At 43.8% G+C, this 115343-nt stretch carries 123 protein-coding genes, 1 tRNA gene, 1 other RNA gene, 1 pseudogene and 3 riboswitches (2 of these 129 only partly in view); of the genes and pseudogenes, 68 read left to right on the forward strand and 58 right to left on the reverse strand.

Translation table 11 applies throughout. The features are described from left to right. Positions 1-103, forward strand: partial view of a lytic transglycosylase domain-containing protein gene (locus QFZ77_RS13550; RefSeq protein ID WP_307440275.1) — the final stretch only. The gene continues 476 nt to the left of window position 1, outside the view; only the last 103 of its 579 coding nucleotides appear in the window; the start codon falls outside the window, past its left edge; the stop codon is at positions 101-103. 102 nt (positions 104-205) lie between these two features. Here QFZ77_RS13550 and QFZ77_RS13555 read toward each other — a convergent pair whose 3' ends face one another. Next, entirely contained in the window at positions 206-430 is a 225-nt protein-coding gene (locus tag QFZ77_RS13555; protein WP_307440278.1) for an alpha/beta-type small acid-soluble spore protein, read from the reverse strand. Positions 431-547: 117 nt separating this feature from the next. Between QFZ77_RS13555 and nrdR the strand changes: the two genes are divergently transcribed. After that, a complete protein-coding gene (gene nrdR / locus QFZ77_RS13560; RefSeq protein WP_029199331.1) occupies positions 548-1027 on the forward strand; it encodes a transcriptional regulator NrdR in 480 nt (159 codons plus the stop codon). Between the two features lie 184 nt (positions 1028-1211). Here the strand turns inward: nrdR and QFZ77_RS13565 are convergent, their stop codons facing one another. Further along, complete coding sequence (locus tag QFZ77_RS13565; RefSeq protein WP_307440282.1) at positions 1212-1403, reverse strand: hypothetical protein; 192 nt, start codon at positions 1401-1403, stop codon at positions 1212-1214. A 39-nt stretch (positions 1404-1442) separates the two neighbouring features. Then, positions 1443-1539, reverse strand: a riboswitch (cyclic di-GMP riboswitch). An 83-nt stretch (positions 1540-1622) separates the two neighbouring features. Between QFZ77_RS13565 and QFZ77_RS13570 the strand changes: the two genes are divergently transcribed. Then, the gene (locus QFZ77_RS13570) at positions 1623-1796 is read left to right on the forward strand and encodes a hypothetical protein (protein WP_261301978.1); all 174 of its coding nucleotides are present in this window, start codon (positions 1623-1625) and stop codon (positions 1794-1796) included. Positions 1797-1846: 50 nt separating this feature from the next. Here the strand turns inward: QFZ77_RS13570 and htpG are convergent, their stop codons facing one another. The 4 genes from htpG to QFZ77_RS13590 form a co-directional block, all read right to left on the reverse strand. After that, the gene (gene htpG, locus QFZ77_RS13575) at positions 1847-3727 is read right to left on the reverse strand and encodes a molecular chaperone HtpG (protein ID WP_307440285.1); all 1881 of its coding nucleotides are present in this window, start codon (positions 3725-3727) and stop codon (positions 1847-1849) included. A 195-nt stretch (positions 3728-3922) separates the two neighbouring features. Continuing rightward, complete coding sequence (locus tag QFZ77_RS13580; protein WP_307440286.1) at positions 3923-4273, reverse strand: MmcQ/YjbR family DNA-binding protein; 351 nt, start codon at positions 4271-4273, stop codon at positions 3923-3925. 21 nt (positions 4274-4294) lie between these two features. After that, positions 4295-4954 carry an NAD-dependent epimerase/dehydratase family protein gene (locus QFZ77_RS13585; protein WP_307440288.1) on the reverse strand — a complete coding sequence of 220 codons (660 nt, stop codon included), beginning with the start codon at positions 4952-4954 and terminating at the stop codon, positions 4295-4297. Positions 4955-4999: 45 nt separating this feature from the next. Continuing rightward, the gene (locus QFZ77_RS13590; protein ID WP_307440290.1) at positions 5000-5326 is read right to left on the reverse strand and encodes a winged helix-turn-helix transcriptional regulator; all 327 of its coding nucleotides are present in this window, start codon (positions 5324-5326) and stop codon (positions 5000-5002) included. Between the two features lie 139 nt (positions 5327-5465). Here QFZ77_RS13590 and QFZ77_RS13595 point away from each other — a divergent pair, with 139 nt between their 5' ends. The 3 genes from QFZ77_RS13595 to QFZ77_RS13605 all read left to right on the forward strand — a co-directional run bounded on the left by QFZ77_RS13595 (position 5466) and on the right by QFZ77_RS13605 (position 9292). Then, on the forward strand, positions 5466-6635 hold the full coding sequence (locus QFZ77_RS13595) for an MFS transporter (RefSeq protein ID WP_307440292.1): 1170 nt from the start codon (positions 5466-5468) through the stop codon (positions 6633-6635). Between the two features lie 418 nt (positions 6636-7053). Next, a complete protein-coding gene (locus QFZ77_RS13600) occupies positions 7054-7317 on the forward strand; it encodes a hypothetical protein (protein WP_307440294.1) in 264 nt (87 codons plus the stop codon). A gap of 1087 nt (positions 7318-8404) precedes the next feature. Next, positions 8405-9292: a prohibitin family protein gene (locus QFZ77_RS13605; RefSeq protein ID WP_307440296.1), complete on the forward strand. Its 888-nt coding sequence runs from the start codon at positions 8405-8407 to the stop codon at positions 9290-9292. A 286-nt stretch (positions 9293-9578) separates the two neighbouring features. On the opposite strand, the gene QFZ77_RS13610 is transcribed toward QFZ77_RS13605, so the two are convergent. Further along, positions 9579-9651, reverse strand: a tRNA-Ala gene (locus QFZ77_RS13610). A 210-nt stretch (positions 9652-9861) separates the two neighbouring features. Between QFZ77_RS13610 and QFZ77_RS13615 the strand changes: the two genes are divergently transcribed. Both QFZ77_RS13615 and QFZ77_RS13620 read left to right on the forward strand, forming a co-directional pair. Continuing rightward, positions 9862-10149 (forward strand): hypothetical protein, encoded by a 288-nt coding sequence (locus QFZ77_RS13615; RefSeq protein ID WP_307440299.1) that lies wholly within the window; start codon positions 9862-9864, stop codon positions 10147-10149. Between the two features lie 16 nt (positions 10150-10165). Further along, positions 10166-10681, forward strand: coding sequence for a VanZ family protein (locus tag QFZ77_RS13620; protein ID WP_307440301.1), 516 nt, complete (start codon positions 10166-10168; stop codon positions 10679-10681). Here QFZ77_RS13620 and QFZ77_RS13625 read toward each other — a convergent pair. After that, positions 10659-10808, reverse strand: coding sequence for a hypothetical protein (locus QFZ77_RS13625; RefSeq protein WP_173185497.1), 150 nt, complete (start codon positions 10806-10808; stop codon positions 10659-10661). The genes QFZ77_RS13620 and QFZ77_RS13625 overlap by 23 nt on opposite strands. A 114-nt stretch (positions 10809-10922) precedes the next feature. Here QFZ77_RS13625 and QFZ77_RS13630 point away from each other — a divergent pair, with 114 nt between their 5' ends. Both QFZ77_RS13630 and QFZ77_RS13635 read left to right on the forward strand, forming a co-directional pair. After that, positions 10923-12749, forward strand: a complete 1827-nt coding sequence (locus QFZ77_RS13630; protein WP_307440304.1) for an SgrR family transcriptional regulator — start codon at positions 10923-10925, stop codon at positions 12747-12749. Between the two features lie 60 nt (positions 12750-12809). Then, on the forward strand, positions 12810-13208 hold the full coding sequence (locus tag QFZ77_RS13635) for a hypothetical protein (RefSeq protein ID WP_307440306.1): 399 nt from the start codon (positions 12810-12812) through the stop codon (positions 13206-13208). Positions 13209-13226: 18 nt separating this feature from the next. Here QFZ77_RS13635 and QFZ77_RS13640 read toward each other — a convergent pair whose 3' ends face one another. Further along, a complete protein-coding gene (locus QFZ77_RS13640) occupies positions 13227-13487 on the reverse strand; it encodes a hypothetical protein (protein WP_307440308.1) in 261 nt (86 codons plus the stop codon). 186 nt (positions 13488-13673) lie between these two features. On the opposite strand from QFZ77_RS13640, the gene QFZ77_RS13645 reads away from it, so the two are divergent. Further along, on the forward strand, positions 13674-14339 hold the full coding sequence (locus QFZ77_RS13645) for a tetratricopeptide repeat protein (protein WP_307440309.1): 666 nt from the start codon (positions 13674-13676) through the stop codon (positions 14337-14339). A gap of 13 nt (positions 14340-14352) precedes the next feature. Here QFZ77_RS13645 and QFZ77_RS13650 read toward each other — a convergent pair whose 3' ends face one another. Continuing rightward, positions 14353-15405: an acyltransferase gene (locus tag QFZ77_RS13650; RefSeq protein ID WP_307440312.1), complete on the reverse strand. Its 1053-nt coding sequence runs from the start codon at positions 15403-15405 to the stop codon at positions 14353-14355. A gap of 271 nt (positions 15406-15676) precedes the next feature. Between QFZ77_RS13650 and QFZ77_RS13655 the strand changes: the two genes are divergently transcribed. After that, the gene (locus QFZ77_RS13655) at positions 15677-16108 is read left to right on the forward strand and encodes a DUF86 domain-containing protein (protein WP_307440314.1); all 432 of its coding nucleotides are present in this window, start codon (positions 15677-15679) and stop codon (positions 16106-16108) included. Positions 16109-16192: 84 nt separating this feature from the next. Continuing rightward, the gene (locus QFZ77_RS13660) at positions 16193-16825 is read left to right on the forward strand and encodes a helix-turn-helix transcriptional regulator (protein WP_307440316.1); all 633 of its coding nucleotides are present in this window, start codon (positions 16193-16195) and stop codon (positions 16823-16825) included. A gap of 43 nt (positions 16826-16868) precedes the next feature. Here QFZ77_RS13660 and QFZ77_RS13665 read toward each other — a convergent pair whose 3' ends face one another. Next, the gene (locus QFZ77_RS13665) at positions 16869-17501 is read right to left on the reverse strand and encodes a bifunctional 4-hydroxy-2-oxoglutarate aldolase/2-dehydro-3-deoxy-phosphogluconate aldolase (protein WP_307440318.1); all 633 of its coding nucleotides are present in this window, start codon (positions 17499-17501) and stop codon (positions 16869-16871) included. Between the two features lie 175 nt (positions 17502-17676). Here QFZ77_RS13665 and QFZ77_RS13670 point away from each other — a divergent pair, with 175 nt between their 5' ends. Further along, positions 17677-18123, forward strand: a complete 447-nt coding sequence (locus QFZ77_RS13670; protein WP_307440320.1) for a DUF948 domain-containing protein — start codon at positions 17677-17679, stop codon at positions 18121-18123. 14 nt (positions 18124-18137) lie between these two features. Further along, entirely contained in the window at positions 18138-18509 is a 372-nt protein-coding gene (locus QFZ77_RS13675; protein ID WP_307440322.1) for a YtxH domain-containing protein, read from the forward strand. Positions 18510-18558: 49 nt separating this feature from the next. Here the strand turns inward: QFZ77_RS13675 and QFZ77_RS13680 are convergent, their stop codons facing one another. Beyond that, positions 18559-19674, reverse strand: coding sequence for a phosphodiester glycosidase family protein (locus QFZ77_RS13680; RefSeq protein WP_373462598.1), 1116 nt, complete (start codon positions 19672-19674; stop codon positions 18559-18561). Between the two features lie 120 nt (positions 19675-19794). Then, entirely contained in the window at positions 19795-20454 is a 660-nt protein-coding gene (locus QFZ77_RS13685) for a helix-turn-helix domain-containing protein (protein WP_307440324.1), read from the reverse strand. Positions 20455-20626: 172 nt separating this feature from the next. Between QFZ77_RS13685 and QFZ77_RS13690 the strand changes: the two genes are divergently transcribed. From QFZ77_RS13690 to QFZ77_RS13720, 7 genes are all read left to right on the forward strand, one after another. Beyond that, positions 20627-22663, forward strand: coding sequence for a glycoside hydrolase family 15 protein (locus QFZ77_RS13690; protein ID WP_307440326.1), 2037 nt, complete (start codon positions 20627-20629; stop codon positions 22661-22663). An 18-nt stretch (positions 22664-22681) separates the two neighbouring features. Next, entirely contained in the window at positions 22682-23845 is a 1164-nt protein-coding gene (locus QFZ77_RS13695) for a glucose 1-dehydrogenase (protein WP_307440328.1), read from the forward strand. 109 nt (positions 23846-23954) lie between these two features. Continuing rightward, the gene (locus QFZ77_RS13700) at positions 23955-24374 is read left to right on the forward strand and encodes a disulfide oxidoreductase (RefSeq protein WP_307440330.1); all 420 of its coding nucleotides are present in this window, start codon (positions 23955-23957) and stop codon (positions 24372-24374) included. Between the two features lie 86 nt (positions 24375-24460). Continuing rightward, positions 24461-25441, forward strand: coding sequence for a polysaccharide deacetylase family protein (locus tag QFZ77_RS13705; RefSeq protein ID WP_307440331.1), 981 nt, complete (start codon positions 24461-24463; stop codon positions 25439-25441). A 117-nt stretch (positions 25442-25558) separates the two neighbouring features. Further along, positions 25559-26368: a glutamate racemase gene (racE, locus tag QFZ77_RS13710; protein ID WP_307440333.1), complete on the forward strand. Its 810-nt coding sequence runs from the start codon at positions 25559-25561 to the stop codon at positions 26366-26368. A 160-nt stretch (positions 26369-26528) separates the two neighbouring features. Then, complete coding sequence (locus tag QFZ77_RS13715) at positions 26529-27404, forward strand: M14 family metallopeptidase (RefSeq protein WP_307440334.1); 876 nt, start codon at positions 26529-26531, stop codon at positions 27402-27404. Between the two features lie 102 nt (positions 27405-27506). Further along, positions 27507-27716, forward strand: coding sequence for a hypothetical protein (locus tag QFZ77_RS13720; protein ID WP_057307023.1), 210 nt, complete (start codon positions 27507-27509; stop codon positions 27714-27716). Between the two features lie 42 nt (positions 27717-27758). On the opposite strand, the gene QFZ77_RS13725 is transcribed toward QFZ77_RS13720, so the two are convergent. The 4 genes and pseudogenes from QFZ77_RS13725 to QFZ77_RS13740 form a co-directional block, all read right to left on the reverse strand. After that, entirely contained in the window at positions 27759-27959 is a 201-nt protein-coding gene (locus QFZ77_RS13725) for a hypothetical protein (RefSeq protein WP_047686271.1), read from the reverse strand. A gap of 314 nt (positions 27960-28273) precedes the next feature. Continuing rightward, positions 28274-28453 carry a hypothetical protein gene (locus tag QFZ77_RS13730; protein ID WP_171690084.1) on the reverse strand — a complete coding sequence of 60 codons (180 nt, stop codon included), beginning with the start codon at positions 28451-28453 and terminating at the stop codon, positions 28274-28276. Between the two features lie 126 nt (positions 28454-28579). After that, a pseudogene (locus tag QFZ77_RS13735) lies at positions 28580-28989 on the reverse strand (bifunctional 5,10-methylene-tetrahydrofolate dehydrogenase/5,10-methylene-tetrahydrofolate cyclohydrolase); the annotation flags it as partial. Positions 28990-29134: 145 nt separating this feature from the next. Continuing rightward, positions 29135-29214, reverse strand: a riboswitch (ZMP/ZTP riboswitch). An 80-nt stretch (positions 29215-29294) separates the two neighbouring features. Further along, the gene (locus QFZ77_RS13740; protein WP_307440339.1) at positions 29295-31544 is read right to left on the reverse strand and encodes an FAD-dependent oxidoreductase; all 2250 of its coding nucleotides are present in this window, start codon (positions 31542-31544) and stop codon (positions 29295-29297) included. 123 nt (positions 31545-31667) lie between these two features. Between QFZ77_RS13740 and QFZ77_RS13745 the strand changes: the two genes are divergently transcribed. Beyond that, complete coding sequence (locus tag QFZ77_RS13745; RefSeq protein ID WP_307440342.1) at positions 31668-32450, forward strand: AraC family transcriptional regulator; 783 nt, start codon at positions 31668-31670, stop codon at positions 32448-32450. 71 nt (positions 32451-32521) lie between these two features. On the opposite strand, the gene ytvI is transcribed toward QFZ77_RS13745, so the two are convergent. From ytvI to QFZ77_RS13760, 3 genes are read right to left on the reverse strand one after another with little or no spacing between them, the layout of a single operon-like run. Next, positions 32522-33634, reverse strand: a complete 1113-nt coding sequence (gene ytvI / locus QFZ77_RS13750; RefSeq protein ID WP_307440344.1) for a sporulation integral membrane protein YtvI — start codon at positions 33632-33634, stop codon at positions 32522-32524. A 19-nt stretch (positions 33635-33653) separates the two neighbouring features. Further along, entirely contained in the window at positions 33654-34400 is a 747-nt protein-coding gene (gene map, locus QFZ77_RS13755) for a type I methionyl aminopeptidase (protein ID WP_047686259.1), read from the reverse strand. A 27-nt stretch (positions 34401-34427) separates the two neighbouring features. After that, positions 34428-34799 (reverse strand): winged helix-turn-helix transcriptional regulator, encoded by a 372-nt coding sequence (locus tag QFZ77_RS13760; RefSeq protein WP_307440348.1) that lies wholly within the window; start codon positions 34797-34799, stop codon positions 34428-34430. Positions 34800-35016: 217 nt separating this feature from the next. Between QFZ77_RS13760 and QFZ77_RS13765 the strand changes: the two genes are divergently transcribed. Both QFZ77_RS13765 and QFZ77_RS13770 read left to right on the forward strand, forming a co-directional pair. After that, entirely contained in the window at positions 35017-35319 is a 303-nt protein-coding gene (locus QFZ77_RS13765; protein WP_029199372.1) for a heme biosynthesis protein HemY, read from the forward strand. Next, complete coding sequence (locus QFZ77_RS13770; RefSeq protein ID WP_307440352.1) at positions 35319-35540, forward strand: YuzB family protein; 222 nt, start codon at positions 35319-35321, stop codon at positions 35538-35540. Before QFZ77_RS13765 ends, QFZ77_RS13770 begins: the two co-directional genes overlap by 1 nt. A gap of 53 nt (positions 35541-35593) precedes the next feature. On the opposite strand, the gene QFZ77_RS13775 is transcribed toward QFZ77_RS13770, so the two are convergent. Further along, positions 35594-36088, reverse strand: coding sequence for a glutathione peroxidase (locus QFZ77_RS13775; RefSeq protein ID WP_307440354.1), 495 nt, complete (start codon positions 36086-36088; stop codon positions 35594-35596). 168 nt (positions 36089-36256) lie between these two features. Here QFZ77_RS13775 and QFZ77_RS13780 point away from each other — a divergent pair, with 168 nt between their 5' ends. Next, the gene (locus QFZ77_RS13780) at positions 36257-37747 is read left to right on the forward strand and encodes an esterase-like activity of phytase family protein (protein ID WP_307440356.1); all 1491 of its coding nucleotides are present in this window, start codon (positions 36257-36259) and stop codon (positions 37745-37747) included. 56 nt (positions 37748-37803) lie between these two features. Here the strand turns inward: QFZ77_RS13780 and QFZ77_RS13785 are convergent, their stop codons facing one another. After that, positions 37804-38688: a TIGR01777 family oxidoreductase gene (locus tag QFZ77_RS13785; RefSeq protein WP_307440359.1), complete on the reverse strand. Its 885-nt coding sequence runs from the start codon at positions 38686-38688 to the stop codon at positions 37804-37806. A gap of 111 nt (positions 38689-38799) precedes the next feature. Here QFZ77_RS13785 and QFZ77_RS13790 point away from each other — a divergent pair, with 111 nt between their 5' ends. The 5 genes from QFZ77_RS13790 (at position 38800) to gloA2 (ending at position 43050) form a co-directional block, all read left to right on the forward strand. Continuing rightward, entirely contained in the window at positions 38800-39795 is a 996-nt protein-coding gene (locus QFZ77_RS13790; protein WP_307440361.1) for a glycine-rich domain-containing protein, read from the forward strand. A 320-nt stretch (positions 39796-40115) separates the two neighbouring features. Then, positions 40116-41339 (forward strand): MDR family MFS transporter, encoded by a 1224-nt coding sequence (locus QFZ77_RS13795; RefSeq protein ID WP_307440364.1) that lies wholly within the window; start codon positions 40116-40118, stop codon positions 41337-41339. Positions 41340-41450: 111 nt separating this feature from the next. Further along, a riboswitch (cyclic di-GMP riboswitch) is annotated at positions 41451-41545 on the forward strand. Positions 41546-41648: 103 nt separating this feature from the next. Further along, on the forward strand, positions 41649-41954 hold the full coding sequence (locus tag QFZ77_RS13800) for a hypothetical protein (RefSeq protein WP_307440366.1): 306 nt from the start codon (positions 41649-41651) through the stop codon (positions 41952-41954). Positions 41955-42129: 175 nt separating this feature from the next. Further along, positions 42130-42543, forward strand: coding sequence for a hypothetical protein (locus tag QFZ77_RS13805; protein WP_307440368.1), 414 nt, complete (start codon positions 42130-42132; stop codon positions 42541-42543). 111 nt (positions 42544-42654) lie between these two features. Then, positions 42655-43050, forward strand: coding sequence for an SMU1112c/YaeR family gloxylase I-like metalloprotein (gloA2, locus tag QFZ77_RS13810; RefSeq protein ID WP_307440371.1), 396 nt, complete (start codon positions 42655-42657; stop codon positions 43048-43050). Between the two features lie 192 nt (positions 43051-43242). Here the strand turns inward: gloA2 and QFZ77_RS13815 are convergent, their stop codons facing one another. Further along, positions 43243-44394, reverse strand: coding sequence for a THUMP domain-containing class I SAM-dependent RNA methyltransferase (locus QFZ77_RS13815; RefSeq protein ID WP_307440373.1), 1152 nt, complete (start codon positions 44392-44394; stop codon positions 43243-43245). Positions 44395-44529: 135 nt separating this feature from the next. On the opposite strand from QFZ77_RS13815, the gene QFZ77_RS13820 reads away from it, so the two are divergent. Next, complete coding sequence (locus tag QFZ77_RS13820) at positions 44530-45165, forward strand: O-methyltransferase (protein ID WP_307440375.1); 636 nt, start codon at positions 44530-44532, stop codon at positions 45163-45165. A gap of 149 nt (positions 45166-45314) precedes the next feature. Here the strand turns inward: QFZ77_RS13820 and QFZ77_RS13825 are convergent, their stop codons facing one another. Then, complete coding sequence (locus QFZ77_RS13825; protein WP_307440377.1) at positions 45315-45533, reverse strand: hypothetical protein; 219 nt, start codon at positions 45531-45533, stop codon at positions 45315-45317. A 76-nt stretch (positions 45534-45609) separates the two neighbouring features. Next, a complete protein-coding gene (locus tag QFZ77_RS13830) occupies positions 45610-46383 on the reverse strand; it encodes a metallophosphoesterase family protein (RefSeq protein WP_307440379.1) in 774 nt (257 codons plus the stop codon). Positions 46384-46537: 154 nt separating this feature from the next. Between QFZ77_RS13830 and QFZ77_RS13835 the strand changes: the two genes are divergently transcribed. Both QFZ77_RS13835 and QFZ77_RS13840 read left to right on the forward strand, forming a co-directional pair. Continuing rightward, complete coding sequence (locus QFZ77_RS13835; RefSeq protein ID WP_307440382.1) at positions 46538-47815, forward strand: CapA family protein; 1278 nt, start codon at positions 46538-46540, stop codon at positions 47813-47815. A gap of 17 nt (positions 47816-47832) precedes the next feature. Continuing rightward, positions 47833-48459: a fumarylacetoacetate hydrolase family protein gene (locus tag QFZ77_RS13840; RefSeq protein WP_307440384.1), complete on the forward strand. Its 627-nt coding sequence runs from the start codon at positions 47833-47835 to the stop codon at positions 48457-48459. A 66-nt stretch (positions 48460-48525) separates the two neighbouring features. Here the strand turns inward: QFZ77_RS13840 and QFZ77_RS13845 are convergent, their stop codons facing one another. Next, a complete protein-coding gene (locus QFZ77_RS13845; RefSeq protein WP_307440388.1) occupies positions 48526-49713 on the reverse strand; it encodes an HD domain-containing phosphohydrolase in 1188 nt (395 codons plus the stop codon). 206 nt (positions 49714-49919) lie between these two features. Here QFZ77_RS13845 and QFZ77_RS13850 point away from each other — a divergent pair, with 206 nt between their 5' ends. Further along, positions 49920-50732, forward strand: coding sequence for a DUF92 domain-containing protein (locus QFZ77_RS13850; RefSeq protein WP_307440390.1), 813 nt, complete (start codon positions 49920-49922; stop codon positions 50730-50732). A gap of 55 nt (positions 50733-50787) precedes the next feature. Here QFZ77_RS13850 and QFZ77_RS13855 read toward each other — a convergent pair whose 3' ends face one another. The 5 genes from QFZ77_RS13855 to QFZ77_RS13875 form a co-directional block, all read right to left on the reverse strand. Beyond that, positions 50788-51105, reverse strand: a complete 318-nt coding sequence (locus tag QFZ77_RS13855; protein ID WP_307440392.1) for a LapA family protein — start codon at positions 51103-51105, stop codon at positions 50788-50790. A 64-nt stretch (positions 51106-51169) separates the two neighbouring features. After that, positions 51170-52960 carry an oligoendopeptidase F gene (gene pepF, locus QFZ77_RS13860; protein WP_307449490.1) on the reverse strand — a complete coding sequence of 597 codons (1791 nt, stop codon included), beginning with the start codon at positions 52958-52960 and terminating at the stop codon, positions 51170-51172. A 248-nt stretch (positions 52961-53208) separates the two neighbouring features. After that, complete coding sequence (locus QFZ77_RS13865; RefSeq protein ID WP_307440395.1) at positions 53209-53391, reverse strand: hypothetical protein; 183 nt, start codon at positions 53389-53391, stop codon at positions 53209-53211. An 88-nt stretch (positions 53392-53479) separates the two neighbouring features. Continuing rightward, positions 53480-54316, reverse strand: coding sequence for a TerC family protein (locus tag QFZ77_RS13870; RefSeq protein ID WP_307440398.1), 837 nt, complete (start codon positions 54314-54316; stop codon positions 53480-53482). A gap of 274 nt (positions 54317-54590) precedes the next feature. Next, positions 54591-54782, reverse strand: a complete 192-nt coding sequence (locus tag QFZ77_RS13875) for a hypothetical protein (RefSeq protein ID WP_307449492.1) — start codon at positions 54780-54782, stop codon at positions 54591-54593. 254 nt (positions 54783-55036) lie between these two features. On the opposite strand from QFZ77_RS13875, the gene QFZ77_RS13880 reads away from it, so the two are divergent. From QFZ77_RS13880 to QFZ77_RS13890, 3 genes are all read left to right on the forward strand, one after another. Next, on the forward strand, positions 55037-55753 hold the full coding sequence (locus tag QFZ77_RS13880; RefSeq protein WP_307440401.1) for a class I SAM-dependent methyltransferase: 717 nt from the start codon (positions 55037-55039) through the stop codon (positions 55751-55753). A gap of 127 nt (positions 55754-55880) precedes the next feature. Further along, the gene (locus QFZ77_RS13885) at positions 55881-56078 is read left to right on the forward strand and encodes a cold shock domain-containing protein (RefSeq protein ID WP_028556542.1); all 198 of its coding nucleotides are present in this window, start codon (positions 55881-55883) and stop codon (positions 56076-56078) included. A 163-nt stretch (positions 56079-56241) separates the two neighbouring features. Further along, positions 56242-56982: a YebC/PmpR family DNA-binding transcriptional regulator gene (locus tag QFZ77_RS13890; RefSeq protein WP_307440420.1), complete on the forward strand. Its 741-nt coding sequence runs from the start codon at positions 56242-56244 to the stop codon at positions 56980-56982. A gap of 75 nt (positions 56983-57057) precedes the next feature. Here the strand turns inward: QFZ77_RS13890 and QFZ77_RS13895 are convergent, their stop codons facing one another. The 11 genes from QFZ77_RS13895 to QFZ77_RS13945 form a co-directional block, all read right to left on the reverse strand. Continuing rightward, entirely contained in the window at positions 57058-58383 is a 1326-nt protein-coding gene (locus QFZ77_RS13895) for a GntP family permease (RefSeq protein WP_307440423.1), read from the reverse strand. 79 nt (positions 58384-58462) lie between these two features. Next, positions 58463-59176: a GntR family transcriptional regulator gene (locus QFZ77_RS13900; protein WP_373462741.1), complete on the reverse strand. Its 714-nt coding sequence runs from the start codon at positions 59174-59176 to the stop codon at positions 58463-58465. 11 nt (positions 59177-59187) lie between these two features. Beyond that, positions 59188-60204 carry a sugar kinase gene (locus tag QFZ77_RS13905; protein WP_307440425.1) on the reverse strand — a complete coding sequence of 339 codons (1017 nt, stop codon included), beginning with the start codon at positions 60202-60204 and terminating at the stop codon, positions 59188-59190. Then, positions 60197-60952, reverse strand: a complete 756-nt coding sequence (gene dagF / locus QFZ77_RS13910) for a 2-dehydro-3-deoxy-phosphogluconate aldolase (RefSeq protein WP_307440427.1) — start codon at positions 60950-60952, stop codon at positions 60197-60199. The genes QFZ77_RS13905 and dagF overlap by 8 nt, the downstream gene beginning before the upstream one ends. 1 nt (position 60953) lies before the next feature. Further along, positions 60954-62057, reverse strand: coding sequence for a DgaE family pyridoxal phosphate-dependent ammonia lyase (locus QFZ77_RS13915; protein WP_307440429.1), 1104 nt, complete (start codon positions 62055-62057; stop codon positions 60954-60956). After that, a complete protein-coding gene (locus QFZ77_RS13920; RefSeq protein WP_307440431.1) occupies positions 62035-63135 on the reverse strand; it encodes an amidohydrolase/deacetylase family metallohydrolase in 1101 nt (366 codons plus the stop codon). Before QFZ77_RS13920 ends, QFZ77_RS13915 begins: the two co-directional genes overlap by 23 nt. Positions 63136-63396: 261 nt before the next feature. Further along, positions 63397-64044, reverse strand: a complete 648-nt coding sequence (locus QFZ77_RS13925; RefSeq protein ID WP_307440433.1) for a nitroreductase family protein — start codon at positions 64042-64044, stop codon at positions 63397-63399. Between the two features lie 86 nt (positions 64045-64130). Beyond that, positions 64131-65162: an ABC transporter permease gene (locus QFZ77_RS13930; RefSeq protein WP_307440434.1), complete on the reverse strand. Its 1032-nt coding sequence runs from the start codon at positions 65160-65162 to the stop codon at positions 64131-64133. Continuing rightward, positions 65159-65836 (reverse strand): ABC transporter ATP-binding protein, encoded by a 678-nt coding sequence (locus QFZ77_RS13935; protein WP_307440437.1) that lies wholly within the window; start codon positions 65834-65836, stop codon positions 65159-65161. Before QFZ77_RS13935 ends, QFZ77_RS13930 begins: the two co-directional genes overlap by 4 nt. 25 nt (positions 65837-65861) lie before the next feature. Continuing rightward, complete coding sequence (locus QFZ77_RS13940; RefSeq protein ID WP_307440439.1) at positions 65862-67046, reverse strand: MFS transporter; 1185 nt, start codon at positions 67044-67046, stop codon at positions 65862-65864. A gap of 22 nt (positions 67047-67068) precedes the next feature. Beyond that, a complete protein-coding gene (locus QFZ77_RS13945; RefSeq protein ID WP_307440441.1) occupies positions 67069-68403 on the reverse strand; it encodes a polysaccharide biosynthesis protein in 1335 nt (444 codons plus the stop codon). A 226-nt stretch (positions 68404-68629) separates the two neighbouring features. Here QFZ77_RS13945 and QFZ77_RS13950 point away from each other — a divergent pair, with 226 nt between their 5' ends. The 5 genes from QFZ77_RS13950 to serS all read left to right on the forward strand — a co-directional run bounded on the left by QFZ77_RS13950 (position 68630) and on the right by serS (position 73296). Then, positions 68630-68944 (forward strand): hypothetical protein, encoded by a 315-nt coding sequence (locus QFZ77_RS13950; protein ID WP_307440444.1) that lies wholly within the window; start codon positions 68630-68632, stop codon positions 68942-68944. A 28-nt stretch (positions 68945-68972) separates the two neighbouring features. Beyond that, a complete protein-coding gene (locus tag QFZ77_RS13955) occupies positions 68973-69605 on the forward strand; it encodes a hypothetical protein (RefSeq protein ID WP_307440446.1) in 633 nt (210 codons plus the stop codon). 31 nt (positions 69606-69636) lie between these two features. Then, on the forward strand, positions 69637-70662 hold the full coding sequence (locus QFZ77_RS13960) for a tetraprenyl-beta-curcumene synthase family protein (RefSeq protein WP_307449498.1): 1026 nt from the start codon (positions 69637-69639) through the stop codon (positions 70660-70662). A 73-nt stretch (positions 70663-70735) separates the two neighbouring features. Beyond that, a complete protein-coding gene (gene pfkA, locus QFZ77_RS13965) occupies positions 70736-71704 on the forward strand; it encodes a 6-phosphofructokinase (RefSeq protein ID WP_307440449.1) in 969 nt (322 codons plus the stop codon). Positions 71705-72012: 308 nt separating this feature from the next. Continuing rightward, complete coding sequence (serS, locus tag QFZ77_RS13970; protein ID WP_307440452.1) at positions 72013-73296, forward strand: serine--tRNA ligase; 1284 nt, start codon at positions 72013-72015, stop codon at positions 73294-73296. 56 nt (positions 73297-73352) lie between these two features. Here the strand turns inward: serS and QFZ77_RS13975 are convergent, their stop codons facing one another. Both QFZ77_RS13975 and QFZ77_RS13980 read right to left on the reverse strand, forming a co-directional pair. Beyond that, positions 73353-74306 carry a D-2-hydroxyacid dehydrogenase gene (locus tag QFZ77_RS13975; protein WP_307440454.1) on the reverse strand — a complete coding sequence of 318 codons (954 nt, stop codon included), beginning with the start codon at positions 74304-74306 and terminating at the stop codon, positions 73353-73355. A 92-nt stretch (positions 74307-74398) separates the two neighbouring features. Further along, positions 74399-75580, reverse strand: coding sequence for a putative glycoside hydrolase (locus QFZ77_RS13980; RefSeq protein WP_307440456.1), 1182 nt, complete (start codon positions 75578-75580; stop codon positions 74399-74401). 108 nt (positions 75581-75688) lie between these two features. Between QFZ77_RS13980 and QFZ77_RS13985 the strand changes: the two genes are divergently transcribed. Then, positions 75689-76843: an MFS transporter gene (locus QFZ77_RS13985; protein WP_307440458.1), complete on the forward strand. Its 1155-nt coding sequence runs from the start codon at positions 75689-75691 to the stop codon at positions 76841-76843. A 46-nt stretch (positions 76844-76889) separates the two neighbouring features. On the opposite strand, the gene QFZ77_RS13990 is transcribed toward QFZ77_RS13985, so the two are convergent. The 5 genes from QFZ77_RS13990 to QFZ77_RS14010 all read right to left on the reverse strand — a co-directional run bounded on the left by QFZ77_RS13990 (position 76890) and on the right by QFZ77_RS14010 (position 79860). After that, positions 76890-77126 (reverse strand): Sec-independent protein translocase subunit TatA/TatB, encoded by a 237-nt coding sequence (locus tag QFZ77_RS13990; protein ID WP_057306978.1) that lies wholly within the window; start codon positions 77124-77126, stop codon positions 76890-76892. A 130-nt stretch (positions 77127-77256) separates the two neighbouring features. Next, positions 77257-77451, reverse strand: a complete 195-nt coding sequence (locus QFZ77_RS13995; RefSeq protein WP_029193437.1) for a hypothetical protein — start codon at positions 77449-77451, stop codon at positions 77257-77259. A gap of 129 nt (positions 77452-77580) precedes the next feature. Further along, positions 77581-78402 carry a YitT family protein gene (locus QFZ77_RS14000; RefSeq protein ID WP_307440461.1) on the reverse strand — a complete coding sequence of 274 codons (822 nt, stop codon included), beginning with the start codon at positions 78400-78402 and terminating at the stop codon, positions 77581-77583. A gap of 181 nt (positions 78403-78583) precedes the next feature. Next, positions 78584-79273 (reverse strand): DUF4247 domain-containing protein, encoded by a 690-nt coding sequence (locus tag QFZ77_RS14005; RefSeq protein WP_307440462.1) that lies wholly within the window; start codon positions 79271-79273, stop codon positions 78584-78586. Positions 79274-79323: 50 nt separating this feature from the next. Beyond that, positions 79324-79860 (reverse strand): DUF4178 domain-containing protein, encoded by a 537-nt coding sequence (locus QFZ77_RS14010; RefSeq protein ID WP_307440463.1) that lies wholly within the window; start codon positions 79858-79860, stop codon positions 79324-79326. A 280-nt stretch (positions 79861-80140) separates the two neighbouring features. Here QFZ77_RS14010 and cshA point away from each other — a divergent pair, with 280 nt between their 5' ends. From cshA to ssrS, 3 genes are all read left to right on the forward strand, one after another. After that, on the forward strand, positions 80141-81754 hold the full coding sequence (gene cshA, locus QFZ77_RS14015; protein WP_307440464.1) for a degradosome RNA helicase CshA: 1614 nt from the start codon (positions 80141-80143) through the stop codon (positions 81752-81754). A gap of 365 nt (positions 81755-82119) precedes the next feature. Beyond that, positions 82120-82968 carry a YesL family protein gene (locus QFZ77_RS14020; protein ID WP_307440467.1) on the forward strand — a complete coding sequence of 283 codons (849 nt, stop codon included), beginning with the start codon at positions 82120-82122 and terminating at the stop codon, positions 82966-82968. Positions 82969-83018: 50 nt separating this feature from the next. After that, positions 83019-83200: non-coding RNA, 6S RNA (gene ssrS, locus QFZ77_RS14025), on the forward strand. 57 nt (positions 83201-83257) lie between these two features. Here the strand turns inward: ssrS and xylB are convergent. Then, positions 83258-84775, reverse strand: coding sequence for a xylulokinase (gene xylB, locus QFZ77_RS14030; protein WP_307449501.1), 1518 nt, complete (start codon positions 84773-84775; stop codon positions 83258-83260). Positions 84776-84927: 152 nt separating this feature from the next. Then, positions 84928-85422: a GNAT family N-acetyltransferase gene (locus QFZ77_RS14035; RefSeq protein WP_307440469.1), complete on the reverse strand. Its 495-nt coding sequence runs from the start codon at positions 85420-85422 to the stop codon at positions 84928-84930. Between the two features lie 160 nt (positions 85423-85582). On the opposite strand from QFZ77_RS14035, the gene QFZ77_RS14040 reads away from it, so the two are divergent. Continuing rightward, the gene (locus QFZ77_RS14040) at positions 85583-86929 is read left to right on the forward strand and encodes an Nramp family divalent metal transporter (RefSeq protein WP_373462599.1); all 1347 of its coding nucleotides are present in this window, start codon (positions 85583-85585) and stop codon (positions 86927-86929) included. A gap of 151 nt (positions 86930-87080) precedes the next feature. Beyond that, complete coding sequence (locus QFZ77_RS14045) at positions 87081-87470, forward strand: DUF1499 domain-containing protein (protein ID WP_307440473.1); 390 nt, start codon at positions 87081-87083, stop codon at positions 87468-87470. Between the two features lie 83 nt (positions 87471-87553). Here QFZ77_RS14045 and tpx read toward each other — a convergent pair whose 3' ends face one another. Further along, the gene (gene tpx / locus QFZ77_RS14050) at positions 87554-88072 is read right to left on the reverse strand and encodes a thiol peroxidase (protein ID WP_057306969.1); all 519 of its coding nucleotides are present in this window, start codon (positions 88070-88072) and stop codon (positions 87554-87556) included. 162 nt (positions 88073-88234) lie between these two features. Here tpx and gltC point away from each other — a divergent pair, with 162 nt between their 5' ends. Continuing rightward, positions 88235-89119 (forward strand): glutamate biosynthesis transcriptional regulator GltC, encoded by an 885-nt coding sequence (gltC, locus tag QFZ77_RS14055; RefSeq protein WP_307440475.1) that lies wholly within the window; start codon positions 88235-88237, stop codon positions 89117-89119. Positions 89120-89175: 56 nt separating this feature from the next. Here gltC and QFZ77_RS14060 read toward each other — a convergent pair whose 3' ends face one another. Both QFZ77_RS14060 and QFZ77_RS14065 read right to left on the reverse strand, forming a co-directional pair. After that, positions 89176-89868: a zinc metallopeptidase gene (locus tag QFZ77_RS14060; protein ID WP_307440477.1), complete on the reverse strand. Its 693-nt coding sequence runs from the start codon at positions 89866-89868 to the stop codon at positions 89176-89178. A gap of 21 nt (positions 89869-89889) precedes the next feature. Then, positions 89890-90330 carry a MerR family transcriptional regulator gene (locus tag QFZ77_RS14065; protein WP_307440479.1) on the reverse strand — a complete coding sequence of 147 codons (441 nt, stop codon included), beginning with the start codon at positions 90328-90330 and terminating at the stop codon, positions 89890-89892. A 305-nt stretch (positions 90331-90635) separates the two neighbouring features. Here QFZ77_RS14065 and QFZ77_RS14070 point away from each other — a divergent pair, with 305 nt between their 5' ends. From QFZ77_RS14070 to QFZ77_RS14080, 3 genes are read left to right on the forward strand one after another with little or no spacing between them, the layout of a single operon-like run. Further along, the gene (locus tag QFZ77_RS14070) at positions 90636-92021 is read left to right on the forward strand and encodes an ammonium transporter (protein ID WP_307440481.1); all 1386 of its coding nucleotides are present in this window, start codon (positions 90636-90638) and stop codon (positions 92019-92021) included. A 39-nt stretch (positions 92022-92060) separates the two neighbouring features. Further along, on the forward strand, positions 92061-93143 hold the full coding sequence (locus tag QFZ77_RS14075) for a DUF294 nucleotidyltransferase-like domain-containing protein (protein WP_307440483.1): 1083 nt from the start codon (positions 92061-92063) through the stop codon (positions 93141-93143). A gap of 45 nt (positions 93144-93188) precedes the next feature. Further along, a complete protein-coding gene (locus QFZ77_RS14080) occupies positions 93189-93923 on the forward strand; it encodes an exonuclease domain-containing protein (RefSeq protein ID WP_307440485.1) in 735 nt (244 codons plus the stop codon). On the opposite strand, the gene QFZ77_RS14085 is transcribed toward QFZ77_RS14080, so the two are convergent. Next, complete coding sequence (locus QFZ77_RS14085; RefSeq protein ID WP_307440487.1) at positions 93909-94346, reverse strand: M67 family metallopeptidase; 438 nt, start codon at positions 94344-94346, stop codon at positions 93909-93911. The genes QFZ77_RS14080 and QFZ77_RS14085 overlap by 15 nt on opposite strands. Positions 94347-94390: 44 nt before the next feature. Continuing rightward, positions 94391-95683, reverse strand: coding sequence for an MFS transporter (locus QFZ77_RS14090; protein ID WP_307440489.1), 1293 nt, complete (start codon positions 95681-95683; stop codon positions 94391-94393). A gap of 136 nt (positions 95684-95819) precedes the next feature. Between QFZ77_RS14090 and QFZ77_RS14095 the strand changes: the two genes are divergently transcribed. Beyond that, positions 95820-96353 carry a TlpA family protein disulfide reductase gene (locus tag QFZ77_RS14095; RefSeq protein WP_307440491.1) on the forward strand — a complete coding sequence of 178 codons (534 nt, stop codon included), beginning with the start codon at positions 95820-95822 and terminating at the stop codon, positions 96351-96353. A gap of 127 nt (positions 96354-96480) precedes the next feature. Here the strand turns inward: QFZ77_RS14095 and cimA are convergent, their stop codons facing one another. Further along, a complete protein-coding gene (gene cimA, locus QFZ77_RS14100; protein WP_307440493.1) occupies positions 96481-98100 on the reverse strand; it encodes a citramalate synthase in 1620 nt (539 codons plus the stop codon). Between the two features lie 214 nt (positions 98101-98314). Here cimA and QFZ77_RS14105 point away from each other — a divergent pair, with 214 nt between their 5' ends. From QFZ77_RS14105 to QFZ77_RS14135, 7 genes are all read left to right on the forward strand, one after another. Then, the gene (locus QFZ77_RS14105) at positions 98315-99616 is read left to right on the forward strand and encodes a DNA polymerase IV (RefSeq protein ID WP_307440496.1); all 1302 of its coding nucleotides are present in this window, start codon (positions 98315-98317) and stop codon (positions 99614-99616) included. Between the two features lie 5 nt (positions 99617-99621). Then, positions 99622-99975 (forward strand): molybdopterin-guanine dinucleotide biosynthesis protein B, encoded by a 354-nt coding sequence (gene mobB, locus QFZ77_RS14110; RefSeq protein WP_307440499.1) that lies wholly within the window; start codon positions 99622-99624, stop codon positions 99973-99975. Between the two features lie 222 nt (positions 99976-100197). Then, a complete protein-coding gene (locus tag QFZ77_RS14115) occupies positions 100198-100431 on the forward strand; it encodes a ferredoxin (RefSeq protein WP_047686106.1) in 234 nt (77 codons plus the stop codon). Between the two features lie 169 nt (positions 100432-100600). After that, positions 100601-102454, forward strand: coding sequence for an adenylate/guanylate cyclase domain-containing protein (locus tag QFZ77_RS14120; RefSeq protein ID WP_307440502.1), 1854 nt, complete (start codon positions 100601-100603; stop codon positions 102452-102454). Positions 102455-102474: 20 nt separating this feature from the next. Then, a complete protein-coding gene (locus tag QFZ77_RS14125) occupies positions 102475-104301 on the forward strand; it encodes a FecR family protein (protein WP_307440504.1) in 1827 nt (608 codons plus the stop codon). A 28-nt stretch (positions 104302-104329) separates the two neighbouring features. Next, positions 104330-105952, forward strand: coding sequence for a stalk domain-containing protein (locus tag QFZ77_RS14130; protein ID WP_307440506.1), 1623 nt, complete (start codon positions 104330-104332; stop codon positions 105950-105952). Positions 105953-106082: 130 nt separating this feature from the next. Then, complete coding sequence (locus QFZ77_RS14135) at positions 106083-107639, forward strand: L,D-transpeptidase family protein (RefSeq protein WP_307440508.1); 1557 nt, start codon at positions 106083-106085, stop codon at positions 107637-107639. Positions 107640-107785: 146 nt separating this feature from the next. Here the strand turns inward: QFZ77_RS14135 and QFZ77_RS14140 are convergent, their stop codons facing one another. Beyond that, complete coding sequence (locus QFZ77_RS14140; RefSeq protein ID WP_281366891.1) at positions 107786-107920, reverse strand: hypothetical protein; 135 nt, start codon at positions 107918-107920, stop codon at positions 107786-107788. A gap of 371 nt (positions 107921-108291) precedes the next feature. On the opposite strand from QFZ77_RS14140, the gene QFZ77_RS14145 reads away from it, so the two are divergent. From QFZ77_RS14145 to yjbM, 7 genes are all read left to right on the forward strand, one after another. After that, on the forward strand, positions 108292-109647 hold the full coding sequence (locus tag QFZ77_RS14145) for an ABC transporter substrate-binding protein (RefSeq protein WP_307440512.1): 1356 nt from the start codon (positions 108292-108294) through the stop codon (positions 109645-109647). 86 nt (positions 109648-109733) lie between these two features. Further along, positions 109734-110639 (forward strand): carbohydrate ABC transporter permease, encoded by a 906-nt coding sequence (locus QFZ77_RS14150; RefSeq protein ID WP_307440514.1) that lies wholly within the window; start codon positions 109734-109736, stop codon positions 110637-110639. A 42-nt stretch (positions 110640-110681) separates the two neighbouring features. Continuing rightward, positions 110682-111521, forward strand: a complete 840-nt coding sequence (locus QFZ77_RS14155; protein WP_307440517.1) for a carbohydrate ABC transporter permease — start codon at positions 110682-110684, stop codon at positions 111519-111521. 142 nt (positions 111522-111663) lie between these two features. Next, entirely contained in the window at positions 111664-113112 is a 1449-nt protein-coding gene (locus QFZ77_RS14160) for a PTS transporter subunit EIIC (RefSeq protein WP_307440520.1), read from the forward strand. 17 nt (positions 113113-113129) lie between these two features. Then, positions 113130-113963: a PRD domain-containing protein gene (locus QFZ77_RS14165; protein WP_307440524.1), complete on the forward strand. Its 834-nt coding sequence runs from the start codon at positions 113130-113132 to the stop codon at positions 113961-113963. Positions 113964-114117: 154 nt separating this feature from the next. Continuing rightward, the gene (locus tag QFZ77_RS14170) at positions 114118-115215 is read left to right on the forward strand and encodes a quinone-dependent dihydroorotate dehydrogenase (protein ID WP_307440526.1); all 1098 of its coding nucleotides are present in this window, start codon (positions 114118-114120) and stop codon (positions 115213-115215) included. Between the two features lie 26 nt (positions 115216-115241). Next, a protein-coding gene (yjbM, locus tag QFZ77_RS14175) for a GTP diphosphokinase (RefSeq protein WP_307440529.1) crosses the window boundary here: on the forward strand, positions 115242-115343 show its 5' portion. 696 nt of this gene lie beyond the right edge of the window; 102 of the gene's 798 nt are visible here — the first part of the coding sequence; it begins with the start codon at positions 115242-115244; the stop codon falls past the right edge of the window.

Below are 115343 nucleotides of genomic sequence, written 5' to 3' on the forward strand. Positions count from 1 at the left end.
TCAAATTCCATTCGGAGAAACACGTCATTATGTACAGCGGGTGCTCTATTATTATGAGAAATACACGAAGCTATATTCTCAGCAATGGGGAAAGAAAGATTAGGTTTTCTTCTCTCCATAAACAAAGAAGCATTGGACTAGCTCCTTTTGGGGGCTTAGAGTCCAATACTTCCTGTTTTTGAGCTTCAGTAGCTAGGATTCAAGATTACTTGAATTGACCAGCCAAGGATTGCTCAGCGATTTGTACTAAGCGACGAGTGATGTTACCACCAATGGCACCAGCATCACGAGTAGCCATATTACCCATATAACCATCTTGTGGGATGGAGATACCTAGCTCTTGAGCTACTTCGTATTTTAACTGATCCAAGGCTGCGTTAGCTTGAGGAACAACTAAAGTATTGCTGTTACGGTTTTGTCCTGCGCCCATGTCTGTTCACCTCCTTGTCGTTTGGTAATAGTATTGTGTGCATATCTCCTAAGTTCATGACATGTAACATATGGTAATAGATCAAAGAAGAGAAAGAAGAGAAAGGAGAGATAGCGAATGAAGTGTCCGTTCTGTGACTATTCCGGTACGAAAGTTCTTGATTCACGTTCAGCCAATGAAAACAAATCGATTCGTCGTCGTCGAGAATGTGAGAAATGCGCGAGAAGATTCACCACATTTGAGATGGTGGAAGAAACTCCGTTAATCGTGATTAAGAAAGATGGAAGTAGGGAAGAATTTAGTCGAGAGAAAATATTAAGAGGCTTGATTCGAGCATGTGAGAAGCGGCCGGTATCGATGGAGAGGCTTGAGATGATGGTATCTGAAGTGGAAATGCAGCTTCGCACCACGGCTCATGCTGAAGTGGATAGTTTAAGCATTGGCGAAATCGTCATGGAACAGCTGTACCCCGTCGATGAAGTGGCGTACATTCGCTTCGCCTCCGTATACCGTCAGTTTAAGGACATTAATATGTTCCTGAAGGAGCTAACACAAATATTGGGAAAGCATGACACCGGACTGCTCCGGGATAAATAATGCTAAAATTAATAATTTCATCTCTAAATATGACAAAAAATAAGAAAAAGACATCGGGATTCCCGTTGTCTTTTCTCATTTTTTCCCATGAAATCAACAATCATGCGATTAAAATTTATTTGAAAAAAATAAATCTTTAGACATCAACCGACTGTATTTTTGTATGCTTTCGTGCATAATTCCTTTATTGAGTGCGTTTGTCCAGTTCACTTCTGAGAAAATGAATAAACCGAATAGCTTCATCTTGGGTTAAAACGTTGTTATCAAACTTAAAGGAGAACATGTCCAAAAGATCACTTTCTGGAAGATGCAAGTTATCAATCAATTGCTGTACATCCAAACTCATTTTACCATCCATCGTAATTTTTTCCATCATCTTTGTTCCCTCCTAGTCTTACTACATGAATCGGACGGAGGCGGTAGCTGGCTGACATTTTGGACATTCATAGAATGCCATTTTAGTCCCTTTAGCTTTGCGTCACCACCTTTCAGTGGTTTTGCCTTTATCGTACCGATTTATGTTTGTAAGAAAACTATATCATATTTACGGATTGAGTTTCCATTAATTACATTATTCGAAGGATGGTTGAAGCATATGTCCGTCAAGTCCAATCAAATTCCAAGCATTTCTTATGAATTAGATATCGTAAAAGTTGCTAGCTCTCTCGGAATTGATCAAGATCGCTTATTGGCTTATGTGTATGCAAACTCGGACTCGAAGAAACAATATGAGGTAAAGGAAACCTTTCCCGACTATAAAAGTGGCTGATTGTATAAAAAAAAGCACTACAACATAATGGTTGTAGTGCTTTAATCGTATTAAACCATGATTTTGCAGATATCGTTCGTAAATTCAACCGGATCTTGTAGGGGCAATCCTTCGATTAAGAGCGCTTGATTGTACAGCAGGGCCGTATAAAGATTCAGCTTTTCTTTGTCTTTGTCAAAAGCGTCTTTTAAGGATGCGAATACTTCGTGATTGATGTTGATTTCCAGTACCTTTTCAGCCTTCACGTTAGGATTATTCGGCATCGCATTTAAGATTTTTTCCATTTCGATCGTCACATCGCCGTCCGTTGATAAGCATACAGGATGCTTTTTAAGACGCTTGGATGCTTTTACGTTTGTAACCTTGCCGGACAACAGGTCTTTCATATAATCGAAAAGCTCTTTGTTGTCATTTTTGTCAGCATCGGTTTCCGTTTGGTTGTCATCCACTTCAATACCAAGATCGCCGCTTGAAACGGATTTAAACTCTTTTTCTTTGTAGGTCATGATCATTTTGATCGCGAACTCATCGATATCATCAGTGAAATACAAAATCTCATAGCCTTTATCAGTGACTAACTCTGTTTGTGGAAGCTTATCGATTCTTTCCATCGATTCTCCAGAAGCGTAGTAAATGTACTTCTGATCTTCCGGCATTCTTGCCACATATTCGTCCAGCGTAACCAGCTTTTTCTCCTTGGAGGAATGGAACATCAATAGATCCTGCAAGAGGTCCTTATGGCTTCCGTAATCGCTGTAGACGCCGAATTTGAGCTGTCGGCCGAAGGATTTGTAGAATTGCTCATATTTCTCTCTTTCGTCCTTCAGCAGGCTTTGCAGCTGGCCTTTGATCTTGCTCGAAATGTTTTTGGCAATCAGCTTCAATTGACGGTCATGCTGCAGCATTTCTCTGGAAATATTGAGCGATAGGCTTTCTGAATCAACCATTCCTTTAACGAAGCTGAAATAGTCAGGAAGCAGGTCCGCACATTTGTTCATGATCAATACGCCATTAGCATAGAGTTCCAAGCCTTTTTCATACTCTTTGGAATAATAGTCAAAAGGTATATTTTCCGGGACAAAGAGGATAGCTTGATAGACTACAGCTCCATCTGCGCTGACGTGAATATGTTTGAGCGGCTTGTCGAAGCCGTAATGTTTCTCGTGATAGAACTTCTCGTAATCTTCCTGAGTCAGTTCACTTTTGTTTTTTCTCCAAATTGGAACCATGCTGTTGACATGCTGCTCTTCTTGGTAATCCTCGAAGTCGCTTTCGCTGCCTTCTTTCAGCCTTTTCCCGGTAATGTCCATTTTAATAGGGTAACGGATGAAATCGGAGTACTTTTTGATGATCGCTTTTAAACGATACTCGTCTAAAAACTCGTCGAAGTTCTCATCTTCCGTATTATCCTTAATTTTCAGGATGATTTCCGTGCCCACTGCATCTTTCTCCGCCGTTTCGATCGTGTAGCCGTCAGCGCCAGTGGACTCCCACTTGTAAGCAACATCACTGCCTAAAGCTCTACTAATAACCGTAACAACATCTGCAACCATGAACGCTGAATAGAAGCCAACACCGAACTGGCCGATGATATTGTGGCCGTCTTTTGCTTCATTTTCTTTTTTAAAGGCCAAAGATCCGCTCTTCGCAATGATCCCCAGGTTATTCTCCAAATCTTCCTTCGTCATACCAATACCAGTATCACGCAGTGTGAGTGTGCGATTCGTTTTGTCGGCAATCACTTTAATAAAATAACTATCTTTGTCAAAAACCAACGTATCATCGGTTAAAGCTTTGTAGTAAATTTTGTCGATAGCATCGCTGGCATTGGAGATAAGCTCTCTTAGAAATATCTCTCTTTGCGTATAAATCGAATTGATCATCATTTCCAATAAGCGCTTGGATTCAGCTTGAAACTGTTTCTTTTCCAATGGGAGATCTCCTTTCAAATATGTAGAAATTAGTCAGAGATGATTATTAGCACTCTCAGTTGCTGAGTGCCATTCCTTACTTTTATAACACTCCTTAATTTTATTGTCAATATTTCATTCGATATATGAACATGAAAAAAGATTGCCAACCACCTGGTCGTGAAAGACCGGATAGGGGCAATCTTTATTTTATTGCTATTTAAAACCCAAAGTTTCATTAAAAGCTTTAAAGACCTTCTTAGGAGCTACAAGGCTCCAGGCAAGCATAAGCATATTACGACATTCATCTCGCTGGATACGATCCATTCGAACAATCATGAACGCTAAGTTTTGGAAGCTTTCCGGCATCTGATAAACATCAGGATCCATCGTGGTGTAAGCAACTCGATCCTCTTTGGTCGTTTTAATTACGAGTGATACACCATCCGGTTGGATGACCGCAAAAATTTTGCTGCGTACATGAAAGGAAGGTTTGTCCCAATGGTCATGTTCTTCCGTCTCCGGAAATGACAACGCGATGCTTCTAATTTCATCAGCAGTAACCATAATTGTCTCCCCGAATTCTTCTCAAATGAGATAGATATCACTGCTCTCGATGATTGATTTTGGAAAACCTTGCTTGGCAATTTTTATCATTGCGCGTCCGATCTTTTCTGAAGTCGTAATCGAATTCGGGAACCATTTTTCTAACAAAGGGTAGAGAGGTTTCGATATGGTGTAAATGCTCTGGTACAGTTTAGTCTTGGACTTGACGCCGTGCAATGGAAGAATACCTCCTGGACGGAACATGTAAGCTGCCTTAAAAGGCAGTTTAAGCAAATCATTCTCCGTTTTTCCCTTAACCCGCGCCCACATACTGCGACCCTTTTCCGTACTATCGGTTCCCATTCCTGTTACATAGAAGAACGACATGTTTGGGTTCAATCTCACTAATGTCTGGGCAACATGCATCGTAATATCATAGGTTATAGCCCGATAGCGGTCTTCGGTCATACCCGCGGAAGAGACACCAAGGCAGAAAAAACAAGCATCGAAGCCCGATAGTTTATGCTCAATGTCAGTTAGATCCAGAAGATTAGCATGTACCTGTTCGTGCAATTTGGGATGATTCTGACCGGTGGTGTTTCTACCTACAGTTAGCACACTTTGAATTTGAGGATCGAGGAGGCATTCGCGCAGCACGCTCTGTCCGACCATGCCCGTAGCTCCGAAAAGAAGGACGTTCAATCTATCACACCTTTCACTTCAATTGTATCGAAATTACGTTAATGGTTATTTGCTTTCCCATCTCTTGGCCCATTTATCCATTTCTTTGAGAGCGGTCTGAAAATCAATTCCTTTTTCCGTTAATGAATACTCTACCATGATGGGTACAGTTGGAGTTACTTGACGTAGAACTATCCCGTTCTGCTCTAAATGCCGCAGCACATCCGTTAAGGATTGTGTCTTGACGATCGCTAAATCTCTATGAAGCTGTTTAAATCGTTTCGGGCCTTTAGATAGCTCCGCGATCACTAGAAACGCCCATTTCGCACCAAGTATGGTCAATACGGAACAGATGTTAGAGAAGTCATCCCCTTCTTCTTGTAGAGGTTCCACGTAGCTTCACCTTCTTACTTATAGTTAGTTAGTCAAAATGCTTGGATAATGTCCAAATAATTTGCCTTCTTACATTAAGATCGTAACATTATTATACTTCAATTAAACGATCACGGAATAGCAGAAAGGAATGAATCGAATGAATCGACTGTCTATCTACATCCTTGCCCTGGGGGTATTTCTAACGGCGACCTCGGAGTTGGTTGTTGCCGGAATTCTTCACGTCATCGCTGAAGACTTAAACATTTCTATCGCTCTTGCGGGGCAGCTAATCACAGCCTATTCTCTTGCGTTTGCGATTGGAACCCCCATCGTGGTGTCACTTACTTCCAGGATGGGGCGCAGGAAAGTGCTGCTCGGCTCACTGGCTGTATTTATCTTAGGCTGCCTGGCTTCTTTTGGGAGTTCAGAGATTTCGGTCTTCATGGTTTCTCGTATTATTCTTGGGGTAAGCGCAGGCGTCTATCTTGTTGTAGTGTTTGGCGCGGTTGCCAAATTAGTGCCTGCTGAGAAACTAGGAAGTGCGATCGGCACGATCGTTCTTGGGTTTAGCAGCGCTATGATCTTAGGGGTCCCAATTGGAATTGCCATTACCAACTGGTGGAGTTGGCAAGCCATTTTCATTATTTTAGGATTATTCAGCCTGTTAATTACTTTCGTAATCTTCCGCCTTCTACCAGAAATCGAGGGGGACGCACCGGTTCCATTCGGGCAGCAATTTAAAGTGTTGGGAAGTCTCATCATCGTAAGCGGTTTGTTCCTCACTTTCTTTAGGGAATCAGGTAACTCGATTTTATTTACTTATCTGACGCCATTTATACAAGACGTCCTTCATGTGAAAGCCTCCAACATAAGTATCATTATGCTTGTTTTCGGTATTTTCGGAGCCATCGGTTCTCGTTTAGGCGGTTATGGCGTTGATAGATGGGGAGCGGCTCGCGTCATTACGCTGAGTATTATCGTTCATGTAGCAGCTCTAGCTCTACTGCCTTTTTTTATAGAATCATTAGTTATCAGTTTAGTGTTAATCGCCCTTATGGTGTTCTCCATGTTCGTGACCGGTCCAGCTATCCAAACGTATTTTATTCAACAAGCGCCGCTGTCATCCAATCTCGTTCTCAGCTTGAATACATCCATCATTCATTTGGGATTAGCTGTGGGAGCTGGAGCGGGGGGAGTGATGGCGAACGCGACTTCGACTGTCTTCTATCATCCATGGATGGCAAGTATCATTGTAGCGCTCGGGTTGGCGGCTGCCTTCGTCAGTTTTAGGATGGGGAAGAAGATTCAAAGTTATCGTCCCGAATGATTTTTAACCTCCACACGCATCCTTACAATTTACGTAATGCTTGTTAAACATCTAACGGGAATCTAATAGTAATTAAACATTTCATCCTGAAAACTTTTAACATTGAATCGGTAATTAAACCGCTTTCAAATTATTTCACTTTTAACTATGTAAGGAAGAAGATCACAAGATATATCCGCTTTGAGATCAAGGATACATTGCAAAGCTTGCTTCTCATCAATACCCAGAATACTGGTTAAGTAAAATAGCATATGTTCATAGATCGAGCCGAAATTCTCTAGTTCGTTGGGGTTATCGGACAAATATGTTTGATGTTTCTTAACGAAATTCTCGGTGATAGGATTCAAAATGATATACCTCCAACTGGTTATAAAATCAATCTATCACAATTGGTTAGAGGTGAATAGGAATTTTTTTAATGTTTATGGATAACCATACATTTGATAAGCAACCTAATGGAAAGAGAACAGAGCCGCACGGGAAATTCGCCCGACTCTGTTACCAATTTATTTGTGAGTTTGTTCTCCTCTGTGCCCACCTTGCCAATTACCTTGATGATCTTGATGTTGCCCTTGCCATCCACCCTGTTGGCCGGTCCACTGTCCACTATGCATACCATGATAAGGCATTGGATAGTGATGTGGATGGTGAGGATGATGCGGATATGGAACAGGATAAATGATCACTGGATGATGATGCATATGCGGATGATAGTGGTGATGAGGGTGATACGGGTGATGTGGATGATGTGGATGATGTGGATTAACATAATGACCTTGGTTGTAACTCATTATTCAATCTCCTCCAAAATTTTGATACACCAACCTATGTAGAAAAGTAATAACTGGATGCTTGACTATATCGATTTGGGCATCCAAAAGGAACATAAGCAGCTTTTAGTGGGGCTCAGAGAGGCTAAACAGCAAACGTTCAAGACAATTCAAGCATGGAAGACACTAGGTGCTTTGATAGGAGTTGACGCAAAAGGAAGGACTGTGTTTTTACTAGTGTGGAATCAAGGGGGATGTATGAATCTGATTGGCCATCTTTAAAAGAGGTCAATATAGTAAAGGCTATAGCCAATTCATAGTAAATGTTCCAGGGCTCCCCAAAAGCTAGAGCTGGGCGATAGATTCCAAGTGACTTTTACTGAATTCGGTAGTATCGATGATTCTGTAAAAACAATGGTGGCAATTGATAAACTAGGAAATCGCTATAAAATGTCAAGGAAGTTAGTAAAACATTTGAAAAAGAGTAAACGGTACTGCAAAAGCACCAGATGCAGAATCAATTCACGAATTTACAGTAACTTACTCAGCTATGATAATCCACGATTAAGTTCTTTAGCACTCCACACGAGTGCCTTTTTTTTTGCCAATCAAACCGCATTTAAATGGTGAAATGATCCTTTTACGCAGAGGTCGAGGATACAGCGGGTGGGAGCGGTCTGGAAAGATCCCAACGGATAGTACTTATCGTTTCACTTTTTAAGTGCGGTTAATAACTCTCCATGAAGTGGTTGCATTGAACAAACCGAAGCGCGAGAAGAAGAAGCCTAAGCAGCTAAGAGCAGCAGAGAAGCAGAGAAGCAGAGAAGGCACATGATGGGTTGTGCAGTCGAATGGAATATGTGTTCTGTATCTGTAAATCGCTAGAAAGTGGCAATTTGGGCTTTGAAAGATGGATTAAAGGGGAGTTAGATGAATAGATTTTGAAGTAAAGAGATTACGGTACTAATAAACTAATTCACTATTCAGGAGAGTGTAACTATGGAAACAGGTATGAATGCAAGAAAAGGATCGACTTTAACCAAAGGGATCAAATATGGAGTCGGTGGAGTTGCGATACTTCTTTTGATTTTGACTGCGTTTAGTACAGTAGAGAACGGTCATGTTGGGTTCAGAAAAACCCTAGGTAGTGTTAACCCGACAGTGCTTGAGCCGGGTCCGCATTGGAAGTGGCCGTTCATCTCAAGCATTGTAGAAGTCAATACGCAAGTAGCAAAATCGGAAGCTGACGCAGCAGCGTCTTCTAAAGACTTACAACCCGTACATAGTCATGTTGCTGTTAACTATACAATTCCTAAAGGAGTAGCTTATAAGTTACTTCATGACGTTGGTTTAGATTACGACACCAAAGTCATTAATCCTCACGTACAGGAGATCTTTAAAGAAGTTACAGCTAAGTACAGTGCAGAGGAGTTAATTTCTAAACGTGAACGAGTAGCATTAGAAACAAACGAATTATTAAAGAAAGCTCTAGAGGCATACAACATCCAAGTAGGGGATATCTCTATTGTTAACTTTACATTCTCCGATGCATTTAATCAGTCTATTGAGCAGAAACAAATTGCGGCACAAAATGCAATGAAAGCTCAGAACGATCTAGATAAAGCTAAGATCGATGCTCAACAAAATGTAGTAAAAGCGGAAGCAGATGCTACAGCGGCGAAAGCTAAAGCGGATGCTGATCTATATGTTGCGCAACAAAAAGCAAAGGGTAACATAGAGCTTGCAAAGTCAATTACTGCTGACTTGGTAGATTATAAATTCCTTGAGTCTTGGAAAGGCGATGTGCCTGACGCTTGGGGTAACGGTTCTTTGATTAACATGTTACCAAGCAAAACTCCAGTGCCTACTGAAACTATTAAGAAGTAATTTAATAAGAGGAGAGTCGTAATAGTGATTTGAATGGACTATGAGACACTATAAAGCACATGACCTAATGGCCATGTGCTTTATTTATTCTCAATGGAATCAAAGGGGATGTATGAATTTAGATTTAAACGGCTGACGAAGAAAATTCGACGCATACGAACTCAGTGGTAGATATAAACGCCGTGCTCCTACACTGACGTTCCGTCCGCGCGGGCGAACCTGCGGGGTTCTCTCCCCCGACTCCACACAAAAAAACGCGATCCCGAGGGACCGCGTTTTTCTAGTATGGAATCAAGGGGGATCGAACCCCTGACCTCTTCGCTGCCAGCGAAGCGCTCTCCCAGCTGAGCTATGACCCCTTAATGTCGTTCAATTAATGTCGACTTTTCGTATTATACATGAATTATCCAGCTCAAGCAAGCCCTGCGTCGGAGAATTTTTCTATAGTTTTTCTTCCATGCATAACCATTTGACGTTTCTGTTGCAAAGGGCGGCAAACGTTGTTTTCAGCCGGTTATTCATGCTAACCTATTAGAATAAACTAGTTGATCGTGTGGGAGTGACGGAGAGTGTCGAATGCGGTGTTGTATTGGGTTTTCTTAGGTGCAGCTTTTGTAATTCCGTTTGTTATCGGTGTGTGGTTAATGCGGAAAACGAATCGATTAGGATTCTCTTTCTGGATAACGACAGCTTTGAATATGGTTATGACGTTGGCTGCTGCGTTTTGGTGGAAGTCTGTGACGGATGATCCGTTCCGCATGATGTTTGGGATGGCTTTTTATGGGGTATCCGCAGTAAATCTGATGGTTATTGAATTTTTTGCTTTATTCAGCATTCGTAAGAAAATGAATCCTTAAGGGGAATGATTCACTCATGTCGAAATCATATTCGAAATTTTATTATTATTTTTTCTTGACTGCTGCCGTCCTTTGGATGGCGTTTATTTTTTTAAAGTCGGCAGAATCGTATCAGCAGCAGAGCTTGCGGCCGCTGTTGGAATCCAAGCTTGCGGGCGTTCAACTGATGAATATATTCCCACATTGGGAGTTCTCCTATGACCACCAAAAGATCTCATGGCAAGACCCTATCGGTGTCATCGAGTTCTTCATAAGAAAAGCAGGGCATGTTAGCGAGTTCGCTATCCTTGCCCTGCTTTGGTCCTTAGCACTGCTGGCGAAGCCTGTAAAAGTCGTCATGGCACTGCTCACCTCCTCCATCATTTCGTTAGTTTATGCGGCTTCCGATGAATGGCATCAAACTTTTGTAAAGGGTCGAACGGGGCATGGGATTGATGTTGCGGTCGATGCCATGGGTATACTTCTGGCAGTTCTCTTCGTCCTAGTGGTTCTTTGGATAAGAACTAGGATTAAACGAAGAAGAATAAGTTAGTTAGAAGCATGTAGACTTTTCTTTTTTTAATCGATTTCCATTTCCAATGCTCGCGAGCTTCGTTTTCCAAATCTTGCTGCTGCCATTGCATCAGCTTCTCGGATACGTATAGATCTGTAGGTTGCATACGGTTCACCTTCCTTTCTTTTCCTGTTAGATCTAGTTTACATCTAGAATAAGGGGAACAAAAAGAGTATAATTCTCTTTAACTATTTCCCCTTTTATGGAAAGGATGTTGAGTATGCAGCTTTTGACCCATTTCTTAGAGCTTCGAGCTAGTTTTGAACATGGGGTAGAACATGAACCACAGCCTATAACGTTAGATGAATTGGCAGATAGATTGTATTGTACAACACGTAATGTAAAGATTTTGCTTAAAAAAATGATGGAGCAAGGCTGGGTATACTGGAAGCCTGGAAGAGGAAGAGGTAATGTCTCCGAGCTTACTTTTCTTGTCTCCTCGGAGGATATGATTTCGAAGCAGGCGATGGAGTTGGCGGGCCGAGGCGATTATAAAGGGACGATTGAACTGATTCACCAATTGGGTAGAGGAGAGGCGCTGCAGGACTCTTTCATCGATTGGTTGTTCAGTTTTTTTGGTTATCGTGCAGTCGAACTTGAGGAGCGTTATAAGGACACACTGCGGTTTCCGGTCTACAAATGGCTGGTGACATTGGATCCGGCGCACTCTTTTTATGCATTCGACTGCCATCTCATTAATCAAATCTTTGACACGCTGATTGTGTACAATCCGCAAACAACGGTCTTTGAGCCCCATTTGGCCCATTATTGGGAAGTTAGCGAGGATGGCTTACATTACACGTTCTATTTGCGAAAAGGCGTGCTGTTTCATCATGGCAGAGAGATGACGGCGCATGATGTTTTTTACACATTTTCGAGATTGAAGGAGCTTGGCCTATCGGCGTGTCAAGGTTGGATGACCGAAAGTATTGAGAATATGACGGTACTGAATCGAAGTGCGATTGCTATCGAGTTGATGCAGCCGAATGTGCTCTTTTTGCAGCAGTTATCGCATTCCTCGATGGCCATCCTGCCGGAGGATATTTGTCGGGATAACGAGGGAATCTTTGGACGTATGCCCATTGGGACAGGGCCTTTCAGGCTTGAACGAAACGATGATTATATCTGTAAACTTCGTGCTTTCGATGATTATTTTGGGGTTAGGCCTCATCTGGATCAAGTGGAAATCTGGCTTTTGCCTCAGGATTTATCCGAGGTTGGCCCTAGTTGGGATATGGTGCAAGTGCTTTGCGACCATACGAATTCCCGTAAACCCGTTGGTGCTGTCGGAAAAGATACGGAATGGCATCAGATTGAGCAGTCGATTCTCGGCTGCAGCCTGCTTACTTTTAATCGGAATAAAAAAGGGCCGCAGCAGGATACTCGTTTCCGCAAAGCGATTGACCTGATTATCGATCGTGATCGAATGATTGAGGAGCTTGGAGGCTTCAGAGAAGCACCAGCCAGCAGTTTTTTACCAACGTTGGATCGCAAAGGAGCTGTCTCCGGTTATCATACTGATTTCGTTGAGGCTAAGCGCCTTCTTGATGAAATGGGGTATAACGGTGAGTCCCTTCACATGTACATCTATAGTAACAACAACGAAGATGCGCTATGGATCGTTGAGCAGTGTTCCAAAGTTGGAATTAGGATTGTACTGACAACCCAGAGTAAGTCAGATATGATGGGGCTGGACACGATTCAGGAAGCGGATCTCATATTCTATCACATTTGTATGGAAAGCGATTATGACCTTCATATTATTCAGACGCTTAAGCAAAGCAACAGCTACGTCCGCGCCCATTTAAATAGCGAACAAAAGGCCTGGGTTGATGCAGAAATCGATCAAATTCTCCAAAATGCAAGTCAAGAAACGCGTATATGCAAGCTAAACGAGTTGATTGAAGTGCTGCAAGAGGAGAAATCGTTTCTCTTTGTGCTTCATCGTTCTCAGCAAACCACGTATCATGATTCGATCAAGGGAGTGAGTATTAACGATTTGGGTTGGGTTGATTTTCGGAAAATATGGTTCACTCCTAGCGTTTGATAAATCCTATAAAACTGGAAATACTCTTCTTTATGATAGGTAACATTAGGAGGGTATGACATGAGAATTAAGCAGGCAAACATTGTTCGCTTCACGGAACGTAATGATATTCGGTGCGCCGATGTTGAAGTTAAAGCCAATGGCATAAAAGGGATTTTATTAACTGAATTCACAGCCTTGAAAGATAACGACTTTGACATGAGACATGTGTACCGCAAAGACGCATCGAATGAAATCGACTGGTATGATAACAATTTACATGAGGCGTTTAAAGATGTTTCTGAGGAATTGTTCAACAACAACGGACTTGATAAGGAGTGGGGCAAGCGCGAGGCGTTCATAGAAGAGATCCTGTCGTTTGGTTCGATTCGTAAAGAGCTGGAAGAGCATTTTCAACGTACTCACACAGCTTCGCTTTTTCATACAGACGATGTGGATGATCAGACCTTTTTACATTAATAAAAAAATAAACGACCCTTAAGGTCGTCTAGAATAGGGTTCGTAGCGGCTTTCCATGGCGTGCCAGCGTGCGTTAGCCACGAAGAATCCGATGAAGACGAAGACGAGAAGACGAATCGGTAGCCAAACCCATTTGAGCTCCTGAAAACTAAGAAATTCGATGACACTAAACAATAACGTGAGTCCGATGCCCCAAGGGAGCAGGCCGAACAGAATTAAATACTTGGATCTTCCCAGTTGTTTTCTTTTGTGCCAAACTTCTTTACGTGGATCGCTCATAGATAAACTCCCTTTTTCTTTTCATTATAGCACCGCTTCAAAAAAATCTCGAATGAGTGATCCATCTTTCAAATATAGTAACTTGTAGAAGCACTTGGCCGAAGGCTGGGTGCTTTTTTCTTTGAATAGGGATGACCAAACAAGGAAGATTATGGTAGGATAAGGAAGTCGAAAGGAGGGTTTATCGTGCTTATCAAATTACTTGTTTTCGGTTTATTATGGCGCCTTGTTGGTAATCCGTTTCTTGCTCTTCTTATTTTATTAGTCATTCTGTACGTGTTGGACAGAAGATTTGTCGGGTTAACACCAAACATATTCAAGCCATTTCAATTAAGCCGCAGAGCATCTAGATTGCGAAGTGACTTGCACGCTAATCCGCATAATACGTCAGCTAAATTGGAGTTGGCAAGGATTCTAATCGAGCGTAAAAAGTTCAGCGAAGCGCTCCCCTACTTGGAACAAACCCTGTCTATTATGGAAGAATCCGCAGATGTCCACTATGAGATTGGCCTTTGCCTCCTTAAGCTAGGGGATCTCATCAAAGGTGAAAGCTATATGCTCAAAGCGGTAGAATTAAATCCACGAGTCAAATTTGGTGAAGCTTATTTACGACTTGGTGAAGCTTTAGCTCCATCATCCCCAAAGAGAGCGGCGGAATTCATCGAGCAATTCCGAGACCTGCACTCTTCGTCGGTTGAAGCTTACTACCGTCTTGGCCAGCTGTACCAGCAGCTCGGCCGCGCAGAGGACGCTAAGCGCGCTTACCGCGAAGCGCTGGATATTCACCGCGGCTTGCCGCGTTACAGCCGCAGACAGCAGCGGCGATGGGCGCTATTAGCTCGCTTCAAATGAAAGAAGGTTCCGCTCAGTTGGCGGAACCTTTTCTTTGTGCGCTCGCATACAGCCGCACGAGCAGCCAAGAGCCAAACAGTCCGATGAGAATCGACGCGACTGTGTGGAGATCGTACAGCCATAGCTGCTCCTGCGCTGGCGCGATGCGATCCCAGAGCGTTAGCAGCACGGGATGCACGAGATAGATACCGAAAGAAGCTCCGCCTAAGGCAGATAACGCGGTGCCAAACGGTGAGCCGCTTTCCAGCCGCTTACGACCCCATTGGATGCAGCATAGCGGGATCGCCATACAATAAAGGAGAAGTGCTAGCTCGAACCATGAATTTTCGATAGATGCGAGCCCGTATTCATGGAGCAATAGCATCCCGACAAAAGCGACACCTGCAAGAAGCATGATGCTCCAAATCCAACTTGCATACCTTATAGACCAAGCAACAATCGCCGCATAATGAATGCCCATGAAAGCGCCGAAAGCAAATAGGGCTGAATAGCTTAGAAACAGTGAAGCGTATTCTGGAAGAGGATACACCCAATGATGAAAGCAATAGGCAGCTGCTTGAATCCCGATACCAATAGGAATAAGTCCTTGACGAAACCGATGCGACCGTCTAGCAGCCGTCATCATCAGGGGGAATAAGAGATAGAACTGAACAATAATGACCATATAATAGAGATGATAGCTGGCATTTCCCGACATGAGCAATTTGATTACGTGTATAACGTCAAAACCAATGTTGCCATGAAATATGAATTGATTGAATAGGTAGTAAAAAAGTGACCAAAGGACATAGGGAATCAGAATTTTTCGCAGCCGTTTTATCCAGAAAACCCGCGACATTCCCAGCTCCCAGCGGTCGTAATACGTATAAAATAGGACAACACCACTGATCCAAATAAAGAGTGGAACCGTGAATAAACTGGCCTTGTTGAGGATGAAAAATACGGCATGAGACCCAGTTCCTAACGGTAGCTGAGTCGCGCCTGAAGTACCATGAATGACGAGAACTGCGATGATCGCTATAGCACGCACGATGTCGATTTCGGTAAGTTTGGGCCTTGATAACATGTCTATGACTCTCCTTTTTTCACTTTTTTCACTCTATCATGAAAGAAATGAGAGAACAATACGGTTTCCAAGAGAATCTTGCTCGGCTTGACGCTCCCCCGTACCCACGATAAACTGAGAGTAGAATGAACCAAGTGAGAGTCAAGAGGGTGAATGAACGTGAGTTATGAATACGTCATGCAGGCTGTATTGTTAGTATTTCTGGTTATTATTACTTTTTTTGCAATGATGATTTGGACGAAATGGCGAAAAAGAGGACGGAGATAGCCCCATGTATTTTATTAACCATGAACAGATCAATCAAAGAATTCAGTTTCTGACTTCATTAGCTGATGCAAGCAAGCAATTAGAAGAGCAGTGGGCGAAAGGCACCAATGATCTTGTATGGCAGCTTGCGCAGGAACGTGTGCTGCATTTAGCGATCGAAACAGTGACAGATATTGGGAGCTTGCTGATTGATGCTTTTATACTAAGAGACGCTAGCAGTTATGAGGATATCGTGGAAATTGTACATGGAGAAGGCGCCTATTCAGAAACATTGAAAGAGACGCTGCTTCAGCTCGTGAAGCTCAGAAAACCTCTTGTCCAGGATTATGTTGACTGGAACCGCCAGGAATTAAACCCGTTAATCCCGAAACTTCCAGCTGCTTTTGAAGAATTTGCAGGTAGTGTTCGAGCTTTTATTAAGAGCGAATTGGAATAACATACATAGTTGTTTCTTAATTTACTTATGGTTAACAATGCTGTAAAATGAGACTTAAATGACAGTTCCGAGGTAGGTGAGAGAGTGAATCATGCACTTGAGACATCCACGCGTAAAGTGATTCTTTCTATGCTCAAAACTCAGGGACCGCTAAGTGTCCATGATATTTCCAAACAGCTCGGAATTACGGAAATGGCTGTCAGGCGTCATATCCATTCCTTGGAGAAGGATGATCTGCTTGAAACGAAGCTGGTTAGGCAAGCCATGGGAAGACCGTCTAACGTGTACACGCTAGCTCCGCAAGCAGATGAATTGTTTCCCAAGAAATACATGCAATTGACGCTCGATTTGCTAGATGAATTATTAGAAGGCGAAGGTCAGGAGAAGATCGAACGTCTTTTTGAAGGCAGGCAAGCTAAGCTTGAATCCCGGTATCAACCGCGCATGAACGAGAAAAGCTTGGAAGAGCGGGTAGCTGAGTTAGCGCTTATTCAGAACGAGAATGGATACATGGTGGACTGGTCACAGCTTGGAGAGGACGCGTATATGTTTAGTGAACATAACTGTCCGATTACGCAGGTGGCGAATACATTCACGCAAGCTTGCCAGTGTGAGTTAGCCTTGTTTCGGAATTTGCTTGACGCGAACGTGGAGCGAACCGAGTGTTTAGCGAAGGGTGCAAGCAAGTGTGTCTATATCATAAGTCAAAATAAATAACCATCAACCTCGCATACGGAGGAAGATGGTTTTTTTGTGTGCCCTAACGCGAAGCAGCAAGAAGACTGGCAGCTTTATCTGTAATCCACTCGAAGCGGCCTGCTTCGATTTCTTTTAGATTAATTAAGGAACCACCGATTCCTAGTCCGTAACAACCAATGTTTAGGAATTGTTTGATATTCTCTTCCGTAACCCCGCCGACGGCTATCAAAGGAATTTGGTCAAGAGGACCCATCAATTCTTTGATATAAGTGAGACCTAAGCTCGCACTCGGAAATACTTTAACAGCTGTAGCGCCTGCCTTCCATGCTTTAACGATTTCTGTTGGTGTCATTGCGCCTGGGAAAATCGGAATCCCCTTCGTACTAGCCCAAAGGATAACTTCCTCATCCATATTCGGAGTTACCAAGAATGAAGCACCAGCATGGACTGCTTTCTTAGCATCTTCTAGATCTAGTACAGTACCAGCGCCAATAAACATGTTCTGACCCGATTTATCCTGCAGCTCGCTAATCATTCGCAGAGCCCCTGGTGTATTGAGTGTGACCTCCATTACGGTAATGCCGCCTTTAAGAAGTGCGTCAGCTAAAGAGAGAATGTGGTTTTCTTGCACACCTCGAACGATGGCAATGATACGGGTGCGTTCGATTTCTATAAGTCCTTGCTCTCTGTTCATCTTAGTCCTCCAAGTGTTCTAGTTTGATTTGTTTTTATTATGACAGGTCTCAGAAATTTTTCCAGCTTTTTTGTGTCAAAACAAGCTGCTCCTACCTATACTGTAGTAAATCATAGGCATTCGTCTAGAAGCCGTCATCCACCCTCACAGCTGTAAGGTCCAGGAGGTGCCCGTCATGACATGGATAGAGATAAGTATCGTCAGTTCAGCAGTTGCCTTTATCGTGCTCGTCGGCTTTGCCATTCGCATGTTGATTACCATTGTGCAGATACTAGGCAAGTTGGGCGATACGGTTGTTCAAGCTAAGATGAACGTAGCTGAGACAGCAGAGCAAGCGGAGCAGTTAATGACGAAGGTAGGGCTGCTCACCGAAGAGGTGCATATGCAGATACTTACATTAGAGCCGAGTATCCAATCTGTGGAGAAGGCAGGAGCTGCTATAGGGGATGTCGCTTCTGCACTTCGCAAAGCCTCACGAGTGATGAACGAATCGATTCATGGTGCGGAAAAGGTTGTACATACCCACCAGAAGCGAATCCAAGACGCCATGGAGTGGGCAACGACGGGTTTTGAGCTGTGGCAAAGATGGCAAGCGCTTCGGAATGCTAAATCAGACAATTAAGGAGTGGATTTCTCATGTCCAATGAAAAAAAAGGTAAAGATCTTCTCATCGGTGCGGTTGTTGGAGGCTTACTCGGAGCGGCAACTGCGCTTCTATTTGCACCGAAATCCGGCCGTGAATTGAGAAGTGACATTGCGGAGCAAGCTCAAGTGGTTAGTGATAAAACCGTGCAAATCGCAAACAACGTAAGTCAAAAAACGCAAGAAGTTGCGAAAACCGTGAGCACAACAACATCTGATCTGTATGGAAAAGCAAAAGACACAGCCGTAAACGTTGTGGATACCGTCCGTTCCTGGAAAGAGACCAAAAGTGACGAAGAGCTGGACGCCCCGGTTGAAGAAGTAAGCGAGGCTGCGGAAGATTTGGTCATTCTAGGAAATCGTTAAAAACAAAAAAAGCAGAAAGCTCCGAGAATAGAGCTTTCTGCTTTTTCTTTTACCACTTGGAAGGATCGATTTTGCGAATATCTAAACCTTCCCAAACGTTCTTGATGTTCGCAGTTTCCGGATGATCGAAGAGAAGCCACGCTGTAGGGAGGTAACGTTCCCCGTATTCACTTGATGGCTTGTTGATGATCTCATTCTTATGAACGAGCACCGTTGAGGCTCCGCCGTCTAAATTCGCAGCCGTTACAGCGCCATGCTCTAGGAAAATCTGCTGTACATCATACAGCGTCGCTCCAATGCTATGCTTCTGTCTGCCATCGATGATGGCGAATAGAATGGAGCCGTCCTTCGTCTGCGCCATACTGGTCCGCGGAGCAATTCCCCAGCCATCGGCTTGACTCTTAATCTGCCCAACCCCATTCACAATGAACCGAGGGCTGAACGAAACAGCTTCCTGTACGCCCATGTCCACAAGCTCGGAAACCTTGTACTTGCCTGCAATCATGCGGCCTTCTTTATCGATACCAACAACCTGCACAGTGCCGTTCATGCCTTTGTCATTATAAAAGATTTTGCCTCCGGAGATGACAATTCCTTCAGGCTGGAAGCCGTTTCCTTCCCAATTGGGATCGATGAATCCTCCGCCATTAACACCGAGAATAGCTCCGGTTCTTTTCACCATAGAGGAAACCTTCTCCCCTTTACCCACTTTCTCAGGTACGGCAATTCTAAGCTTTTTCGGATCCGAAATCGTGACGAGCTGTCCTTTGAAATTTGACCCCGAAATCGGCTCAATGGTGACCAAATCTTTCTTGGCAACAACTGGGGCAAGAGGGGAGTTAGGTTCAATTTCAACGAATCCTTTATCTTTCTCATCGCCCATTTCGTCGAATTGCTTCCAATAGGCTTCCACGCGCTTCTGCAACTCTGTAGATCCTATCAAATATTTGGCCCACTCCCGGTGTTGGGTTGTAATCAAGGTGTCAGCCATCATTAATCTTACATTTGAACCAGAGGAAGTAAGGAAAAACCAACATAAGGACATTACAGAAAGTAAGGTAAACCCAAGTACCCCATACACGATAAAGCTCATTCCCACAGACCTTTTGCGTTTAACTCTCGTTAGACTAGAAGACTGCTGGGAAGTGGTTTGTTGTACAGCCATGTATTCTTTACCTATCCTCTCTGCCAAAAAATCATCTAACCTTCCATATAAATAAACGAAAAGAAAGGAGAAAAAGTTTCATAAATGACTGAACTTTTCTCCTTTTTTTGTAAGTTGTTCCTAAATAGGCCGCTTTAAAGTCTGGAAAAGTGAATCCGATACGGAGTTACGGTCGTATTGAAACTCCAATCCCATTCCTGTGTTACTTGCTACACTGCGGACGATTAAATCATGGTATTTCTTCTGACGAATCGCAGCGATAACGACAAACTTGCTGACACCTAGAGGGTCAAAATAGAGTTTTCCTTCTTTTTCGATGTACTTCTGAACATGATTGAGGTTGACGAATAAGTCTGTATCCATCTTCTTAAATCCTTGTTCTTCAAGCTTATCTAGAAAATGACTGAAATCCAGTAATGAATTCACACTTCGGCTAACTTTGCCAATTCGTGTATGGTAAGTAATTTCCTTCGTACTGACTTCGATAAACAGTGTATCCGACACAGGGACTAGCTCTTGCTCATTGATTGCATGGACGTCCTCTTTTTCGAGATACCCGGCTTTCTCCATAAGTTCTGTATATGAAAAGTTGTAGGCATCCGACAGCTTTTTCAGCGTGACAGGAGAGGGTTTGATTTTCTCATTGGTCGAACGATTACGCTCTAGTTCAAGGTCTCTGATGTAGGCATGCGATAGCCCGCTTTTATGAGCCGCTTCACGCAATGACATCTTGCCCCGCAAGCTTTCCAAAAATTTACCGAATCCTTCAAATTGTTTCATAATAACGTATCCCTCCATATGTTTTAATTGTAAATGAATTCGAATGAAATGAACATATTTAAGGCGCGAATTGGTGCCAATTACCTCAAAATCCAGCCAAGAACCGCTGCGTGAATATTTAAGCACTCAATTTGGTAAATTAGTAGCAATATCTTGGAAAGAGGCTGATGGAATGGCAAGAGATTTACCCATAGGAAACGGGAATGTACTCATTAATTTCGACGCTGCTTATAATATTCGTGACATGTATTACCCTTTAGTAGGTCAAGAGAATCAATCTAGTGATCATCTTTCACATTTTGGCATTTGGTGTCCGGAAGGATTCTTCTGGATTGACGATCCAGAGGTTTCAAAAAAGCTCAATTATTTGGAAGATTCGCTTGTTACTAACGCGGATTGCGCCCATGAAAGGTTAGGTCTCAGCTTCGTTATTCGTGATGGGGTCGATGTTCAGCAGAATGTATTTTTACGCAAGGTGAAGGTAGAAAACCGCTTTGATGTGGAAAGAGAAATTAAATTGTATTTTCATTTGGATCTCCAAATCTATGGAAATGGCGTCGGAGACACGATTTATTATGATCCTGAGTTGAATTCACTTTTATTTTATAAGGGTCATCGTTATATGTCACTATCTTGCTTGTCTCCAGACGCTGAGAAAGCAATACCTAGCGGTTATGCAACAGGACAAAAAGGGATTCACGGTTTGGAAGGAACATGGAGAGATGCTGAGGATGGTCATCTAGGGGGAAATGCCATCGCGCAGGGATCTGTTGATGGTGTGATTGAATTGACGATGAAACTACCGCCAAAAAGCGTGAAAGAAGCTTGGTTCTGGGTCTGTTTTGGACGTACGAAGCAGGAGGTAGAGCGTTTAGAGCGATTACTTCGCACAGCAACCCCGCAAGCATTATTACAAAGAACTCACGATCATTGGGTGAAATGGGTGAATCAGGATGCCCACCAGCTCTCACTGTTGAAGCCTGATTTGGAATCATTTTATAAGCGATGCTTGTTGATTACCAGAACAAACGTCGACAATCGAGGGGCCATCATTGCAGCGAATGATTCAGATATTTTGAAATTTGCCAAGGATACTTACTCGTATATGTGGCCGCGTGATGGCGCTTTGGTATCTCATGCGCTTGATCGGGCGGGATATTATGAATTATCCAGGAAATTTTTTGACTTCTGTAAGAAGGTACTTACTCCTGAAGGTTATCTCATGCACAAATATAACCCTGACAGTTCAGTGGGCTCGAGCTGGCATCCCTGGGTGGATAGTCGAGGGAATAAGCAGCTTGCGATTCAAGAGGATGAGACAGCTCTTGTGCTGTATACGTTATGGCATCACCATAAGCTGGCTGGAACAATAGAGAGCTCACGTGAGGATTATGAGAAATTTGTGAAGCCCGCAGCGGACTTTCTCGTTCGTTACCGGGATGCATCCGGACTTCCTTTGCCTTCCTATGATCTCTGGGAAGAGCGTTATGGTGTATTAGCATTCACAGTATCATCGGTATATGCCGGTCTTATAGCTGCAGCACGTTTTGCCGAATATCATCAGGATAAAGTGCGCTCCATTTATTATGCAGATATCGCAGGACAAGTAAAGAAAGCAGCTGAACAGCATCTGTATGCTCCCGATCAGAATCGCTTTTTGCGGGCTTTATATTGGAATTATGAACAAAATACGTATGTGCCGGACTACACGCTCGATATGAGTATGTATGCACTATTTGACTTCGGCTTGTTTGAGCTTGAAGATCCGCGGATTGTGGCAACGATGGAGATTCTGAAAGAGAAATTGTGGGTACAAACAGATATCGGCGGTATCGCTCGTTATGAGAACGACTATTATCATCAAGTCACCAATGACGTAGCTAAGGTACCGGGCAATCCTTGGTTTATATGTACCCTTTGGTACGCGGAATGGCTGGTGGCGTCTGCCAAAACCGTTCAGGACTTGTTGGAAGCGGAAAAATTGATGCGCTGGGCTATTCTTCATGCTGCGCCTTCAGGGGTGATGGCTGAGCAAGTACATCCTTTCACAGGAGAGCCTATGTCCGTTTCACCGCTGACTTGGTCACATGCTTCCTTTATTAAAGTGACGCAAGAATATTTGTCGAAATTAAAATTATTGACCTCGAAGGGAACGAAGCAAGCTGTTGATGCGAGTGAGGATAAAGTGCTGGAGCCCGTCGTTCATTAGTTGGAAGGAGAGGAAGTAATGAAGACAATTCGCGTCAAGCAACTTCGACAGGGGAACCCGACTATTCAGCTTGAAGATGTGAAGAACCCCGTGATTTCAGGGCCTCAAGAAGTTATTGTAAAAGTGCTTGCTGTTGGACTGGACGGCACGGATAAGGAAATACTACAGGAGAATTACGGCATTCCTCCCGAAGGTGAAGATGACTTGACCACGGGGCATGAGTCGCTAGGGGTTGTGACCGAAGCTGGGGCGGAGAGTGGATTCCAGCTAGGGGATCTCGTAACCGTCATTGTAAGACGGCCATGCAGAAATCAAAGCTGTGTGAATTGCCGCAATGGTCATTCGGATTTTTGTCAGACTGGTGAGTTTGTAGAACGGGGCATTAAAGGGGCTCACGGCTTCCTCTCCGAGTATTACAAAGAGGAAGGTCGATATTTGGTTCAGGTGCCGAAGGAACTGCTGAGGCATGGGGTGCTAGTCGAGCCGCAGAGCATCGTAGAGAAAGTTTGGGACCAAGTGCTGCGTGTCCAGCAGCGGTTGATCTGGGAGCCGAGAACTGCGCTCATACTCGGGTCTGGACCGCTTGGTTTGCTTGCTGCGATGACCTGCCGCCTGCTGGGGCTGGAAGCGTATGTTTGGTCCAAATCTCCGCAAGACAGTCTACAAGCGCAGCTTGTGAAGGACAGTGGAGGTGTGTTTAAGGAGGCCGGCGCTGACAGCGGCAGCGCGGCGACTATGACAGCTTATGCCGAGGGTCTCGGCAAGCCGATAGATCTGATCCTCGAATGCACGGGCTACAGCCCGTTAGCCTTCGAGGCCATGTCTGTTCTAGCGCCAAACGGTGTGTTGGCGCTGCTGGGGGTCACTCCAGCGGACCGTAAGCTGGAGATCTCATCCGACATGCTCAACCAGAGCATGGTGCTGGAGAATAAGTGCGTGATCGGCTCGGTCAACGCTTCGCGCAAAGATTTCGAGACCGCCATTTACCGCTTACAGCAAATGGAGAAGCAGTTTCCAGGCTGGCTCGACCGCCTGGTTACGAATCGGATGACTTTGGAAGACGTGCCAAAGCTGGATTTTAACAACATATCGATCAAAGCCGTTGTGGATATTGTTCCCGTGGAACAGTGGGATGATCTCGTGAAACAAACGAATGAAGTGGTATATAGTTTCTCCGTTTAATGGAAGTGGCCAAGCAGGCTTGTTGATGCCTGCTTGGCCACTTTTCGCTCTTGTTAGACTTCCTTTCACAATTTTTTTATAATAAGGAGGAAGGGGAGGACGAGATTTGATGTCAAACAAATGGTTAAGAGATAATGGCATGCACCTATCATGGCTTCTAGCGTTATTAGCCACATTGGGAAGCCTGTATTTTTCAGAGATTATGAACTTTATTCCTTGTAAATTATGTTGGTATCAACGTATTCTTATGTATCCATTAGTTGTCCTATTAGGGATTGCAGCCGTGCGCAGAGACTACAAATTAACCATTTATGTGCTGCCGCTGACCATCTGGGGAGCTTGTATTTCAATCTACCATGTTCTGCTGCAATCGGGTGTATTTCATGAATCAGCAACAGGCTGCGGCCCTATTCCATGTGATGTCGATTACTTAAACTGGTTGGGCTTCATCACGATTCCTATGCTTGCTGGAACTGCCTTTATTCTCATCACGATTCTTCAATTTATGACGTATCGAGCTACGAAATAAACACCTTTCACCTAAAATAGGCAGGGAATTTGTCTAGCGCTGTCGAAATGAATATGTGAGTATTCATTCCAAAACGAGGTGCTACAATGACATCAATTACCAAGAGTGCTGCACTACTGATCGTTCTAAGCGCATCATTGATCGGTTGTGCAGACAAAAGCCTGTTATCCCCAGACTTGAGTCAATCCCAAAATAATACGCCACAAGCAACAACAAGTGCAGCGGCAACTCCAACTCCTAAATCAACAGTTAAACCCATACCTAAACCTCAATCCACACCTGTTCCTAGTGCGACACCGAAGCCAACAACGGCTCCAGAGCCAACCGCAACACCAAAGCCAGCAGTGGTAGGCAACTTTTCTAAAACCAAGTCAGTGACTGGCGATCGCGTACCGTATTCTTGGTATTACATGAAAAAGAAAACGGGGCAAGTTCCTGATTTTCCAAAGGAAACAAAATCCTTCACGGAGGACCAGAAAGCGGTTTGGGTCGGGACCGGCAAAAAGGTTTATTTAACGATCGATGCTGGAGGTCCCTTGATTGAAGTTGATCTCATGCTTAAATCGCTGAAAGAAAACGATGTGAAAGCAAACTTCTTTATTTCGGGCAATAACATTAAGAAAAATCCGGAGTATTTGAAAAAGGTTGTAGCTGATGGTCATTTCGTTGCCAACCATACGATGACGCATAACGACTTTAATGAGATGACCGATGATCAGATTCGCAAAGAGATTACGGATTTCGAAGCCTTATATAAAAAACTTACTGGTAAAGAAGTCGAGAAATATTTCCGCTTTCCGTATGGGCATTACAATCTACATAACTTGAATTTAGTATCCAGCATGGGCTACACTTCTGTGTTCTGGTCTACGGCTATGCGGGATTGGGAACCGAGAGCCAACGGAGCCGAGGATCCATACAATGACATTATGAATAATTTGCATGATGGCAATGTGATTTTGATGCATCAAGGATCTTTAGAAAATATGCAGGCACTGGCTCGTATTTGCAAAGAGATCAAGAAAAAAGGCTATGAATTCGGGATTGTGAGTGAACTCCATTCCTAAAAATTAGGTGTCAGACCAGAAATCTGATACTTTCACCTAGGTACCTTTCAGCTTGTTCGCTCATATCCTATCCATGTGGTTACGTAATTCATTAACCGGCAAAGGAAGCGGATAGGTGTGCAGCAAGCGATAGCCGTACTGGACTCCGGAGTCGGAGGATTAACTGTAGTAAAAGAACTAATGAGACAGCTTCCGCAGGAAAAAGTGATTTATTTCGGAGATACAGCTCGAAGTCCGTATGGTCCCCGCTCTGCTGGAGAAGTAAGAACTTTCACTCGGCAAATCGTCGAGTACTTAATTCAATTTAATCCTAAAATGATCGTAATCGCTTGTAATACAGCAACCGCAGTGGCTATAGAAGATATTCGTGAACGGGTATCTATTCCCGTGATTGGCGTTATTTCGCCAGGAGCGAGAGCCGCGATCAAAACTACACGAAGCGGCGTTATCGGAGTTATCGGTACGGATGGGACGATTCGCAGCAATGCCTATGATTATGCATTAAGGTTGATTTCGCCGAACATCCAAGTGTATAGCGAAGCTTGCCCGCTGTTAGCGCCGTTCGTAGAAAAAGGGCTTTTCGGTGCGGATCGTGCAAACGAGGTTGTCGAGCAATCACTCAGACAGCTAATCGGCAAGCCGATAGATTGCTTAATCCTAGGCTGCACCCATTACCCCTTCCTAGTGGAAGCCATCTCTCGTGTCATGGGACCGGATGTGACGTTGATTTCTTCGGCAGACGAAACGGCAAGAGAGATCAGCACAATCCTTTACCACCGCAACATACTGGCATCATCGGGGAAACTTCCAATCCATCAATTTTTTTGCAGCGGTGAGCCAGAATTATTTAAGAAAATTGCGCAAAATTGGCTGAAAGAGCAAATTTCTATAACGCCGGTCGTTTGGCAGGTGCCAAATATTTTATAAGTGATGTGAATAGACCCTAGTGGGGGTCTATTTTTTATTTCTAGAGGAAACTAAGTTGAATAGCATGATAAAGGTATCTCCGCATGAATCCGCATGATTCTAAGCGGGCGGGCATAATCATAGCCATACGAACTAAGTAAATGGGCTGTGAGGTGGTCGTGTGTTAGGATACGGGTATTGGACACTTTGTGAAGAACTGAATCGGCTCTGCAAGATATATCCTTTTCTTCATGTAGAAGAGATAGGCGCAAGTGTGATGGGGAAAAGCATACCAGCTCTGCGAATTGGTCAAGGTACGAAAGAGATTCATTTCAACGCAGCGCTGCATGCGAATGAATGGATAACGACACCATTACTCATGCAATTCGTGGAAGACCTTGCTTGCTCCTATGCAAGAGGGACGGCATGGCATGGCAGCAATATTAGACGGCTCTTATCGGAGTATTCGCTTTGGGTTGTACCAATGGTGAATCCCGATGGTGTGGAACTTGTTCTGTCTGGTGTTACCGAGGAACATCCCTACCAAGAGCCCCTATTGAATTGGAACGGAGGATCGCTGGATTTCAGGAATTGGAAGGCCAATATTCGTGGTGTTGATCTCAATGACCAGTTCCCTGCACACTGGGAAGAAGAGGCAATACGTAGAGAGAAGGTCCGACCTGGTGAGCGCGATTACGGTGGAGAGGCACCGTTAACGGAGCCGGAGGCAGCAGCTTTAGCTCAATTTACAGAATGCCATGACTTTGAGCTTGTTGTGGCACTGCATACCCAAGGTAGGGAGATTTATTGGAATTATCGCGACTATGAGCCACTGGAATCTGAGGCATTTGCCGAGCGATTAGCCTTAGCCAGCAGCTATCAGGCAGTTAAACTGACAGACAGTGACGCTGGTTACAAAGACTGGTTCATCCAACAATTTCGTAGACCCGGCTTTACCGTTGAAGTAGGATTTGGGGTAAACCCCCTGCCAGTGGAATCTTTCGCAGCACTCTATGAGGAATTAGTTCCGATCCTATTGACGGCGATGGAATTTTAAAATTTGCGATAGACAAGTATAACGAACTTGAGCATGCTTCCCAAGAACCGTTCCGCCCAGACTTCATATACTGAAGGAAGGAAACTGTTGGGAGGCGTGGATATGGCACCACCTAAAGGGAAGGGCAAGGCATCCAAGAAGAAAGAACTTTCATCCAGAGTGCAATACACGATGAGGCTTGTGGAGTCGTCCACATGTGCGGTTTGTAAGACACCGTGCACAAGAGGGCTTCGGTATTTGGCCATGATGTCTGAGCCAGGAGCCGTTGGTAAAGGTGTTCCGTGTATTTTGACAAGAAGAAAAGTCACTTAATGCAAAAGTCCACGCCCTTGTTATTTAAGGCGTGGACTTTCTTTATTGCGGGATATGTTCGCTTGGGATGGAACACTTATTTTCTATAAAACGAATTTGATTCTCAAGTCGATTCCGATGCTCTTCTTGTTCTTTGTCGGAAGAGGCTGCTTGTCCTTGGAATTGTTCAAGTTCTTGTTTTAAGCTATGCAGGTCAGAGCCCGCATTCGCACAGTCATAATTGCTTTCTAACTGATCGAGCATATATCGGCCTCCTGAAGTGGAATATCGTTATTTCTTACCTTTCTTGTTGCTTTTTTGATCTGTTGTTCGTGTCGTTGTATTTTGTCTGGCGTGCCCTTGCTGCTTATGATCTTCTGACATTTGGTTGTTCACTCCTTAAAATGTAGGATTTTGGGCGGTGCGAGATTATTATAAGCATTCGGCTGAATTTGATACGATAAAAAATAAGAAAACCTCGATCGAGGCCATTGAAGGATGTGGGATCTAATGAAAAAAGCCCCGCGAGCGATTAGAAATCGTTCGTCAGGACTATGTGCGGTGAGCGTGGATATGGATTAATGGTTCGGTGTCAGCAATTTATCTTCTAAGGATTGTTTAACCTTCTTGATTGCATCTGTCTCTAATTTGTGGTTTTGGTTAAATTTAGTGCCTGTCAATGCAAGCGCTTCCTTAACCGTCATTTCCACACGAATCAATTCTTCACCTTGCGGGATTTGCACGGAATTGTTGCCCATTTGTATCACTCCTATGTCAACTTTTTGAAGTGGAAACCTTGATTTGACGCACTTTTAATATAACACACTATGTAAGGTTAAACAAGGGTTATTAAGACCTATTTTAGAAAAAAGAATGTCGGAAACTCAGGTTATCATTTTGCTTTTTTCGGCAGCAAGGACGGTGTGTTTGAGCAGCATTGCGATGGTCACTGGGCCTATTCCAGCAGGCACAGGAGTAATTGCGCTGGCCTTTTTGTGACAACCATCGAAATTGACATCGCCAATGTTACCAGCGTTATATCCAGCATCTAAAACGACAGCACCTTCTTTCATCCATGTTCCTTGAATAAAGGCAGGTTTACCAACTGCTGCAACGACAATATCAGCTAATCCGATGATTAGAGGGAGATTATTTGTTTTTGAATGGCAAATGGTCACGGTTGCGTTTCTATTCAGCAGCATAAGCGATACGGGTTTACCTAGAATTAGACTCCGACCAACGATTACCGCGTGCTGCCTTCAATTGGAATCTGATAATAATCGAGAATAGCGATTCTTCTGGAATCAATGCCTAGCCGCTTACATGCGCTGCTTTTCGCAACAAGTTTACCATCCAAAATTAATTTTTCTGAACTCATTTTACCCTCAACCCTTCATTGTTTATAAAAACACAAAGAGGTAAGGGGGATCAATCCCCCTTACCTCTGCCCAGGCGTACGACTGTAACATCAATGTGCTTCCTCATGGGTATCCATGCTTCGCCAGTCACACATCAACTTTTAATTGATCTAATCATAATGGCAGGTTATGGAATGCGCAACTCTTAAAATGATTTATGCGTGTTGTTGTTTGCCTTCGATCAACCATAACAACGGATTTCTACAATCTCTGCCCGTTCCGTCCCGTTTGTCGCTTCAACGACCACACGAAGTCGATCAGTCGTCACAGCTTCCGGCAAAAGATGAACATGATTGCGCGTATGATTATCGAGCCCTTCAGCCACTGTGGTCCAGTCACCGCCGATGAAGGCTTGAAGTTTATAGTCTTTGACCAGTTCAGGAATGATCTCGAATTCCGTCCGATGATGATGCAAATTAATTAAATCTTCGTTCACGTCATCATTGAAAGTGAGATGTACGCTGCGAATCCGCACAGCCTCCGGCCAACTGGCTTCAAGCCACTCTGGCTGGGGGGCATCCAAGCCAGCCGACGACCACAGATGAGGGCCTCCGTAAGGACGCTTATACCCATCGGCGGCTTTATCGGCTGCGAATGCGGATGTGGGAGCGAGCAGACGGAAGCAGATTGGCTTCCGGATGAATGCTTTCGCGCTCCAATCAATGACCGGCTGATGATGATACATATCACCGAAATCTACGGTGTCTTCTGATGCAGCATCATGTTTGAAGGACAACACGCCCGTTTGTGGTCTGCCGGATAGATGGACGGAAAGCGCCGGGTTGCTTCTGAGTATGATAAAAGCATTCTGAGCGGTTTCAGGGTGCCAAGAAAGCGCAGCCTTTACCCACTGCTGAGAACCCTTAGCCACAGCTACTTGAATGGACGTCACCTGTGTGTGTGGGACGTAGTTCTGCGGCTTCCCAGTGCTCCAGAGCTCGACTGTCAGCTCCGTAGCTTCCGAAGCGTCTAACAGCAGCTCGATGCCTTCAATGAACGGATCTGCGGGCACGAGAAGCGCCACATGCGCGATCAGCGGCAGCACCGACGCAGATTGCTCGAGAGCAAGTCGCGTCAAGGTGCTGGACGCTGTCATCTCAGCGCGGAGCACGAGGTCTGCCGCATCCGCGTTCTTCAGACCAAGGACGGCTGCATCCTGTCGAAGCAGCGTCTGCTGAAGCTCGCTCAAGTGGCTGCTGTGCAGCTCGCGGGGGGAGATGCCCTTTGCCGCGCAGAGCGCGGCTCCTGTGCCCGCGGCTTCGCCTATGACGGCACAAGTCGCCATGACGCGCGTCGTGCCAAAAGCCACGTGGGACGCGCTGATGTTGCGTCCCGCCATCAACATATTCGTCACGTTGACGGAGTAGAGAGAACGGAACGGGATATGGTAACTGCCATCCATATGCATATGTTTGGAGCCTTTAGCTGTGGCATACATCCCTTGTGGCGGATGTAAGTCAATGGACCAGCCGCCGAAGGCGACCCGGTCTTCAAATAGCTCCTGTGCGATGATATCGTTCTGATTCAGCACGTAGTCCCCAACGAAACGACGATATTCCCTTTTCCCTGGAATAGAGCCGATCCATTCGAGCGTCAGGTTTTCACTCTCGAATTTACCGGAATTTTTGATATAATCCCAAATGCCGTAGATAACAGAGGACAGCTCATCCCGGATTCGCTCATTTTCATGAACAACATCATGCTCACCGCCCCATTCAATCCACCAATAAGCGCAGCCATTATCTCCGCTGTGAATGACGCGTTTCATGGGGATGGAGGTTTGTGTGATGTCTTTCGCGAAGCTTGGTGCGATATATTTGACCGGACGGCCTGCATCTTTCGTATAGAACAGTAGGGTACTCCCAAGTGTAATATCGTCCGCGACGAGTGGTGCCCATTCCTCATTGAACTCCTCTTGTGCTTCACGGCCAATGCGATATTTCGCACCTGCGAGGAAACCGACTAACCCGTCGCCCGTACAATCGAGGTAAACACGACTATCGAAACGAATACGTCGTTCAGATCCCATCATCCAACCTGTGACAGAACGAATCGTTCGACTAGTCTCGTCACCCTCGGCATGGGCCTCATGGACATCCGTGTTTAAGAACAACGTAATATTCTTCTCTGCTTTGACTTTTTCAAGTACGATCAGGTCCCAGATATAAGGATTTCCGTCGATATTACGGTACTGGTTCTCTACGAATAGTTCACCCATGATGCCGGTTTCTCTGGCATTTCGATGAGCACCGTGGGAAGTAGCGCCGCATACCCAGACGCGAACTTCGCTGCTGGCATTGCCGCCAAGGACAGGACGATTTTGGACGAGCGAGACAGATTGGCCTAACCGAGCTGCAGCGATTGCCGCGCAAACACCTGCTAATCCTCCACCGATTACGGTTATGTCTGATAAAACAATTTCATGCTTCATAACTTAGCACCTCACTAATTCATAGAATATCTTTAATTTCATTGTAAAATATCCTATTCCCATTGAACATGCAGACAGTTACAATAGGCATATACTTTATTTCATTATTGAAGAGGTGAGAGCGTGGCTTTCCGTGATGTGACTATTAAGCTCATCTCCCATGTCTATTGGCACCATAAGGTGACGTTTATGCTAGAGGAAGACGAGTATCCATGTTGGACGATATTTGCCGTAGAAGATGGCAGATTCTTCTATCGTGTTGGGGAGCGGAAAGGGGAAGCGGGGTTCGGAGACTTTGTTATTTGTCCACCCCACACCGTGTTTCAGAGGAAAACACTTGAACCATTGTCCTTTCACTTCCTGCAGTTTGTATGGTTATCTGAACCTAGTTTTGGCGATGAAGCCTTCTGGAAAGGAAAATTGACGATTAACGATACAGATCGTTTATCTTCCAATTATCGTTATTTGAGACAGCTTCCCGGCTGGGATGAAGAGAGCACGCTGCACAAGCAGCACATGGTGAACGATTTATTACGTTTAGTCAAAATGGAGCGAGATCGCAAAGATGACCCTTCCACAGAAGTCGATTTGTTGATGGAGAAAGCCCGAAGGTACATGACGGAATATGCTTATGCAAGTTTATCCCTGTTGGATTTGGCTGTCTCTCTTGGACTCACCCCCGTACAATTCACCCGTAAGTTTCGCAAGGTGTTCGGACAAACTCCTTCTGAGTTTTTGAATGAGATGCGTCTCACAAGAGCTCGGCATTTGTTAGAGGGATCAACGCTTACCTTGGATGCGATTGCCGGGAAATGCGGATTCGAAAACGGCTTTTATTTGAGTCGCGTTTTTACGCAAAAAATGGGCATGGCTCCATCAATATACCGAAGCAGGCATCGCGTATAAAAAATGCCCCAACTTTTCCTTTATGAGGAAGTTGGGGCATTTTTCAACGGCGTAATCCGTATTTTCAACCATTAAGGTCCACTATAAGGTAATTTACCTTGAACATACTCATCTTCAGGCTTACGAATCCAGCGTTGAAGGTAGCCTTGCGTGTACAGAGCTTTGATCAGAATGATCAACACTGGCGAAAGGATTACACCAGCAAATCCAAAGAGAGAAAGGGATACGATCATGAAGGCTAAGGTCGTAAAGGCCGATACTCCGAGTGATTCCCCAGTGATCTTTGGCTCCATAATTTGTCTGACGAGGATGACGACCAAGAGTAAGGAACTGAGCCAGATCGCTAATGTCGTTTGACCAACAATAAACAGGTAGATGATCCATGGAATGAACAAAGTTGATACGCCGAGTAGTGGCAGTACATCAAAGATGCCTGACAACAGCGCGATGGAGAAAGCATTATTAACGCCGAGCAGGAGCAAGGCGAAAAATACGACAACGAACGTCAAAGAGATTAGTTTGGCTTGCGCTTTTATGTAGGAGACGATTCCCTTCACCACATTTTCTTTGAGAAAAAAGAAGACGGATTTGAAGGTTTTTGGTGTTTTTTCACCTGCAAGGCGTTTCCAAGAATCAATTTCAATGCTAAGGAAGTAGGCTAAGATAATCCCGACGATGAAGTTGAACATGAAGGTTGAGAAGGATGTCAGCGAGGCTACTAATCCAGATAAGAAAGCAATGATAAACTTGGATGCATTACCTGCGATTTGCCCGGCATAATCTTTGGCTTTCACAATAACGTCAGTTGGCAGCGCTTGGAATTGGTCATTCAATTCGCTAATTTTTTGCACAATTTGATCGTTGAACACCGCTTGATATTCATCCACTTTATCGACAAGACTCATGATCTGGCTGGTGAATATGACAGCGGCACCGGTTAGTGCGCCAAGGATAATAAGGACGAATACTAAGGTCGAAATCGCCGAAGCGATTGACTTACGTATACCTTTGCGGTTCAAAAACCGAGCAAAAGGCTCGATCATCATGAAAATGATCAGAGCCAGGAAGATTGGGGTAGCAATGCGATACAGGTAACTAAATAACAGCATGAATAAATAGACGGTTAGAACAATGAGAGCAATGTCAAAGGCTGTTCTCCAATATTTCTTGTAAAAAGAAATCATGCATGTTCCTCCGGTATCTTTATTGTTCGGTTAAAATAATCGGTCCTTGACTCGTGATGGCAATCGTATGTTCATATTGAGCGGACAAGCTGCCGTCATAAGTTCTTGCTGTCCATCCGTCTTGATCTACTTTGGAATGGTATTTACCTACATTCAGCATCGGTTCAATCGTGAAGACCATGCCTTCTTTAATCCGCGGCCCTTTGCCAGCTGGTCCATAATGAGGCACTTGCGGCTCTTCATGCATTTCGGAACCAATCCCGTGTCCGATAAAATCTCTTACAACGGAAAAACCATGAGATTCAGCATACACTTGGATGGCATGCGACACATCGCCGATACGGTTGCCGGGAACGGCTTGCTCAATTCCTTTGTATAGAGATTCTTTCGTTACTTTCAGCAATTTCTCGGCAACCGGAGAAATGTTACCCACCGCATAAGACCACGCGGAGTCTGCCAACCAACCATCTATACGTACAACCATGTCGATGGTTACAATATCGCCGTCATTCAGAGGCTCTTTCTTAGGAAAACCGTGACAGATCACATCGTTTACGGATGCGCAAGTGGCATATTGATAACCGTGATAACCTTTTTGCTCGGGAGTGGCCCCGTGCTTAGTCAGAAAGCCCTCTACGAATTGGTCGATTTCCCAGGAGGTTATACCAGGTCGAATCATTTTGGCAATTTCTTTATGGCAATCAGCAAGGATGCGACCCGCTCTGCCCATCTTTTCAATTTGTTCTTTAGATTTGATGGTGATCATCAAGCTCCACTCCTCTGGTGATAGTCCCTAATTATTCATTATGTCCACTTTGGCTGACCATAACTTCATTTCTTTTATTATTTGATGCAAATCCTGGCCTTTCGGTGTCAAGGTATACTCGACCGTAACAGGAACCGTAGGGTAAGCCATTCGTTCCAAAACCCCATGTTCCTCGAGGTGACGAAGGATATCCGTTAATGATTTAGGGCTGACTCCAGTTATCTGGCGCTGCAGCTCGCCGAAACGTTTCGTTCCGCAAAATAATTCGCGAAGCACGAGAAAAGCCCATTTTCCACCAATAACTTCAAGTGTTCTTTCAACCGAGCATTCGATTTCTTTGGGTACTTTAGGAACATAGTTGCTGAGTGGAGCGACTTTTTCATTCTCTAGGGTTGACATAAGACCGCTTCCTTTCGAATTGAATGTATGGAACTAACTTTTATGTAAGTTAGTTACTTCCGTGTAATTAGTGCTCTTTGTGCTCACTACTATGTATTTTAAAGTTCGTTTAGTGAATTAGCAAGAAGTAAGGGATGACTTGGGACAAAGGTTGATTTCGTGCCTTAGATTCTTTACAATAAGAAATAAAAATTAATGTTTCAGGAGATGTGTACATATGAACGTCAAAATTTCGCGTAATGCTGCAAAAGTACTTCAATTGGAGCTTGATAAAGAAGAAAACAAAGGATTATTGGTTCGCGTTCAAGTGACTCATTCGCACGGTGACCATGCTCACTATGGTTTGGGTCTTGACGATAAATCAGAAAATGACGTCCTTGTAAGCACAGATAAAGGTATTGACGTTATTCTAGATAAAAATGAACCTTTGCTGGATGGTATCCGTATTGATTACTTCTACACACCAGAAGAAGGCTTCATGATTACGAACCCAAGCAAGGGGAATCACGGAGATCACTAATGCGCAATGATATCCGCATTTGTGATAAATGCAAACACATGAAAGTGAAGACCGCCCTTTCTAAGATAAGTGTCATTGCACCCGATGCTGAAGTCAAAGTTGCCTGCAAATCATATTGCGGTCCGTGTTCCCGGTTTGCATTTATATTTATTAATGGACGCTATGTGACAGCACCAACAGAAGACGAAGCGATTGAAAAGGCAAAAAAGTATGTAAAATGAGAAAAAGCATCCGCCCACTTTGGGGTTGGATGCTTTTTTACATTCAAACAAAATTAGGCATGAACAGCTGATTTCTCTAACAGCTTGCGAATTTGGCTGTCTATTTTGCTTGGTGAAGTGGTAGGGGAGAAGCGTTTAATCACATTGCCTTGCTGATCAACTAAAAACTTTGTGAAATTCCACTTGATGCTTGAGCCGAGAAGACCAGAAGCCTGCTTTTTCAGGTGTTGGTAAAGCGGATGGGCGTCTGCGCCGTTAACATTGATTTTGGAGAACAACGGAAAGTTAACACCGAAATTAATTTGGCAAGCTTGCTCGACTTGAGCATCGTCGCCGGGTTCCTGGTCCTTAAATTGATTGCACGGAAATCCTAAGACGCTAAAACCTTGTTCCTTATATGTGTCATGGAGCTCTTGAAGTCCTTCGAATTGAGGAGCAAAGCCGCACTTCGTAGCGGTATTCACAATAAGCAGCACTTGACCTTGGTAATCAGCAAGAGACTTTTCTTCACCGCGGATCGTGCGAACTGTAAATTGATGAACATTCAAATGGGCCGCCTCCTTTGTTTTATTTTACACAAATTAATTTTACGCAATTTTAAAAAGTTTGAACAGCTATTTTTAATTTACAATTTTTTTATATCCCTCTGATATTCCACGAATATATAAACATTATGCTTATCACAGTGATAGTTTATTAGATGATGGAGGGTTCATATGAAAAGATTACTGAGAAGAAAGCGACTGCTTATTGTACTTGCGGCCATTTGTGCCGTTTCTACAACAACTGTCGTATCCGCAGGACAAGCTACGTTAGAGGCTATTGCTGTGAAGTTTCAACTAACTTCCGGTGGGAAAACACTTACCCTTGATAAAGATCCCGTTGTCATTAACGGAAGCACATATGTTCCTCTTCGCACCATTGGTGAAGCACTTGGTAAACAGCTCGAATGGAATGAATGGAATCAATCCATCTCGCTCAAAGATATTCCTAAAGTGACTGGTGAATTTGAGTGGAAAAATGCTCCTGTGCTTGAAAAAGGTATCCAAGAAGGCGGGTTCTCAGGTCTTGTTCACTTACCTAAAGATGCTGCAGATACGTTCTATACGTTGGCGGATCGTGGACCCAACGGTGAAGTAGGTAAAGATAAACTTCGCACATTCCCGATCGACAACTACATTCCACGTATTTATAAATTCAAAATTACGAACGGAAACATTGAAATCTTGGAGACGATCAAACTATCGCTTCCAGATGGCAAATTAGATAAAGTAAGCAATAGCAAATACATAACAGGACTGCCGAACTTGATTGGAATCGATGAAGTGCCGTATGATGAGAAAGGTGTTACGAAGCTGGCTTATGATCCGGATGGTCTTGATTTGGAAGGTATCGCTTATAGCCCAACTGACGATACATTTTGGGTTTCAGATGAATATCGCCCATCCATTCTTCAAGTGAAACGCGATGGCACGATACTAGGACGTTATGTCCCTAAAGGCGCTAAAGACAAGCTCGTTCAAGCTGGTGCTCAAACGCCAATTTTTGATACACTGCCTGAGGTATACAATACGCGTATTTCCAACCGTGGATTTGAAGGTGTGACTATTTCTCCAGATGGTAAATTCTTGTACACATCCATTCAAAGTCCAATGGCAAATCCAGATAAGAAAACAGGGGAGTCTTCGAGAAATCTGCGTATCCTCAAAATGGACTTAGCCACAAAGCAAATCGTGGGCGAGTATGTTTATGTCGCTGAGCAAGCTGGCATGTTCGTCAAAGTGAACCAAAAAGATATCGTGATCAGTGATCTCTCCGCACTATCCAGTAATGTACTGCTTGTAGATGAGCGAGATAAGAATGCGGGCGCTGACGCACAGTTGAAACGAATTTACAAATCGGATTTCTCTAAGGCTACGAATATTTTAGGAAAAGATACAAGCAAAAACCTGGAAAGCCTATCCGTTCAGCAGCTCAAAGATCAAGGTATTCAACCAGTTAGCAAGGAATTAATTGTCGATATTGCTAAACTAGGATACCCGTATGAGAAGATTGAAGGCTTGACGGTTGTTGACAAAAATACGATTGCGATTGTAAACGACAATGACTTCGGTATTAGCTATGATGATAAAGGCGTATTAACACTAACAAGCGCGCCAACTCAATTACAACTTATTCAAGTTTCTGACGACTTATCCACGAAATAATAAGTAAACGAAAACCCAGCTCATCGAGGCGCACTCGGTGGTCTGGGTTTTATTATTTAAACAATATCAGCGAGGGCTTTGTCAACGAAAGAATACTTAAACGTAAAGCCATGCTCTAATAATACGCGAGGGAGTACCTTCTGACCTTCCAAAAGCAGCGTAGATAACTCACCGAACATCATTTTTAAAATAAAAGCAGGAAGCGGGAATAGATTTGGTCTTCGCATCGCTTTCCCTAATGCCCGTCCAAACTCCCTGTTCGTGACAGGATTCGGCGCTGTCGCATTAACAGGACCTATAATCGCTTCGTTCTGGATGCAAAAATCAATAAGCCTCACCATATCATCAATGTGAATCCAGGAGAGCCATTGTTTGCCGCTGCCTATGGGACCGCCAACACCAAGCTTATAAGGCAATGCCATTTTTGGGAATGCGCCTTCCTTGTCGTCTAGAACAAGTCCAACGCGGACTTTTACGATGCGTGTTCCCTGTATCTGATCAGCCGCGTCTTCCCACTGTTCGACTACCCTCGATAAGAAATCGACAGGACGGTGCGGACTTCGTTCGTCAAAGGTTTCGGTTTCTGATGTACCATAAACGGACATTCCTGAAGCATTAACGACGACTTTCGGTTTCACTTCCATGTGTTCTACAAGCTGAGCCACTTGTTCAGCTGCCTTTAGCCGAGAACCAACGATTCGTTCCTTGGCCGCAGCTGTCCAACGCTGATTAATCGACTCTCCAGCCAAATTCACTATGGCATCCAGTCCTGCGAATGCGCTTGAATCCGTCTTTAGTTGATCCCAAGTAACGGTGCGTACATGCTCTACAACAGCTCTGGGTGAACGTGAAATATTGATGACTTCATGACCTTGCTTCTGCAAATGAGAAATCAATCGTTTACCAATAAACCCGCTGCCACCGGTTACTGCTATTTTCATCCTTCAGCACCTCCTTTCTTTTATTATAGGGCCTATATACAATGTTTTCCAACTGATGTTATTCTTCTCTTTACATTACTGTGTTATATTGGAAATAGGGAGGGATGCCAAATGTTTCGTTTTTTATTCCGAAAATCACCCAAACCGTCCAAGAGAAGCCGCATAGGGAAATCCAAACCGAGCTTTCGAGCTTCAGATTTACCCCAAGGGCTTGGTTTGCTAGAAGGTGTTCCGTTAGAACGAATCGTTACTAAGCTGAATAGTGCTCTTCCACTTGATTATGTAGAAAGACTCCAATATCGCGTAAAAGCTGGGAATTCTTCCATGTCCGATGACGAGTTTGCCTGTAAATGGTTTGAATTAAAACGATTTTTCCTGATGAATCTCATTTTAAAAAGAACCCCGATGTTTAGCAGCGAAATCGATGAGATTTGGCATGAGATGCTAATGTTTACGAGAGAATATCAGCGGTTCGGGGATCAATTCGCAGGTGGCGCTATTCATCATTCACCTGAACGCGAACCGAAGCAAATGCCGGGTGAACGTGCTTGGTTCGATTGGGTATATGCGCACTTGTTCGAGTTCGCTCCAACGAGTTCGCGGTGCTGGAACGGATTTTTCCGCAATCCGCTGGATGAGCAGCGAACAGATTTGCTTCGCAAAGCGAATGATGAAGAAATCGCCGAGCAATGGTTCGATATGGAGCAGGCGAAGCGGTATCCAGAAGTTGCAGAGACGATCCGCATACTAATCACGCAGGCGATTAACGAAGCCAGACAATCAACGAACAGCCGCAGGTTTGAGGATACAGGATGGAAGGATTCGATAACAAATCCGAACAACATGGTGTATATGGCAGGAGCCATGATGTTCTTCTCCATTCAGGATAATAATAACTATACAAGCGGGATGAACGCTCAGTGGCCTGCGAATGAAACCAATAACCCAAATAACAAGCAAAGTAACTGCTCTTCATCGGGTTGTGGAGGTTCTGGAGGCAGTGGCGATAGTTCTGGAGATCAAGGCGGCGGCAGCAGCTGCAGCTCCGGATCGGGCTCTTCATGCTCGTCAGGGTCGAGCTGCGGGTCTGGTTGCGGGGGAAGTTAGGTTAAGTTGTGAAAGCAGTATTCCGTTCGTGGAATCGGATGACTCTGACAAGGCTTCATGCGGGGAAGCGAATGGACATTATAAACACTTTTTGCACTCTCTGCCTGAGAGTGTTTTTTGTTTGGAGCATACAAGGAGACCGAGACTAAAATGGGGAAACCCATCCCCAACCATCCTGTCACGAACCCGTAGCCCTAAGTCCACAGATTCGAAATTAGAACAAATTGGAGACACATATCGTCATTTTTCGTGTATAATTGGAATTCGGTGTCGATTTCTTTGACCTACGGTAAATTAAGCGGCGATAGGAGTCCTTTCAAATGAATCGGTTACGTGGTTTTCTAAGTTCTTATCATCCCATTGTACATACGTTAATTCTTGGAACCGTAATGGCTAGGGCTGCGTCCTCCATGAGTTTGCCTTTTCTCGCGATTTATTTAGCCAGGCATACGTCGATGAGTGCGGTGATGATCGGAATTGTCATCGGGATGGGTTCTTTGGCTGGAACCGTAGGCGGTTTTATAGGGGGCACCTTATCGGACCGATTCGGAAGACGTATTATCATGCTGGCTGCTCTTTTCGGCTGGGCGTTCGTGTTCTTAGGTTTCGGTATGGTTAAACTACCAATCCTGTTTATGCTGCTCAATATGCTGAACGGCTTGTGCCGATCTTTTTATGAGCCCGTGTCGCAGGCTTTGATGGCAGACCTCACAGAACCTGAGAAGAGACTTAAAGTATTTTCGATGCGGTACATGGCGATTAATGTTGGTGTTGCTGTTGGGCCACTTTTGGGTGCTTTTTTCGCTACGATGAACGGTGCGCTGCCTTTTCTCATCACTGGAATCATTTATTTTATTTATGCGGTCACCCTTTACGCACTGCTCATCGCGTTTGGCATCAAGAAAATCGAGGGTGAGAAGAAATCTTCGGTTACCTTTGGTTCTGCTTTGCGAGTGATTCGCAGTGATTTGACTTTTCGCTTGTATATCCTTGGCGGTATTATTGGAGCTATCGGTTACTCACAGGTGATGGTGACACTTTCGCAATATTTGGAGCAGAACTTTGTAGACGGTGTGAAAATGTTTGCGATCTTAATGAGTGTAAATGCGATCGTGGTTATTGCCATGCAGATTCCACTTACTCGTTTGGCAGAAAAGTACACGCCCCTCGCTGCGATTATATTTGGCAACCTAATGTTTGCGTTAGGGGATGTTGGCTTTGCATTCTCCCACTCGCTGGTATGGCTTATTATTTCGATGGGTATTTTCACCCTTGGTGAGATTCTAAATTACCCTGCTGCTAATATGTTGATTGACAAATTAGCTCCCGAGCAAATGCGTGGCACTTATTTTGGCGCTCAAACATTAACGAACATAGGCCACTTTATTGGGCCTTGGTTAGGTGGGTTTTTGCTCGTTTCTTATGGTGGGAATACGTTGTATGTTCTTATGGCTGTTCTTACAATTACGGGATCCATTTTCTATTGGAGAGGCACGATTCGTCAAATTACGGCGAAAAATACGTCGAAAAAAGAAAATTTTTGAAAAATATTGCAAAATTAGTTCTTTGGAACTATTCGATTTCAAATCGAGTTCCCGTATCCTTGAGAGTGTAGATATTTATTACTCTTAGCTCTTCAGATATTTAGTAAGACATCTCGACAAAGGCAAAGCTGGCGAAAGCCAGTGACGCAAAGCTAAAGGGGCTTACTTGTCCTGCAAACCGGACTCGCAGCCAGCCAGCCGCCGAACGATTGGGTATCAACATCCGAACCCCTCCGATCGGTTCACTATGGTGGGGTTTTTTCTCTGTCATAACAAATTTATGTAAAAATAAAAGGAGGATCCAGCAGCATGCAGTCTGAAGGAATACTACAAGAAGAACAAAAAGTGACTTCGCTATGTGGTAATCATGTTGCCCGTTTGGTGCCTTCCTCGGATGGACCAAAGCTCATGATCAATCGGGAAGAATACGCGTTAAATGAGGCTTGTTGGGATGTTGAAATGTTTCACGGGAGAAACAATAGCATCTTGATTTTCTACTGGAAGGGCGAAGTTAAGCTTTCTGTAAAAATGCCGCCGATGTCGCAAATTGAAGCATTTTTGACAAGGCTTTATCAATGTTTATCATCCAAATTAAGAACGGTACAGCCTATCTAGGCGTACCGTTTTTTTTATTGCCAGCTGTAAGGGAATTGTAAAGACAAAATCATTGTCACAAATTGACACGAGCTGATGTAATGAATGTCAAATGTTTTAGTAGTGCTTTGGAACTGTTATTAGGGGGATACATAGCATTATTTTGGCCAATGTCCCTTATGTAGCAGGTTGTGGCTTGTGGTTCGATCATCATTCCAGTGAACTTGAGCGGATGGGCGAAAAGGTTGAATTTAAAGGGGAAACCCGAATTGCGCCAAGTGCGGCACGTGTTGTTTATGATTACTATGGAGGGCGTGAGACCTTCGGCGATATCGATGATATTATGCTCGGGGTAGATAAAGCGGATTCGGCGCAGTTCAGCAAAGAAGATATTTTGAATCCGAGCGGATGGGATTTATTATCTTTTATCATGGATGCTCGAACGGGTTTAGGGCGATATCGCGATTATCGGATTAGTAATTATCAATTGATGGAAGATCTTGTGCAGAACTGTGCAACGATATCCGTTCATGAGATTATGGAATTGCCGGATGTGAAAGAGCGTGTGGCGCGACCCAAGTTGACTATGTGCACGCTGAGGAAGTTTTGAAGAAAATTGTTGAAACAATGAGAACTGACGGATAAAATAAGTGAAACGGACCGCAGGAGGGGGAGTTCCCGGAATGCGATTTTTCACTAAATGGGAACAGGGGGGAATGGAGTGGAGTTAGAACAAATTCATCATGTGGCGATCATTAGCTCCAATTATGAGCGATCGAAACACTTCTATGTCGATTTACTTGGATTAACGGTCATACACGAAACGTATCGTGCAGAACGTGACTCCTATAAGTTGGATTTACGCATCGGGAAGACCGAACAGCAGATCGAGTTGTTTTCATTTCCGAACCCTCCGCTGCGAGTTAACCAGCCTGAGGCAAGGGGTCTTAGGCATCTGGCTTTTGTCGTGCCGAATATGGTACAAAGCGTTAAGGAACTTGAGAGCAAGGGGATTGCGGTAGAACCGGTGCGGATTGACCCTATTACCGGTGACCAATATACTTTTTTTACAGATCCGGATGGACTGCCCTTGGAGTTGGTGGAACATGCGAAATGATCACCAAGAAAGGACAGAACAGGAGCCGAAGCTGCGGTTTGCCAAAGGCTGCCTATGGAGTTTTCTTGTGTCCATTCCCCTATGGGCGTTGTTGATTTGGTTTTTGTTTATAAAATAAAATCCCTCACTAGCTTGGTCTGACCCACTGCATGCATGCAGTTAGGTCGGATGAGCCGTTGAGGGATTTTTATTTTACTTGTCCGTTTGTCTGCGCGGTGGCAATGGTCCAAGATACTGGAATAGGTTGCATTCGATCCGTCCATTAAATAGTTTACGCTTCTTATCCGCGCGGCGGTTCATATAGTGCTCGAGCTGTGTGCTCGGGCTTAGGATAAACATGCTCCATGACGGCATGGGAGCAGTGAGTGCACCGAGTTGGCGCAGCGCCAACTCTACATCTTGCGCTTCACCAAGCCGCTCTCCATAGGGAGGGTTGGTGATCAAGCAGCCATAGTCGCCGCGCGGACGGGCCTTGGCCACTGGTTCCACAAGCAGCTTGAACTGCTTCGTCAAGCCGGCGGCCTTCGCGGCAGCCTCTGCCACTTCGATGGCAGAGGGATCGATGTCACTGCCGATGATGTTCAGCGGAACATCATCTTTAACAGCGTCGAAGGCCTCGTCACGAGCCTTGTCCCACAGCTTGCGTGGGATATTGCCCCACGCCTCGCTAGGGAAGCTGCGCCGCAGTCCTGGCGCGATGTTCCATCCGATCATAGCTGCCTCGATCGGAATCGTTCCCGACCCGCAGAACGGGTCGTAGAGCGGTCTGTCGACCTTCCAGCGGCTCAAGAGGATCATCGCAGCCGCCATGGTCTCCTTGAGCGGCGCTTCGGTCACGAGCTTACGGTAGCCGCGCTTGTGCAGGCTGGCGCCGGTTGTGTCGATCGTCAGCGTTGCAATATCGTTCAGGAGTGCGACTTCGATGACGTAGCGAGCCCCGTTCTCAGGGAACCACTCCGTTCCGTAGCGAAGCTTCAGCTTCTCCACGACGGCTTTCTTCACGATTCCTTGGCAAGCGGGAACGCTAGATAATTGTGACTTATGGGAACGCCCTTCCACAGGGAATTCGGCATCGTTCGGAATCCAGTCAGGCCAAGCAAGGGCTTTGGTGCCTTCGAAAAGCTCGTCGAAAGTCACGGCATTGAATTGACCCATGTGTACCAAGATGCGATCAGCGGTTCTGAGCCAAAGATTGGTGCGGCAGATGGCCAGCTCGTCTCCAAGAAAACGGACACGACCATTCTCGACAGTCACCTCGTTGTAGCCAAGATCACGGATTTCGCGAGCAACGATGGCCTCAAGTCCCATTGGGCAAGTTGCGATTAGTTCAATTTGTTGTGGCATGTTTAGATTCCTTCCATCCGGGTTGTACATCGCTCATAAAACTCATACAATTAACAAGTATAGGACAAATAGGTTACAGTTACAAACGAAACACGCAGAGTGGATGCATTGATGCTTTTCTAAGGAGGAAAAAACATGGAAACCATAACAGCCGAGAGCTATATGGAAGGTTTATACGAAGAAGATACAGTTCTAGAGCGAGTAAAGGAAGTCATACGCACCCATAATATGCCCGAAATATCGATTGCACCTGGATATGGCAGATTGCTCACTATGATGGTTACGATGATTGGCGCGACAAAGGTGTTGGAAATAGGTGCTTTGGGCGGTTATAGCGGGATTTGTTTGGCGAGAGGCTTGAAAGAAGGCGGCAAGCTGATTTCGCTTGAGTTAAAACAAGAATTTGCTGATGTAGCCAAGCAAAATATAACTGAAGCGGGCCTTGGCGAGCTCGTTGAGTACCGGATTGGCGAAGCACTCGTTCACCTGAATGAGCTTCTTGAGCAGGGAGAGCGATTTGATTTCTTTTTTATCGATGCGGACAAGGTGAATTATCCGAATTATTTGGAGCTCGCAATAAACTTGGCGAATCCTGGTGCCATTATTGCAGGGGATAACACGCTGATGCGAGGAAAAGTCGTCGACGCGAACCAAACCAAAGCCTCGGTCCAAGCTATGCGTACCTTCAACCAGCTGATCGCCTCCGATCCGCGTTTGGAAAGCACCATCCTGCCAGCTTATGATGGCTTGGCTTTAGCGCGAGTGAAGTAACACGGTTTGTACAACATCACAGCGTATAATCTTTAGAACTTCCTCTTTGTACGGAAAAATGCTCTAAGCTAGCAATAGCTTAGAGCGTTTTTCATTGACAAATAATGTTCTGTGGTATTGGGTGAGCGAAGCTTACCCCTTATTTAACTTTAAGATGCTTTTTGATCTGGTATATGGAAGTCAGACTCACTTAATTTGCCAGGAGTAATTGGTTTGATTTGCGTTAACGGAGGCACTGGTTGTGATGTGGTCCTAGGGTGAGTGACTTCTTGCTTCTTGAAAGAAATAGCACTGATGCCGTTCCAATAGATAAATAATAACTCTGCACATACGACGATCAAAATAATTTTACGCCAGTTCAGGCTCATGGATGGCATCCTCACTTTCAATGATACGCCTATATTATCATATTGTGGAAGGAATTCCCATGATTATTTTCACTCTTCATTTATGAACCAGACCTGTAGTAATCTCTAGTTCATAACGTTGACATTCCGGCATTTGTGCGGCGTAAGCCAAGCGAACAGCACATTCAATATCATAAGGAACACGCACGAATTGAATCGCAAACCCAGCTTGAACATTGCCTTCGGTTTCCCCCTCCAAAACGCAGTAGCAGGCTTGTGGAATGCCGTCATAGGGCGTTCCCACACTACCAACATTGAAGAGCATCAGTCCGCTGCTCGCGTGCTTCACAGAGCGTTTCTCCGATGGGTTTTTGATCGTTATGAGATAGGGAATATGAATGTCTCCGTAGCCGACAATATCAGGCTGTTTCCCATCTGTCGACTCACCTGTCATCTCCGTATTTTGAAACATTGCGAGACGTTCTTCCTTGGATGCTTTACGTTTCACTCTATGATAAACACTTTGCGCAGAAGCGTGGAACAGTCGGAACAATTTGCCGCTTACATTCAAATCAACGGAGAAAGGCAGCTGTTCCAAATAAGCGAGCCTATCCTCACCAAGCTGCTGCTGATGCCACAATCCTGCGGGCTGCTCCTGCGGAAGGGTAATCCCCAAATCCCAGTTTCCTTGAACAACAGATTCACATACCTCCTTGATACGGTCAACGACAGAAGCGGAATCAGGCCCTTTACCCACAAGGTCGCCCAAACATATAATGCGTTTAATTCCTCGACGTTCAATATCTAAAAGCACAGCTTCCAGTGCGGGTAAATTACCATGAATATCCGATATGATTGCGATTTTCTCCAACGTTTTCGTTCCCTTTCTCTGATAAACTCAAATGACCTTCGTTATGCTTCAGTTATACCACAAGGATTATGAATCTGAAAATGAGAGTCTCTTACTATTACCCAACGAGGGATTCTTCTGCTATAATTTGTAGGGGGAAAGGGGAATGTTTTGATTGGAATCCAGACAAGATCGTCACCGTAAACCGAAAAAAGAACGCTCTACGACCAAGAAGACCCCGCTCAAAGTAATTGGGGGACTCACGCTTGCCGCAGCAGCTTGTTTTGCTATTGGCATAGGCGCTTCCTATTGGACATCGAACAGTAAATCAGCAGAAGAGCAAGATTCAGCATCATCACCAGTGGCTAGTGTTTCGCCTGTTCCAACCAAACCAACGAATACAGCGAGCACAGCTAGTGCGGAGCCAAGCGCAAAGCCTAGCCCAGAGTCTACGGCAAAAGCCGTTATCTCGACTCCTGCTCCTAGCGCAACGAATAAGCCCACAGTTAGTGGCGGGCAAGTGAAGTTAACTTTTGTGGGTGATGTGTTGATGGCCTCCAAAGTGGAAGATATTTTAAAGCAAAAAGGCTATGATTACCCCTACACGAATGTTAAAGACTTTCTAACCAAGCCTGATTATACGATTGCTAATTTAGAAACACCTATAACGACTAGAGGTACAGTTCAAAGTAAGGATTACGTCTATCGTTCTTCACCGATGGCATTACCTACTTTGAAAGCTTCCGGTATTGATCTCGTTAATCTAGCGAACAACCATGTAATGGATTATGGTACGGAAGGTTTGCTAGACACGTTGGATGCCCTTGATCAAGAGGACGTTAAGCGAGTTGGAGCGGGCAAAGATTTAGAAGAAGCTTACCGACCGGTCATCGTGGAAAAAGAGGGTGTGAAGATTGCCTTCTTCGGCTTCAGCCGTGTCGTTCCTGAGGCTTCATGGAAAGCAGGTCCTGGCCATCCGGGTGTAGCTGAAACGTATAGCTACACGCTGCCGATCGAAGCCATACAAAAAGCAAGAGAAAGTGCTGATCTGGTCGTTGTCGTTGCCCATTGGGGAGTAGAAAGAAGCGATAATCCGGATAAGTATCAGAAAGACCTGGCCCATCGCTACATCGATGCCGGTGCTGATCTGGTCGTGGGTGGTCATCCACATGTTTTACAAGGCTTTGAGCAATACAAAGGCAAATGGATTGCTTATAGTCTAGGCAATTTCATTTTTACAACCAATGATACCCCGAAGACTTGGGAGACGGTTATTCTAGAGGCTGCATGCTCTAAGGATAAACAATGCGATATCCACCTTGTGCCTATTTTGACCAAAGCAGCATTGCCTACACCCATGAGTACGGAAGATGGCGCAAAGCTCTTTCAGCGTTTGAGTAAAATCTCGATAGGTGCTCAAGTGGACGCTCAAGGAAATGTTAGCAAGAAATAAGAGGAGGAGCAATCAACATGACAGAAGCTGTTCGCAATATTTACTGCGTAGGTCGCAACTACCGGGCACATGCCGCCGAACTGGGGAATGATGTTCCCGATCAACCCATGATTTTTACCAAGCCGACACATGCACTCGCCCCAATTAATGGGGGAGAGTTGACTCTTCCCGGTGATCAAGGTGAGATTCACTATGAAGCCGAGCTTGTCCTACATATCGCTAAGCCTTATATAGAAGGCATCCAAGTGGATGAGATTGTCGACAAGTATGCACTCGGCATTGACTTCACGCTTCGGGATGTTCAGAACGTCATTAAGAAGAAGGGGCAGCCATGGCTGCCTGCCAAAGGTTTTCTGAAGTCTGCACCAATCAGTACATTCCGACCATTCCCAGGCGCTTCAAAGCTGGCGGAAGCGAACTTCCAGCTTCGTCAGAATGGACAGGTTGTGCAGAACGGCAATATCAGTAATATGATCTTCGATCTTCAAACCATCATTGATTACATTGCAATGCATTATGGTTTAGGTGCTGGCGATATCATCTATACGGGGACTCCGGAAGGGGTAGGTCCTGTGCATCATGGTGATCGCTTGGAGCTAGTATGGGGAGAAGAAGTATTCGGAGCTGTTACGATTAACATTTAACAGATCAAAGGGCAGTCTCTTAAGGTCAATTATGACCTGAGAGAACTGCCCTTTATTTATCCTTGATTAAACTTCTGTTGGATCCTTTAAAGCAGCATCCGAATATTGCTCACGAACTCGAAGGATGGCCGGCCATTGTTGAAAAAATGCATCAACCACTTTCGGGTCAAAATGCTCGCCCTGCTCCTCTTTAAACAAAGTCAAAATCCGATCGAGCTCCCAAGCTTTTTTGTAAACACGCTCACTGCCGAGTGCATCGAATACGTCAGCAATCGCTGTAATTCGGCCATAGATGTGGATGTCCTCGCCTTTGATTCCGCGTGGGTATCCGCGCCCGTTCCATTTCTCATGATGCTCATAAGCGACAACAGCAGCCGTTTTCAGAATATGGCGATTGGAGTTCTTGAGCAGGTTATAGCCAATTAGCGTATGATTCTGCATCAATTTGAATTCTTCATCCGTTAATTTCCCTGGTTTGTTTAAGACACTATCAGGGATAGCCACCTTACCGATATCATGCATGGGCGAAGCCATTTTCAACAATTCAGCTTCTTCTTGACTCATACCTAATCCTAAGGCAAGGAGATATGAATATTCCGCAACACGCTTCACGTGATTTCCTGTCTCCTTGGACCTGCTCTCACCAATTTCCCCCATTCTAAAAATAATTTCCTTCTGCGTTTCCTCGATCTCGTTCGTAAGCAAAGCAGATTCTAGGGACTTACCCGCATAGGAGGAAGCTAACGTTAGATATTCCATGTCTTTATCTGAAAATTGTTCGCTTGCCGTCAACTTATTAATGGCTTGGTATGCACCCATAATTTGACCTTGGCTATTTCGGAATGGAATAACCATCATAGCTTTTGTGTGGTATCCTGTGTGTTGATCCATTTTCAAAGCCCCATTCACGAGATAGGACTTATATTCTTCATTCGTATAGGCATCATGAATAAATACGGCTTTATCATTCGTTACCGCATAGCCGACAAGACCAGCCGTACTAGGAATGCGAATTTCGTCGAGGCCATGAGCGACTTTGGACCATAACTCATTTTTGTTCGTATCAAGCAACCAAACCGTACATCGATCAGAGACAATCATTTCTCGTCCCATATCCGCCATCAGCATAAGTACATTGTCTAGGATTCGTTCGTTCGCAATTTTGGCTGCATAGTTAAAAATGACGCGCAGCATCTCCTGAGGATCCAGGTCACTTTTTAACTGGGACGTTATATCGATTTGTTCGTTCAACATGTCAGCCTCCTAACTTCACCGAACTTAGTTTACCATAAATTTCTTAGAAATTGGGTAACATCCTACTGAATTAACCGAATTTTTAGATGAATTTGTCGATGCTTAATAAATGTATAGTAAACATGAAGACTAGAATACGACTATGATACAATAAGAGAGATTTTTGAACGTTTAAAAAGGCAGGGAAGAAGATAGGAGTGCTATATGTGGAGTGGATTTGGGGTTTAGCGGGAAGCTTGATAATCGCAGGAGCGGCCTATTGGAAGGGATCCTTATCCTTATCGGGCTTGGCTGCTGCTGTGCTGCTCGGTACGTCGATGTTTGCACTGGGAAACTTAGCTTGGTTTGGGACACTTATCGCCTTCTTCGTATCTTCTACCTTATTGTCTAAACTCAAGCATCAACGTAAATCCGCAGCAGAAAGCGGTTATGCCAAAGGTGGAAGACGCGATGCCGGACAAGTTGCAGCAAATGGCGGTCTTGGTTTAATGCTATGTATAGGGAATGCGGTTTGGCACGATCCAGCTTGGTGGATTGTATTTATTGGGGTTATGGCAACCGTCAATGCAGACACTTGGGCTACGGAAATCGGTGGAATGAGTGTATCTACACCGCGTTCAATTATTAACGGCATGCGTGTTCCGGCTGGCACATCGGGTGGTGTAACGGGATTAGGACTGCTGGCTTCATTACTGGGAGGAGCATTCATTGGTTTGGTAAGTGGGTGGTTTAATCAGATAGGCGGCTCGGGATATAAGGTAGGGACACTTGCAGCGCTAATCATACTGGGTGCAGTTTCTGGCTTGATTGGTTCTTTGGCTGATTCTTGGCTCGGGGCGACGTTTCAAGTGATGTATCGGTGTAACGTTTGCGGGAAAACCATCGAGAAACAGCTTCATTGTGACCATAAAGCCACACAGATTCGCGGTATGAGATGGATGACAAATGACAATGTCAATGCAGTGTCCTCGCTAGTCGGAGGCATTGTGTGCTTAGCATTCAGTGTTTTGATATTTTAAAATAACTACAAAACAACCCTTCTGCAATCTGTGCAGCAGGGTTGTTTTTGTATGCTTAATGAACCGTTGAACCACTTGGTTCGGTTTGCTCTTTATTATGCGCCGGTTGCGGGGGAGCAGGGGGGAACAAGGCATCCTGCAGCTGCTTTTCCAAATGTCGAACTTTGCGCTGCAGCTTGTACTGACGCACCATCCCGAAGAGGCCGACAATCAGACCGCCTAACAAGGTTGATGTTAAAATGACAAGGATCAGGGGTGTGGATGTCTGAGCAAACATGAAATTTACTTGAACCGGTTCGACGTTAATGACGGCAAAGACAGCCGTTATGAGGGCGAATACTAAAGCAGATATAAGAATCCATTGCATCTTCATCCATCATTCATCCTTTCACCTGAGAAAAGGTTGAAGGCATACGCCCTCAACCTTATCAGAACAATTACTTCGTTAACTCTTCCATTTGATCAAGCAGGGAGCTGAAGACACTCATCGCTTGCTTGATTGGTTCCGGTGTGGACATGTCTACACCGGCTTTTTTCAAGATGTTCAATGAGTAGTCACTGCCGCCGCTTTTTAAGAAGCCCAAGTAACGGTCTACGGCAGGCTGGCCTTCATCCAGAATTTGTTTCGCAAAACTGGTTGCAGCCGAGAAGCCAGTTGCATATTTGTACACATAGAAGCTGTTGTAGAAGTGAGGAATTCGAGCCCATTCCATCTCGATATCCTGATCCACGACCATGTCATTCCCATGGTACAGCTTATTCAAGCCATAGTAGATTTCACTGAATTCCTGTGGTGTCAGGGAATCTCCATTTTCTGATTTCTCATGTGTAATCATTTCGAATTCGGCAAACATCGTCTGACGGAATACCGTTGTTCTGAACTGATCCGCGTAGTAAGTAAGCAAGTAAAGCTTTTCTTTCGGATCCGTTACGCGTTTCAATAAATAGTCCATGAGCAGTGCCTCATTAAGTGTAGAAGCGACTTCCGCAAGGAAAATCGTATACTGCGCATAGCGGTATTCTTGGTTCTCATCAGACAAATACGAATGAATGGCGTGACCCATTTCGTGTGTCAATGTGAACATGCTGTTCAAATTGTCCTTATGATTCAGAAGCACGTAAGGATGTGTGCCATAGGCACCCCAGCTATAAGCGCCGTTCCGCTTATTTTTGTTCTCATACACATCGATCCAATGGTTATCGAAGCCATCTTGAAGAATTTTCAAGTAGTTTTCGCCCAATGGGGCTAAGCTTTTCTTGATTTCTTCTTTAGCTTGCTGGTAGGTGATGTCCATCTTGAACTCTTCAACCAGCGGGGCAAAAAGGTCGTACATATGTAATTCATCGACTTTAAGCAGCTTCTTGCGGAGCTTCAGGTAACGCTGCAGCTGCGGCAAAGAATCGTGAATAGTGGAAATTAAGTTCGTATACACTTCTTTCTTAATATTGTCCCCAAATAGGGTAGATTCAAGAACGGAAGGGTATTTACGAGCTTTAGCATAGAAGATATTCTTATTAATATTTGCGCTAAGCGTTGCACCAATTGTATTCTTATTGTTGCGATAAGTTTCGTAGACTGCATGGAAGGCATTTTTTCGAACTTCGGCGTTGCGGCTTTCTAGGAATTGAATGTAACTTCCATGAGTAAGTTCGACTTCTTCGCCTTTTTCGTTCTTAATTTTTGGGAATTTCAAATCGGCATTGTTCAGCATACCGAAGATGGTGCTTGGCGCTCCGGCCATGTTACCCGCTTGGGCAAGCAGGGCTTCCTGATCCTTGGACAGCGTATGCGGCTTCTGGCGAATCATTTCTTCAAGTGTGTCCTTATAGAAAGATAAAGAAGGATCTTCCACCAGCTGCTTAAGCTTTTCATCCGATAAACTGAGAATTTCTGGTGAAACAAAGGAGAGCGCTTCTCCTACTTCGACACTAATTTTTTTTGCTTTATCAGATAAGGCCTGGTAGGTTGGTTCTGCTGTATCTTCATGGTGCTTCATGTTGGCATAAACATACAGTTTTTCTGTTTTCACAGAGACTTCATCTTCCAACTGGAAACACTGCTTTACCGTAGCGGGATCGCTTAGTTTTCCTTGGAAGGCGCTGATTTTGCCAAGCGAGTTTTTCACATTCTGAAATTCCTGTTCCCAAGCCTTCTGATCGGCAAATAAATCCTCTAGATTCCATCGGTGCTCGGCCGGTACTTGCTTGCGTTCCAATATTTGAGTCATCGGAGCCCTCCTGTCCTTGTTTTGAGATTGGGGTAATCGGTTATCTTTGGCATGTAATTCGGCTGCTGGGATCGAGCTTAGAAGAAGTCCCATTGCCGCAGTCACATAGATCCAGCGCATTACGGTCACGCTCCCGGCATATTCCCACATGGGATGTGCTTGATAAAATCCCATAACATGGTTTTCACCTAGTATGACCGTTAACCCATTCATTTATGATTATATGAAAAAGCTGGAAGGAAGTAAATTTACATTCCGGCTCCAAAGAAGCTAATTAAGATAAGTACAAACGATAACGAGACCATGATAATCGCCAGTAAGGCTAGGTACCGTTTCATTTGTGCCGGAAGGCTGTCTTTTTTCATAATCAAAATGATGGCTAGGCAGAAGGATACGAGTACAAATGTGATGATAGATCCAGAATCGGTCATTGTTGAATCATCCTTATCCCTATAGAGTATGACACTTGCTAACTAACGCATGATAGTAACTTTCGCTGTGCAAATCAAAACTCCTTTATCAGCCAGCATGCTGCATCGTTTCATCAGGATCTTCATCATCCTCCGCTTTGACCAATATGAACTTGCCGCGAGAATCCATTTTGACGGTAAACCGATCTTCGGCAGCAATCTGTGCTTCATCGCTTAATTCCTTAGGAAGTGTAAGCTGACCGCTGTCCCCAACTTCGACCTGGTAGCCAATCATTTTCGACCATTTGCCTGCTGCAAGCACAACTACGATGAGCAAACCAATAAATAACCATTTGCCAAGCGGATTTGAGTTGAAATAAGGGGCAAGGAACTTCTCGCCAGTAATCATTTTTCCAGCGGTTAATACGAGCACACCTGCACCGATGTATAGGATCGACGGATACTTCTCAATCCATTTGATGAACAGCGTACTGCCCCAAACAACGATAGGTACACTAACCAGTAGCCCGATAATGACAAGTACGAAGTTACCGTGAGCAGCGCCAGCTACTGCGATGACATTATCAAGACCCATCACGGCATCAGCCACAATAATTGTGCGAATAGCTGCCCAGATGCCATCCTTGGCCTTAATGTCTCCGTGATTCTTCTTTTCACTAAGCAGTTTATACGAAATCCAGAGGAGAAGAATACCGCCGGCCAGTAGAAGACCAGGAATTTTCAGAAGTGTAACGACAGCCATTGTTGCTAGAGCACGAATGATGATGGCGCCTATCGTACCCAATAGAATGACTTGTTTTTGTGTTTCTTTTTTCAAATTACGAGCAGCCATACCGATAACGATCGCGTTATCTCCCGCAAGTACCAAATCAATGAGAATAATGCTGAGCAGTGAGACGAAGAAACCTGTTGATAACCAATCCATGAGCGAACACTCCCTTTAGCGTATTTTTGAAAAAAATAGAGCCTAGCACCGGTGACCGGTGAAGGCTCTAATTCATCAAAAAAGACCTTCACCAATAAACATGGCAAAGGTCTTGCTAACAACGATTGTCGTTGCCAATAAAGCCGGGACCTGATGAGGATCCGAATTGACGACTTTACTGTATCAGCTACTCCCCTTTGGAGTGATACGTATGAACTTATAAGTTAATTATAAGAAGGGTAGATGTGAAAGTCAAGGCATTTGGACCAAAGAATTAAACTTCTTTGAAAGCATCCATGATGGCTTGCCATTCTTCATCTGTGCCTTGGAATTTGTCTTTGGCAAACCGCTCACTGGCCCAGTGTAACATAGCTGGTCGTCCGATGAAGGTGTGGCACTCTTCGCCCCATTGATCGGTTATTTCGGTCAGTACGATTTTGCTGCCTTGTACCTCGACATTCAGCATGTTCCATTTATCTTTTTTGTAAATAACGTGTTTCTTAAAAGGTTGATTTGACACTTGTTTTCCTCGTTTCTGCATTGAGCTCAAAGATATAAGCAATCGTACCACAAAAAGTGGCGATTTCCAAACAAGCAGCTGTCAATTTCTTGTTGCCTCCAATCATGGTCCTATGATAAAATCCTCCTAATCCTTTCCATAGGGAATGGGTTATGAGGCAGTTAGGCAGGGCCAAAGAGTTGAGCAGAGGAGAGATGAGCATGGAACAAAAGCGTATTTATGAGCAAGTTGGGGTTGCGATGACCTCAAGATCGTACGCAGAATATGAGAAAATGTTTATTTTGCAGACGGAAAATTTAATTGGTAAGCGAGTCTTAGATGTTGCCGGCGGTGCATCTTCCTTTACGGTAGAAGCGCGGCAGCTAGGTATATTCTCAGAAGCGGTTGATCCTCTGTATGAGAAGTCTGCAGATGCGATTGCAGAGCATGGATTGCAAGAAATCGAGCTTGTTGCAGCCAAAATGGAAAAATTAGTAGATGTGTATGATTGGACGTATTATGGTTCTGTTGACAAACACAAAGCTGGACGCATCAAAGGCCTCAAGCAGTTTGTAAATGATTTCTCGAGTAAAGATACAGCTTCCAGGTATCATGCTGGTTGTCTTCCTTCACTTCCATTTGCCGAAGCGAGCTTTGATCTCGTTTTATGCAGTCATTTTCTCTTTCTATATGAAGAACAATTCGACTACGCTTTTCATCGGGCAGCTGTTAAGGAACTGCTTCGTGCTTGTAAGCCTGGTGGCGAAGTGCGTATTTATCCGTTATTGAATTTTCGGCAAGCCGAATATAGCAAGCTTTCAAAATTAATAAATGAGCTCACAAATGAAGGATATTTGGTCCGAAAAAGGGAAGCTAGACTGCCTTTTTTGCCAAATTCTCATCAATATTTAAGCATAATTAAACACCCCTCTGCATAGTGGAAATCGTTGGTACATCAACAAATATTAGCTTATCCACACTGTTTTTTTCGTTGATTTATCCCCTTGATAATGGTATAATTTCCTTATTCGTCATAGATGGCGATATTTTTAGGAGGTTGTTCATTTGAAGGGTACAGTTAAATGGTTTAACGCAGAAAAAGGCTACGGTTTCATTTCTGTTGATGGAGGCGACGATGTATTCGTTCACTTCTCCGCAATTCAGGGCGAAGGATTCAAAACATTAGAAGAAGGCCAATCCGTTGAGTTTGATATTACTCAAGGTAACCGTGGTCCTCAAGCAGCTAACGTCACCAAATTATAAGAAACTGGGACTTCCCACTTATAAATAGAGTGTCATAGCACAAAACAACAAAAGACAGTGCCCGAATCCACTCGGGGCTGTCTTTTTTGCGATTCTTCTTTGACCGCAAAGGGGCTGGATGGTAAGCTAGAGTGGCAAAATGATAAGGGGAGCGTTTAAACCGATGAAATTCAAATTGTTTAAAGACCGCAAAGGAAAAGCCGATCAGGCCAAAAATAATCAGTTTGTTAAATTGGGTCGTGAGATTTATGTTGCTGCCCGCAAAGGCGGATCCAATCCGGATGCTAACTATGCTTTGAAAACAGCCATTATGAATGCACGCCAGGTTCAAATGCCTAATGATAATATCGAACGTGCCATTAAGAAAGCCACTGGTGACGGCGATAACGTTGAATACGAAGAAATTTTCTATGAGGGATATGGCCCAGGAGGAGTAGCCATCATGGTCAAATGCCTAACGGATAATCGCAATCGTTCAGCTGCGGATGTTCGTTCTGTGTTTAATAAACGCGGCGGTAACATGGGTGAATCTGGCTGTGTAGCGTATATGTTTGATGAGAAAGGTGTTCTTGTACTGAACCGTGAGGAGTTTGAAGTCGAAGAGGACGAGCTAATGCTGCAAGTTCTGGATGCAGGCGCAGAAGATTTGACGACTTCGGAAGAGTGCTTTGAAATTATTACACATCCGCATGAAATCGAAAGCGTCAAAAATGCGCTTGAGAAGGAAGGCTTCCGTTTCAGCTCTGCAGCAGTTCGTTGGATACCACAGAATACGGTTAATGTGGTTGGCGAAAACGCTGAGAAACTACTTAAAATGATGGATGCCTTTGATGATAATGATGATGTGCAGGACGTATTTGCTAATTTCGAGATTAGTGAAGAAGAAATGCAACGTATCGGTTAAGACGATTGAAAATAGCCTGTACACTTCCCTTGAGGAAATGTATAGGCTTATTTATTTTTGAAGAGCAGCCAAATGTTATACGAATATATCTACGAGCAGCACAGTTCCGAATGCAATAAACGAGAGCAGTGTCTCAAGTACCGTCCACGTTTTAAACGTTTCCTTGACCGTTAACCCGAGATATTCTTTGACCATCCAGAAACCGGCGTCATTGACGTGGGAGAGCATGAGAGACCCTGCGCCTGTGGCGATAACGAGCAGCTCCAAATTCACGCCTGACATATGCTCAACAATCGGCGAAACAATACCTGCCGCTGTCGTTAATGCGACTGTTGCCGAACCTGTCGCGACACGGATTAATCCAGCAACCATGAAAGCTAGAACAATAGGAGAAAGGGAGATATTCTCGGCCATTTGAGCAATGGATGTACCGACGCCGCTTGCGATAAGGATCTGTTTAAACCCGCCGCCAGCACCGATAATCAAAATAATCGAACCTACTGGTAATAGGCATTCATGGGATAGCTTGCTGATATAATTTTTATTCATGCCTTGGCGGATGCCTAAGAAGTAGAAGGCTGCAAAACATGAAATTAGAAGCGCAATCACCGAGTTCCCAATAAAGACTAGGAACTTCATAAATCCGACAGGAAGTGACAGATAGGGTGCAACAACCGACAAGACCATCAATAATACAGGCAATAAGATAATAAAGAACGAGATGCCGGCACCTGGCAGTTTCTCAGGCTCTGTGCTTGCGCTGAGCAGCTCTGGTTCATTCTCTGGTATCACTCGCTTATGCACCCATTTAGCAAACAAAGGACCTGCAATGATCGCCGCTGGGATTGCAATGATGAGAGAGTAGATAAGCACTTTTCCGATATCAGCTTTGTAGATACCGATGGCTGTCATTGCCCCCGGATGCGGTGGCACAAGACCATGAACAATGGATAATCCGGCAATGACGGGCAGGCCGATTAACAAAATATTTTGTTTCGTTGATTTATGAATGGAGATGACCAAAGGCAGCAGCATGACAATCCCTACGTCAAAAAATACAGGGATCCCTATAATAAAACCGGAGAGCAGCATGGCCCAAGGCAATCTTTTTTCACCAAAAACCCGTATGAAGAAATTGGCCACTTGTGTGCCTGCGCCTGAATCTGACATCATTTTTCCTAAAATCGTACCTAAAGCCAATATGCCAACTAGATGGCCTAAAACGTTTCCAACTCCGGTTTCATAGGCACCAACAATTTTATCCATGGATAACCCAGCCATAATCGCTAAGAACAAACTGGCAACGGTTAAACTAATAAATGCATGCCATTTCCACCAGGCTACTCCTAAAATGACAATCACAATCGCTAATAATGTAACCATTAATAGATACATATTCATATATAATCCCTCTTCTCCATGTTGTAGTAAGCGTTATCATCGTGTGGACGAGAAAAGGAACTGTGCTTTTTCGCGTATCTTAACTGTCATAATTGACTACATAGTTGTGCATGACCGTGCTGTAATACCCTTTACTGAATTCGATCAGATCGCCACGTTCATCATACGAATAACGTAATCTCTTCAATAGAGGGGTTCCTTCTTTTACATGCAAGATTTCTTCCACATGAGAAGGTGCAGTGGCAGCAGCAAACTCATCTCGATACTTTTCTAAGGCAATTCCGTGCTCCTCAAGCAATTCATACAAGGACTGATCATTCAAATCCGAGAGTTCGATATTTGACATTTGCATGGATAGATAGTGAGAGTAGTGAATATAAGGTGTGTCATTCAAGTGATAAAGACGCTCGATGAACAAGCAGCGCTCCCCAAATAATTGATAAGGTTCTGTGCCTACATCATTCGTTACAACTTCGGCTCGCAACAATTGCTTGTGAATTTGATGGCCTTCTTCAACTAGAACTTCTGTAAAACGCTTCCATTTGGAAAGCTTGGACGTAGAAGCATTTCGTATAACCTTGGTCCCTTTGCCGCTGCTCTTTTCCAAATATCCCTCTTGCGCAAGTTCTTTGATGGCATTGCGAATGGTGATCTTGCTTACATCGAATTCCTGCTCTAGCTGTGGCTCTGACGGTATATTCGTTCCTAAGGGATACACACCGTGTAAGATGCGATCCTTCAGGATATTCATGATTTGTAAATATAAAGGTCTTTTATTGCGGGATAAATTCACCAATCCAATCACTACCTTTCTACATCGCCTACTGCTTCCGTCATCGCACGAAGAATTTCGCTTTCTGATGACATCGGAGTATCGCCTACAATGGTATGTGCAAGCATGCCAGCGGCCGCTGCAAATCCGACTGTTTTCTCCGGTGAAAATCCCTGAATTTCTCCGTGTACGATACCGCTCGTGTAGGCATCTCCAGCACCAATTCTATCATAGATAGAAAACGTGAGCAGTTTAGAAAAGGTGAAGCTTTGGTCCTTATAGATAAATCCGCGCAAGGAATGCGTGTTGTCACCGTTAATGTTACGGTGTGTGCCTGCTATGACAGAGATCTGATATTGCCCCGCGACGGCTGGAATCAGATCCGTCAATTGTTCTTGGCTTTCGATCTGATCCGTATGCATGCCGAGGGTAAACATCGCGTCTTTTTCGTTCATCATGACAATGTCAGCCAGCTCTAGCATTTCCTCATAGTGCGGTTTAGCCTTTGCATAACCGTCTTCGCCCCAATGGGCAAGACGATAGTTACAATCGAAGACAACGGTGCCGCCCTGCGCTTTGACCGCTCTAGCCAAATCTTTCATTTGCTTACGTACCCCATCATTCATGGCCAGCGTAATACCGCAGAAATGTATGATATCAATATTTTTGGCGATTTCAGTAATAGGATAAGTGTGTTCAGGGGCTGTGTTGAAGCTGCTCTCCTGGCGATTAGAATATGTCACGCGGCTGGGCCGCGCACCGAATCCATTTTCTAAAAAATACATGCCCAAGTAGCTGCCGCCTCGAACAATGAATGATTGTGTGATACCTAATTTTCGCAAATATGATTCAGCAGCATCACCCACGGCATTAGCCGGCAATCTGGAAATCAGGTACCCGGTATGCCCTAAGCGCGCCAAAGCTGAGCTTACATTCACGCCTGTACCGGAGAAAGAATAATTCAAACTGCTAGCTTGGGATAAGAGTTCATACCCCAGCACCTGCAAGCGCATCATGACTTCTCCAAAAGCAGCAATTCGTTTAGCCATGATGATCAACCAGTTTCTTCATGATCGCCAGTAATTCACGAACATCTTGGGCTCTCGTCTTTCCAGTATCTTTATCGATGATCGATGAATACACGTGAGGGATGACTTGTGGAACCTTAGCTTCCAGCGCGATACGCAGGATCGTTTCGAAATTATCCATGTCGATGCCGCCAGTTGGTTCTAACGCAAAACCTTCTTCTCCGCATGCTTGTGCAACAGCGCGCAATTCGTCTTCACAGCTTAAGCCATTCATCGGGAAATATTTCAAGGCATTGCCGCCCATGTCGCGGACAAGCGCGATCGCTGTTTTAACAGGTACAATCGCATGCTCGGATTGCGCAGCGCTCACTGGACCTGTTGAGATATTGACATAGCCGATGCGTCCAGTAGGGGACACCAAACTGTTAATCCAGCTATCTTGGTCGCCAAGATTGGCGCGCGTTGCACCTACGGCAGGGAATACTTGGTTAATGTGGCTGCCCGGATAGTGCTTCGCAATGGCTACTACAACTGCAGCTTGACGATTATCGCCAGCGCCAAGTCCGATTGAGACAGCTTCGTCAATGGCTTTTCCATATTCTTTCATTTCTTCTACAGCTAATTCAACCGTTGGATAGTCTTTGGAAAGAACGCCTACAAGTACATAACCTTCCGCTGCTTCGAATATCTCTTGAGCATTCTCTACACTATTAGCCAATACATTCAATGCCGCGCGGCCTTTATAGAAACGTTTTGCGATGTTGGACATATTATTTGCCTCCTACTAATTTACGTATTTGAGCTGCGATAACCTCAATATCATCGCCTTGAAGCGGACGTGGATCGATATCGAAATAGCCCTGTCTCACGCCATAATCACGTGTGTAGATAGCAATCTCACCGCTCTGCAGTCCTGTTACAACTTCCTTGGCCGTAGTGCCAGTTTGCTCAGGATCAATTTGAATGCGCGCGCGGAAAATCGCACGACCTGCTTCATCCTGTACAATGTTTACTTTTAAACCTGTCATTTCACTGAGAGGCATTAACACTTGCAAAGCTGCTTTTTCTTGTTCGCTTTTATCTTCTTTGACGCCATATTCATCAAGCGCTTGAAGTAAGCCGAAAGTGGTTTCTTTGCCAACTTTCATACTTCGTCCAATACCATGAAGTTGTACTTTTACCCACTCGATAAAGCTTCGTTTCCCGCCAATAATCCCTGAGGTTGGACCTTCAATGGCTTTTGAACCACTGTAGATGGCAAGATCTGAGTATTTTACATACTTTTGAATATCTTCTTCTGCAGCAGCATCAACGATAAGCGGAACACCATTACGCTGTGCAATCTCCCATGCTTCTTCAACATTAATCATATTTTTTTGGACGGTATGATGGGATTTCACGTAAAGAATAGCAGCTGTATGTTCAGTAATCGCATCTTCAATATGCTCAGCTTTACCCTCATTGGCGTAGCCAACTTCAATAAGCTTACCGCCTCCCAAGTAGATCATTGTTTCAACGGGTGCTCCGTATTGGACATTGTGACCTTTGAGCATGATGATTTCGCTTTTAGCAATAGGCTCTTGATGCAGTCGTTCACTTCTGCGGCGATTCCCTTCAGTCACAACAGCCGCGACAGAGAGAGCGATACCGCTTGAGGCCGAATTGACGACAACCGCAGCTTCGGAACCTAGGATATTGGCAACATAGTCGCCTGCTTTATCAACGAGATCCGCAATCTCAACGTAATTTTGCCCGCCATGCTTCATGGCTTCCATGACCGTATCTGTCGGAGCAGATACACCTAGAATGCTCATTCGTCCACTTGCATTGATGACACGTTTTAAACCATATTTAGCATTTAACGAGAGAGCCATTCACAACCACTCCTTTGGCTTGTATGATTTGATCTGCTATACGTTTGTCACCTTCTGAATCAACAAGTGTAGTCTGTTCATTTTGAACCGTAAACAGGGTTAGATTGGCAACGTCACCAATTTGAATTCGACCAAGCTCTGGTTTATCAAGCCAGTGTGCTGCATGTGCGGTGACTGCTGCGATGACCTCTTCAAGCGAGTAGCCTAAGTAAAGAAATTTTGAGAGTACATGGGACATACTGTATACAGGGCCGTTCAATCGGTTGCCGCGGTAGATGTCTGTACTGATGGTATCTAAACCGATATGATGTTGTTTTGCTGCTTCCGCAACCTTAAAAGAAAAGCTTGCAGTGCCATGTCCAACATCCAGATGCACGCCTCTTTCAATAGCTTTCGTAAACGCCTGTAACGGTTTTCCATCCTCTTCAAAAAGATTATTAGCTTTTCCATTCAGATAATGGGTAATGATATCTTTTTTCTCTAATAGTGAAAGGATGTCTTCAATACTAGGCGGTCCAGAACCGATGTGGATCATCAAGGGGAGAGAAGTTTCAAGAGAAAGTGCACGTGCAGCGAGCAAAGGTTCAATGCCGCAGTCACGAACAACACTTTTGCTTATTCTTGCCTTTAATCCAACAATGACATCCTTATATTGATTTACGGCCTGTACAGCCTTTTCATGATCTATCCATGCCATGTTGGATAATTCATCGACTCTTTTTAAACCAATTCGTGAAATGTTCAAAAAGGCAAACAAGTTCGTTTGGGCTCGTTCTTTACTTGCAACTAAGTCTGCAATTCGGTCAGCACCGCAGCTTCCAGCGTCTATAATAGTAGTTACACCTTGTTTGATTCCAATCTCATCGATTTCATCGCCATAAGGATCAAACTCAGGAAAGGCATGGGTGTGTAGATCGATCCAGCCGCTCGAGACATAAACACCAGAATAATCAAAAATATGCTTCCCATGTCCACTACCAACGCTGGTCAAATCAGCGATCTTTCCGTCTTCAATTACAATATCGAGACATTCTCCATTCACGTGCTTTACGTTGTGCAATACGAATCTCTCTTGCATGCTTGTCACCTTTTTCTGCAACTCAATTTATTAACACTTACATTTAAGATTGCCTAGATTTCTCCTTACATATGTAGGAGAAGTTTGTGACTATAATGTAAAGAGTATAACGTTATAATGTTACAATAGCACAGAAAATTAACGAAGTAAATATAACGTTATAATGTTTAATTAATTAAATTTTGCCATGAAATAAGCAATGGAATTTGACGCCTAAACAAAAGGAGCTGTCCGCGAATGCGGCAGCTCCTTTCAATCGTATTAGTCGATGATTTGAAGAATATCATCGACTTCTTTGCGTGCCAGTTTGCCTGGACGATCCTTCGGATAACCGAGGGAGATGACCATATTAATCTGACATTCTTCTGGAATGTCGAGATAAGTTCGAATCTGATCTTGGGCCAGCAGCACAGGGCCCGTCATCGGGCAGGTTGCCAAGCCTCTAGCGTGCGCAGCGAGCATCAGGTTCTGAGAGGCTAAGCAGGAGCTCTTAATGCCTTCTTCGGCCCATACGGTGTCTTCAACGAGCTGAATCGGATCAAAAATACGATCACGGAACTTCGATTCGTAAGGAGTTGCTAAGCAAATGATAAGTACAGGAGCATCGGAGAATGCTGTAGCATAGGGACCGAATGACTTCACCAACAAGCGGGCTTCTCTAGAAAGTCCCTTTTCCTCGGCAGCCGCCGCACGGAGATGGAGTTGGTCCCAGGTCAATTGTTCGATATGTTTGATTTTCTCTGTATTTCTTATCGCAATAAACTTCCATGTCTGGGAATTTGTATCGCTGGGTGCATATCTGGCGCAGTCGATAATTTCACGAATATCTTCCGTGGCAACTTCTTGCTCTGTAAAGTTTCGAACACTGCGGCGCTCTAGTACAATCGTCTTGAAATCTTCATAATTCATAAAAAACAACTACCTGCCTTTGCTGCTTGAATTGTGCACATTTTGTTACTTGGTACTAAGACTTTATCCTTATTATAAAGCAGTTGCTACTGCAGCACAACCGTGTCGCCTTCATTCAGACCTTTTAGCACTTCGGTTTTCTCAGGGGTTTCCAACCCAATCTCAATATCACGTCGTTCTACGCCAATGGCAAACTCGCCTTTCATACGATCTTCTTGATACAAATTAGTCTGCGTTGTGAGTTGAAGTTTTTTAATCATTTCATCTACTTGTTTCACATTCATACTGCTATCTACTTTGACTCTAACTTCTGAATATTGAACATGTCTATTTGTTGAGGACTTATTTTGGGCTTGTAGAATTTTGAGACCTGTTTCAGGGGATACATAGGCAGCTTTGTTCCCTTGCAGCATGGATTCTGGCAATCCATCGGGCTTCTTCAGTACTCCAATGACGCGAACTGTCACCTCATTTGGTTGGGTTGTAGTCCCTGACTGGTTACCTGACTGCTCTTGGTTATTATTCGATTTCAATGATATTTGCTTTTGATATAGAGGGTAAGGAATAGCACCCATTTGACGATAGGTTTCGGACTGTTCCTTGCTAGGATTTTGCTGCATAAGTTTATTACGTACTTCCTGCGTCTTTACATCCAAGACACCAAGTGTAGCCCCGTAATTGAGGACGATATTATTAACCTGATCACTAGCCCCTCCTTGTTGGAACTTGGAGTCAAAGTCCTCTAAAGTACTCAACTCCGTTGCCTTGAGATTAAGGTAGCTTTGTTTGCCGTCATCGACAGTGAAGCTGAATTGTCCTAAATCTTGAAAACTAGCAACCGATTTAACATGAGGAAAGGTACGAATGAGATCGAGCTTACTTGACGTAACTTTAGAAGGACTGTTAGGATCGCTGTTTTGGTCAACGATTGTGATTTCATCGGTTTTGAGATAGAAGCTCATTTGCTTCTGACTGTAATGTTGAATAGATTCGCCAAAGCCAAGAGCAACCATAATGGAAGCCGAGCCAATGGCAATTCCGACGGTACAAAGTGCTGTCACAACCTTGCGTCGCTGCAGCTGGTCCCAGCCAAGACGAAGATAATCCTTAAGTTTCATCCGGCCTCACCTTCCTGATCGTTTCCTTCCAGTAAATAACCATCGCGAAGCAGCAAAATACGCTGCGTTCTGCGTGCAACTTCATGCTCATGGGTAACAATAACGAACGTGATGCCATTCTGGTTCAAGTCAATGAGTAGATCGATGATCTCTTTCTCCGTCTTCGTATCCAGATTGCCTGTCGGTTCGTCGGCAAAGACGATAGCGGGCTTCGTTATCAAGGAGCGGTCAATACTGACACGTTGTTGTTGTCCTCCAGATAACTGTGACGGAAACATATCAGACTTATCCCCGATACCGACTTGCTGTAAGAGAGCGATTGCTCTTTGTTTACGTTCTTGACTTGCGACACTTTGGAATACAAGTGGCAGTTCTACATTCTCGCGAACGGTTAAATGTGGTATTAATTCATAAGATTGGAAGATGAATCCGATATGAGTCCGCCGAAATTCCGCCAAGCGGTTTTCGCTCATTTTCTCAATGGCCTGTCCAGCGATTAAAATACTGCCACGGGTGGGCTTCATTAAATTAAGCAGAGTTGATTTCCCTGAGCCTGAACTACCGAGCAGAGCAACCATTTCTCCTTGCTCTACTCGGAAATTAAGCTCATGAAGAACGGGAGTTTCTTCTTGGCCTGTGCGGAAACTGTGAGATAACCGTTCAATGGCTAACACGTGATCAACCCCTTCATTTTAAAACTCATCGACCACTAGGCATACTTTCACTTTCATCGTTTTGAAATATATGCGTGCCCAGGAACCCAATGGCCGCGACGATCGATAAGCAAGCTGCAATGACATAGACTGTGCTTCCACCAGCTAAATCAAAAATCCAACCGCCTAACGTGCCGCTTATTAGTCCTGCAATACTAGACCAAGCAACAGCGAAGATGGCTTGCCCAGAGGAGCGATACTCATCAGGAATGATTTGGCTAATATAGCGATTAGCCGTGAATAAGAAGATACCGAATGTTAAACTGTGTAACAATTGAACCCCAATGACCCAAGTGGGATCTTGAATAGAACCCATAATGAAGAAACGCACGGCATATATGATTCCGGCAAAGGCAAGCAGGGGTAATTCTTTGAACCTATGTCCATGCTTGCTAAGAAAGAAAAACACCGGAATTTCACTAAGAGCCGAAGTCATCCAAGCATAGCCAATTAGGGAATCAGAAGCCCCAAGCTGGCGCATGTACAAGGCCAGGAATCCATCGTTGAAACGATGTGAAACGGACATAATAATGACTAACACTAAGAACCAGATGAACTTCTTAGAACGAATAATATCGAGCATGCCCCCGAATGCCATCTTCTTACCACCTTGACGCGCATCTTTTAGCAAAAAGACAATGACTAAAGTGCAACTAATCGTAAGTAGGCATAGTATTGGCGTGAGCCCTGTACCATAGTATCTAAGAAGTAACCCGAAACCTCCGGCAGATACGGCGAAACCGATGGAACCCCAGACGCGGAAGGAGGCATAGCTCTTGCCGCTATCTCGAATACTTAGCATTAACTGGCTGTCATTCAATGAATTTACGGGCTGCTGGAAGAAGAAAAACATCGCTAAACATATGTACAGTAAGGAGAACCAACCCGCGGTAAATACCAGGATGGCAGTGACCAGCTGACCAATAATCAGAATAATCATGATTTTCTTAACCGTTTGGAAGCGATCACTAAGGAATCCCCACAGCAAGTTGGTCGCTATCCCAATCAGGGGTCCAATGGCATACAGTAAACCGATTTGAATCTTGGAGTATCCTTTGTAATCAAAGTAAAGCGGAAAAAAAGTAACTACAATCCCCATCGTCATAAAAAAGGAAAACGTGAACAATTTGAGTAGATGGTCTTGTGGCTTTGTAGGAATAGACGTTTTCATCAGTAGTTATCACTCGATTTCTTTACAAATTTTCTGTAGAAAAATTCGTTGGCTCGTTTTCGGACGTTCGTTTGAGTACATAGAGTACGACAAGAAGCTCAGCTAGCATACCAACAGATTGCGCGAGGGCACCGATCAAGCCATTCCAACCGGGTGCATTTGATATGGCGATGAATAAGGTTAACACGGTAACGATAGCATTCGCAGTTTGAGAGAAAACCATGATTTTCGTTTGGCCCCTCAACATAATAATACCGTTCATGTAATCAAGCCACGGAAATACAATCGTCATGATCATAAATATACGCATGGCAAGCAAGCTTGCATGCATCAGTTCGGAATTAACACCCATGACATGTGTCATAAACCAGGGTCCGATAGCTGTATAGGCAAGAATAGCGATGAGTGCTCCTGGAATAAAGCTAAGAAGGAGTACAAAACGGACAACAGTTCTAGCATCTTTGCGATAGAAATTCAAAACAATTTGATGAATATAAGAAAAGAAACTCAAAACCAATTGAGTCAAGGAGCCGGCAATTGCATATGAGGAGATCGCTAAATGAATATGCGTTGTTTTACCTAATATGGCATTTATGGCGGGTCCAATGACGACGGCAATGATCGAAGAATACAGAAGGGGCTTATAGAAGCTGAAAATTTGTTGTTTGGTTTCAATCGGATGATCAGGCGCCTTCTCTGGTATGACGGTTCGAAGTAAGTTAGTTCCTTCCCATACAGCAACCATAGCTTCAATAATCATTCCCACTAAGAAAATAATGGCGCCAACACGGCCACTAGATACATTATCCGTTGTAATAAAATATAAAGATAACAAATACATGGCGATGATTCGCACGCACATTCCTATGGTCAACCATTTGGTCCGCATATTAAAAATAATGATACCGTGAAATAAGCAACGTAGTCCTGAGAATATGCTCACGTACATCAAGATGCGATATACACTAAGCGTAGTGTCTAATAATTCACGTTCAACCCCAAAAAAATAAAGAAATACCCATTCTCCAACAGGTGTATAACATAAAATGAGACCAATGAGAATGATGCACGCGAATACATAAGAACTAACTGCTGCCATGGCTCGAAAGGAGATGCGGTCTCTTACAAGGGCTGAGCAAGCTTGTCGCAGCAATACAACGGGTTTTTCGGTTAGGCCAAGTAAGCTTAAAGGCAAAGCATAGCTGGCAATGACAACTTCCGGATTATCGGCCCTGGCCAAGGTGCTATTGATAATAACATGCGAGAGGGTAACTAGTGTTGCTGAAAGGCCGAGGGGGAGGAAAAAGGAGATGAGCTGTTTCCATGTGATGTTTTCTTTTATTGTCTTAGCGGTCATCTAAATCGCACTCCTTAGTGTTTTGCTTTAGCAAAACTAGCTTCGTAAGATTAACTCTTACTAAAAATTCCCTTTTAAAAACGTTATTTAAGTATACCAGAAAATGAAATCAGGTTGACATACAATTTTAACTGGAAACCCAAGGTTTGAAGTGATACATTTAAAGGTAGAATGTTTCTTGAACAAGTCGCAGCCAGTTTTTACTGCAAGGAGGTTTAACAGAAGAATGAGCTGCTATTTCCAGTACGATGCCAGACTCGGAATTGAGATTCCCGTGTTAGAAGTGGAATGGGAGAATTATCCACCCAGTGTGCGTGTTGATATTTTATTACATTGGGAACAAGTTCGCGGTGCAATTCCTGACCGCATTATGAAGCTAGAGGCGACGATTATTTACAAACAAAATCAGCTGGACAAGGAAGACGATTTTCCCACATCATGCCGTTTGAATTCCGAAATTGCTGACTTAGCTTCTATCATAAATGATCTTCATCTTTGGTTCCGGGCGAATCAGGAATTGGAATCGAAAACCCACCAATAATGGTTGTCAATGAAGGGAGAATGACTGCATGCATAGCAATAAGGATGGGGATAACTGGCTGGAAGCTATTGCAAAGCCGCTCTTGGAGCATCTACCTGCTTTATATCCGATTGAAGAATGGGATGGAAGTATCGATGCACGCATTGAAGCGCTTGTCCCAGCTATGATGACCCAAGGCAGTCCGGGGCAAGAGTCTTATGGATTGGCGATTAAAGCGGGTCTTTTTTTACTGAATGAGAGTTTAGATAAATCCCATGATATTGCCCAGGAAATCACGAATGCAACAGGCAGCTACTGGCATGCTCTGATGCATCGGATGGAGGGGGACTACAGCAATGCGAAGTATTGGTTCAACGATGTCGGTCATCATCCTATTTTCTCTAACTTACTACAACGTGTGAGCGATTATTTGACTGTAAAAGACCTGGCGGATTTGGACAATGAAGCCCTTCGTCAGAAGCTTGAAGTGCTTATTACTTCTCCGGAATGGGTCCCTTGTGTATTCATAGATATCGTAGAGTTACAAGTATCCCTGGTTCAAAATCCTATTGTTGATCAATGGTTGCGGCATATTCAACGATATGAAATGCAGTTATTGTTGCAGTATTGCTATGAACAAAGTTGTGGAGGAAGTCTGCTTGAAGCAATTGGACAGAAGTAGCACAAAGGTTCCACAAGGCCCAATAAGATTAATGGTCAGGGTGTACCGTTATATTTTACCAGACGTAAGCGATCAGCTTTCCATATGGAAATTAAAGGCGGAAAATATCCCAGATAGCGAGCTGCGTACTCAAGCATTAGCCAGTATCGCTACGAAACAATTTCATTGTCAAGGTGGCGCTGTTTATGCGGCTGCTAATTTGTCGATGCGTCATGTACTTATCCCGCTCATTGTTGCGTTTCAAACGATTAGCGATTATTTAGATAATCTGTGTGATCGCAGCACATCTTTGGATCCCCAGGATTTCCGTCAATTGCACCAATCGATGTTGGATGCTGTTGATCCTTCTCAGCCTTTGAACGATTACTATGCATACAGACAAGAGAAAGAGGACGGAAACTATTTAACAGAACTCGTCCAAAAGTGTCAGTCTTGTATTAGTCTGCTTCCGTCATATACACAAGTAGCCGATCAGGTGCGAGATTTCGTAGCCTTATACTGCGACTTACAAGTGTACAAGCATATTCGCAAGGATATGCGGGAGCCTGAGCTTCATCAGTGGTGGGATCAGCATCATCATAGGTATAGCCAAATTTCTTGGAATGAATTTGCAGCAGCCACAGGTTCAACGTTAGGCATGTTTATGCTTTTCCTTGCAGCTTGTGATCCTCATTTGAGTGAAAAACAGGTCGATTCTATACGGGAGGCTTATTTCCCCTATGTGTGCGGTCTGCATATTTTACTTGATTATTTAATCGATCAGGAAGAAGATATCTTGGGTGGAGACCTGAACTTTTGCAGTTATTATGAATCTATGGAAGCAACCGTTGAGAGAATTGCCTTTATCGTGCAAGAGGCTCGTAGCAAAATTTTGTTCTTGGAACATCCGCGATTTCATCGTATGATAATCGAAGGTTTGCTTGCGCTCTATTTGTCGGATCCAAAGGTCAACGGCCAACAGCAAGTGAAGAAGATATCGAAGCGTCTTATGAAAAATAGTCCATTAACCCGGTTATTTTTCTGGCTAAATAGCATGTACATCCGTACGTCATCATGAATGACATTCAGAAGAATTAAAGCAGGGAGACTTTGAGCTACGCCCAAAGATCCCTATATTAGGAGGAAATGAAATGTCAGCAGTAAAATCAATTGCCGTTCTAACAAGCGGCGGAGACTCTCAGGGAATGAACGCGGCCGTCCGTGCGGTTGTAAGAAGCGCATTATTCCATGGTCTCGAAGTCTATGCGGTACAACGTGGATACCATGGTTTAATTAACGATGATATTCGCCAAATGGATTTGCGCAGCGTTGGGGATATCATTCAACGTGGGGGAACCATTTTACAAACGGCTCGTTGCAAAGAGTTTTTAACGCCAGAAGGCCAACAGATTGGTGCAGAAAACTTGCGTAAACGCGGCATCGATGGATTGGTCGTAATTGGTGGAGATGGATCTTATCAAGGTGCCAATAAGCTAAGCAAGTTGGGCATCAAAACGATGGGTCTGCCTGGTACAATTGACAATGACATCCCATTCACTGACTTTACGATCGGTTTTGATACAGCAGTAAGCATTGTGGTGGATGCGATCAACAAGCTTCGTGATACGATGACTTCGCATGAACGTTCATCCGTTGTAGAAGTCATGGGGCGTCATTGCGGTGAGATCGCACTCTATGCTGGACTAGCAAGCGGTGCGGAAACGATTATCGTCCCTGAGGTTGAAGTCGACATTAATGAAGTGGCTAACCGCATGAAGGATAATTTCTCTCATGGTAAACGCCATAGTATCATTCTCGTTGCTGAAGGAGCGGGAACCGGTGATGGGATTGCTAAGCAGATTAATGAGTCTGTTGGGATTGAGCCTCGTGTAACTGTTCTTGGCCATATTCAACGCGGCGGAGCTCCTACACACAATGACCGAATCTTGGCAAGCCGTCTCGGTGATTTCGCTGTACGTAAGCTTATGGAAGGCGATTCTTCCAAAGCATGCGGTGTGATCAAAGGGGAGTTAGTAGCTACTGACATTGATTTAGTTGTCAATACAAAGCGTCCTTTTAATACAGAACTTTATGAATTGGCAAGTCGTTTATCCCAGTAGGTCTACATTGGAACAAACGCTTATTGACCTGTATCATAACTTCGTTTATAATATCGAACAACATACAAAGCGACATTAGGTCTGTGAAGAGCATCCAACTCGGAGACGTTCATGATCGGTAAGGCGCAGAATACATCGCCTTACTCTAAATAAACCGGCACCGCCCGTTATCGCGGAACCAAGCGGATGATGACATGTTAATGTTATCATCAAGTTGGGTGGCACCGCGAGCAGAACGCTCCTCGTCCCAATCGGACAGGGGCGTTCTTTGTCTTTTTCCCATAATAGAAAAGGAAGCGGTGAGTGGTATGTTGGATATCAAATGGATTCGGATGCATCAGGATCAAGTGAAGGAAGCGGCACAAAATAAAGGGGTAGAATGTCCCCTTGATGAGCTGCTTGAGGTAGATGAGAAGAAAAGGCTTCTGCATCAACAAGTGGATCAGCTGCGCACAGAACGCAATCGTGCATCTGCTCAGATTGCTCAGTGTATGGCTGAGCAGAAAAAGGGAGAAGCTGAGGCTCTGAAAGATCAGGTCCGCGGCTGGAACCGAACATTAACGGAATACGAAGAGGGGCTTGCGAAACTGGAGAAGCGTTTCAAGGAGTTAATGCTTACCGTACCGAATCTGGTTTCACCTGAAACTCCAATCGGGGCTACCGATCAAGATAATGTTGTACGGAAAGTAGTGGGTCAGCCTACCTCGTTTGAATTTGTGCCTCGTGATCATATGCAAATCGGTGAGGAGTTAGATTTATTCGATTTCCCCCGCGGAGTGAAAGTGGCTGGAAGCCGGAATTACTACCTCAAAGGGATGGGGCTTTATTTACACAGAGCTGTTCAACAGCTTGCTCTTGATCTGCTATCAGATCGAGGGTTCACGGTGATGGATGTCCCTTTGATGGTGCGGGAAGAGACGCTGCAGAATGCGGGCTTTTTCCCGGCTGGGAAGGTCCAGACCTATGAATTACAGGATGAGAATAAATGGTTAGTAGGCACATCGGAAGGTCCGTTGGTTTCGTATTATGCGGATGAAATGATAGATTTATCAAAGGGGCCGATACAACTGGCAGCTGTATCGAATTGTTTCCGTAAAGAAGCGGGTTCGGCAGGTAGAGATGTACGCGGATTATATCGTGTTCATCAATTTGCCAAAGTTGAGCAAGTGATTCTTTGTGAGAATGATCCCGCCATTGCTGATCAAATGTTAGATCAAATCACACGGAATGCCGAAGATATTTTAGAATTACTTGAGCTTCCTTATCATGTTGTTGCTGTATGTACAGGAGATATGGGCGCCAAAAACTACAAGCAGTATGACATTGAGACGTGGATGCCTAGCCGGAATAGCTATGGAGAAACGCACTCGTCGTCAAGCCTTCTGGACTTTCAAGCTCGCCGCAGTGGCTTACGTTATAGGGATAAGAGCGGTGAGCTGCGTTATTGCTATACCCTTAATAATACGGCTGTCGCCTCGCCAAGAATTCTTATTCCTTTACTTGAAAACCATCAGCAAGCAGATGGCTCAATCTATCTGCCACCAGCTCTGAGACCTTATATGAGAGGGCTCACAGTTATACCGAGCAAATAAAATAACGTACCACATCCCTAGGAGATCCACTTTGGGCTGTGGTACGTTATCGTATGTTAATAACCTTCTGTTAAATCTACGACATTCATCATCTCGGTGCCATCTAATATAGCTCTTAGATTATGATAGAAAATGGTGGAAACTCGCTCTGTGTAGTGAGCGGAAGATCCAGCGATATGCGGAGTAAGGATAACATTATCCATGTTCCATAAGGGAGAAGTTGACGGTAATGGCTCCTGCTCAAAAACATCGAGTGCTGCGCCTGCCAGCTGGCCTTCTTGCAGCGCATGGATCAAATCCTCTTCTTCAATGACATCACCGCGAGCCAGATTGATTAAGAAAGCACTTGGTTTCATTAAGCGCAGATGTTCTTTGGTCAAGAAACCTCGCGTTTTAGCTGTACTAGGAAGTAGAAGAACGACGAAATCACTTTGTGTAAGCAAAGTTGTTAATCCTTCTTCTCCGCTGACCGTCGAATCGAAGGCAGGCCCAGGCGATCCGGAACGATTCAACCCAATGACCGTCATATCAAAGGCCTTAGCTTTGCGAGCAACAGCTTCGCCGATTGCACCTGCACCAATAATGCCAATCGTTTTACCATAAAGCTCACCAAAACTGACTTGATTATCCCATACTTTACTTTGCTGACGCTCATGAAGAAGATTCGCTTTACGAACCCATTGCAGCATGAGACTTAGCGTAAATTCACTCATCTGGATCGTATGTACCCCACGGGCATTGGATAGTATGACATTACGCCTGGCTAATTCTTGGAGAGGAAGTTTATCAACGCCGGCGGATATGGTTTGCATCCATTTCAGCTTGGTAGCTTGCTTGAGGGTGTCCGGATTTAGGCGACCAGCCGTGATAATGACATCTGCATCAGCAATGTGTTCCCCGGCTTCACTTGAAGATTTAAACCAATGAAATTGGCAGCGTTCCTTCAAGTCTTGCGGCATCTGATTTTGCATGGAAGTCAAATCCATCCCAGTAATGGCGACAATATTCATTGCATTTCAACTCCTTTAATTACATGATAAATCAAACCGAAAACGAAAGTAAACACCCCGAGTGCTCTTAGTGCCCTCAGGGTGTCTCCATGTTAGTATTTCACATCAGGTGTGTAGTTGTTATTGGCGTTCCATAGGAGGAACTCATTCACGCCGTTTTCTTTCAAAGCACGTATTTGTTCTTCCACTTCATGTTTACCATACTTGATATAACCAGGTACCCAAGAAGCGGTGAAATCTTGAATCCAAGGCCGAACAATCGGTTTCCAACCTTTCTTATCAATGGCTTCCAGCTTCTTGGTTGTATCCTTGGATGCTCCATCGATAGTGACAAAAGGTGCTGCATCCGGCACTTTGGAGCCAAACCAGCCTGTGCTGTAATGACTTGGATAAATCATGGGAGCGATAACATCGACATTTTGAGAGATTTTCTCGAAATCTTGACCAATGCCTTCCGCTGCTGGAACAGAGGCCGCATAACCAAATATGTCGACAGATACACGAACACCAAGTGGCTGCAATTGTTCTTTGGCATATTTGACGAAGGAAGCGACAGCATCAATACGTGAACGTTCATCCTTTGTATATTTGAGAATGTCAGCTCTTTTCTCGAAACCTTCCGGGAATCGGACGTAGTCGAATTGAATTTCTTTAAATCCAGCTTTTACGGCTTCTTTTGCTACTGCGATATTGTAATCCCATACTTCTTTGTTATATGGATTTACGAAGCTGTCCGGTGGGTTTTTACCGTTCCCCCACAGAGTTCCATCTGGATTGACGAAAGACCATTCTGGTTTCTTCTTGGCAAGAATCGTGTCTTTGAATACAACAATACGACCAATTGGATAAATCTTATGTTCGTTCAAGGTGGTCATTAAACCTGGCATATTACCAATAATTTTCTGAGTCGTTCCCATTGCATCAAGCTCGGCGTTCCCTGTTTCCCATGTGATGTAGCCCCAATCATCTTTGACATCAATGACCAGTGAGTTCAGTTCCGTGTCGTCGAGCAGCTTCACAAGTGTATTGAGCCGAGATCCTCCCGCACTATGAGCCGTGGCGTAAACACCTTTAATGACCGGTGCGTCCTTCTGCGGATCCAATTTGTTTACAGGTGCTAAAGGATCTGTTTCTTGGGATGGTGTAGGTTGAACAATCGCAACTGCATTCTTCGCATTCAGAGAAGCTTGCACAAGCTGTTCGAAGCTGGCATCCGGGTTAGCGGCCGTTACATTACCCCAGATTAGGGCAAGTGAAGCAAGTAATATTTCCATGATGTATAAGTCCTCTCCAATCTTTGTTTCTAGCTTTTATTATAAAGCAAGCACGAAACTACGCACAGAGGAAATTTGTAGAGGTTTGTAGAAAGAAGGTAGCCATTGTTGAGACTTGATAAACAAATTATTTCGTTATCTGGCGTTAATTTTTTTTACTATGCTTCGAGTGCCATTTTATTGCCCTATTTACCTTTATATTTGCAAAGCAAGGGCTATTCAGCTAGCGAGATTGGACTCTTAATGATGATTGGTCCGTTCATCTCTATATTCGCACAGCCATTCTGGGGATATGTCAGCGACCGATTCAACTCGGTGAAGAATATCGTGTTTTTACTTTGGAGCCTTTCCTTACTAGGAAGTTTTGGCTTGTTTTTAACAAAAGGCTTCGGTCTTACACTTGGATTTATTTTACTGCTTTATTTCTTCTTGCTGCCATCCGTTCCGCTCATCGATAATTTGGTTGTTAAATCAACGGCGCAGCGTGGAATGTCTTATGGATCCGTCCGATTATGGGGTTCTATCGGATTCTCGGGTGTTGCTCTAATTTCGGGTCTTTTCCTCGAAGAATTAGGTGGGGTAGCCAACATCCCTTATTTTTATTGGGCGTTGTGGATCTTCCCATTTCTACTGCTTGCTTTTATTAAAGACGAGAAGGGCAGCGGACAGCGAATAACATTAAGTGCGATCGGTACAATTTTCAAAAATAAAAACTTCTTATGGTTTATGGTCATGGTTCTGATGATATCAATTCCACATCGAATGAACGATGCACTATTAGGTTTATATCTGAATAAATTAGGTGCTACGGACTCAATGGTCAGCTGGGCATGGGCAATTGCGGCATGCACCGAAATTCCGGTATTTGCCTATATCAATCGGTACATACATCGCTATCACGAACTGACCATCTTAGGTCTTGTTTCGGTCTTATATACGATACGTTGGTTACTCTACACGTTATTCAGCGATCCTTGGGTGCTAATTGGTTTGCAGACAACACATATGCTCACTTTTGCTGTTCTGTGGATCGTTGCGGTTCAGTATGTTGTGCGTCTGCTTCCCGAGCAATTTGGCTCAACGGGTCAATCCATTCTTGCGATGGTGTTCATGGGACTTGCCGGAATTATCGGTGGTTCAGTAGGCGGATGGTTGAGTGAGCAATGGGGAGGCGCAAGCATGTATGTGTTTGCGTCAGTTATGTCGGCAATAGCGGCAGGTATGTTTTTCGGTACACAAGCAGTAATGCGTAGAAGAAGCTAATCGTAAATAAAAACACCCGGCAGCAAAATTAGCCGGGTGTTTGGACTTATTTCTGAACTTGTCCTGATTCGGTATTCGTGACCTCTGCAGGATTAATCTCTTTACGGACCGGTACAGGCTGATCATCAGTAGCTGTATTACCGCCATTTCCATTCGTTGCATCTTTAAATTCACGAAACATTTTGCCAAAACCTCTGCCAAGTTCAGGCAGTTTATTAGGCCCAAACAAAAGAAGGGCAACAATTGCAATTAAGATGATGTGCCAAGGAGATAATGCTCCCATTCCAGACACCTCCATTAGTTTATCTTAGTACGATTATATCATGTTCTTATCATAACCTATATACCCTAATTATTACAAACTCAATAACATTGTATGAATAAAGTGTTAGTTGGCCAGAAAAAGACGCCCCTTAATGATAAAGGGCGTCTTTATGATGTTCCGTAATGCTGAACTGAATAATTTCCATGACATCTTCTGCTTCGAGCGCCTCAATGCCAAACCGGAGGACGATCTCGGAGTCCAGCTCATAGCTGGTTAAGAAGGGGTACAACTCGGGTGTTAATTTCATTACAATCCTGGATAATTTGACTGTCTCCACAAGCATCACCCTTCCAATCAAAAGATTAGAATAAGAACTACGCCTGAACCACTCACGATGAAGCCAGAACTATATGAAATTATTATCATTATAACACAATTCAACTTGGAATAAAGAGGCGGATTGCACGATTAGTTACTTAAGCTTGCGGAATTCGCCGACAACACCAACGGTTTCCACGATATTCACGAATGCTTTCGGGTCTATCTTCTTAATAATTCGCTTTAATTCTACGAGTTCATAGCGTGTAGTGACGGTCATTAACATATCATGCTGCTGTTTCGTATATGCGCCTTCCGTCTTAACTAAAGTAACGCCTCTAGGCAGCAGAAGCAGTTCGTTAAGCAACTCTTCCTTTTGTTTTGTTACAATGAACGCTGTCACTTTGACATGGCGAATATGTATAGAATCTACAACTTTGCCACTAATATAGATGGCAAGCATCGAGTAAAGTGCAAGGTCCCAATTTTGCTTGAAATAGCCAAGTGCAACAATGACAACACCGTTCATGGATGAAAGAAGGGTACCGAGAGGGAAATCGAATTTTCGGGTCAAAATCAAGCCGACAATATCAAATCCTCCACTTGAGCCACCTATTCTTAAAGTGATACCGCTTCCTATACCTATGAGTACTCCCCCAAAGACTGCACCAAGAATGGGTTCCTGTGCGACATAGCTTGTAGGTATGATTTGCATCAACCATGCAGTTAATATGACTGATGCAACACTGATCATAATAAATCTACGGCCAATTGAAACCAATCCCCAAATCATCAATGGCAGATTAAACAATAAATACAAGAAGCCAATGTTAAAATTCGTAAAATAACCAATAATCATGGCAAATCCAGAAACCCCGCCGCTAAGCAGTTGGTGAGGAATGAGGAACATGTTGAAACCGACAGCGACAAGCAGTGCGCCAACTAGAATAATGAAAGCATCTAGCGCTTTTTTCAAAAAAAATCACCTCTAAAATAGTATGCAGCATAAAGCAAGTATAATTCATTCTTCTAAAACTTCAATCATAATTTACCTTAGTTCAATTAAATGAAATTTTATGGAAATAAAATAAGCCTTTACTTATGATGAAAAAAAGCTGTATCCAATTCATGGACAACAGCTTTTATAGAAGTATTGATTAACGTCTCTTGAAGGAACCTGTCTTCTTAGATGTACTTGGCTTACTAACGGATGGTTTAGTTACCTTATTGGGTGTTGAACCATCGTTTCGACGTGTTGTAGAGTCGCTTCCAGAACTTGGGGTGCCTGTACCGCCCTTGAAGGTGCCTGTTCGATCAGAAGTTGTTGGTTTCTTATCCTTTGATACATCCGTAGTTGGCGTAGTTGCCTTACCGCCGCCTGTGTTATAAGCGGGTGTCCGGGTATAGCCTCTATAGTCGTAAGGGCGTTTGCTGTTGAACCATCCTCCACCGAATAAGGATTGAAGCAGTGTGGCTGTCAAATAACCTTGTAAGAATGAGGAGTCGTAATGTGATTTGGCATATTCAATACTATCGATTTGAACAAGCGTGTTTTTACTATCACTAGGATCCTTTTGAACGTTAATAACCTTATCATTATATACAAGGAACATTTGATCGTCAGATTCCTTGCTCTTTTCCTTCGGTGACTCTTTCGCTGCTAGTTCAGTTGCTACAGCAGGGACGCTTTTGTTTTCGACTAAATAAACCTTGGAGAGATTGCTCCCTTTGCCGTCAACACTAACTAACGGATACTGATCTTTGATATAACGTCCGGCATCAGCGCCACACGCGGTAAGAAGGGCGATGATCAATAAGAAAGAAACCCATGAAGTCCATCTTTTCACTTTTCAGTAATCCCTCCTTTCCAAACATTTCTAATGATAACATATGTTGTCTAGGGCGTCGATTTCAAAAATTTAATCTGATTGCCCGGTGTGCGCTCTCCTTCAAGAGCAATAAATTTGCCGTCCTGCCATTGGAGGAAGAAGAATCTACGGTCCGGTCCAAAATATCTCCAAAAGATGATGTCGTCTCCGCTGCGGAAGTCGGTGTTTCCTTCAGTCCGAGTGACATCATTGCGATGAAACTCCAATTCAAAGGTAACATCTTCATCAAGCTCCAAACGAGTAGGGACATCATTCGGATCATCTAGCGCACCTTCGACAAAGCTGCAAAGGAAACAATCATAGGTTCGCCCTTTTTCCACAATCAAACACTGAATATTTTTGCCGCTTTGTAAATAATAAGCGTAACGATGTGGAGCAAACCCGCGGTCAAAATAAATGACCTTGCCGGAAACAACATACTCCTCTAAGTCTACATTGACAATATCCCCAACTCGGGCGTCTTCAAGTGGATTACCTATAGGTGTTGTTGTTGGTTCTTGTTTTTGACTACGTAGGATGCTGCTGACTCGTTTAAATATGGACATTGAAAACTCTCCTCTATTCCGTTTATTGTTCTACCTTGTAATACGTTTAGCTTATGCGTAAGGTTTCGTTCTCATTATGTAAGACGCTACTGGAAATGTGTGTATGACTTGTGCTATAATATTTTAGATGTTCTTAAGGGCGGCCAGTTGGATCATGGAAGATGATAAATCGAAAGTGTATTCCACCAATAAAACTATAGACACGGATAGGAAGTCGTACTTAAGGGTAAAAAAGATACAAGGCATTAGCCTGCCCTGTACAAAAGGAGATTGAATATATTTGAAAACATTTCAAGAGTTTGGTTTAGAGCCAACAATTTTACGCGCTATTACCGAGATGGGCTTTGAAGAGTCCACACCGATCCAAGAAAAAACGATTCCTTTGGCTATGGAAGGCCGGGATTTAATCGGGCAAGCGCAAACAGGAACGGGTAAAACAGCTGCTTTCGGTATTCCGCTTATTCACAAAATCAATATGAAAGAAGAGCGCATTTCTGCTCTTATCATGTGTCCTACACGGGAACTTGCCATCCAGGTTGCGGAAGAGATTGAGAAACTCGGTCGTTTCAAAGGCATTCGTTCTTTGCCCATCTATGGTGGACAGGATATCGTTAAACAAATTCGTGCATTGAAGAAAAAACCGCAAATCATTATCGGTACACCGGGACGTCTACTTGACCATATTAACCGTAAAACAATCAAATTAGACGATGTGCAAACAGTGGTTTTGGATGAAGCGGATGAAATGCTTGACATGGGCTTCATGGATGATATCCAGTCCATTTTGAAATTGGTACCAGAAGAGCGTCACACGATGTTGTTCTCGGCAACAATGCCAACCAATATTCAAAAATTGGCACAACAGTTTCTTCGTAACCCTGAGCATGTATCGGTTATCCCGAAACAAGTTAGTGCACCATTGATTGACCAAGCTTATATCGAATTGCACGAAAAACAAAAATTCGAAGCACTTAGCCGTTTGATCGACATGGAAGCTCCAGATCTTGCAATCATCTTCGGTCGTACAAAACGCCGGGTTGATGAATTAGCAGAAGCTCTTCAAAAAAGAGGCTATGCAGCTGAAGGTCTTCATGGTGACTTGTCCCAAAATCAACGTGATAATGTCATGAGAAAATTCCGTGACGGCAGCATTGATGTACTTGTAGCAACAGACGTTGCTGCGCGTGGTCTAGATGTATCCGGCGTTACTCATGTAATTAACTTTGACCTTCCGCAAGATCCGGAAAGCTATGTTCACCGTATCGGTCGTACAGGCCGCGCTGGTAAAGAAGGTACAGCTTGGACTTTCGTAACACCTAGAGAAATCGATCACCTGCACTTTATCGAAAAAGTTACACGCCACAAAATTACCAAAAAACCACTACCTAGCTTGGCTGAAGCCATTGAAGGTAAACAAAAAATGACAGCTGAGCGTATTCTTGATGTGCTTCAAAATGATACACAAGCAGAATTCAAAGGCCTAGCTATTCAAATGTTAGAGCAATATGATTCCGTAAATCTCCTTGCTGCAGCTATGAAGCTTCTGACAGGCGATAAAAAGGAAACGAATATTGAGTTAACACCAGAAGATCCGATTCGTGCAAGAAAGAAAAAATTCGATGTTCGCAGCTCAGGTAGACGAGTTGGCGGCGGCTATGGCTCAAGTTCAGGATCAGGAGATCGTCGTCAAGGCGGCGGATACAGCTCCGGTGCTGGTTCCAGCAGCAGCTCGAACTCCCGTTACCCGCGTAAAGATAGTAGAGATTATGGTTCAAACAGAGAAGGTGGAAGCAGTTCTTCCTCCAGAAACCGTGAATACGGAAGCAACAACTCCGGAAACCGCGATCGCTCCAGAGCTCCTCGCAAGAGCGAAGATACATTAGTGAATAAATAAGGGTAATAACCCCAAAAAAGAAAGGCGGAGATCCAGAAGGATCTTCGCCTTTTTACCATGAGTATATGGTTTAGAGTACGAAAGAGCTAGTGATTATAACGAGCAAGATGAAGAGAACCAAAATGGCACCTGCGGATGTTCCAACTGGATGAGACATAGTATCAACCTCCTGAAAAATATTTGGGGGTAGTTCTTATTGACAATACTATATTATGTAAAAGAACCTAGAACGACTAGACGTCTACCTATATGCTCAAAAATAGGCTATAATTAAATCAATGAAAAAGTAAGACAACTTAAGATGTATGCGTTTTAACAATCAACGTAGAAAGTTTCCGAAAGGAAACGCTAAGGAGGAAGCAGTTTTGGAGTTTAGAGGAGTTATGGGAGGACTGTACAGAATATCGGAGTGGATTATGCGTTTGTCGGTCATTAATCTGCTTTGGATGCTATGTTCGATTCCGGTTTTCTTTTTTGCTTTTATGGGCTTGGTGAGTCCATCCGTTGATGCATTGAAGGCATCACTGCCCATTATCGCCATTTTGGCACCGTTTACTTTATTCCCTGCAACTTCCGCGATGTTTGCTGTAGCTCGGAAATGGGTTACAGGAGAAGAAGATGTACCACTTTTGAAAACATATTTCCGTGGATATAAAGAAAACTATCTACAGAGTATGGTAGGTGGCATTTTCTTCGTAATCATTTTTGTTATCATTGCGGTGAACTACTTCTTTTATTTGAAACAGGGGAGTTCGCTGAAACTATTGGCCGTATTATTTATAGCTTTCACGGTCATTATTATCATTTCTATGTTCAATTTCTTCTCGATTATGGTTCATTTGCATATGAAGGTTTTACAAATTTTGAAGAATGCTGTATTGATTACCATTGGCAATCCAATCAATTCGATAGTTCTGCTGCTTTGCAACGGAGCCATCCTTTACATTTGTTTGACCAAATTTAATTTCTTCCTTGTCGTTTTCTTCATGGGAAGTATTATGGCTACCTTCTCGTTCTGGCAGTTTAACCGCAGCTTCACCAAACTCCAAACGAAGCAGCAAGAACTAGAAGAGAAGGAACAACAGAGGTTGGCTGAAGCGCAAGAAGAGGAAGCACAAAGTGACACTGAGGTTTTAACTGAAGGTGAAGAAGAAAAAAGTAAGACAGAAATTAGCTTGCATAAAAAAGATGAGAATGAAAAGACTAAAGACTAAACCTACCAGTTGATAATCAACCGGTACGGCACTATAATAAGAACTACAAAAGAATCCTGCGATGTACGTAACGGTTTTAAGTTGTTTTAAACCAATGACTGTTTCTAGGGAGACCTACATTGAAGTGTGGCTGACATGCCCTCGAAAGGGGACCTCAAATACACCTCTGCGGACACCCACCTGCGAGAGCGGGTTTGAAGCACCAAAACCGGACGGCATAGGCGGGTTTTTTTGTATTAAAAAGAGGTTGATCAGGTAGATTCCTGTTCAACCTCTTTTTAATGTATTTTCAATGACCAGCCAAATCACTTAGCTGATGGAAGGTGTTCTGAAGAGTTCCGTAAAGACCACGATATATTTGATAGTAGGCTTCATACTGTTTTTGATTATTAACATTTGGTTCTACGCGATCGGTGACATGAATCCATTTCTCACAGAGTGTAGTAATATCCTCTTGCAGTACGCCGGAAGCAGCCATAATAGCAGCGCCGTACGCAGGGCCGTCTGTGGAATTAACCGTGACCACAGGGATACCGAAGATATCAGCAATCATTTGACGCCAGAACGGACTTCTGGCACCGCCGCCATTCACTCGAAGTTCGGTGACTTCAATGCCGGACTCGCGGATTAGTTGCAGCGAGTCGCGGAGCCCGAAGGTAATGCCTTCGAGTACGGCACGTGTGAGATGTGCTTTATCGTGCCGTAGGTTTAGACCGATGAAGGCGCCTCGAGCCTTCGGATCGGGGTGCGGTGTCCGCTCACCAGATAGGTAAGGCAGGAACAACAAGCCTTCGCTCCCAAGGGGAGCTGTAGCCGCTTCAGACGTCAAGATCTCGTAGACGTCTTTGCCTTCCTGCTGCGCCCGCTCAAGCTCCTCGTGTGCGAAGTGGTTGCGCCACCACTGGAACGAGCCGCCAGCGGCCAGCATGACCCCCATGCGGTGCCACTTGTCAGGCACACCGTGACAGAAGGAATGAAGCCGATAAGCTTCATCTACTTGGTAAGTGTCGTCGTGAACGAAGACGACACCGGATGTGCCGAGCGCCACAGAGGCGATGCCTTGGCGTACGACGCCAACACCTACGGCGCCGCAAGCTTGGTCGCCGCCGCCAGCGACGACCTTGGTGCCTGCGGCTAGGCCGGTTAGGCTGGCCGCTTCCGGCAGCAGGTGTCCAGCCACGTCGCCGGACTCATAGAGCGGCGGCAGCCATTCCATAGGAATGTCCAGCCGCTCAGTGACGGTCTGGGACCATCTGCGGTGGGCGACGTCCAGCAGCAGCGTGCCGCTTGCGTCGGCCATGTCCATGCCGAACGCTCCCGTCAGGCGCAGCCTGACGTAGTCCTTCGGCAGCAGCAGATGCCGAACGCGCGCGTAGTGCTCCGGCTCATGCTGCCGGAGCCAAATGACCTTGGGCGCGGTGAAGCCGGTCAGCGCCCGGTTGCCAGTAAGTCGGCCGAGCTCGGCTTCGCCGACGGTCGACTCGATGTAGGCGCACTGCTCCGCGGTGCGCTGGTCACACCAAAGCAGTGCAGGCCGGATGACCTGCTGCGCCTCATCCAGGAATACCGACCCGTGCATCTGGCCGGAGAAGCCAATACCAGCGACGGCTTCGCCTGCGACGCTTGTTTTCTCTAAAAGAGCGCGGATGCCCTTGACTGTGGCATTCCACCAATCCTCAGGATGCTGCTCTGCCCATCCCGGATAGGGCTGCTGAAGCGGATATTCAACGCTATGGCTGCCGATCACCTGACCGGAGTCATCCACAAGAATGCATTTAACTGCAGAAGTTCCTAAATCTAAGCCCATGAAATACGACACGAAGATTCACCCTTTGTTGGTTAAATTATTGTAATTTAGTAGTTTCCTCTATATTCTTTGTTTGTTTAATAAATATACAAAGATTATTAGTTATTATATTCGCACGAAAGAACGGAAATCCTGCTTACGGCGATATTTATTTATTTCCATATTAAATTCATTTCATGCCAGTGGATGCCAGCATGCTGAGAAGTGGATGGAGCTGCATAAAGAAATCCATTTTTTTCGTAGAATGAAATTAAATGCTCTTCACACATTAAAACAATGCCCTTCAAATCATCTTTTCTGGCTATTTCGATGATACGTTGCAGAAGTTCAGTGGCAACCCCGCGTCGTTGGTAGGACGGGTGCACGGCGATGGTCAACACACAGAGATATTGTCCTTCCTCAGCGTGCTGGGTCTCCTGCTTGATACTATCATCTGTTAATTCGTTATTATGTATCTTTACGCTATTGGTTACGCCGATGATTTGATGGTCTAGCTCATTTTCTGCCACAAGAAAATAGGAGCCAAACACATGCTTTCTCATCTGAAAAGCTTCAAATGTGGCAGCCGCCTCCTTTGAGAAAACAACAGTCTCGATCTCATAAGCCTTCCTAATATCTTTATCGTTTTCAACTGGGCGAATTAGCATAATCGTTGAATACCTCCTTGTTAAAACTTTCCTCAGGGAAAATGTTTTTTGTATGCACATGATTGTTTACCTATAGCATAAGATGGGGTCATATAGTATAATCATGAATAAAGTTTCCTTTGAACAACATTATTGGTCTTGCGAAAGAAGAGGTAATCAGATGGGTATAGCATATAAAAAACCAGAACAAGAGTCCAATGGATGGAAAGGCAGCTCACCAATGCCTAGTCTGCCTGAAGTCCATCATAGTATGCGCGTGCCAAAGAAAGCGGGTTTTTTCCGTAAACTACTTGCTTTTGTGGGTCCGGGCTATCTCGTAGCCGTAGGATATATGGATCCGGGAAATTGGGCGACTGATTTAGCAGGTGGCTCTCAATTCGGATATACATTGCTTTCTGTTATTTTAATATCAAATTTAATGGCGATTCTGCTGCAAGCTTTGTCTGGCCGCCTAGGAATTGTAACAGGTCGAGACTTAGCTCAAGCTTGTCGTGATCATTATAGTAAACCTGTTTCATTCGGACTATGGGTATTATGTGAGCTAGCTATTGCAGCATGTGACTTGGCTGAAGTCATTGGCGCTGCAATTGCCTTACAGCTATTGTTCGGTCTACCGCTTATTTATGGAGTCATCCTGACTTCGTTAGACGTTCTTTTGGTTCTTATGCTGCAAAAAAAGGGCTTCCGATACATCGAAGCCATGGTTATTAGTCTAATCGCTCTAATTACGGTTTGCTTCGTGATGGAACTTATTTTCTCAAGACCTGATTTTGCTGCTGTTGCCATTGGTTTTATTCCTAGAACGGAAATTGTAACGAACCCAGCAATGTTATATATCGCCCTTGGTATTCTGGGAGCAACTGTCATGCCCCACAATTTATATTTGCATTCTTCTATTGTACAAACGCGTAAAATCGAGCCGACGGTAGAAGGTAAACGTGAAGCAATTAAATTCGCCACAATAGATTCGACTGTAGCTTTAATGCTGGCTTTGTTCGTCAATGCTGCAATACTCATTCTTTCTGCAGCAGCCTTTCATTCGGCAGGTAAAGAAGTAGCAGAAATACAAGATGCTTATCACCTTTTGGGGCCTATGCTGGGCACAGGTGCCGCGAGTATTCTATTTGCAGTTGCGCTGTTAGCTTCAGGGCAAAATTCTACACTTACAGGTACTTTGGCCGGTCAGATTGTGATGGAGGGCTTTCTTAATATTAGACTCACTCCTTGGCTGCGCCGATTAATTACACGGTTGATCGCGATCGTGCCCGCGGTCATTGTCATAGGTATTTATGGAGAGAGCGGCGCTACAGATTTACTCGTTCTTAGTCAGGTGATTTTATCCTTGCAGCTTTCCTTTGCTGTTATTCCACTTGTTACGTTTACTTCGGACCGCAAGAAGATGGGGGAGCTTGTAACACCAAAGTGGATGATTTTACTAAGTTGGTTTGTCGCTATTTTGATTGCAGGCTTGAATGCTTACTTACTTTACACCACTTTTTTTGGGTAAATAAAATATGGAATAAAAATGGAAAATCGGAGGAGCAATCCTCCGATTTTTATTTCCCCTCTTTTTCTTAAGCCTAAACAATGGTAAGATAGAGAGCAGTGTAGAAATGGCAAGTGGTCTATATGTACTTCATTGAAGGGGGAAAAGGCTTTTGCTTAAGAGAACTTTAATCGGATTACTTCGCAGTCATGAAACGACCGGAGATAAAGCCAAAGATCCTTTGCTTAAAACAAGATATTACAAGCTTCCTAAAGACCAAGTATGGGAAGAAGTCACTGCCGTTCTGAAAAAAACGCCGGGCTATAAACTTCTCCACGAAGTTCAAAATGTAGGTGAAATTCTCGCGGAACGTAAAACAATGACTGGACGAACACAGGATGTTACGTTGACGTTATTTGGGATTAATCCCGTGAAAACCGCGGTAGACATTTATTCAGCATCCCGAGGCTCAATGGGGGATTTGGGTTCCAATTACCGTACTATTATAGATATTTATAAACAATTAGACAGAAAGCTTGCTCCATATAAGATTGAAGGATGAGAAAACTCTTATCGAGGCCAATCAATTGTGGAAACAAAAACAGCAGGGAAGCTAGGCCTCCTTGCTGTTTTATTTTGTGCGTATTAAACTAATTTTTTGACAGCTTCTACAGCTGTTTCATAATTAGGGTGAGCCGTCATTTCACCAAGGTACTCAACGTATTGAACGGTATCATTCGCATCGATAACGAAGATGGAACGCATATCAAGTTGAAGCTCTTTGATCAATACGCCATAAGCTTCGCCGAAGGATTTTGTTTTGTAATCGGACAAAGTGATCACTTTGTCAATACCTGCCGCACCACACCAGCGGGATTGTGCGAAAGGAAGATCAACACTGATCGTCAGTACGGCAACATTGTCGCCTAGACCTGCTGCTTCTTCATTGAAGCGGCGAGTTTGTGCGTCACAAACGCCTGTATCCAAAGAAGGAACAACGCTGATCAGCTTTACTTTACCTGCATAATCTGCGAGGGAAACTTGAGTCATCAAATCTTTGTTAACCGTGAAGTTAGGTGCTTTGTCACCCACTTTAATTTCAGGTCCTACCAAAGTAATCGGGTTGCCTTTAATGGTAGCAACACCAGTACGTTCTTGTGCCATATGAACTGTTTCCTCCTTTATTTTCCATGCTAAATAACAACCTATTTATTATAAGCTTTTTGAACTTAGGTTGTCCAATCGTTACTGTAAGGCTATAATTTATAATGTTTAAAGATCGTATAAGCTCGTAATCACGTAAGAAAAGTCGGGGGATTTATACAAGTGGAATTAAGACAATTGCAGTACTTTGTAAAAGTAGCAAGAAAGCAGCATGTGACCCAAGCAGCGGAAGAAATGCATGTGGCCCAGTCAGCCGTTAGCCGGCAGATTCATCTTTTAGAAGAAGAGCTGGGCATTAATTTGTTTGTGCAAAAAGGTCGTAATCTTCATCTTACCTCAGTAGGTCATTTATTCTTGAGCCGGGTCGAGGGGATATTGACGGACTTGGAACGTGCTGTAGGCGAAATACATGAATTTCTTGACCCGGAAGCTGGGGAAATTCGCATTGGGTTTCCACATAGCTTGGTCATCAATTTGCTCCCTGCTGTCGTTGCAGCCTTTAAAAAAGATCACCCTAACGTTAAATTCAGGCTGCGTCAAGGGACTTATACGTCCTTAATCCGAGATGTCTCTAAGGGAGAGATAGATCTGGCTTTCATTTCGCCATTTCCAGAATCTCATGAACATGTTTCGGGTGAAATTTTGTTAACCGAAGAGCTGTACGCGATTATTCCCTCCAACCATATCCTTGCGGATTACACATCCATACGATTGGAGCAGTTAAAGAATGAGCCATTCGTTATGTTTAGTGAAGAATATACGCTGCGTACGATTGTGATGGAGGCTTGCTTGAAAGCGGGCTTCGTTCCGAAGATTGAGTTCGAAGGTGAAGAAACAGATACCATACGTGGGCTTGTAGCCGCGGGTATGGGGGTCAGCTTGCTTCCTTCCATGGCTTTAATGGAAAGTGGTCAAATGCAGCCGGTCAAAATTCGTGTGACCGATCCTGTGGTCACTAGAACTGTCGGTTTAATTTGCCGAAAAGGTGAAAAGTTGCCTTTGGTGGCTGAAGTATTCAGGCGGTTTCTCAGTGATTATTTTCAATGAAAAAAAAGCTCATCTTGTATGTGTGAATGACACCTTACAAGATGAGCTTTTATGTTTTAGTCGTCACTATTACGGCCATTAAATATCATGATATATTTCAGAAGTTCAAGAACGGAGATTAAGGCGGCTGCCACATACGTAAGAGCGGCTGCATTTAATACCTTGGCTACCCCGCGTTCTTCTTCATTAGAGATGAAACCTTCGGCGATCATTAAATCCCGGGCTCTTGAGCTGGCGTTAAATTCTACTGGCAGTGTAACTAATTGAAAAGCAACGGCTGCTGCGAAAAAGATAATGCCCAGACCGAGTAGCCATGGGATCTGTTGAAAGAAGAAGCCGGCTAGTATGAGCAAGGGAGCTACACCAGAAGCGAAATTAACAACCGGGAACATGCGATGTCTTGCGACAAGCATCGGATAGTGAACTTGGTGTTGAATGGCATGGCCTACCTCATGACAGGCGACAGCGACAGCTGAGATGGAGCTTTGGTAGTAGACCGGTTCAGATAAACGTACTACTCTGGCTATCGGATCATAGTGATCTGATAGGGTTCCGGGTACAGCTTCAACCGGGACATCATACAGTCCGTTGGCATCAAGCATGCGCCTTGCTGCTTGAGCTCCCGACATTCCTGAGTAAATCGGAACTTTGGACCATTTGTTGAATGTTCCCCGAACTCGAAACGAGGCCCACAACGAAAGTCCGAATGCAATAATAATGAGAAAATCCATGGGATGAAAAAAGAACATTTGACATTCCTCCGTATTTCGTTATGAGAACGGATTTTTACCTAGAAGAACGATTAGCGCTTCAATACAGGCTGCGGTTGGCTGAGTAAGTATACGGGAAAGCTTCTTCATTTGATTTGGTTTCAACTGTTGGATAATGGGTCCCAGCTCTTTAGCTTCTTTCATTAACTGCTCTAGATGAAGTTGGATAGATGTTAGTTTATCTCTCACAGTATCATCTGGGGATACTTTGCTCCATTGTTGTAAATTCGCTTTGATTTCCTCTAAGGTATATTTCTCGTTCTTCATAGATTCAATACGTTTAAGCCGAGTCAAAGTTTCATCACTATAAAGGCGGTAGTTCGTATCTGATCTCTTCTCGGGTTCGATCAAGCTCAACTTGGTGTAGTAATCAATGGTTCGAGAACTAACATCGGCAAGTTTGGCAAGTTCTCCGATTTTATAGAGCTTCTCTTTTCCCATAATAAGTTCACCTCTACTCCAATGTTATGTAGGAATTCTTCTATATAGTAATGATACCTGATTACAAACCGTACAGTCAAACGTAATACTTTTTAAAGCTGACATTGATTTTAGGATAGGAATTGTAACATTTTGCTCGATCTATGAACGAAAACACGAATTATGCCTGTTCGATGTGAGGTTATTTTTCGCTTTTTTCAATTTTTCAAAGAAAATCCTATTGTCAAACCCATTTAACCTGTATATAATGACATTAAGAGTTTCATTACATGTTACTTAATATAACATTAAAAGGAAGTGGTCGTATGGTTAAGAAGTTGTTGTTAGCATTCGGCGTTATGGCATTATTATTCCCTACTCTTGCATTTGCTGCAGATGAAGCGACAGTACCCCAACTTCAAAGTGCAATCGATGCCGTTTGGATTATGTTGGCTGCTATTTTGGTCATCTTCATGCAAGCTGGTTTTGCTTTATTAGAAGCGGGGTCTACTAGAATGAAAAATGCCGGTCACGTAGCCGGTAAAACAATTTTAACTTTCGGTTTATGTGCCATTGCTTTCTGGGCTGTAGGTTTTGGTTTCGCCTTCGGTGACGGAAATGCGTTCTTCGGAACAACAGGCTTCTTCGTTACAGGCTTAGAAGATCAAGCAACAGCGGCATTCGCTTCCCTTTCTTATTCTGATGTGCCAATCGGTATTAAATTCTTGTTCCAACTAGCTTTCGCGGGTGTTTCCTTGGCGATTGCATGGGGCGGATTTGCAGAAAGAGCAAAGCTTCCTGTTTACTTCATCTTCGGAATTTTATTCACTGTCTTGATTTATCCAATTGTTGCTCACTGGGTATGGGGCGGCGGCTGGTTGAGCAAGCTCGGTATGCAAGATTTCGCAGGTTCCACGGTTGTTCATTTACAAGGTGCAACAGCAGCGCTTGTAGCTACCATCTTGTTAAAACCTCGTATTGGCAAATATAATAAAGATAAAACACCAAACTTGATTCCTGGTCACAACCAAGTGTTGTCTGTCCTCGGTGTTATCATTCTTTGGATCGGTTGGTTCGGTTTTAACCCAGGTAGTACACTAAGTGCAATGGGTGATGGGTTCTTTGGTTATATTGCGTTGACAACGAACATGGCTGCTGCGGCAGGTGGGGTTGCGGCTCTAATCATTTCTTGGATGTACTTCGGTAAAGCAGATATTCCTAGTATGTTAAACGGTGTTCTTGCAGCGCTTGTTGCGATTACCGCAGCTTGTGCGTTCGTAGATACTTGGGCTGCCATCGTAATCGGTGCGGTAGCTGGTATTGTTACATTCTTCACAGCACAATGGTTTGAAAGAGCTGGAATCGATGATCCGATCTATGCTTTCTCTGTTCATGGTATTGCAGGTATTTGGGGTACTCTTTCCACTGGTTTATTCGCTACACCTGAGCTTTCAGCGAAGGTTGGTGTTGGTGGTGCAGGATTGTTCTACGGCGGTGGTTTACACCAATTGGGCATTCAAGCACTAGGTTTAGCTGGAGCATTTGTCTTCGTTCTAGTTCTTTCCTTCATTATCTTAGGAATACTGAAAGCTACGATTGGTCTTCGTGTTACAGAAGAAGAAGAAATTATCGGTCTGGATTTGTCTGAACATGGTTCTTACGGATATCCAGAACAAATGAAAAAAGCAGCTCAAAACGGCGCGTCCGTTTAATACCACATACACTTTCTGCTAGAGCAAAGGGGATGCAACATGAATCATCTCTCAATGGAACAGATCCTGGAACGCATCTATCAATCGGAACAGTTCGATGAGATGCGAATAACCAGAGATCAGGTGCATGAGATGTTTCGGGAGCATCTCCTTTTCTCTCATTCACCTGAAATTGGGCGAAAAATAAATCAAATACACGATGCCTTCATTCACAGAACGATAGAACTGGCTGAACATATGTTGGAGGATGAAGGGTTCGGGAAACCGCCTGTTCCTTATGCATTTATATTGCTGGGTAGTGGAGGAAGACGTGAACAAACGCTTTGGAGTGATCAAGATAACGGACTCATTTATGAAGAAAGTGAAGATCACACAGAGGAAGAATTAGATGACTATTTTATCAAACTTGTAGATTGTATCCTTCGTGGTCTTGATATTTTAGGTTATCCGCCTTGTGAAGGCGAGGTGATCTCGAGCAACAAGCAATGGCGTAAGCCGTTATCCTCGTATATTGAAATGATGACAAGATGGTTTATGGAACCGGATTGGGAAAATGTTCGTTATTTGCTCATCCTTGCTGATATGCGCTGTATCTTCGGTTCTAAAGCTTTGGTAGATCGGCTCAAAAGCGAGTTTCTTGCTTATGTTCAGGAGCATCCGAGTATCTTAAAGTATTTGTTATCCAATACACTCCATCACAAAATAACATTGGGCGTATTCGGGCATCTGATTAGGGAGAGATATGGGGAGGATGCAGGAGGGTTTGATATTAAATATGGCGCCTATATTCCAATAGTAAATGGTATTCGACTACTTGCTATTCAAGCAGGGATCATGCACTCATCTACGTTAGAAAGAATTAGATTGCTGCAGGAAAATTCCTTTATTCCTAAGCAATTAGCCGTTGAATGGCAGGCTGCTTTTGGAGTTGCGCTTAAGCTTAGAGATTTGACACCGTATCAGCTTGATAATGAGATGTATACAACAAGAGGTAAACTAAACGCTTATCAGATGACCAAAGAGATAAAGCAAGAATTAAAACATTGCTTACGTACAGGGATCGAGTTACAAAAATATGTTAGAAAATCAATCGTTTCACACATAGAGACAGAAAAAGGTTAGAAATAACAAAATTTATGCTTCATTGGGTAGGGAGAGTGATTCGAGATGAAAGATATGCGTCCGGCTGGGCGAATGTGGCATTTGTACAAAATGGGTGGTCTTACTCCGGCTCTTACGTCCATGTTTGATGTACAGAGTGCTCAACAGATGGCTTTTATTCGTTCCATGTTGAAGGAGCAAAGGAAAGATTCCCTGTTTGAGATACCGCTTCACTCGATGGAAATTGTTGTTTTTGATTTGGAAACGACGGGCTTCTCTCCTTATAACGGTGATGAAATTATTTCATTCGGAGGCGTCTCTGTCATTGGCGGTGAAGTGCAAAGTAATCATACATTCTATAGTACGGTAAATCCAAAGCGTAAAATTCCGGATGAGATTGTGGAGCTAACGGGTATTACGAACGAAATGGCTGCTGACGCGCCTGAATTAATCGGGGTGTTAAGTGACTTCTTGGAGTTTGTTGGGCAAAGAATACTGGTTGCGCATGCAACCGGGCATGATAAAAATTTCTTGAATTCGGCCCTGTGGCGTACGTCCAAAGTGAGCTTATCACATCGTGTTCTCGATATTATGATGATTGCCAAATGGCTAATGCCGAAAAGGAAAAATTTGAGCTTGGACTCTCTGCTTCATGCCTATGATATTCCGGTAACGAATCGTCATCATGCGCTGGAGGATTCCCTCATGACTGCGCAGCTGTGGTCTAGATTCATGGAGGAAATAAAATCAAGAAATGTAGATACCTTAGGTGATTTGTACGCCTTATTAAGCCATCACTGACCTAATGACAAACGCAAGTTTGTGATAAGTGGTCTGGGGGGCTTTTTTTATTTGGAAAAGCTGTAGTTCGGGGTGTTGCGGTTGTTGTAAAGATAAGATCCAATAGGTAGGAATCGAATGCCAGAGGGTTTGTAGATCCTGTTCCGAAGGAACTGGAGGAGCCGTAGGGTGTGAATGGAAAAGGCCGATCACAGGGTTATTGCTGTCCATTAGATAAGGGAGCATTTCCACGGGACTTATTTCAAAACGATTCCGTGGGTTACTTGCGATATTACGTAAAGGAATGAAGGTACTCGCTTGCAGTTCTTCATTCTTGCCAGGGGCTTGTCCACCGAGAATGAAGCCGCATGCTTCTTCAGGGAGTCGTTTCAAACTATGGTTGATAAGATTATTGTAGAGCTCTTCATTTATATGTACCCTCACTCGTACTCCCCCAAAAAAAGATCAATAAGAATGAGGTTAGTATATCATGCTTTTTTGTTCAATTCCCCTTTTGGCTTAATAAAGAAGAACACGAGTGCAAGCATTAGAAGCGCCATTGAAGATACCGTGATGAATATGGTTTTGTGCGATATGTTCATGAGCCATCCGAAAAGTGGTGGGCCGAAAGCTACACCAATGAAACGAAGACTGTTGTACAACGAAGTTATCATGCCGCGCTGGTCACGCTCTACCGAGCCAGTAATCAGTGTATTTAAACAAGGCAGCAGGAGGCCTGTGCCAATACCACTGAGTGTAAGTAAACCGATGAATATGTAGAGATTGACGTTTAGAAAGATGGCTAAAGCTAACGAAACTGTCATCAGCATAAGACCAATGTTCATTAACCAGCGCATGAGTGTGCCGTTTTGTTTGATTAAGGCGCCGGTCGTGTAAGAGGTGATGACCATACCGAGCAAGGGGATAGCAAGAATAAGGCCCTTTCGTATACCTTCAATGCTATAAGGTTCTTCTTCTAGTATTTGTGATAAGTAAAAGAGAACGCCGAACAATATAAAAAGCGTGACGGCGCCAGCGAAAAAAGCTGGAATGAGCCAATGGCCTTTTTTTCGAAGTATATCTTTAATTTGCTTCAAGTATTGCTTAAGAGGCTCAGCTTCCTTCTCTTTGGGTGGTTCCTTAATCAGAAAGATAACAGCGAGCAGCGCCAACACACAGAATATAGGAAAGGCGAAAAACGGGGCAAACCAAATGATTAAGGCTAATAATGAGCCCAATATAGGACTCACAACTTTGCCTGTACCGTTAGATGCCTCGATGAGTCCAAGTGCTTTACTTGCTTCCCCACCCTTGTATAAATCACCAACAAGCGCCATTGCGATAGGGGCCGTACCTGCGGCACCTAAGCCTTGTATCGCTCGTGCAGCTATCATTATGGGATAGGAATTCCAAACGGCTGCAAAGCCTGCTAGAACGCCCGCTGAACCGTAAATGATTAAGGAAGGGATGATGACAGCTTTGCGTGTGAAACGGTCTGATAAATAACCTGATACAGGGATGACGAGTCCGGCTGTGATGGAAAATAGGGTGATGACGAGTGAACTCTGGAAACGGGATATGCCCATTTTTTCCTGCATATCAGGCAAGATAGGAACTAGCATGGAATTGCCTAGAACGAGAACTAAAGGGATCGTTGCAATGGCGACGTATTCCCAGATGTGACCTTTTTTGTTTTTGGACTTGTTTTCGGATTTATTTTCAGATTTGTCTTCAAATATATTTTTAGAAAATTTTTTGCCTTCGGCTGCTTTTGTATTCATTATAATGAGAGTCCTTTCAGAACATGTTGTATGTTTACTTTTCCCATTTAAGTGAAAAGTATTCTTTGGATTTTCATTGATGTTGGAATTTTGGTGAATTTGGAGATAATATAGACAGAGTGGAGGTGGAAATGCTTTGAAAAAAAATGTGCTAGTGATAGCCTTGGTTGTTATATTAGCTGGTTTTGCTATTTATCAAAACGCCCAGCGCCAGAATAAAGAGACGCTTATGCCTACTGAACAAGCGCCAAAAGTGAATTTCTTGGCCCCCTCGTTTACGTTAAAAGGGCTTGATGGGAAAGATTACTCGATTGGTGGGCCGCGTGAGAAGCCTTTGTTCGTTAATTTCTGGGCTTCATGGTGTGGTCCTTGCGAGGAAGAGGCACCAGATTTGGTGAATGTGTATAATAAATATCAAGGGCAGTTTGATTTATATGCGGTCAATGTGACACCTGGTGATAAAATGGAGAACATTACGAAGTTTGTGGAAACCTACAAATACCCATTCCCGGTGTTATTAGATAAGCAAGGAACGAACGCCGATACCTATCGGGTAGTCGCCATTCCAACAAGTTTCTTAATTGATAAAAATGGGGTAATTCGCGAGATCGTTCATGTACTCTCTCCTAGAGATTTGGATAAGAAAATTGCAGGTCTTATAAAAGAATAAAAAAAGCTGCTAGAGACCGCCAATGGCTGGCGTACTCTTCGCAGCTTTTCTTGTATGTCCTATTAGAAAAAACTTACCTCTAAACGCAGTCACTCAACCTTGAGTGGTCTCGATAGAGGTTTACTCATTAATGGTTCACTAAACCTAGGCGCTCTTGTTGATCTTTGTTTACAGGCTCTACGCGTTTTCTTCCGATTAATGCATAGCGCAAACTATCTACGAGTGCATACCAGCTGGCTTCAATGATGTTACTGGACACACCAAGCGTGTTCCAGGTTGTATTGAAGTCAGTCGATTCCATCAGAACGCGAACCTTACCGGCAGTAGCCCCTTTCACATCAAGGACACGTACCTTATAGTCGGAGAGATGAACGTTCTTAATATCAGGGTAATATTGGATCAGCGCTTTACGTAAGGCATTGTCAAGAGCATTAACAGGACCGTTGCCTTCAGCCGCGGTGTAAATCGTTTCGCCATGAACCTTCACTTTAACGATGGCTTCGGAAACGACCGATTGATTCGCGGACTTCTCAACAAGCATCTTGAACGATTCTAATGTGAAAATCTCTTCTAGGCCTTCGAATGCTTCGCGCAGCAAAAGCTCAAGTGTGGCATCTGCTCCTTCGAATTGATAGCCTTGATGCTCGAGATCTTTAATTTTCTCAATAACTTCTTTGGTTTTCTGATGTTCTTTATTAAAGTCTAGATTCAGTTCTTGGGCTTTCACGAGCACATTGCTTTGTCCCGCAAGCTCTGAAACAAGTACACGTTGTTTGTTGCCGACGAGTTCAGGCTTCGTATGCTCATACGTACTAGCATCCTTGAGAATGGCTGAAACGTGAATACCGCCTTTGTGCGCAAATGCCGCATTCCCGACATAAGGCTGATTAACAGGCATATGCATGTTAGCGATCTCGCTAATGTATCTCGAAACAGGCGTTAACGATTTCAGTTGCTCCTCGGAAATAACCGAATAGCCAAGTTTCAACTGAAGGTTAGGGATAATGGAGCTAAGGTTAGCATTACCGCAGCGTTCTCCATAACCATTGATGGTTCCTTGGACTTGTTCTGCTCCTGCTTGTACAGCAGCAAGGCTGTTTGCCACACCCAATTCACAATCATTATGAGCGTGAATGCCTACAGGGGTGGTGACATTCTGTTTAACGGTGGTGACAATAGAAGTAATTTCTCCAGGTAATGAGCCGCCGTTGGTGTCACAAAGGACAATCCAATCAGCTCCAGCGTCCTGTGCTTTTTTGATCGTTTGCAAGGCGTACTCGGGATTATTCTTGTAACCGTCGAAGAAATGCTCGGCATCGTAGATGACTTCAAGACCGCTGCTTTTTAAATAAAGAACGGAGTCAAAGATCATGGCAAGATTTTCTTCAAGTGTGGTTTGAATGGCTGTTGTGACATGGAAGTCCCAGGACTTACCGAAGATGGTTGCTACCTGAGCGCCTGACTCCACGAGTCTGTTCAGATTAATGTCATCCGCAGCAATGGAATCTTTACGCCTTGTGCTGCCGAATGCAGTAATCTTCGCATTTGTAAACTTCATGTCGCGGGCGCGTTCAAAGAATTCAATATCTTTGCTGTTGCTGCCCGGCCATCCGCCTTCAATATAATGAACCCCAAGCTCATCGAGCTTGCGGGCAATTTTAATTTTATCCTCGACGGATAAGCTGATGCCTTCTCCTTGCGTTCCGTCTCGTAGTGTGGTGTCGAAGATTTTGACTGATGTTGGCATAGGTTCCTCCTTCAAAAGCTAGCAAGGTGACTTCGGTGCTTGATGTGTAGGTGCTTGTGCTTGCTTTAAAGCGCTAATGTATAATTAACGATTATACCATAATAGTATGGGTAAAGACATCATAACGCAAAAATACGTTTGCTTGAAAGAATAATTTTTTGTATGCTGAAATTGGCTCTAATAGTTGGTCGTTTATCAATGGGAGGGAATATAAATGGTGACAACTCAGCATCATTATCCCAAGCAAGGTAGAGTCATTTTGCATATAGATATGAATGCATTCTATTGCTCTGTTCATGAGGCTGTTGAGCCTGATTTATATAAAGGAAAGCCTCTGGCTGTTGCTGGTAGTGTTGAGCTTCGTAAAGGGATTATTGTTACTTCATCTTATGCTGCGCGCGCTGTTGGGGTCAAGACAGGCATGCAAGTTAGACAAGCGATGAAGTTGTGTCCAGATTTGATACTAATAAGACCTGATTTCGAATTATATCGCAGTTTCTCAAGACGGTTTATGCAGATTGCTTATAGTTATTCACCTATGGTGGAATCCATGTCAATCGATGAGTGTTTCGTCGATATAACAGGGTCCAAACAATTTGGAACCCCACTTGAGATCGCGAATAACATTCAGCAAAAGATCATGAAGGAACTAAAGCTGCCCTGTTCGATCGGCGTTGCCCCCAATAAACTGCTTGCCAAGATGGGCTCCGATATGAAAAAGCCGAATGGGATATCTGTGCTTCGTCTAAGGGATGTACCCACTGTATTGTGGGACAAACCGTGCAATTATTTATATGGGATTGGCAAAAAGACGGCGGATAAGCTGACTAGACTTGGCATCCATACGCTAGGTCAACTAGCAGTAGGGGACGAGTTGCTGCTAAGTAAACATTTTGGGATCTTAGGTGCACATCTGAAGCGTTCGGCTAATGGGATTGACCAATCACTCGTAAACCCCGAACAAGAACAGAGCAAGTCAATTGGGCATACGACAACGCTGCCGCAGGATTTTACCGATACCAAAGAAATTCACCGAGTATTCTTAAATCTGGCGGATCAAGTCGCTAGAAGACTTCGCAAGCAGGAGCTAATGGCATCCACGATCCAAATCACGATTCGTGATCCGGAGATGAGGACGATTACACGATCCGTAACCTTGCCTACGCCAACCGAGCATATGGACGATATTTATCGAACCTCGTGCCAGTTATATGATCATCAATGGGAGGAAGGCAACCCTGTTCGGCTGCTTGGGATTACACTGCAAAATCTAACGATGAAGGAAGAAACTTTCGTTCAGTTGGATCTATTCGATTATGAAAAGCAACCTAAACGAGAAAGTTTGAACCGCATTATGGACGGACTTCGTGATAAATTCGGAGAAAATGCGATTCTAACTGCGGGGATGATGGGCGATAATCCTGCAACGTTGATTAGAAATCATAAAGCGAGAGGGACTTCCCTGCAAATGGACCATTTGAGGAACAATCCCCTTCATAAAGAAGAGGAGAAGTGACGAAGATGGCACATTGTATTGGATTTGCCGGCTATTCGGACAGCGGAAAAACGACCTTAGTGGCCAAGCTAATCGCAGAAATGAAGCAGCGCGGCTATCGGATAGCCGTAATGAAACATGATGCGCATGGACATTATAAAGAAGCAGCGGGGACGGACTCCACGACTTTTGTAGAGTCAGGTGCAGAAGCGGTTATAACCCTATCACCAGATGGGATTCATGTATTCGAGCAGAAGCGGAATCCAGGCCTAGAAGAACAGTTAAGTGCATATGCACATCTAGACTATGTTTTTATCGAAGGCTTCAAGAAGGAAAAGCATCCAAAGATTGCTGTTTTTTCGTACAATAGAGCAAAGTGAAATTATTCAGATACTTGAGCCTGAGCCCATTGCTATTGCAACGGATATGGACGATTTCAACTTTCATCTAACAGCTTTTCCTTCCTTCGATTTGAACAATATCCCTAGTATAGCTGACTTTATCGAACAATATTTTGAGAGTAATTAATTTTAAGGTTTGAACTTTGTCCGTATTTATATTATATTTTACATTGAGGATAATTTGAGGAGGAGTTAGAAATCATGGCAAAGTATACATTTGTTGATAAAGATACTTGCATCGCTTGTGGCGCTTGCGGAGCTACAGCTCCAGACATCTATGATTACGATGATGAAGGTTTGGCTGAAGTGATTTTTGATGGAGATGGCAACAAAGGGGTAACTGAAATCCCAGAAGATCTGTTTGATGATCTACAGGATGCACAAGATGGCTGCCCAACGGATTCCATTAAAGTTGCGGATACACCTTTTAGCTAATCAGTATAAACATAATTTTGTGAAGAGATTCGCAGAATGTCGAAAGAGCTCAGTTCCTGCAAAGGAATTGAGCTCTTTTTTTGATCCAAATTGTATTTACATGTAACTATTTATTGCCATTTTCTACGTGCCATCTTACAATGAAGCTAGTAAACATGGGGAGGATCTTATGGGTAAGAAGAAATGGATTCAAACTTTAGCGGTAGGACTTGTGTTGATGTTATTTTCGACATATTTCTACACAGTTAACTCCAGCGGCTTGTTTTATTTTGTTGAGGGGCCCCTCCAAGATGTTTTGCGGAAAGCTAAATCTGTGGATGAACGTCAGCCAGAGGATCGCATTAAAATTGTTAAGATTGATGAGAAATCACTTAAAGCAATCGGGAAGTTTCCATGGGATCGAACTACCTATGCGCAATTGATAGAGAAGCTAGAGCAGTCAGGCGCAGCAGCAATTGGTATAGACGTGGTGTTAGCTGAACCTTCGAAAAACCCCGCTGACGATAAAACATTGGCTGATGTTCTGGCCAAGTATCATAATGTCATCCTGCCCGTCCAAATTAACTATCCCTCCAAGCAAGAACAAGCAGGCGATCTTGTGCCTGAGAAAATCGACTATCCCACTCCAACACTAACAACCAGTAGGCAGCAAATGGCACATATTAATGTGTTTGTCGATAAGGACGGTAAGGCTCGGAAGCTGCCAGTTGGGCTGCCGGATGAGAATGGAGCATACATACCTGCGTTCAGTGTTGCGCTTGCCAATCTAGTTCTTGATGATAAGGACAAAGTGAAGCGAGATGAAGCAACTGGACAATGGAAGCGCGGCAATATCGTAATGCCAACGAACGAAAGAAATCAAGTTACGACAGAATTCTTCACACTGCCGAGGCAGAAAGTGGATGCAACAACAGGCTATGAATCACTCTCTTTCATTGATGTTATGAATAGTAAAAATCCCTTACCCTTACAAGGCAGCATTGTTCTGGTAGGGCCGTTCGTAGCGGCCATGCAGGATGAATATCCAACACCGATCAGCTCAGTTAAGATGTTTGGGATCGAAATACATGCGAATATGATTCAAACTTTATTAGAAAGCAAATTTTATAAAGATACAAGTAAGCCTTTTGGCGTAGGTATTATCTTACTTATTTCTTTGCTTGCCATTTTCTTATTTCAAAGATGTAAAGGCAAAACTGCTCTATTTATTTTTCTAGGAATGTTCGTAATGTATGGTGGCGTATGGTTAACCTTCTACATTGCTGGATCAACCTTCGCTCCTCTTGTATACCCGCAATTTGCTTTGGTTACGATCTATATTTGGTCTTTAGTGAGTCATTACCTGGAAGAACGGAAGGAGCGCAACCGCGTAACCGGTATCTTCGGAAGGTTCGTTTCCAAAACGGTTGTAGACGAGCTGCTGCAGTCAGGTGAAGATGTTAAACTTGGCGGCAGCCGTAAAGATATCTCGCTTATTTTCGTAGATATTCGTGGGTTTACCCCTATGTCGGAACGACTAGAGCCAGAGCAAGTTATTCAGGTATTGAATGAGTATCTGGATGTATGTACGAAAGCTATTTTCAAATTTAATGGGACGCTTGACAAATTTATTGGTGATGGTGTCATGGCGATGTTTGGCGCTCCAATTGAATATGACAATCACCCGGAGATGGCTGTGCGAGCAGCTATTGAGATGAAGTCGCAGGCTACTGTTCTTGAGCAGAGATTGATTGAAAAGTACGGTATCGGAGTGAAATTCGGTCTAGGTATTAACAGCGGACCTGCGGTTGTCGGAAACATTGGTTCCGAGGATCTAAGGCTTGATTATACGGCTATCGGAGATACGGTTAACTTGTCAGCTCGATTAGAAGCGAACGCGAAACCAGGTCAAATTCTAATCAGTGAACAGACCTATGCGAGGGTCAAAGAACTTTTTGAGATAGAATCCATCGGTGAAATTAAAGTCAAAGGAAAAGAAAAGCCCGTGGAGGTATATGAAGTTATCGGGAATCTTAATAAATGAATGCTGGGGAGGAATTCAGTGTGGGAGTAACTAAGAAATCATTTGTGGCATTATTCTTAAGTTTTTGTTTAGTATTTAGTTTGGTCTCATCGCTGCTTATAAAACCTGTAGAAGCAAAAACCGTTCGAGTAGCTGTCGTTGCGGCAATATCCGGTGATGTAACGATCAAGAAAGGCGGAGGCTCCAAATCGTACGATGCCTATGAAAGTATGAGTTTAAATCAAGGCGATACGGTTTACACAGGAGCTGGCTCATCTGTCACGCTTAATTTGAGCAATGGGGATGCAGACGTAACATTAGGCGAAAATGCTGAGATTAACGTGTCAGACTTAAATACCTCAGATGGAAATAAGAAATCTAAGCTTAAAGTATGGGCCGGTTCCATGTGGGTCAAGGTGAAATCATTAGCTGGATCAGATGATGAATTTGAAGTTGAGACGCCAACAGCCGTTATGGGTGTTCGTGGAACGCAGTTCTTTGTTAGCGTTGATCCGAAAACAGGCGCAATTAAGATGGCGGTTGGGGCAGGGGAAGTCTCCGCATCGACAGTAAAAAATGGAGCTGACTCCACACAAAAGTCTTTCATTACATACTTATATCCGACACAACAAATTTCTTTGGATTCTAGGGATGAGACGGATAATCTGTCTCTGAAAGTAGATTTCCTTGATTTAGATGATTTCATAAAGGATGCATCACCGGAAATTATTAAAGAGATTATCCTGAACAAAGCCGAAATAGACAAAGAAAATGATGAGTTTATTGCTAAGAAAAAGAAAGAAATCGAAGATGGCAAACTCGTGGATGATAAGACTTCTTTGTCTGTGAAGGATCAGGCTGAATTAGATAAAGTGAAACAAAACTTAGATAACTTAATTGGTAATATTGCCAAGAAGGCTCTCGCAGAAAATAAGGTTGATAAAGAGTCTTTGAATAACATCATTGAACAAGCAAATGCAAAAATCGATAAACAAGAAAAAAAATTAGATTTAAACAATGTTAAAGAATTAGATAAAACGGCAGGTGTCGATGCAGAAAAAGAAAAAATAAAGAAAGAGATGCTTCAAAAACTTGAAGCAGAGAAGCTCAAAAAGCAACTTGAAGAAGCGAAGAAGCAAGAAGAGCTCAAAAAACAGCTGGCCGCTGCGCTTAAAGCTTTGGAAGAACAAAAGATAAAGATTCTTGAAGCCGTGAAAGTAGCGGAGGAAAAGGCTAAAGCAGATGCTGAAGCGAAATTGAAAGAAAGCTACACAGATAATGAGAAGAAGGATTTTGATGATAAGAAGAATGGGACGAATACATCAGTACCGGGATCAGGAGGTAATTCGGGGAATTCAGGGGGTTCTGACCCTGATCCAGTTCTAGTTCCGTCGGTTAGGTTGGCAGCAACTGCGATTCCTGAGAGTTCAAACGGCGAATTTACTTTGGATATCAATTTAAGTAATTTTGTTGGTGTTAATGATATTTACGGCGTAGAAATTCATCTGCTTTATGATGAAAATACCTATTATTACGATAATCCTAATGCACCAATTATTAATGGGAATATCTTTAAACCACAAAATAGTGCAGATCATATAGAGGAATACCATGGTTCCACTGGAAAAGAACTTGTGTACGCAGTAACCAATTTTGGAAGTACTTCAGGGAATATTGCTGTTACAGGTGCTCAGAAGTTAGTGACAATTCCATTGCATGGATTTGGAGAACAAACGATTAGTGTTGATAAAATTGTTGTTGTTCGTAAGAATGGTTCAACAGTACAAAATATTGAAATACCATTAGCTAGTATTCCGCCTGTTACTATAACTACTGAATTCCCTGAACTTCCTGGCGTTGGATATTAACAGATTATTAAAGCAAAAGGAGAAACCAATGAAACCTTTAAAACATATATTCGTTTCATCCCTATTGGCCGCAACCTTTCTGGGAGGTTCATCCGCATGGGCAGCAGGATTGTCGACGGATGCTCTGCTATCCAGCAATGGACAGATCCTTTCAGACGTGTCGACCTTCGCGGGAATCGGCGAATTTGAAGATAAGAGCGGGGATGCGCTAAGTGCGGCATTCCGTGCTCCGGGCAGTGTTGTTCAACTTTCAGATGGCAGTATTCTTGTCGCGGATACACGGAATCATCTCATTCGTAAAATTTCAGGTGGAAAGGTGACCACTTTCGCAGGCCCAGAAGTTGTCGTGACGAAGAATAATCAAGGCTTTCCTACGGGAGGGCTTGTTAATGGGAAATCGTCGGAAGCCTTTTTCAATGAGCCGACAGGATTAGCTCTAGATGCCAAAGGGAATGTGTATGTAGCTGATTCAGAAAATAACGCAATTCGGAAAGTAGATGCGAATGGACAAGTTTCCACGTTGGCTGGAAATGGCGTTCCTGGCAGTAAGGATGGTAAAGGTGCTGAGGCAAACTTTAATCACCCAAGTGATGTTGCGGTAGCTGCAGATGGGACCGTGTATGTCGCGGATTCGCTTAATCATGTTATCCGTAAAATAGCAGTTGACGGCAGTGTTTCTACTTTGAATGCGGCTGCGACTCGAGCTATTCAAATCCGTCCAGGTGAAGCTTCTTTCGCCGGTGAATTTCAAGATGGCAGCTTAGCCACAGCGAAGTTCAATGAACCCGCTGGATTGGTTCTAGATAGCAAAGGCAATTTGTTTGTAAGTGACACAGGCAACCAACGTATACGTTACATCGACCTCCAAGTAGGAACAGTGACTACGGTGGCTGGATCGACACCCGAATTAAGCAATCATACAATCTATGATAAAAATGAGTTATATGCAGGTGGAGACTTTGCAGATGGAGATGCACTCAAAGCAAAGTTCGACTTCCCTAAAGGGCTTGCTGTAACTTCTGAGGGCGGAGTTTTAATCTCAGATAGTCTGAATCATGTGATTCGTTATTTGCTGAATGGAAAAGTTTCGACAATTGCTGGGACGGTCCAAACTGGTGAAGCGGACGGGGTGGAACAAGCAGCTGAATTTTACAATCCGAGCGACGTTCTTGTAACTGCTCAAGGTAATATTGTGGTAGCAGACTCCTCAAATAATAAAATTCGTAAAATAACTCCTTACCAATTGCCTGGAAATCTAGCAAACAATAACCAAGTAAAAGTGGTAAATGGTGATAAAGTGATTTCATTCGATGCAGAGCCTGAGATTCAGGGTGGACGTACAATGGTTCCAGTTCGTGCCATAAGTGAAGCATTTGGCTATGAAGTCAAATATGTCGAGCAAGCTGGGAAATCAGTCGTTCAGCTTATCAAAGGTGATGTTACGGTTGAGCTAACGATTGGTGAAACAGGCGTTGTGCGTAAACAAATGGGCCAATCAGATATCAAACAAGTGACGGATGTTTCTCCTTATGTGAAACAAGACCGTACGTATGTGCCCGTGCGTTTCTTCGCAGAGCAAATCGGCTTGGATGTACAGTGGGATGCGGCACGCCAAACAGCGATTTTACGCACGAAATCATATGTGAAATAAGCAATCTTCAAGACGAGCTTGGCAGGGGGAAACCCTTGTCCAGGCTCTTTTTTTTCATGGCTTCATCTCTAGGTAATTTTTGCCGATAAATGAAGGAGAGTTACTAAGTAGTCGATAGGAGGTTTCTAGATTGAAGGACAAGAATCGCAATGATCAGTTGGAACGATTTTTCCAACATAATCCGATCGAAGATCCTCTTTATCTCAAAAAATATGTGAAAGAACATCCTGATCATAAAATGGCTTGGTACTTATTAGGCAGAGAATACGCAGCGCAAGGAAAAGAAGGTAAAGCAGCGTATTGTTTCGCACAGTCTGGAGAGATCTATGAGGCTTTCGAACACCAGAAAATAACGATAGAGGGTGCTTTACCTTCTTCACCTTCTTCACCTTCTTCAGCCTTACATAAAGGAACCACCGTGACATCTGTTAAGAGTAAGTCCAGCGGTAAAGGGAAATGGATGCCGTTAATGGTCATTCTACTCCTGCTAGCTGTTCCGGCTGCCATGGATTTAGCGAAGAATGATGCGGGGGACATACCGAATGAGACTGTTGTTACAGCTCCAGCGGCAGCGAATTCACCTGCACCTCCTAAGCAGGAAGTGTCTTCTGGATTAAAGCTCTATTTCTCTAATGGGGATTGGGGTAAGAAGCTTCAGCAAGTACTGTCATCTTCAGGATCAGGAGCCGGGGAATCTGTGATCATGGAAGCTCCCCGGAGTTCAGACGGTAAATGGAGCGAGTGGAACAAGTCGGTGAAGCCATTGATCAGCGTGGAGAGTAAAGGGGGAGGTGGGGGTTCAGCAGCATTAAAGTATTTCCAGTCTCAGACTTGTTCCTGCGAGGTCGCAGATAGCTCCGCGCTTGTTCCCGTCATTGCTAATTGGATGCATGAGCGTGAGCAAGCTATTGTCTTACAAAGCGCAATCCAGGCCTACCAAAAAAAGACGGGAACGCTGCCAGAGAAACCTGAACAGCTTACGAAACCCTACCCGAATAATCTCTTGCCAGGACTCACTTCTGAGATGCAGGAGGCGTTCCCTCAAGCTGTAAGTAAGGTTAATGAAAGTGCAAAAGCGGGGAAAGCGCAGGATCCGATACAAACGGCGGATAAAACCGAGCAGCCGAAACAAGAGCTCAGAGAACAGGCAGCGCCATCTAGTTCGCAACCGAAAGCTTCCGCAGAACCACTGCTGGAACCGCTTAGGATTGTTATTGATACCGATAAGCATCGTTTGGCTCTCGTTAGTGGAGATTTCATCATTCGAAGTTATCCAGTTGGCTTAGGAGGCGAGAAGACGCCGCAGGGGGAGTTTTTCATTAGTGAAAAGGTGCGCAATCCGAATGGCAAATCGAATGGAGAGTTTGGCAGTCGGGGAATGACTTTGTCGGATACACTTTATGCGATTCATGGTACGAATAAGCCTTCGAGCATCGGGAAAGATGAATCACATGGCTGTGTTCGCATGCTTCAAGATGACGTTGAAGAGCTCTATAACATGGTAGCTCATGAAACGAAAGTGACGATTGGCAAAGGGTTATTACCTCCTTCTTCAAATCCGGATGGTGGAAATGGCGGCGGAAGCCCGGGACTCGGAGCCGGGGGAGGGAAGCCAGATCAATCCTTTGGCCTCCCATTGCAGACCAATGACAGCAATCCAAGTAAGACATATAAATGGCTTGATTAACCCATTGGAACATAACAAAAACCGTCTGAATGTGCTTCGGACGGTTTTTGTCGTGATGTACTAGCGTTCCCAAGGTTTTCTCTTGACAACCATGTAGAAAGCGATTACAATTCAAAATGTGATGATTTCAATCACTTCTTTCCTAATCATTTGTCCAAAATGATCAATAACGTCATAGTAATGATGACAACAAGCAAAATGGATCCTGTCCAAATGATCGCTTTCTTATTGACTTCTTCTTTGGCTCTACGATTGGACATGATCGGTTTACGTTTGGACATAGAGATCACCTTTTTCTTGGGGATTAAAAGAATATGGTTCTATCATAGCATAAGTAGGGTCGTTCATAGAATATGAATGTTTAAATGAATTTTAAAATCAAGCATTGACGGCCATGTCATTTTATTGTAAGATTTAATCACACGAAACACCAATAATAATTGAATATGTCAGTTTTAATAACATGTTACCGTAAGGGCATTAGTTATTGAAGAATGTAAGTCTTCTTCTATAACTATGCCCTTTTTATTTTTGCCAAAATGATGAATCCTGAAGGGGGTTGGTAGCGCAAACTACAAAAAAAGTTAAATTTTGGAAAACGCTATTTCATAAATAACCATCAGACTTATTAAAAAAGGGAGAAGATGAACACATGAATATGAAAAAATGGTCAACAATGGGCTTGGCTGCGTCCATGGTACTTGTAGCAGCAGGCTGTGGTAAATCTACACCAGTTGAAACAACAAAACCAGCTGCATCGGCGGCGCCGACTACAGCTGCTACAGCGGCTCCAACAGCTGCTGGTCCCAAGAAATTAACCGGTGATTTTGAAATCCAGTACTTTGTTGGCGGTTATGGCGACAAATGGTGGAAAAAAGTTATTGCTGATTTCCAAGCAGCAAACCCTGATCTGAAAATTAAAGAAAGTGCGGGACCGAAAATCAACGAACAAATGAAACCCCGTTGGATCGCTGGTACTCCACCTGATTTCGTATACATCGACGGACCTGAATTATTCGATCGTCAAATGGTTACAGACGGGCAGCTTGAAGATTTGACTGAGTGGATCAAAGATGCTAAAAACGTTGACGGCGAGAAAATCATTGATTTACTTGCTCAAAAACCTCAAGAGTTTGATGGCAAAATCTACAATGTTCCTTTCGTAATGAGTTCATGGGGTATTTTCTACGATAAAGCATTGTTCAAAGATAAAGGTTGGGCAGAGCCAAAAGATTTCGAAGAGTTCTTAGCGGTAAGTGAGAAAATTAAAGGTGCTGGAATTAATCCATTCATCCACACGGGTAAATATCCATACTACATCAACGGTGGCGTATTGCTTCCAGCTATCGTATCTGCCAACAATAATGACTACAAGTTACTGCAAGATATGTCTACAAATAATCTAGAAGCTTGGAAAAACCCAGCTATCATTAAAGGTCTTAATAAAATTGTTCAGCTTCGTGACAAAGGTTACATCGACAAAGCATCCGTACAAATCAACCACACGGATTCCCAATCCTTGTTCCTGCAGCACAAAGATGCTTTTATCCCGAACGGTCTATGGCTGCCAAACGAAATGGCCAAAGACGTTCCAGCGTCCTTTGATTTCGGATTCATTCCTTCCATCACACAAGATAAAGGTGGAAAAGTTGTAGCTAATACGTCCACTTCTACTTTTGCAATTGCGAAAAAAGCGAAAAACAAAGACGCAGCAAAAGCGTTTATGCAATTCGTATTCTCTAAAACACAAGCTTCCCAGTGGGCTGAGTTGAGTGGTGCTCCTTCTAACGTAAAAGGTGATATCTCCTCCTCGAAAGCACCTAACTTTGTTAAAGATGCGGCGAAATTCTTGTCATCTCCTGAAACAGTTGTAGTGCCAACAGTCTCCTTCGCAGCTGACGTTGACAAAGCGATGCAGGATGCAACAGTGGCATTGACGATTAGTAAAATTACTCCTGAAGAGTGGGTAAAACGTGTATCTGATGTCGTAGCGAAACAAAAGAAATAGGAATTGAATGAAGCAGTGCGGAGAACTAAGGAGGCATTAGCCTTAGGAGTTCTCCGCCATTTTAATGATAGGACGGTGAGGATAGAATGAAGACCAACTCGAAGATGTGGAAACGGAATTTGTTCATCGCTTCATTCATCATTCCGACTTTTCTTTTCTTCTGTGTGTTTACGATCTACCCTGTTATACAGGCTTTGCAGAAGTCATTCTATGATTGGTCAGGAATGTCAGAGAATAGCACGTATATTGGGTTTGATAATTTCGTCGAAATATTTAAGGATCCCATTGTACTTAGAGCCATTGGGAATGATTATTTTTTAGTCGTAGGTAAAGTCATTGGCATTATGATTCTGGCGACGTTCTTCGCTGTTGCTTTAACTCGTTTCAAGCTGAGAGGCTCTGGCTTCTTCCGTGCCATATTCTTTATCCCGAATGTGATCTCCGTTGTTGTTATTGGTGTGCTCTGGAACTTCATCTACAATCCACAAATTGGATTCCTGAATGCGTTCTTGTCACTATTCACAGGAAATAAAGTCGATATTACTTGGTTAGGATTTCCACAGCATACGATCTGGATGCTATTACCCCCAACGATTTGGGCAGGTATCGGCTTCTATATGATCTTGATGATTGCTGCAATCGTGAATATTCCTGCTTCCTACTATGAAGCAGCTAATATAGACGGAGCTGGTCAATGGTCGCAATTCCGCCACATTACCATGCCGCTCATCTGGGAGCAAATTAAGGTTTCCATTGTTAACATTGTCATTACGACACTCAATGGATCATTCGTCATTGTTCAATTAATGACAAACGGCGGACAGCCTGATAATACGACCCAAGTTATGGGATCTTATCTGTATCGGATGGCTTTTCAACAATATCATTTCGGTTATGGAGCAGCCATCGGTGTCATGATCCTAATCGTTTCACTGATTACTACCCTTGTCCTGCAGCGTATCATGCGCCAAGAAACAATCGAAATGCATTAGAGTCATCCTAGAATAAGATATTGAAGGAGGGGGAACCATCGTATGATCATCAAAAACCCGTTAGCCAAAATGTTTGTCTGGATCATTCTTCTTATTTGGAGCGTCGCCGTCTTGTATCCATTGATCTGGACACTGCTTGATGCGCTCAAAAATAATGAGCAATTTTTCTTAAATGCCCCGTGGGCATTGCCTAAATTCCCGCTGCTTTGGTCAAACTTCTCCTATGTTTGGAGCAAATATAATTTTAGCACCTATTTCATGAACTCCATTGTTGTTACGGTTGGAAGTACCCTTCTGGGTATGATACTTGCTGCAATGACAGCTTATATCCTGGCTAGGTATGATTTTAAAGGGAACAAAATCCTTTTTACGATCTATATCTCGTCCATGATGATACCGTTCGCGCTAGCACTGATTCCATTGTTCTTCTTATTGAATGATTTGCACTTAATCAATACGTGGTTAGGATTAATTCTGGTCTATGCGGCGCTTAATCTTCCTTTTGGAATTTTCTTGCTTGTAGGGTTCTACAAATCGCTGCCAAAGGAAATTGAAGAAGCGGCAATTATTGACGGGACCTCCCATTACGGTACGTTCTTCCGGGTTATGCTGCCTTTATCCCAACCGGGTCTAATCACGGTGATGATTACAAACATGCTGAACAACTGGAACGAGTACTTCCTGGGGGTTGTTTTGACCAATGAACCAACCAAGTACACGCTTCCCATCGGTCTTGCTGTTATGCAGGCAGAGATGCAGTATCGAGTTGAGTGGGGACCGTTGTTCGCAGGCCTGCTAATAACGACACTTCCAACGTTGATTGTGTATATGATCTTTCAACGTCAAATCGCTAGTGGAATTACTGCAGGTGCCGTGAAATAACTGTATAATTGGTTGCATAGAAAAAACACCTTATCCTAGAGGATTTTATCCTTTCGGGAGGGTGTTCTTTCTACTATAATTGGGATAGGCAAGAGCAAACAAGAAACGGCCAAACTTGTAGGCTTTTATAGGGGAACATGACATGAGAGCTATGTATATATTGCAGAAAATAGGACGTTCATTGATGATTCCGATTGCTGTGCTGCCGGCGGCATCCATTCTTTTACGTATTGGAAAAATGACGTTTAGTGATCCATTTCTTATGCAGGTGGCTCAGATTTTTGAGTTAGGCGGAAGTGCGATTTTTGATAATTTGCCATTCATATTTGCAATTGGTATAGCCATTGGACTAACGTCCGGAGACGGGATAGCGGCGCTTGCTGCTGCAGTTGGATATTTGGTGTTCGATAATGTCTTGAAGCATTTTCAAGTGGGGACTGACTCCGCGGAACGGCTGGATATGGGTGTTCTAGGCGGTATGCTCGTTGGCATGCTATCTGCCACGTTCTTTAACAGGTTCCAACATACCCAGCTGCCCAAGGCGCTCGGATTTTTCGGTGGTAAGCGATTCGTTCCGTTAGTTACATCTCTGGTCATGGTTTTCCTAGGGGTATTAATGGGTTTCATCTGGCCTCCCGTTCAAAGGGGCATAAGTGTTATCGGGTTATGGATCGTTGATAATGGGAACATTGGCGTATTTATCTACGGAATGATGAACCGGCTTCTGATCCCAACGGGTTTGCATCATATTATTAATAATATAGCTTGGTTTCAAATCGGAGATTATATCACACCAACCGGTAAAATGCTTCATGGCGATATCTCACGATTTTTTGCTGGAGATCCAGAAGCGGGACTATTCATGACAGGTTTTTATCCCGTGATTATGTTTGGGCTTCCTGCTGCAGCCTTAGCTTTAATTAGAAGCTCATCTTCGAACCGTCAGTTTGTTGTTCCAGTGATGCTTAGTGCTGCATTAACCAGTTTCCTTACAGGCATAACAGAGCCAATAGAGTTTGCTTTTATGTTCTTAGCACCAGGTTTATATCTGATACATGCCGTCTTAACTGGCTTTTCCATGGTGATAATGAATATGCTCCAGGTGAAAATGGGATTTGGTTTCTCAGCCGGATTTATTGATTTCGTTCTTAGCTGGCATCAATCTACGAATCCTTATTTGATTGTCCTAGTTGGGATAGGGTACTTCTTCCTATATTATGTCGTATTTCGGACCTATCTTCATTTCTTTCCATTCAAAGTGCCCGCTCAGGACGAAGCTGCTCAGCTTGAAACAGAAGATGCCTTGGAGGTTATCGAAGAAACGAAAGAAGACCGTCCAACCAGCATCCTAAGGCATATTGGCGGACCTTCTAACATTATCTCGATCGATGCTTGCATTACACGACTACGCCTCTTGGTGAGTGAAGAAAATTTAGTTATGGACAGCGAGCTTAAAAACCTTGGCGCTATTGGGGTTATCAGACTTGGTAAAGGAAATGTACACGTTGTTTTTGGTACAGAATCAGAACAAATTCGAGAAAGTATTAAACCCTTGCTTCACCTGCAAAAAGACAAATCAGGACAAGCCTAAGAACGCGGAGGTGTCTTATGATTGAACGGACGATCATTCATGTACTGTCACATAATGTGGTGATGGCACATTTGACATCAGGGAAAAATTCAATTGCTTTTGGTAAAGGAATTGGATTCAAAAAAACGCCTGGCATGCTCATTAGCGAAGGCGATATTACACAAGAATTTCTCCTGCATACATCTGAGGTACTTAAAAACTACGAACAAATATTGAATGCGGTTGATTTGAAAATTATCGGGATTACGGAGGAAGTCATCGCATATGCGCAAAGCATGCTGGAAGGCGACTTCTCCGAAACGATTCACGCCTCGCTGGTCGATCATATTAACTTTGCTGTCGAACGACAAAAACGTGGTATTTTCATCACGAATCCATTCGCTTATGAAATTGGGTATATGTATCCTGAGGAATACAAAGTAGCCAAGAAGTCCGTAGATTTCCTCAATGATCATTTGGATGTGAAATTGCCGGAAGATGAAGTTGCCTTCTTGGCTATGCATTTCAATGGCGCTCGTAAAAAAGAGCAAGCTTCTGATTCCTTAGCGGTAGTTAGAGTAGTGTCGCAGACGATCGAATCTGCCAAAGAATTAGGCTTTAATTTCGATGATTCGTTCTCAACGCTGCGGTTCATTAGTCACTTGAAAGGTGTCATTGAACGGGTCAAACAAAAAAAGACACTCCAGAACTCACTGCTTGAAAAGATTAAAGAGGAGTATGGAGATACCTATGTGAAAGCGAAGGTATTATCTCTCATGCTGAGTGATTCTCTTCAATTAGAAGTGCCTGATGATGAAACGGGTTACTTGACGATGCATCTGGAACGACTGCTTCAACGAACAGAAGCCTAGGTTGTTAAATAGCTAATCTTGATTCCTTGCAACCTTCATGGAGCAGGGATTTTTTGTTTGAAATAGAGGCGAAATGCCTTTCAGTGGATTGCATATTTGCACGTTGTCAGCTAAACTGACTGTTAGAGTCATTAGAGAACGGAGTGCATAGGACATGCTGTATAAGAAGTTAGGAAAACCAATCTTGTTCCGAATGGATCCGGAGAAGGCACATCATCTTACGATTGACGGGCTAAGTGCTGTAGTGAGCTTCCCAGGTGGGAAACAACTACTTAAATCCATGTATGGAGTGCCCTCTTCACCACTCTTGGCCCAACAATTATGGGGACTACAATTCGCAAATCCAATAGGTCTGGCAGCTGGTTTAGATAAAAATGCGAAGGCTGTTAAGGGATTCTCGCAACTAGGCTTTGGTTTCATGGAAGTAGGCACAATTACACCAAAGCCACAACCGGGCAATGAGCTGCCGCGGCTATTTCGTCTTCCGGAAGACAAGGCGCTTATCAACCGAATGGGCTTTAATAATGTAGGAACAGACGTGATGGCAAAAAACTTGATGAAGACAGGTAAACGTGACATACCCGTAGCTATTAACATAGGTAAAAATAAGACGACACCGAACGAACAGGCCGAAGAGGATTATCGAGCTTGTATTCGGGAGTTATATACATATGGTGATTTCTTTGTTGTGAATATTAGCTCACCAAATACACCAGATTTGCGTAATTTACAGCATGGGAACGATTTGAAGCGATTGCTTGATGCAGTTACAACGGAAATGCAGCTTCAAGAGAAGAAGAATGGTCATTCGGGTAAACCTGTTTTGGTTAAAATTGCGCCGGATCTCACGGATGAAGAGCTTGAATTAACCGTGCATACGATTAAGGATAGCGGTATTTCTGGGATTATTGCCACGAACACAACGCTAAGTAGACAAGGGCTGGTACATCAGAATCGCGAGCAAGCAGGCGGACTTAGCGGAAAGCCTCTAACACAGCGAACAACGGAGGTCATTAGACGTGTCTATCAACTTACGGAAGGCAAGCTGCCGATCATTGGGTCCGGGGGGATATTTACTGCGCAGGATGCCTATGACAAAATACGGGCTGGAGCAAGCTTAGTAGAAGTGTATACGGGTTTTATTTATGAAGGACCCGGGATGCTTACAAGCTTGAATAAAGGTCTTCAAGATTTGCTGAAGAGAGATGGATATACACATATTTCCCAGGCAATCGGCGCAGATCAGCACTGACTTCATTCAGAATGGAGGATAAATGGATGGATGGACGAGATTGGAAGAAATTTCTCCTGCCTTACGAACAAGCGGTGGAGGAGCTAAAAGTAAAATTCAAGACACTGCGTGGCGAACTCAAGAGTAGA

Source organism: Paenibacillus sp. V4I3 (assembly GCF_030817215.1).
Taxonomy (GTDB): Bacteria; Bacillota; Bacilli; order Paenibacillales; family NBRC-103111; genus Paenibacillus_E.

Bases quoted from the DNA above. Each gene is read 5' to 3' on its own strand.
- QFZ77_RS13555 (WP_307440278.1), bottom strand. From the start codon at position 430: ATGGGCGCAGGACAAAACCGTAACAGCAATACTTTAGTTGTTCCTCAA.
- nrdR (WP_029199331.1), top strand. From the start codon at position 548: ATGAAGTGTCCGTTCTGTGACTATTCCGGTACGAAAGTTCTTGATTCA.
- QFZ77_RS13565 (WP_307440282.1), bottom strand. From the start codon at position 1,403: ATGATGGAAAAAATTACGATGGATGGTAAAATGAGTTTGGATGTACAG.
- QFZ77_RS13570 (WP_261301978.1), top strand. From the start codon at position 1,623: ATGTCCGTCAAGTCCAATCAAATTCCAAGCATTTCTTATGAATTAGAT.
- QFZ77_RS13580 (WP_307440286.1), bottom strand. From the start codon at position 4,273: ATGGTTACTGCTGATGAAATTAGAAGCATCGCGTTGTCATTTCCGGAG.
- QFZ77_RS13595 (WP_307440292.1), top strand. From the start codon at position 5,466: ATGAATCGACTGTCTATCTACATCCTTGCCCTGGGGGTATTTCTAACG.
- QFZ77_RS13600 (WP_307440294.1), top strand. From the start codon at position 7,054: ATGTTTATGGATAACCATACATTTGATAAGCAACCTAATGGAAAGAGA.
- QFZ77_RS13605 (WP_307440296.1), top strand. From the start codon at position 8,405: ATGGAAACAGGTATGAATGCAAGAAAAGGATCGACTTTAACCAAAGGG.
- QFZ77_RS13620 (WP_307440301.1), top strand. From the start codon at position 10,166: ATGTCGAAATCATATTCGAAATTTTATTATTATTTTTTCTTGACTGCT.
- QFZ77_RS13625 (WP_173185497.1), bottom strand. From the start codon at position 10,808: ATGCAACCTACAGATCTATACGTATCCGAGAAGCTGATGCAATGGCAG.
- QFZ77_RS13630 (WP_307440304.1), top strand. From the start codon at position 10,923: ATGCAGCTTTTGACCCATTTCTTAGAGCTTCGAGCTAGTTTTGAACAT.
- QFZ77_RS13635 (WP_307440306.1), top strand. From the start codon at position 12,810: ATGAGAATTAAGCAGGCAAACATTGTTCGCTTCACGGAACGTAATGAT.
- QFZ77_RS13640 (WP_307440308.1), bottom strand. From the start codon at position 13,487: ATGAGCGATCCACGTAAAGAAGTTTGGCACAAAAGAAAACAACTGGGA.
- QFZ77_RS13650 (WP_307440312.1), bottom strand. From the start codon at position 15,405: ATGTTATCAAGGCCCAAACTTACCGAAATCGACATCGTGCGTGCTATA.
- QFZ77_RS13655 (WP_307440314.1), top strand. From the start codon at position 15,677: ATGTATTTTATTAACCATGAACAGATCAATCAAAGAATTCAGTTTCTG.
- QFZ77_RS13665 (WP_307440318.1), bottom strand. From the start codon at position 17,501: ATGAACAGAGAGCAAGGACTTATAGAAATCGAACGCACCCGTATCATT.
- QFZ77_RS13670 (WP_307440320.1), top strand. From the start codon at position 17,677: ATGACATGGATAGAGATAAGTATCGTCAGTTCAGCAGTTGCCTTTATC.
- QFZ77_RS13675 (WP_307440322.1), top strand. From the start codon at position 18,138: ATGTCCAATGAAAAAAAAGGTAAAGATCTTCTCATCGGTGCGGTTGTT.
- QFZ77_RS13680 (WP_373462598.1), bottom strand. From the start codon at position 19,674: ATGGCTGTACAACAAACCACTTCCCAGCAGTCTTCTAGTCTAACGAGA.
- QFZ77_RS13685 (WP_307440324.1), bottom strand. From the start codon at position 20,454: ATGAAACAATTTGAAGGATTCGGTAAATTTTTGGAAAGCTTGCGGGGC.
- QFZ77_RS13690 (WP_307440326.1), top strand. From the start codon at position 20,627: ATGGCAAGAGATTTACCCATAGGAAACGGGAATGTACTCATTAATTTC.
- QFZ77_RS13695 (WP_307440328.1), top strand. From the start codon at position 22,682: ATGAAGACAATTCGCGTCAAGCAACTTCGACAGGGGAACCCGACTATT.
- QFZ77_RS13700 (WP_307440330.1), top strand. From the start codon at position 23,955: ATGTCAAACAAATGGTTAAGAGATAATGGCATGCACCTATCATGGCTT.
- QFZ77_RS13705 (WP_307440331.1), top strand. From the start codon at position 24,461: ATGACATCAATTACCAAGAGTGCTGCACTACTGATCGTTCTAAGCGCA.
- QFZ77_RS13720 (WP_057307023.1), top strand. From the start codon at position 27,507: ATGGCACCACCTAAAGGGAAGGGCAAGGCATCCAAGAAGAAAGAACTT.
- QFZ77_RS13725 (WP_047686271.1), bottom strand. From the start codon at position 27,959: ATGCTCGATCAGTTAGAAAGCAATTATGACTGTGCGAATGCGGGCTCT.
- QFZ77_RS13730 (WP_171690084.1), bottom strand. From the start codon at position 28,453: ATGGGCAACAATTCCGTGCAAATCCCGCAAGGTGAAGAATTGATTCGT.
- QFZ77_RS13740 (WP_307440339.1), bottom strand. From the start codon at position 31,544: ATGAAGCATGAAATTGTTTTATCAGACATAACCGTAATCGGTGGAGGA.
- ytvI (WP_307440344.1), bottom strand. From the start codon at position 33,634: ATGATTTCTTTTTACAAGAAATATTGGAGAACAGCCTTTGACATTGCT.
- map (WP_047686259.1), bottom strand. From the start codon at position 34,400: ATGATCACCATCAAATCTAAAGAACAAATTGAAAAGATGGGCAGAGCG.
- QFZ77_RS13760 (WP_307440348.1), bottom strand. From the start codon at position 34,799: ATGTCAACCCTAGAGAATGAAAAAGTCGCTCCACTCAGCAACTATGTT.
- QFZ77_RS13765 (WP_029199372.1), top strand. From the start codon at position 35,017: ATGAACGTCAAAATTTCGCGTAATGCTGCAAAAGTACTTCAATTGGAG.
- QFZ77_RS13770 (WP_307440352.1), top strand. From the start codon at position 35,319: ATGCGCAATGATATCCGCATTTGTGATAAATGCAAACACATGAAAGTG.
- QFZ77_RS13780 (WP_307440356.1), top strand. From the start codon at position 36,257: ATGAAAAGATTACTGAGAAGAAAGCGACTGCTTATTGTACTTGCGGCC.
- QFZ77_RS13785 (WP_307440359.1), bottom strand. From the start codon at position 38,688: ATGAAAATAGCAGTAACCGGTGGCAGCGGGTTTATTGGTAAACGATTG.
- QFZ77_RS13790 (WP_307440361.1), top strand. From the start codon at position 38,800: ATGTTTCGTTTTTTATTCCGAAAATCACCCAAACCGTCCAAGAGAAGC.
- QFZ77_RS13795 (WP_307440364.1), top strand. From the start codon at position 40,116: ATGAATCGGTTACGTGGTTTTCTAAGTTCTTATCATCCCATTGTACAT.
- QFZ77_RS13800 (WP_307440366.1), top strand. From the start codon at position 41,649: ATGCAGTCTGAAGGAATACTACAAGAAGAACAAAAAGTGACTTCGCTA.
- QFZ77_RS13815 (WP_307440373.1), bottom strand. From the start codon at position 44,394: ATGCCACAACAAATTGAACTAATCGCAACTTGCCCAATGGGACTTGAG.
- QFZ77_RS13820 (WP_307440375.1), top strand. From the start codon at position 44,530: ATGGAAACCATAACAGCCGAGAGCTATATGGAAGGTTTATACGAAGAA.
- QFZ77_RS13825 (WP_307440377.1), bottom strand. From the start codon at position 45,533: ATGAGCCTGAACTGGCGTAAAATTATTTTGATCGTCGTATGTGCAGAG.
- QFZ77_RS13840 (WP_307440384.1), top strand. From the start codon at position 47,833: ATGACAGAAGCTGTTCGCAATATTTACTGCGTAGGTCGCAACTACCGG.
- QFZ77_RS13845 (WP_307440388.1), bottom strand. From the start codon at position 49,713: ATGTTGAACGAACAAATCGATATAACGTCCCAGTTAAAAAGTGACCTG.
- QFZ77_RS13855 (WP_307440392.1), bottom strand. From the start codon at position 51,105: ATGAAGATGCAATGGATTCTTATATCTGCTTTAGTATTCGCCCTCATA.
- pepF (WP_307449490.1), bottom strand. From the start codon at position 52,960: ATGACTCAAATATTGGAACGCAAGCAAGTACCGGCCGAGCACCGATGG.
- QFZ77_RS13865 (WP_307440395.1), bottom strand. From the start codon at position 53,391: ATGACCGATTCTGGATCTATCATCACATTTGTACTCGTATCCTTCTGC.
- QFZ77_RS13870 (WP_307440398.1), bottom strand. From the start codon at position 54,316: ATGGATTGGTTATCAACAGGTTTCTTCGTCTCACTGCTCAGCATTATT.
- QFZ77_RS13875 (WP_307449492.1), bottom strand. From the start codon at position 54,782: ATGCTGAATGTCGAGGTACAAGGCAGCAAAATCGTACTGACCGAAATA.
- QFZ77_RS13880 (WP_307440401.1), top strand. From the start codon at position 55,037: ATGGAACAAAAGCGTATTTATGAGCAAGTTGGGGTTGCGATGACCTCA.
- QFZ77_RS13890 (WP_307440420.1), top strand. From the start codon at position 56,242: ATGAAATTCAAATTGTTTAAAGACCGCAAAGGAAAAGCCGATCAGGCC.
- QFZ77_RS13895 (WP_307440423.1), bottom strand. From the start codon at position 58,383: ATGAATATGTATCTATTAATGGTTACATTATTAGCGATTGTGATTGTC.
- QFZ77_RS13905 (WP_307440425.1), bottom strand. From the start codon at position 60,204: ATGGCTAAACGAATTGCTGCTTTTGGAGAAGTCATGATGCGCTTGCAG.
- dagF (WP_307440427.1), bottom strand. From the start codon at position 60,952: ATGTCCAACATCGCAAAACGTTTCTATAAAGGCCGCGCGGCATTGAAT.
- QFZ77_RS13915 (WP_307440429.1), bottom strand. From the start codon at position 62,057: ATGGCTCTCTCGTTAAATGCTAAATATGGTTTAAAACGTGTCATCAAT.
- QFZ77_RS13920 (WP_307440431.1), bottom strand. From the start codon at position 63,135: ATGCAAGAGAGATTCGTATTGCACAACGTAAAGCACGTGAATGGAGAA.
- QFZ77_RS13925 (WP_307440433.1), bottom strand. From the start codon at position 64,044: ATGAATTATGAAGATTTCAAGACGATTGTACTAGAGCGCCGCAGTGTT.
- QFZ77_RS13930 (WP_307440434.1), bottom strand. From the start codon at position 65,162: ATGAAACTTAAGGATTATCTTCGTCTTGGCTGGGACCAGCTGCAGCGA.
- QFZ77_RS13940 (WP_307440439.1), bottom strand. From the start codon at position 67,046: ATGAAAACGTCTATTCCTACAAAGCCACAAGACCATCTACTCAAATTG.
- QFZ77_RS13945 (WP_307440441.1), bottom strand. From the start codon at position 68,403: ATGACCGCTAAGACAATAAAAGAAAACATCACATGGAAACAGCTCATC.
- QFZ77_RS13950 (WP_307440444.1), top strand. From the start codon at position 68,630: ATGAGCTGCTATTTCCAGTACGATGCCAGACTCGGAATTGAGATTCCC.
- QFZ77_RS13955 (WP_307440446.1), top strand. From the start codon at position 68,973: ATGCATAGCAATAAGGATGGGGATAACTGGCTGGAAGCTATTGCAAAG.
- QFZ77_RS13960 (WP_307449498.1), top strand. From the start codon at position 69,637: ATGGTCAGGGTGTACCGTTATATTTTACCAGACGTAAGCGATCAGCTT.
- pfkA (WP_307440449.1), top strand. From the start codon at position 70,736: ATGTCAGCAGTAAAATCAATTGCCGTTCTAACAAGCGGCGGAGACTCT.
- serS (WP_307440452.1), top strand. From the start codon at position 72,013: ATGTTGGATATCAAATGGATTCGGATGCATCAGGATCAAGTGAAGGAA.
- QFZ77_RS13975 (WP_307440454.1), bottom strand. From the start codon at position 74,306: ATGAATATTGTCGCCATTACTGGGATGGATTTGACTTCCATGCAAAAT.
- QFZ77_RS13980 (WP_307440456.1), bottom strand. From the start codon at position 75,580: ATGGAAATATTACTTGCTTCACTTGCCCTAATCTGGGGTAATGTAACG.
- QFZ77_RS13990 (WP_057306978.1), bottom strand. From the start codon at position 77,126: ATGGGAGCATTATCTCCTTGGCACATCATCTTAATTGCAATTGTTGCC.
- QFZ77_RS13995 (WP_029193437.1), bottom strand. From the start codon at position 77,451: ATGCTTGTGGAGACAGTCAAATTATCCAGGATTGTAATGAAATTAACA.
- QFZ77_RS14010 (WP_307440463.1), bottom strand. From the start codon at position 79,860: ATGTCCATATTTAAACGAGTCAGCAGCATCCTACGTAGTCAAAAACAA.
- xylB (WP_307449501.1), bottom strand. From the start codon at position 84,775: ATGGGCTTAGATTTAGGAACTTCTGCAGTTAAATGCATTCTTGTGGAT.
- QFZ77_RS14035 (WP_307440469.1), bottom strand. From the start codon at position 85,422: ATGCTAATTCGCCCAGTTGAAAACGATAAAGATATTAGGAAGGCTTAT.
- QFZ77_RS14040 (WP_373462599.1), top strand. From the start codon at position 85,583: ATGGGTATAGCATATAAAAAACCAGAACAAGAGTCCAATGGATGGAAA.
- tpx (WP_057306969.1), bottom strand. From the start codon at position 88,072: ATGGCACAAGAACGTACTGGTGTTGCTACCATTAAAGGCAACCCGATT.
- QFZ77_RS14060 (WP_307440477.1), bottom strand. From the start codon at position 89,868: ATGTTCTTTTTTCATCCCATGGATTTTCTCATTATTATTGCATTCGGA.
- QFZ77_RS14065 (WP_307440479.1), bottom strand. From the start codon at position 90,330: ATGGGAAAAGAGAAGCTCTATAAAATCGGAGAACTTGCCAAACTTGCC.
- QFZ77_RS14070 (WP_307440481.1), top strand. From the start codon at position 90,636: ATGGTTAAGAAGTTGTTGTTAGCATTCGGCGTTATGGCATTATTATTC.
- QFZ77_RS14075 (WP_307440483.1), top strand. From the start codon at position 92,061: ATGAATCATCTCTCAATGGAACAGATCCTGGAACGCATCTATCAATCG.
- QFZ77_RS14080 (WP_307440485.1), top strand. From the start codon at position 93,189: ATGAAAGATATGCGTCCGGCTGGGCGAATGTGGCATTTGTACAAAATG.
- QFZ77_RS14090 (WP_307440489.1), bottom strand. From the start codon at position 95,683: ATGAATACAAAAGCAGCCGAAGGCAAAAAATTTTCTAAAAATATATTT.
- cimA (WP_307440493.1), bottom strand. From the start codon at position 98,100: ATGCCAACATCAGTCAAAATCTTCGACACCACACTACGAGACGGAACG.
- QFZ77_RS14105 (WP_307440496.1), top strand. From the start codon at position 98,315: ATGGTGACAACTCAGCATCATTATCCCAAGCAAGGTAGAGTCATTTTG.
- mobB (WP_307440499.1), top strand. From the start codon at position 99,622: ATGGCACATTGTATTGGATTTGCCGGCTATTCGGACAGCGGAAAAACG.
- QFZ77_RS14115 (WP_047686106.1), top strand. From the start codon at position 100,198: ATGGCAAAGTATACATTTGTTGATAAAGATACTTGCATCGCTTGTGGC.
- QFZ77_RS14120 (WP_307440502.1), top strand. From the start codon at position 100,601: ATGGGTAAGAAGAAATGGATTCAAACTTTAGCGGTAGGACTTGTGTTG.
- QFZ77_RS14130 (WP_307440506.1), top strand. From the start codon at position 104,330: ATGAAACCTTTAAAACATATATTCGTTTCATCCCTATTGGCCGCAACC.
- QFZ77_RS14140 (WP_281366891.1), bottom strand. From the start codon at position 107,920: ATGTCCAAACGTAAACCGATCATGTCCAATCGTAGAGCCAAAGAAGAA.
- QFZ77_RS14145 (WP_307440512.1), top strand. From the start codon at position 108,292: ATGAATATGAAAAAATGGTCAACAATGGGCTTGGCTGCGTCCATGGTA.
- QFZ77_RS14150 (WP_307440514.1), top strand. From the start codon at position 109,734: ATGAAGACCAACTCGAAGATGTGGAAACGGAATTTGTTCATCGCTTCA.
- QFZ77_RS14155 (WP_307440517.1), top strand. From the start codon at position 110,682: ATGATCATCAAAAACCCGTTAGCCAAAATGTTTGTCTGGATCATTCTT.
- QFZ77_RS14160 (WP_307440520.1), top strand. From the start codon at position 111,664: ATGAGAGCTATGTATATATTGCAGAAAATAGGACGTTCATTGATGATT.
- QFZ77_RS14165 (WP_307440524.1), top strand. From the start codon at position 113,130: ATGATTGAACGGACGATCATTCATGTACTGTCACATAATGTGGTGATG.
- QFZ77_RS14170 (WP_307440526.1), top strand. From the start codon at position 114,118: ATGCTGTATAAGAAGTTAGGAAAACCAATCTTGTTCCGAATGGATCCG.